Source organism: Mycolicibacterium gilvum (genome assembly GCF_900454025.1).
Taxonomy (GTDB): Bacteria; Actinomycetota; Actinomycetes; order Mycobacteriales; family Mycobacteriaceae; genus Mycobacterium; species Mycobacterium gilvum.
The window spans coordinates 2,301,192-2,414,297 of record NZ_UGQM01000001.1; the positions used below are offsets into that span (position 1 = coordinate 2,301,192).

At 68.2% G+C, this 113,106-nt stretch carries 114 protein-coding genes and 5 pseudogenes (2 of these 119 running past the window's edge); 71 read left to right on the forward strand and 48 right to left on the reverse strand.

Going from position 1 to position 113,106, the window contains the following annotated elements; genetic code table 11:
• The 7 genes from rimP to DYE23_RS10885 form a co-directional block, all read left to right on the forward strand.
• Window positions 1–307, forward strand: partial view of a ribosome maturation factor RimP gene (gene rimP, locus DYE23_RS10855; protein ID WP_011894892.1) — the 3' portion only. The gene continues 230 nt to the left of window position 1, outside the view; only the last 307 of its 537 coding nucleotides appear in the window; its start codon lies off the left edge, out of view; its stop codon occupies window positions 305–307.
• A gap of 2 nt (window positions 308–309) precedes the next feature.
• Window positions 310–1,371, forward strand: a complete 1,062-nt coding sequence (nusA, locus tag DYE23_RS10860; protein WP_011894891.1) for a transcription termination factor NusA — start codon at window positions 310–312, stop codon at window positions 1,369–1,371.
• Between the two features lie 94 nt (window positions 1,372–1,465).
• Window positions 1,466–1,801, forward strand: a complete 336-nt coding sequence (locus DYE23_RS10865; RefSeq protein ID WP_435404804.1) for a YlxR family protein — start codon at window positions 1,466–1,468, stop codon at window positions 1,799–1,801.
• Between the two features lie 102 nt (window positions 1,802–1,903).
• On the forward strand, window positions 1,904–4,696 hold the full coding sequence (infB, locus tag DYE23_RS10870; RefSeq protein ID WP_011894889.1) for a translation initiation factor IF-2: 2,793 nt from the start codon (window positions 1,904–1,906) through the stop codon (window positions 4,694–4,696).
• 2 nt (window positions 4,697–4,698) lie between these two features.
• Window positions 4,699–5,205 carry a 30S ribosome-binding factor RbfA gene (gene rbfA, locus DYE23_RS10875; RefSeq protein ID WP_011894888.1) on the forward strand — a complete coding sequence of 169 codons (507 nt, stop codon included), beginning with the start codon at window positions 4,699–4,701 and terminating at the stop codon, window positions 5,203–5,205.
• Window positions 5,180–6,190: a DHH family phosphoesterase gene (locus DYE23_RS10880; protein WP_172527744.1), complete on the forward strand. Its 1,011-nt coding sequence runs from the start codon at window positions 5,180–5,182 to the stop codon at window positions 6,188–6,190. Before rbfA ends, DYE23_RS10880 begins: the two co-directional genes overlap by 26 nt.
• Complete coding sequence (locus DYE23_RS10885) at window positions 6,183–7,502, forward strand: MATE family efflux transporter (protein WP_013472054.1); 1,320 nt, start codon at window positions 6,183–6,185, stop codon at window positions 7,500–7,502. Before DYE23_RS10880 ends, DYE23_RS10885 begins: the two co-directional genes overlap by 8 nt.
• A gap of 183 nt (window positions 7,503–7,685) precedes the next feature.
• Here the strand turns inward: DYE23_RS10885 and DYE23_RS10890 are convergent, their stop codons facing one another.
• On the reverse strand, window positions 7,686–8,297 hold the full coding sequence (locus DYE23_RS10890) for a class I SAM-dependent methyltransferase (protein ID WP_013472053.1): 612 nt from the start codon (window positions 8,295–8,297) through the stop codon (window positions 7,686–7,688).
• A gap of 147 nt (window positions 8,298–8,444) precedes the next feature.
• Entirely contained in the window at window positions 8,445–9,209 is a 765-nt protein-coding gene (locus tag DYE23_RS10895; protein ID WP_013472052.1) for an enoyl-CoA hydratase, read from the reverse strand.
• A gap of 46 nt (window positions 9,210–9,255) precedes the next feature.
• On the opposite strand from DYE23_RS10895, the gene DYE23_RS10900 reads away from it, so the two are divergent.
• Both DYE23_RS10900 and DYE23_RS10905 read left to right on the forward strand, forming a co-directional pair.
• Window positions 9,256–9,522: a DUF2277 domain-containing protein gene (locus DYE23_RS10900; protein ID WP_172527745.1), complete on the forward strand. Its 267-nt coding sequence runs from the start codon at window positions 9,256–9,258 to the stop codon at window positions 9,520–9,522.
• Window positions 9,519–10,118 (forward strand): DUF1802 family protein, encoded by a 600-nt coding sequence (locus tag DYE23_RS10905; protein WP_115327200.1) that lies wholly within the window; start codon window positions 9,519–9,521, stop codon window positions 10,116–10,118. The genes DYE23_RS10900 and DYE23_RS10905 overlap by 4 nt, the downstream gene beginning before the upstream one ends.
• On the opposite strand, the gene DYE23_RS10910 is transcribed toward DYE23_RS10905, so the two are convergent.
• Both DYE23_RS10910 and DYE23_RS10915 read right to left on the reverse strand, forming a co-directional pair.
• Window positions 10,107–11,741, reverse strand: a complete 1,635-nt coding sequence (locus DYE23_RS10910; protein ID WP_115327201.1) for a CocE/NonD family hydrolase — start codon at window positions 11,739–11,741, stop codon at window positions 10,107–10,109. The two genes, DYE23_RS10905 and DYE23_RS10910, sit on opposite strands and share 12 nt — an antisense overlap.
• 7 nt (window positions 11,742–11,748) lie before the next feature.
• Window positions 11,749–12,351, reverse strand: coding sequence for a DUF3558 domain-containing protein (locus DYE23_RS10915; RefSeq protein ID WP_011894881.1), 603 nt, complete (start codon window positions 12,349–12,351; stop codon window positions 11,749–11,751).
• A 153-nt stretch (window positions 12,352–12,504) separates the two neighbouring features.
• On the opposite strand from DYE23_RS10915, the gene pptH reads away from it, so the two are divergent.
• Genes pptH through truB form a run of 3 tightly spaced genes read left to right on the forward strand, consistent with a single transcriptional unit; the run spans window position 12,505 to window position 15,007 of the window.
• Window positions 12,505–13,452 (forward strand): ACP phosphodiesterase PptH, encoded by a 948-nt coding sequence (gene pptH, locus DYE23_RS10920; RefSeq protein ID WP_011894880.1) that lies wholly within the window; start codon window positions 12,505–12,507, stop codon window positions 13,450–13,452.
• Window positions 13,449–14,126 (forward strand): 4'-phosphopantetheinyl transferase PptT, encoded by a 678-nt coding sequence (gene pptT / locus DYE23_RS10925; protein WP_011894879.1) that lies wholly within the window; start codon window positions 13,449–13,451, stop codon window positions 14,124–14,126. Before pptH ends, pptT begins: the two co-directional genes overlap by 4 nt.
• On the forward strand, window positions 14,123–15,007 hold the full coding sequence (gene truB / locus DYE23_RS10930) for a tRNA pseudouridine(55) synthase TruB (protein WP_115327202.1): 885 nt from the start codon (window positions 14,123–14,125) through the stop codon (window positions 15,005–15,007). The genes pptT and truB overlap by 4 nt, the downstream gene beginning before the upstream one ends.
• A 97-nt stretch (window positions 15,008–15,104) precedes the next feature.
• On the opposite strand, the gene DYE23_RS10935 is transcribed toward truB, so the two are convergent.
• Together DYE23_RS10935 and mntR are read right to left on the reverse strand one after the other, a co-directional pair.
• Window positions 15,105–15,536 carry a type II toxin-antitoxin system Rv0910 family toxin gene (locus DYE23_RS10935; protein WP_011894877.1) on the reverse strand — a complete coding sequence of 144 codons (432 nt, stop codon included), beginning with the start codon at window positions 15,534–15,536 and terminating at the stop codon, window positions 15,105–15,107.
• An 8-nt stretch (window positions 15,537–15,544) separates the two neighbouring features.
• Window positions 15,545–16,273, reverse strand: a complete 729-nt coding sequence (mntR, locus tag DYE23_RS10940) for a manganese-binding transcriptional regulator MntR (RefSeq protein WP_013472047.1) — start codon at window positions 16,271–16,273, stop codon at window positions 15,545–15,547.
• Between the two features lie 80 nt (window positions 16,274–16,353).
• Here mntR and DYE23_RS10945 point away from each other — a divergent pair, with 80 nt between their 5' ends.
• The 5 genes from DYE23_RS10945 (at window position 16,354) to bla (ending at window position 22,636) form a co-directional block, all read left to right on the forward strand.
• Window positions 16,354–17,328: a bifunctional riboflavin kinase/FAD synthetase gene (locus tag DYE23_RS10945; protein WP_013472046.1), complete on the forward strand. Its 975-nt coding sequence runs from the start codon at window positions 16,354–16,356 to the stop codon at window positions 17,326–17,328.
• A 166-nt stretch (window positions 17,329–17,494) separates the two neighbouring features.
• Window positions 17,495–17,764 carry a 30S ribosomal protein S15 gene (gene rpsO, locus DYE23_RS10950; protein WP_011894874.1) on the forward strand — a complete coding sequence of 90 codons (270 nt, stop codon included), beginning with the start codon at window positions 17,495–17,497 and terminating at the stop codon, window positions 17,762–17,764.
• A 377-nt stretch (window positions 17,765–18,141) separates the two neighbouring features.
• Window positions 18,142–20,400 (forward strand): polyribonucleotide nucleotidyltransferase, encoded by a 2,259-nt coding sequence (locus DYE23_RS10955; RefSeq protein ID WP_115327203.1) that lies wholly within the window; start codon window positions 18,142–18,144, stop codon window positions 20,398–20,400.
• Window positions 20,378–21,727, forward strand: coding sequence for a M16 family metallopeptidase (locus tag DYE23_RS10960; protein ID WP_172527746.1), 1,350 nt, complete (start codon window positions 20,378–20,380; stop codon window positions 21,725–21,727). The genes DYE23_RS10955 and DYE23_RS10960 overlap by 23 nt, the downstream gene beginning before the upstream one ends.
• An 18-nt stretch (window positions 21,728–21,745) precedes the next feature.
• Window positions 21,746–22,636 (forward strand): class A beta-lactamase, encoded by an 891-nt coding sequence (gene bla, locus DYE23_RS10965; protein WP_013472044.1) that lies wholly within the window; start codon window positions 21,746–21,748, stop codon window positions 22,634–22,636.
• Between the two features lies 1 nt (window position 22,637).
• Here bla and DYE23_RS10970 read toward each other — a convergent pair whose 3' ends face one another.
• The gene (locus DYE23_RS10970; protein ID WP_115327204.1) at window positions 22,638–23,204 is read right to left on the reverse strand and encodes a DUF4334 domain-containing protein; all 567 of its coding nucleotides are present in this window, start codon (window positions 23,202–23,204) and stop codon (window positions 22,638–22,640) included.
• A gap of 46 nt (window positions 23,205–23,250) precedes the next feature.
• Between DYE23_RS10970 and DYE23_RS10975 the strand changes: the two genes are divergently transcribed.
• On the forward strand, window positions 23,251–23,625 hold the full coding sequence (locus DYE23_RS10975; protein WP_011894869.1) for a YchJ family protein: 375 nt from the start codon (window positions 23,251–23,253) through the stop codon (window positions 23,623–23,625).
• 77 nt (window positions 23,626–23,702) lie between these two features.
• Window positions 23,703–24,494: a VOC family protein gene (locus tag DYE23_RS10980; RefSeq protein ID WP_115327205.1), complete on the forward strand. Its 792-nt coding sequence runs from the start codon at window positions 23,703–23,705 to the stop codon at window positions 24,492–24,494.
• Between the two features lie 16 nt (window positions 24,495–24,510).
• Here the strand turns inward: DYE23_RS10980 and ald are convergent, their stop codons facing one another.
• On the reverse strand, window positions 24,511–25,626 hold the full coding sequence (ald, locus tag DYE23_RS10985; protein WP_115327206.1) for an alanine dehydrogenase: 1,116 nt from the start codon (window positions 25,624–25,626) through the stop codon (window positions 24,511–24,513).
• Window positions 25,627–25,717: 91 nt separating this feature from the next.
• On the opposite strand from ald, the gene aldR reads away from it, so the two are divergent.
• Window positions 25,718–26,233, forward strand: a complete 516-nt coding sequence (aldR, locus tag DYE23_RS10990; protein WP_115327207.1) for an HTH-type transcriptional regulator AldR — start codon at window positions 25,718–25,720, stop codon at window positions 26,231–26,233.
• Between the two features lie 3 nt (window positions 26,234–26,236).
• Here aldR and DYE23_RS10995 read toward each other — a convergent pair whose 3' ends face one another.
• Entirely contained in the window at window positions 26,237–26,620 is a 384-nt protein-coding gene (locus tag DYE23_RS10995) for a hypothetical protein (RefSeq protein ID WP_172527747.1), read from the reverse strand.
• A 17-nt stretch (window positions 26,621–26,637) separates the two neighbouring features.
• Window positions 26,638–27,993 (reverse strand): HNH endonuclease signature motif containing protein, encoded by a 1,356-nt coding sequence (locus DYE23_RS11000; protein WP_115327208.1) that lies wholly within the window; start codon window positions 27,991–27,993, stop codon window positions 26,638–26,640.
• Between the two features lie 135 nt (window positions 27,994–28,128).
• On the opposite strand from DYE23_RS11000, the gene dapB reads away from it, so the two are divergent.
• From dapB to DYE23_RS11020, 4 genes are read left to right on the forward strand one after another with little or no spacing between them, the layout of a single operon-like run.
• Window positions 28,129–28,866, forward strand: a complete 738-nt coding sequence (gene dapB / locus DYE23_RS11005) for a 4-hydroxy-tetrahydrodipicolinate reductase (RefSeq protein WP_011894863.1) — start codon at window positions 28,129–28,131, stop codon at window positions 28,864–28,866.
• The gene (locus DYE23_RS11010) at window positions 28,863–29,330 is read left to right on the forward strand and encodes a hypothetical protein (protein WP_011894862.1); all 468 of its coding nucleotides are present in this window, start codon (window positions 28,863–28,865) and stop codon (window positions 29,328–29,330) included. Before dapB ends, DYE23_RS11010 begins: the two co-directional genes overlap by 4 nt.
• 50 nt (window positions 29,331–29,380) lie before the next feature.
• Complete coding sequence (locus DYE23_RS11015; protein WP_235660571.1) at window positions 29,381–29,782, forward strand: flavodoxin family protein; 402 nt, start codon at window positions 29,381–29,383, stop codon at window positions 29,780–29,782.
• Window positions 29,783–29,794: 12 nt separating this feature from the next.
• The gene (locus DYE23_RS11020) at window positions 29,795–30,256 is read left to right on the forward strand and encodes a hypothetical protein (RefSeq protein ID WP_011894860.1); all 462 of its coding nucleotides are present in this window, start codon (window positions 29,795–29,797) and stop codon (window positions 30,254–30,256) included.
• Here DYE23_RS11020 and DYE23_RS11025 read toward each other — a convergent pair.
• Window positions 30,250–31,170: an HpcH/HpaI aldolase/citrate lyase family protein gene (locus DYE23_RS11025; protein ID WP_011894859.1), complete on the reverse strand. Its 921-nt coding sequence runs from the start codon at window positions 31,168–31,170 to the stop codon at window positions 30,250–30,252. The genes DYE23_RS11020 and DYE23_RS11025 overlap by 7 nt on opposite strands.
• Before the next feature lie 5 nt (window positions 31,171–31,175).
• Window positions 31,176–31,913, reverse strand: a complete 738-nt coding sequence (locus DYE23_RS11030; protein ID WP_115327210.1) for a dienelactone hydrolase family protein — start codon at window positions 31,911–31,913, stop codon at window positions 31,176–31,178.
• A gap of 42 nt (window positions 31,914–31,955) precedes the next feature.
• Here DYE23_RS11030 and DYE23_RS11035 point away from each other — a divergent pair, with 42 nt between their 5' ends.
• The 8 genes from DYE23_RS11035 to DYE23_RS11070 are packed head-to-tail and all read left to right on the forward strand — an operon-like array spanning window position 31,956 to window position 39,929.
• The gene (locus tag DYE23_RS11035; RefSeq protein WP_011894857.1) at window positions 31,956–32,756 is read left to right on the forward strand and encodes a thymidylate synthase; all 801 of its coding nucleotides are present in this window, start codon (window positions 31,956–31,958) and stop codon (window positions 32,754–32,756) included.
• Complete coding sequence (locus DYE23_RS11040; protein WP_099961303.1) at window positions 32,753–33,235, forward strand: dihydrofolate reductase; 483 nt, start codon at window positions 32,753–32,755, stop codon at window positions 33,233–33,235. The genes DYE23_RS11035 and DYE23_RS11040 overlap by 4 nt, the downstream gene beginning before the upstream one ends.
• Window positions 33,232–34,458, forward strand: a complete 1,227-nt coding sequence (locus tag DYE23_RS11045) for a winged helix-turn-helix domain-containing protein (RefSeq protein ID WP_099961304.1) — start codon at window positions 33,232–33,234, stop codon at window positions 34,456–34,458. The genes DYE23_RS11040 and DYE23_RS11045 overlap by 4 nt, the downstream gene beginning before the upstream one ends.
• 3 nt (window positions 34,459–34,461) lie before the next feature.
• Window positions 34,462–35,358, forward strand: coding sequence for a haloalkane dehalogenase (locus DYE23_RS11050; RefSeq protein ID WP_013472032.1), 897 nt, complete (start codon window positions 34,462–34,464; stop codon window positions 35,356–35,358).
• A 50-nt stretch (window positions 35,359–35,408) separates the two neighbouring features.
• Complete coding sequence (locus DYE23_RS11055; RefSeq protein ID WP_115327211.1) at window positions 35,409–36,512, forward strand: GGDEF domain-containing protein; 1,104 nt, start codon at window positions 35,409–35,411, stop codon at window positions 36,510–36,512.
• 24 nt (window positions 36,513–36,536) lie between these two features.
• Window positions 36,537–37,289: an FAD-dependent thymidylate synthase gene (gene thyX / locus DYE23_RS11060; RefSeq protein ID WP_099961306.1), complete on the forward strand. Its 753-nt coding sequence runs from the start codon at window positions 36,537–36,539 to the stop codon at window positions 37,287–37,289.
• Window positions 37,290–37,333: 44 nt separating this feature from the next.
• Window positions 37,334–38,242 (forward strand): 4-hydroxy-tetrahydrodipicolinate synthase, encoded by a 909-nt coding sequence (gene dapA, locus DYE23_RS11065; protein ID WP_172527748.1) that lies wholly within the window; start codon window positions 37,334–37,336, stop codon window positions 38,240–38,242.
• A 10-nt stretch (window positions 38,243–38,252) separates the two neighbouring features.
• Window positions 38,253–39,929 carry a ribonuclease J gene (locus DYE23_RS11070; RefSeq protein WP_011894850.1) on the forward strand — a complete coding sequence of 559 codons (1,677 nt, stop codon included), beginning with the start codon at window positions 38,253–38,255 and terminating at the stop codon, window positions 39,927–39,929.
• A gap of 432 nt (window positions 39,930–40,361) precedes the next feature.
• Here DYE23_RS11070 and DYE23_RS11075 read toward each other — a convergent pair whose 3' ends face one another.
• From DYE23_RS11075 to DYE23_RS11090, 4 genes are all read right to left on the reverse strand, one after another.
• Window positions 40,362–41,024, reverse strand: coding sequence for a response regulator transcription factor (locus DYE23_RS11075; protein WP_011894849.1), 663 nt, complete (start codon window positions 41,022–41,024; stop codon window positions 40,362–40,364).
• 191 nt (window positions 41,025–41,215) lie between these two features.
• On the reverse strand, window positions 41,216–42,082 hold the full coding sequence (locus DYE23_RS11080) for an SAM-dependent methyltransferase (protein WP_115327213.1): 867 nt from the start codon (window positions 42,080–42,082) through the stop codon (window positions 41,216–41,218).
• Window positions 42,079–42,897: a mycofactocin-coupled SDR family oxidoreductase gene (locus tag DYE23_RS11085; protein ID WP_115327214.1), complete on the reverse strand. Its 819-nt coding sequence runs from the start codon at window positions 42,895–42,897 to the stop codon at window positions 42,079–42,081. The genes DYE23_RS11080 and DYE23_RS11085 overlap by 4 nt, the downstream gene beginning before the upstream one ends.
• 5 nt (window positions 42,898–42,902) lie before the next feature.
• On the reverse strand, window positions 42,903–43,217 hold the full coding sequence (locus DYE23_RS11090; RefSeq protein WP_011894846.1) for a putative quinol monooxygenase: 315 nt from the start codon (window positions 43,215–43,217) through the stop codon (window positions 42,903–42,905).
• A 182-nt stretch (window positions 43,218–43,399) separates the two neighbouring features.
• Between DYE23_RS11090 and DYE23_RS11095 the strand changes: the two genes are divergently transcribed.
• Window positions 43,400–45,988, forward strand: a complete 2,589-nt coding sequence (locus tag DYE23_RS11095) for a DNA translocase FtsK (protein WP_172527749.1) — start codon at window positions 43,400–43,402, stop codon at window positions 45,986–45,988.
• Here DYE23_RS11095 and DYE23_RS11100 read toward each other — a convergent pair.
• On the reverse strand, window positions 45,985–47,025 hold the full coding sequence (locus DYE23_RS11100; RefSeq protein WP_172527750.1) for an SAM-dependent methyltransferase: 1,041 nt from the start codon (window positions 47,023–47,025) through the stop codon (window positions 45,985–45,987). The two genes, DYE23_RS11095 and DYE23_RS11100, sit on opposite strands and share 4 nt — an antisense overlap.
• Window positions 47,026–47,156: 131 nt before the next feature.
• On the opposite strand from DYE23_RS11100, the gene DYE23_RS11105 reads away from it, so the two are divergent.
• Window positions 47,157–47,978 carry a UbiA family prenyltransferase gene (locus DYE23_RS11105; RefSeq protein WP_011894843.1) on the forward strand — a complete coding sequence of 274 codons (822 nt, stop codon included), beginning with the start codon at window positions 47,157–47,159 and terminating at the stop codon, window positions 47,976–47,978.
• Window positions 47,965–49,038: a type III polyketide synthase gene (locus DYE23_RS11110; RefSeq protein ID WP_013472025.1), complete on the forward strand. Its 1,074-nt coding sequence runs from the start codon at window positions 47,965–47,967 to the stop codon at window positions 49,036–49,038. Before DYE23_RS11105 ends, DYE23_RS11110 begins: the two co-directional genes overlap by 14 nt.
• Window positions 49,039–49,047: 9 nt before the next feature.
• On the opposite strand, the gene DYE23_RS11115 is transcribed toward DYE23_RS11110, so the two are convergent.
• Window positions 49,048–49,569: an amino-acid N-acetyltransferase gene (locus DYE23_RS11115; RefSeq protein WP_013472024.1), complete on the reverse strand. Its 522-nt coding sequence runs from the start codon at window positions 49,567–49,569 to the stop codon at window positions 49,048–49,050.
• Between the two features lie 42 nt (window positions 49,570–49,611).
• On the opposite strand from DYE23_RS11115, the gene pgsA reads away from it, so the two are divergent.
• The 4 genes from pgsA to pspM all read left to right on the forward strand — a co-directional run bounded on the left by pgsA (window position 49,612) and on the right by pspM (window position 52,364).
• The gene (gene pgsA, locus DYE23_RS11120) at window positions 49,612–50,208 is read left to right on the forward strand and encodes a CDP-diacylglycerol--glycerol-3-phosphate 3-phosphatidyltransferase (protein WP_041788647.1); all 597 of its coding nucleotides are present in this window, start codon (window positions 49,612–49,614) and stop codon (window positions 50,206–50,208) included.
• Between the two features lie 69 nt (window positions 50,209–50,277).
• Window positions 50,278–50,592 (forward strand): transcriptional regulator ClgR, encoded by a 315-nt coding sequence (clgR, locus tag DYE23_RS11125; RefSeq protein WP_115327216.1) that lies wholly within the window; start codon window positions 50,278–50,280, stop codon window positions 50,590–50,592.
• Window positions 50,593–50,713: 121 nt separating this feature from the next.
• Window positions 50,714–51,532 carry a phage shock protein PspA gene (pspA, locus tag DYE23_RS11130; RefSeq protein ID WP_011894838.1) on the forward strand — a complete coding sequence of 273 codons (819 nt, stop codon included), beginning with the start codon at window positions 50,714–50,716 and terminating at the stop codon, window positions 51,530–51,532.
• A 19-nt stretch (window positions 51,533–51,551) separates the two neighbouring features.
• Window positions 51,552–52,364 carry a phage shock envelope stress response protein PspM gene (gene pspM, locus DYE23_RS11135; protein ID WP_172527751.1) on the forward strand — a complete coding sequence of 271 codons (813 nt, stop codon included), beginning with the start codon at window positions 51,552–51,554 and terminating at the stop codon, window positions 52,362–52,364.
• A gap of 9 nt (window positions 52,365–52,373) precedes the next feature.
• Here pspM and DYE23_RS11140 read toward each other — a convergent pair whose 3' ends face one another.
• Window positions 52,374–52,829: a limonene-1,2-epoxide hydrolase family protein gene (locus tag DYE23_RS11140; protein WP_011894836.1), complete on the reverse strand. Its 456-nt coding sequence runs from the start codon at window positions 52,827–52,829 to the stop codon at window positions 52,374–52,376.
• Window positions 52,830–52,872: 43 nt separating this feature from the next.
• Here DYE23_RS11140 and DYE23_RS11145 point away from each other — a divergent pair, with 43 nt between their 5' ends.
• Together DYE23_RS11145 and DYE23_RS11150 are read left to right on the forward strand one after the other, a co-directional pair.
• Window positions 52,873–54,063, forward strand: coding sequence for a glycosyltransferase (locus DYE23_RS11145; RefSeq protein WP_115327217.1), 1,191 nt, complete (start codon window positions 52,873–52,875; stop codon window positions 54,061–54,063).
• Window positions 54,054–54,248, forward strand: a complete 195-nt coding sequence (locus DYE23_RS11150) for a DUF3046 domain-containing protein (protein ID WP_013472021.1) — start codon at window positions 54,054–54,056, stop codon at window positions 54,246–54,248. The genes DYE23_RS11145 and DYE23_RS11150 overlap by 10 nt, the downstream gene beginning before the upstream one ends.
• A 38-nt stretch (window positions 54,249–54,286) precedes the next feature.
• Here DYE23_RS11150 and hypE read toward each other — a convergent pair whose 3' ends face one another.
• The 7 genes from hypE to DYE23_RS11185 all read right to left on the reverse strand — a co-directional run bounded on the left by hypE (window position 54,287) and on the right by DYE23_RS11185 (window position 61,163).
• Window positions 54,287–55,408 (reverse strand): hydrogenase expression/formation protein HypE, encoded by a 1,122-nt coding sequence (hypE, locus tag DYE23_RS11155; RefSeq protein ID WP_115327218.1) that lies wholly within the window; start codon window positions 55,406–55,408, stop codon window positions 54,287–54,289.
• Window positions 55,401–56,501 (reverse strand): hydrogenase formation protein HypD, encoded by a 1,101-nt coding sequence (hypD, locus tag DYE23_RS11160; RefSeq protein WP_115327219.1) that lies wholly within the window; start codon window positions 56,499–56,501, stop codon window positions 55,401–55,403. Before hypD ends, hypE begins: the two co-directional genes overlap by 8 nt.
• On the reverse strand, window positions 56,498–56,815 hold the full coding sequence (locus tag DYE23_RS11165; protein WP_115327220.1) for a HypC/HybG/HupF family hydrogenase formation chaperone: 318 nt from the start codon (window positions 56,813–56,815) through the stop codon (window positions 56,498–56,500). Before DYE23_RS11165 ends, hypD begins: the two co-directional genes overlap by 4 nt.
• Before the next feature lie 14 nt (window positions 56,816–56,829).
• On the reverse strand, window positions 56,830–59,100 hold the full coding sequence (gene hypF / locus DYE23_RS11170) for a carbamoyltransferase HypF (RefSeq protein WP_115328936.1): 2,271 nt from the start codon (window positions 59,098–59,100) through the stop codon (window positions 56,830–56,832).
• A gap of 19 nt (window positions 59,101–59,119) precedes the next feature.
• Window positions 59,120–59,971 carry a hydrogenase nickel incorporation protein HypB gene (gene hypB / locus DYE23_RS11175; RefSeq protein ID WP_115327221.1) on the reverse strand — a complete coding sequence of 284 codons (852 nt, stop codon included), beginning with the start codon at window positions 59,969–59,971 and terminating at the stop codon, window positions 59,120–59,122.
• Window positions 59,972–59,973: 2 nt separating this feature from the next.
• Entirely contained in the window at window positions 59,974–60,207 is a 234-nt protein-coding gene (locus DYE23_RS11180; RefSeq protein WP_115327222.1) for a hydrogenase maturation nickel metallochaperone HypA/HybF, read from the reverse strand.
• A gap of 65 nt (window positions 60,208–60,272) precedes the next feature.
• Window positions 60,273–61,163 (reverse strand): alpha/beta hydrolase, encoded by an 891-nt coding sequence (locus DYE23_RS11185; protein WP_115327223.1) that lies wholly within the window; start codon window positions 61,161–61,163, stop codon window positions 60,273–60,275.
• A gap of 169 nt (window positions 61,164–61,332) precedes the next feature.
• On the opposite strand from DYE23_RS11185, the gene recA reads away from it, so the two are divergent.
• Window positions 61,333–62,385, forward strand: coding sequence for a recombinase RecA (gene recA / locus DYE23_RS11190; protein WP_011894826.1), 1,053 nt, complete (start codon window positions 61,333–61,335; stop codon window positions 62,383–62,385).
• Entirely contained in the window at window positions 62,354–62,917 is a 564-nt protein-coding gene (gene recX / locus DYE23_RS11195; protein WP_013472013.1) for a recombination regulator RecX, read from the forward strand. Before recA ends, recX begins: the two co-directional genes overlap by 32 nt.
• A gap of 5 nt (window positions 62,918–62,922) precedes the next feature.
• On the opposite strand, the gene DYE23_RS11200 is transcribed toward recX, so the two are convergent.
• The 6 genes from DYE23_RS11200 to DYE23_RS11225 are packed head-to-tail and all read right to left on the reverse strand — an operon-like array spanning window position 62,923 to window position 66,804.
• A complete protein-coding gene (locus DYE23_RS11200) occupies window positions 62,923–63,192 on the reverse strand; it encodes a hypothetical protein (RefSeq protein WP_115327224.1) in 270 nt (89 codons plus the stop codon).
• Window positions 63,189–63,614, reverse strand: a complete 426-nt coding sequence (locus DYE23_RS11205; RefSeq protein ID WP_013472012.1) for a DUF1622 domain-containing protein — start codon at window positions 63,612–63,614, stop codon at window positions 63,189–63,191. The genes DYE23_RS11200 and DYE23_RS11205 overlap by 4 nt, the downstream gene beginning before the upstream one ends.
• A gap of 7 nt (window positions 63,615–63,621) precedes the next feature.
• Entirely contained in the window at window positions 63,622–64,497 is an 876-nt protein-coding gene (locus DYE23_RS11210) for an amino acid ABC transporter permease (protein ID WP_013472011.1), read from the reverse strand.
• Complete coding sequence (locus DYE23_RS11215; RefSeq protein WP_011894821.1) at window positions 64,498–65,178, reverse strand: amino acid ABC transporter permease; 681 nt, start codon at window positions 65,176–65,178, stop codon at window positions 64,498–64,500. It abuts the gene before it with no gap.
• 26 nt (window positions 65,179–65,204) lie between these two features.
• Window positions 65,205–66,044 (reverse strand): glutamate ABC transporter substrate-binding protein, encoded by an 840-nt coding sequence (locus DYE23_RS11220; protein WP_011894820.1) that lies wholly within the window; start codon window positions 66,042–66,044, stop codon window positions 65,205–65,207.
• Window positions 66,045–66,075: 31 nt separating this feature from the next.
• Window positions 66,076–66,804, reverse strand: coding sequence for an amino acid ABC transporter ATP-binding protein (locus tag DYE23_RS11225; RefSeq protein WP_049777451.1), 729 nt, complete (start codon window positions 66,802–66,804; stop codon window positions 66,076–66,078).
• A 137-nt stretch (window positions 66,805–66,941) separates the two neighbouring features.
• Between DYE23_RS11225 and miaB the strand changes: the two genes are divergently transcribed.
• Window positions 66,942–68,480, forward strand: coding sequence for a tRNA (N6-isopentenyl adenosine(37)-C2)-methylthiotransferase MiaB (gene miaB / locus DYE23_RS11230; protein ID WP_115327225.1), 1,539 nt, complete (start codon window positions 66,942–66,944; stop codon window positions 68,478–68,480).
• Window positions 68,477–69,064: an Rv2732c family membrane protein gene (locus tag DYE23_RS11235; protein WP_011894817.1), complete on the forward strand. Its 588-nt coding sequence runs from the start codon at window positions 68,477–68,479 to the stop codon at window positions 69,062–69,064. Before miaB ends, DYE23_RS11235 begins: the two co-directional genes overlap by 4 nt.
• A 9-nt stretch (window positions 69,065–69,073) precedes the next feature.
• On the opposite strand, the gene DYE23_RS11240 is transcribed toward DYE23_RS11235, so the two are convergent.
• Window positions 69,074–70,480, reverse strand: coding sequence for a DUF349 domain-containing protein (locus tag DYE23_RS11240; protein WP_115327226.1), 1,407 nt, complete (start codon window positions 70,478–70,480; stop codon window positions 69,074–69,076).
• A gap of 177 nt (window positions 70,481–70,657) precedes the next feature.
• Between DYE23_RS11240 and DYE23_RS11245 the strand changes: the two genes are divergently transcribed.
• The 6 genes from DYE23_RS11245 to DYE23_RS11270 all read left to right on the forward strand — a co-directional run bounded on the left by DYE23_RS11245 (window position 70,658) and on the right by DYE23_RS11270 (window position 77,221).
• Window positions 70,658–71,539: a DMT family transporter gene (locus DYE23_RS11245; RefSeq protein ID WP_115327227.1), complete on the forward strand. Its 882-nt coding sequence runs from the start codon at window positions 70,658–70,660 to the stop codon at window positions 71,537–71,539.
• 13 nt (window positions 71,540–71,552) lie between these two features.
• A complete protein-coding gene (locus DYE23_RS11250; RefSeq protein WP_172527752.1) occupies window positions 71,553–72,242 on the forward strand; it encodes a class III extradiol ring-cleavage dioxygenase family protein in 690 nt (229 codons plus the stop codon).
• A gap of 5 nt (window positions 72,243–72,247) precedes the next feature.
• A complete protein-coding gene (gene miaA, locus DYE23_RS11255) occupies window positions 72,248–73,189 on the forward strand; it encodes a tRNA (adenosine(37)-N6)-dimethylallyltransferase MiaA (protein ID WP_011894813.1) in 942 nt (313 codons plus the stop codon).
• 16 nt (window positions 73,190–73,205) lie between these two features.
• Window positions 73,206–74,075, forward strand: a complete 870-nt coding sequence (dapF, locus tag DYE23_RS11260; RefSeq protein ID WP_115327228.1) for a diaminopimelate epimerase — start codon at window positions 73,206–73,208, stop codon at window positions 74,073–74,075.
• A 94-nt stretch (window positions 74,076–74,169) separates the two neighbouring features.
• Window positions 74,170–75,582: a GTPase HflX gene (hflX, locus tag DYE23_RS11265; RefSeq protein ID WP_218566982.1), complete on the forward strand. Its 1,413-nt coding sequence runs from the start codon at window positions 74,170–74,172 to the stop codon at window positions 75,580–75,582.
• Window positions 75,583–75,814: 232 nt separating this feature from the next.
• On the forward strand, window positions 75,815–77,221 hold the full coding sequence (locus tag DYE23_RS11270) for a DEAD/DEAH box helicase (protein WP_011894810.1): 1,407 nt from the start codon (window positions 75,815–75,817) through the stop codon (window positions 77,219–77,221).
• Here DYE23_RS11270 and DYE23_RS11275 read toward each other — a convergent pair.
• Complete coding sequence (locus DYE23_RS11275; protein WP_115327230.1) at window positions 77,194–79,482, reverse strand: molybdopterin-dependent oxidoreductase; 2,289 nt, start codon at window positions 79,480–79,482, stop codon at window positions 77,194–77,196. The two genes, DYE23_RS11270 and DYE23_RS11275, sit on opposite strands and share 28 nt — an antisense overlap.
• Window positions 79,483–79,681: 199 nt before the next feature.
• Here DYE23_RS11275 and DYE23_RS11280 point away from each other — a divergent pair, with 199 nt between their 5' ends.
• Window positions 79,682–81,808, forward strand: a complete 2,127-nt coding sequence (locus tag DYE23_RS11280; protein ID WP_115327231.1) for an LGFP repeat-containing protein — start codon at window positions 79,682–79,684, stop codon at window positions 81,806–81,808.
• A gap of 21 nt (window positions 81,809–81,829) precedes the next feature.
• Here the strand turns inward: DYE23_RS11280 and lexA are convergent, their stop codons facing one another.
• Entirely contained in the window at window positions 81,830–82,528 is a 699-nt protein-coding gene (gene lexA, locus DYE23_RS11285) for a transcriptional repressor LexA (RefSeq protein ID WP_011894807.1), read from the reverse strand.
• 179 nt (window positions 82,529–82,707) lie between these two features.
• Here lexA and DYE23_RS11290 point away from each other — a divergent pair, with 179 nt between their 5' ends.
• Both DYE23_RS11290 and nrdR read left to right on the forward strand, forming a co-directional pair.
• Entirely contained in the window at window positions 82,708–83,178 is a 471-nt protein-coding gene (locus tag DYE23_RS11290; RefSeq protein WP_115327232.1) for a LysM peptidoglycan-binding domain-containing protein, read from the forward strand.
• 163 nt (window positions 83,179–83,341) lie between these two features.
• Window positions 83,342–83,806: a transcriptional regulator NrdR gene (gene nrdR / locus DYE23_RS11295; RefSeq protein WP_011894805.1), complete on the forward strand. Its 465-nt coding sequence runs from the start codon at window positions 83,342–83,344 to the stop codon at window positions 83,804–83,806.
• A gap of 212 nt (window positions 83,807–84,018) precedes the next feature.
• Here nrdR and DYE23_RS11305 read toward each other — a convergent pair.
• Window positions 84,019–84,507 (reverse strand): annotated as a pseudogene (locus DYE23_RS11305) (IS4-like element ISMfl1 family transposase); the annotation flags it as partial.
• Window positions 84,508–84,797: 290 nt separating this feature from the next.
• On the opposite strand from DYE23_RS11305, the gene DYE23_RS30840 reads away from it, so the two are divergent.
• The 5 genes and pseudogenes from DYE23_RS30840 to DYE23_RS11330 form a co-directional block, all read left to right on the forward strand.
• Window positions 84,798–85,133, forward strand: coding sequence for a DDE-type integrase/transposase/recombinase (locus tag DYE23_RS30840; RefSeq protein ID WP_172527753.1), 336 nt, complete (start codon window positions 84,798–84,800; stop codon window positions 85,131–85,133).
• An 83-nt stretch (window positions 85,134–85,216) separates the two neighbouring features.
• A complete protein-coding gene (locus DYE23_RS11315; RefSeq protein ID WP_011895481.1) occupies window positions 85,217–86,299 on the forward strand; it encodes a tyrosine-type recombinase/integrase in 1,083 nt (360 codons plus the stop codon).
• A complete protein-coding gene (locus tag DYE23_RS11320) occupies window positions 86,247–88,178 on the forward strand; it encodes a tyrosine-type recombinase/integrase (RefSeq protein ID WP_235660318.1) in 1,932 nt (643 codons plus the stop codon). Before DYE23_RS11315 ends, DYE23_RS11320 begins: the two co-directional genes overlap by 53 nt.
• Window positions 88,175–88,474, forward strand: coding sequence for a DUF6262 family protein (locus DYE23_RS11325; protein ID WP_115326493.1), 300 nt, complete (start codon window positions 88,175–88,177; stop codon window positions 88,472–88,474). Before DYE23_RS11320 ends, DYE23_RS11325 begins: the two co-directional genes overlap by 4 nt.
• Before the next feature lie 734 nt (window positions 88,475–89,208).
• Window positions 89,209–89,559: pseudogene (locus tag DYE23_RS11330) on the forward strand (DUF1942 domain-containing protein); the annotation flags it as partial.
• Between the two features lie 99 nt (window positions 89,560–89,658).
• Here DYE23_RS11330 and DYE23_RS11335 read toward each other — a convergent pair.
• The 10 genes from DYE23_RS11335 to DYE23_RS11375 form a co-directional block, all read right to left on the reverse strand.
• Window positions 89,659–91,068: an NADH-quinone oxidoreductase subunit N gene (locus tag DYE23_RS11335; protein WP_372516259.1), complete on the reverse strand. Its 1,410-nt coding sequence runs from the start codon at window positions 91,066–91,068 to the stop codon at window positions 89,659–89,661.
• Window positions 91,069–91,071: 3 nt separating this feature from the next.
• The gene (locus tag DYE23_RS11340; RefSeq protein WP_115327235.1) at window positions 91,072–92,562 is read right to left on the reverse strand and encodes a complex I subunit 4 family protein; all 1,491 of its coding nucleotides are present in this window, start codon (window positions 92,560–92,562) and stop codon (window positions 91,072–91,074) included.
• Window positions 92,563–92,566: 4 nt separating this feature from the next.
• Window positions 92,567–94,414: a proton-conducting transporter transmembrane domain-containing protein gene (locus DYE23_RS11345; RefSeq protein WP_115327236.1), complete on the reverse strand. Its 1,848-nt coding sequence runs from the start codon at window positions 94,412–94,414 to the stop codon at window positions 92,567–92,569.
• Between the two features lie 10 nt (window positions 94,415–94,424).
• Complete coding sequence (locus tag DYE23_RS11350) at window positions 94,425–94,727, reverse strand: NADH-quinone oxidoreductase subunit NuoK (protein WP_115327237.1); 303 nt, start codon at window positions 94,725–94,727, stop codon at window positions 94,425–94,427.
• Window positions 94,724–95,287, reverse strand: a complete 564-nt coding sequence (locus DYE23_RS11355; RefSeq protein WP_115327238.1) for an NADH-quinone oxidoreductase subunit J — start codon at window positions 95,285–95,287, stop codon at window positions 94,724–94,726. Before DYE23_RS11355 ends, DYE23_RS11350 begins: the two co-directional genes overlap by 4 nt.
• A 6-nt stretch (window positions 95,288–95,293) precedes the next feature.
• The gene (locus tag DYE23_RS11360) at window positions 95,294–96,223 is read right to left on the reverse strand and encodes a complex I subunit 1 family protein (RefSeq protein WP_115327239.1); all 930 of its coding nucleotides are present in this window, start codon (window positions 96,221–96,223) and stop codon (window positions 95,294–95,296) included.
• Window positions 96,216–97,565 (reverse strand): hypothetical protein, encoded by a 1,350-nt coding sequence (locus DYE23_RS31360; RefSeq protein ID WP_235660373.1) that lies wholly within the window; start codon window positions 97,563–97,565, stop codon window positions 96,216–96,218. Before DYE23_RS31360 ends, DYE23_RS11360 begins: the two co-directional genes overlap by 8 nt.
• Window positions 97,556–97,900 (reverse strand): NADH-quinone oxidoreductase subunit A, encoded by a 345-nt coding sequence (locus tag DYE23_RS11370; protein WP_115328938.1) that lies wholly within the window; start codon window positions 97,898–97,900, stop codon window positions 97,556–97,558. The genes DYE23_RS31360 and DYE23_RS11370 overlap by 10 nt, the downstream gene beginning before the upstream one ends.
• A 428-nt stretch (window positions 97,901–98,328) precedes the next feature.
• Window positions 98,329–98,697, reverse strand: coding sequence for a hypothetical protein (locus DYE23_RS30845; protein WP_172527754.1), 369 nt, complete (start codon window positions 98,695–98,697; stop codon window positions 98,329–98,331).
• 96 nt (window positions 98,698–98,793) lie between these two features.
• Window positions 98,794–99,684, reverse strand: coding sequence for an alpha/beta fold hydrolase (locus DYE23_RS11375; RefSeq protein WP_115327241.1), 891 nt, complete (start codon window positions 99,682–99,684; stop codon window positions 98,794–98,796).
• Between the two features lie 422 nt (window positions 99,685–100,106).
• Between DYE23_RS11375 and DYE23_RS11380 the strand changes: the two genes are divergently transcribed.
• Entirely contained in the window at window positions 100,107–101,528 is a 1,422-nt protein-coding gene (locus DYE23_RS11380) for a SagB family peptide dehydrogenase (RefSeq protein ID WP_172527756.1), read from the forward strand.
• A gap of 84 nt (window positions 101,529–101,612) precedes the next feature.
• Here the strand turns inward: DYE23_RS11380 and DYE23_RS11385 are convergent, their stop codons facing one another.
• The gene (locus DYE23_RS11385) at window positions 101,613–103,217 is read right to left on the reverse strand and encodes a condensation domain-containing protein (RefSeq protein ID WP_264033087.1); all 1,605 of its coding nucleotides are present in this window, start codon (window positions 103,215–103,217) and stop codon (window positions 101,613–101,615) included.
• Window positions 103,218–103,273: 56 nt separating this feature from the next.
• Between DYE23_RS11385 and DYE23_RS11390 the strand changes: the two are divergent.
• The 11 genes and pseudogenes from DYE23_RS11390 to DYE23_RS11445 all read left to right on the forward strand — a co-directional run.
• Window positions 103,274–103,807 (forward strand): annotated as a pseudogene (locus DYE23_RS11390) (transposase); the annotation flags it as partial.
• Between the two features lie 130 nt (window positions 103,808–103,937).
• Window positions 103,938–104,741 (forward strand): annotated as a pseudogene (locus DYE23_RS11395) (IS256 family transposase); the annotation flags it as partial.
• Window positions 104,742–104,955: 214 nt separating this feature from the next.
• Window positions 104,956–106,176 carry an IS110 family RNA-guided transposase gene (locus DYE23_RS11400; RefSeq protein WP_079654850.1) on the forward strand — a complete coding sequence of 407 codons (1,221 nt, stop codon included), beginning with the start codon at window positions 104,956–104,958 and terminating at the stop codon, window positions 106,174–106,176.
• A gap of 91 nt (window positions 106,177–106,267) precedes the next feature.
• Window positions 106,268–106,729, forward strand: a pseudogene (locus DYE23_RS11405) (transposase); the annotation flags it as partial.
• 589 nt (window positions 106,730–107,318) lie between these two features.
• Window positions 107,319–108,035: a hypothetical protein gene (locus DYE23_RS11410; protein WP_115326385.1), complete on the forward strand. Its 717-nt coding sequence runs from the start codon at window positions 107,319–107,321 to the stop codon at window positions 108,033–108,035.
• Window positions 108,032–109,396 carry a cutinase family protein gene (locus DYE23_RS11415; protein WP_115327243.1) on the forward strand — a complete coding sequence of 455 codons (1,365 nt, stop codon included), beginning with the start codon at window positions 108,032–108,034 and terminating at the stop codon, window positions 109,394–109,396. The genes DYE23_RS11410 and DYE23_RS11415 overlap by 4 nt, the downstream gene beginning before the upstream one ends.
• Before the next feature lie 49 nt (window positions 109,397–109,445).
• Window positions 109,446–109,766, forward strand: coding sequence for a hypothetical protein (locus DYE23_RS11420; protein WP_115326387.1), 321 nt, complete (start codon window positions 109,446–109,448; stop codon window positions 109,764–109,766).
• A 653-nt stretch (window positions 109,767–110,419) separates the two neighbouring features.
• Window positions 110,420–110,680: a type II toxin-antitoxin system Phd/YefM family antitoxin gene (locus tag DYE23_RS11425; RefSeq protein ID WP_115328840.1), complete on the forward strand. Its 261-nt coding sequence runs from the start codon at window positions 110,420–110,422 to the stop codon at window positions 110,678–110,680.
• Window positions 110,677–111,081, forward strand: a complete 405-nt coding sequence (locus DYE23_RS11430) for a PIN domain-containing protein (RefSeq protein WP_115326388.1) — start codon at window positions 110,677–110,679, stop codon at window positions 111,079–111,081. The genes DYE23_RS11425 and DYE23_RS11430 overlap by 4 nt, the downstream gene beginning before the upstream one ends.
• Window positions 111,078–111,458: a hypothetical protein gene (locus DYE23_RS11435; protein WP_115326389.1), complete on the forward strand. Its 381-nt coding sequence runs from the start codon at window positions 111,078–111,080 to the stop codon at window positions 111,456–111,458. The genes DYE23_RS11430 and DYE23_RS11435 overlap by 4 nt, the downstream gene beginning before the upstream one ends.
• A 348-nt stretch (window positions 111,459–111,806) precedes the next feature.
• Window positions 111,807–112,802, forward strand: coding sequence for a hypothetical protein (locus DYE23_RS11445; protein ID WP_235660307.1), 996 nt, complete (start codon window positions 111,807–111,809; stop codon window positions 112,800–112,802).
• A 35-nt stretch (window positions 112,803–112,837) separates the two neighbouring features.
• On the opposite strand, the gene DYE23_RS31935 is transcribed toward DYE23_RS11445, so the two are convergent.
• Window positions 112,838–113,106: the 3' portion of a four-helix bundle copper-binding protein gene (locus tag DYE23_RS31935; RefSeq protein WP_072501656.1), read on the reverse strand. 52 nt of this gene lie beyond the right edge of the window; 269 of the gene's 321 nt are visible here — the last part of the coding sequence; the start codon falls outside the window, past its right edge; the stop codon is at window positions 112,838–112,840.

A 113,106-nucleotide genomic window follows, 5' to 3' on the forward strand; every position in this document is an offset into this window, starting at 1 on the left:
CACCCCGCCCTACGTGCTCGAAGTCACCTCTCCCGGAGTGGACCGTCCGCTGACCGAGGAGAAGCACTACCGCCGCGCGCAGGGACGCCTCGCGGAGGTGACGCTGGCCGACGGGTCGACGTTGACCGGCCGCATCGGCGCGGTGCAGAACGCCACGGTGGCCCTCGTCGTCCGGGAGGCCCGAAGTAACCTCACCGTCCGCGACATCGCGCTCGACGCAGTCGTCAAAGCTGTTGTCCAGGTGGAGTTCTCGCCGCCGAGTCCACGCGAGCTGGAACTGGCCGGCGTCTCCGGAAAGGAAACCTGAGCATGAACATCGACATGGCCGCGCTGCACGCGATCGAGGCCGACAAGGGCATCACCGTCGACGTGGTCGTCGAGACGATCAAGTCGGCGTTGCTGACTGCCTACCGTCACACCGAGGGCCACGAAGCCGACGCCCACATCGACATCGACCGCAAGACCGGCGTCGTCAAGGTGATGGCCCGCCAGACCGACGAGGACGGCAACGTCCTGCACGAGTGGGACGACACCCCCGAGGGCTTCGGGCGGATCGCCGCGACCACGGCCCGCCAGGTGATCCTGCAGCGGCTGCGCGACGCCGAGAACGAGAAGAACTACGGCGAGTTCTCCGCCCGCGAGGGCGACATCGTCGCCGGCGTGATCCAGCGCGACGCGCGCGCCAACGCCCGCGGACTGGTCGTCGTGCGGATGGGCAGTGAGACCAAGGGATCCGAAGGCGTCATCCCGGCCGCCGAGCAGGTGCCCGGCGAGCGATACGAGCACGGCGACCGGTTGCGGTGCTACGTCGTGGGTGTGGCCCGGGGGGCCCGCGAGCCGGTCATCACGCTGTCACGCACCCACCCGAACCTGGTGCGCAAGCTGTTCTCGCTCGAGGTCCCCGAGATCGCCGACGGCTCGGTCGAGATCGTCGCGGTGGCGCGCGAGGCCGGACACCGCTCGAAGATCGCGGTGACCTCGAGGGCGCCTGGGCTCAACGCGAAGGGCGCCTGCATCGGCCCGATGGGCCAGCGGGTGCGCAACGTGATGAGCGAGCTCTCCGGGGAGAAGATCGACATCATCGACTACGACGAGGATCCCGCCCGGTTCGTCGCCAACGCGCTGTCGCCCGCGAAGGTGGTCTCGGTGACGGTGATCGACGAAGCCGCACGCGCGGCCCGGGTGATCGTGCCCGACTTCCAATTGTCACTGGCCATCGGCAAGGAAGGGCAGAACGCGCGTCTGGCGGCACGGCTGACCGGGTGGCGCATCGACATCCGCAGTGACGACGCCGACAAGAACGGCGGAGACGGGCCCGGCGGTCACGATCGGTCCGCTTCTCGCCCCGACGCCGGGCGCGGTGTCGGCTGAGTGGTGCCGCGGAGCAGCTTTGCGCACCGGTTTTCTCTCCTGCGCAGCGGTGACGGTAGACTGACCGATGATCCAGCGCGAGACCTCGGCTCGGATGCGTGAAAGCACCATCAACCCCTTCGCGGGACCGGTGCGGACCTGCATCGGATGCCGGAGACGAGAGCTGGCCGTCGAATTGCTCCGGCTGGTCGCAGTCGACAGCGCGAACGGATCTGGGAATCGTTCCAGTGCCGTGACCGTTGACGCAGCGAGAAAGCTTCCGGGTCGCGGTGCGTGGTTGCATCCCGACCCCGGGTGTCTGCAGGCAGCGATCCGCCGGCGAGCGTTCGGCCGAGCGTTGCGGATCACCGGTTCACCGGACATCACCGCGGTGTCAGAGCATCTCCTCCCGCAGGAGCAGCCCGAAGCGCCCGGTCAAGAGAACAGGTAAGCGAAGAACATGAGCACACCGTGAAGTCCCGATGACCATGCGTCATAGCTAAATCGAGGCACGGCGCCTACCACCGCTGTTGCCTCCCAGACAGGAGATGTAGTGGCAGGTAAGGCCCGCGTGCACGAGTTGGCCAAAGAACTCGGTGTCACAAGCAAGGAAGTACTCGCCCGTCTGGGCGAGCAAGGCGAATTCGTCAAGTCCGCGTCATCGACGGTGGAGGCACCTGTTGCCCGCCGTCTTCGCGAATCATTCGGCGGTAACAAGCCCGACGCGGTGAAGCCCGCGGCAGGCGCGTCCAACGGGGCGCCCGCGAAGCCGTCCGCTCCCGGGGCACGTCCCGGTCCGCGGCCCGGCCCGCCGGCCCCCGCGCAGCCCAAGGAGCCGCCCGCGCCGGCCGCTCCCGCCGCCGCGGCCCCGGCCCCGGCAGCCCCCGCGCCTCCGGCCGCACCGCCCGCACCTGCGGCGTCGGCGGCTCCGCCGTCCGCGCCCGAGGCGCCGTCGGCCCGTCCGACTCCCGGTCCGCGACCCGGCCCCGGTGGCCCCAAGCCCGGCGCCCCCAAGCCCGCGCCGCGCACCCCGCGGGTCGGCAACAACCCCTTCTCTTCCCAGCAGCCGGTCGAGCGTCCGGCGCCCCGACCTCAGGGTCCGGCAGGCCCGGGAGGCCCCCGGCCCGGTCCCGGCGCCGGTGGTCCGCGCCCCGGTGGCGGTCCCCGTCCCGGCGCGACGCCCGGCAACATGCCGCCCCGTCCCGTCGGTGGTCCGCGTCCCGGTGGCGGTCCCCGCCCGGGTGGTGGCCCCCGTCCCGGTGCAGGCCCGCGGCCCACGCCCGGTGGCGCAGGACGTCCCGGTGGTGGCGGCGGCGGTAACTACCGCGGCGGCGGCGCCGGCGGTGGTGGCGGTGCCGGTGGCGCAGCTGCCGGTGGCTTCCGCGGTCGCCCGGGTGGCGGCGGTGGACGGCCCGGTCAGCGCGGTGGCGCGGCCGGTGCGTTCGGTCGTCCCGGCGGCGCGCCCAAGCGCGGTCGCAAGTCGAAGCGCGCGAAAAGGGCCGAATACGAGAACATGCAGGCCCCGGTCGTCGGTGGCGTGCGGCTTCCGCACGGCAACGGCGAGACCATCCGGCTGGCCCGCGGCGCATCGCTGAGCGACTTCGCCGACAAGATCAACGCCAACCCGGCTTCGCTGGTGCAGGCGCTGTTCAACCTCGGTGAGATGGTCACGGCGACGCAGTCGGTGAACGACGAGACCCTCGAGCTGCTCGGCGGCGAGATGAACTACGTCGTGCAGGTCGTGTCCCCGGAGGACGAGGACCGCGAGCTGCTGCAGTCGTTCGACCTGTCCTACGGCGAGGACGAGGGCGGCGAGGACGATCTCGAGTTCCGTCCGCCGGTCGTCACCGTCATGGGTCACGTCGACCACGGCAAGACGCGACTGCTCGACACGATCCGCGACGCCACCGTGCGCGAGGGTGAAGCCGGCGGCATCACCCAGCACATCGGCGCCTACCAGGTCACCGTCGACCTCGACGGCAACGAGCGGCCCATCACCTTCATCGACACCCCCGGTCACGAGGCGTTCACCGCCATGCGTGCCCGCGGCGCGAAGGCGACCGACATCGCGATCCTGGTCGTCGCCGCCGACGACGGCGTCATGCCGCAGACGGTGGAAGCCGTCAACCACGCGCAGGCCGCCGACGTGCCGATCGTGGTGGCGGTCAACAAGATCGACAAGGAAGGTGCCGACCCGGCCAAGATCCGCGGGCAGCTCACCGAGTACGGGCTGGTGCCCGAGGAGTACGGCGGCGACACGATGTTCGTCGACATCTCCGCCAAGGCGGGCACCAACATCGAGGCGCTGCTGGAAGCGGTCGTGCTGACCGCCGACGCATCGCTGGACCTGCGGGCCAACCCGGACATGGAAGCCCAGGGTGTCGCGATCGAAGCGCACCTGGACCGTGGCCGCGGCCCGGTGGCGACCGTGCTCATCCAGCGCGGCACGCTGCGGGTCGGCGACTCGGTGGTCGCCGGCGACGCCTACGGCCGCGTGCGACGCATGGTCGACGAGCACGGAGAGGACGTCGAAGAGGCGCTGCCGTCGCGTCCGGTGCAGGTCATCGGCTTCACGTCGGTGCCCGGCGCGGGCGACAACTTCCTCGTCGTCGACGAGGACCGCATCGCCCGCCAGATCGCCGACCGGCGCAGCGCGCGCAAGCGCAACGCGCTGGCCGCCCGCACCCGCAAGCGGATCAGCCTGGAGGACCTGGATTCGGCGCTGAAGGAGACCAGCCAGCTGAACCTGATCCTCAAGGGCGACAACTCGGGCACGGTCGAAGCGCTGGAGGAGGCCCTGCTGGGCATCCAGGTCGACGACGAGGTGCAGTTGCGCGTCATCGACCGCGGCGTCGGTGGCGTCACCGAGACCAACGTCAACCTGGCGTCGGCCTCGGATGCGATCATCATCGGCTTCAACGTCCGTGCCGAGGGCAAGGCCACCGAGCTGGCCAACCGCGAAGGCGTGGAGATCCGGTACTACTCGATCATCTACCAGGCGATCGACGAGATCGAGAGCGCGCTCAAGGGCATGCTCAAGCCGATCTACGAGGAGAAGGAACTCGGCCGCGCCGAGATCCGGGCGATCTTCCGGTCGTCGAAGGTCGGCAACATCGCCGGCTGCCTCGTCCAGTCGGGCATCATGCGCCGCAACGCCAAGGCGCGGCTGCTGCGCGACAACGTCGTCGTCGCCCAGAACCTCACCGTGTCGTCGCTCAAGCGTGAGAAGGACGACGCCACCGAGGTGCGCGAGGGCTACGAGTGCGGTCTGACGCTGACCTACAACGACATCAAAGAAGGCGATGTCATCGAGACCTACGAGCTGGTCGAAAAGGCGCGGACCTAGGAATGCCTGATCCCGCACGGGCGAAGCGGCTGGCAAAGCGCATCTCCACGATCGTCGCGTCGGCAATCGAGTACGAGATCAAGGATCCTCGTCTCGCCGGCGTGACGATCACGGATGCGAAGGTCACCAACGACCTGCACGACGCGACGCTCTACTACACGGTGCTGGGCCGGTCCCTCGACGAGGAGCCCGACTACGAAGGCGCCGCCGCCGGGCTGGAGAAGGCCAAAGGCGTGCTGCGCACCAAAGTCGGTGCCTCGCTGGGGGTTCGGTTCACCCCGACACTGGCGTTCGCCCGTGACACGGTGCCCGACGCCGCGCATCGCATGGAGGCGCTGCTGGCCCAGGCACGCGCCGCTGATGAGGATCTGGCAAGAGTTCGCGAGGGAGCCAAGCACGCCGGCGACTCCGACCCTTACCGTGTACTGGGGGAAGGGGACCTGGAGGGTCCAGCGACCGGGGGGCCGGACGTTGAGGACGAGGGTGGCGCCAACTCGCACGATCGCTGAATCCACGACGGACGGCCGCGCCGCGGGCGGGCACGTCGATGCCCGCGCAGCCGCGGAGCTGCTGGCCGCGGCGAGCAGCGTGAGCATCGTCTGCCATGTGTTCCCCGATGCCGACACGATCGGCGCCGGGCTGGCCCTGGCGCTGGTTCTCGACGAGGCCGGAAAATCGGTCGAGGTGAGCTTCGCCGAGCCGGACACGCTGCCCGATTCGCTGCGTTCGCTTCCCGGCGGGCATCTGCTGGTTCCCCCCGCGACCATGCGCCGGGATGCGGACCTGGTGGTGACCGTCGACATTCCGAGCGTCAACCGGCTGGGTGTGCTGCGTGACCTCGCCGTCGGCGACCGCGACGTCCTGGTCATCGATCATCACGCCTCCAACCAGCTCTTCGGCACGGCGAACCTCGTCGACGCCGGTGCGGATTCGACGACGATGATGGTCGCCGAACTCCTCGACGCATGGGACAAGCCTCTCGGCCTGGACGTCGCGCACTGCCTGTACGCCGGGCTGACCACCGACACCGGGTCGTTCCGCTGGGCCAGCGCGCGTGCCCACCGCCTCGCCGCGAGGCTCGTCGAGGCCGGGGTGGACAACGCCGCGGTCAGCCGCACCCTGATGGACACCCATCCGTTCGCGTGGCTGCCGATGCTGTCGCGGGTGCTGGGGTCGGCGGAACTGGTCGCCGACGCCGTCGGCGGTCGCGGCTTCGTGTACGCGATCGTCGGCCACGACGAGTGGGCGAACGCGCGTTCCGAGGAAGTCGAGAGCATCATCGACATCGTGCGCACCACGGCGCAGGCCGAGGTCGCCGCGGTGCTCAAGGAGATCGAGCCGCAGCGCTGGTCGGCGTCGCTGCGGTCGAAGTCCGTGGACGTCTCCGCGGTGGCGGCCACCTTCGGCGGTGGGGGACACCGCCTTGCCGCGGGCTTCACCGCGACCGGCTCGGCCGACGACGTCGTCGCGGCGCTGCGCACCGCCCTTGGCTGACCCGGTCGCACCGGCGACAGGCCGGCGCATCGCCGGGCTGGCGTTCCCGGCGCTGGGGGTGCTCGCCGCAGAACCCGTCTATCTGCTCTTTGACCTCGCCATCGTCGGGCGGCTCGGCGCACTGAGCCTCGCGGGGCTGGCGATCGGCGCGCTGATCATGGGGGTGCTGAGCTCCCAACTGACCTTCCTGTCCTACGGCACCACGGCCAGGGCGGCCCGGTTCTACGGTGCCGGCGATCGCAACGCCGCGGTCGAGGAGGGCGTGCAGGCGACGTGGTTGGCGGTGGGCATCGGCACGGTCATCGTCGCCGCCGTCCAGGTGACGGCCGTGCCGCTGGTGTCGGCGCTGGCCGCCGGCGGCGAGATCGCCGAGACTGCCCTGCCGTGGGTGCGGATCGCGAGCCTCGCGGTGCCGGCGATCCTGATCGCCGCCGCGGGCAACGGCTGGATGCGCGGTGTGCAGGACACCATGCGCCCACTGCGGTATGTGGTGGTCGGCTTCGGGCTGTCCGCGGTGCTGTGCCCGCTTCTGGTGTTCGGCTGGCTCGGGTGTCCCGAGCTCGGACTGCCCGGTTCCGCGGTGGCCAACGTCGCCGGGCAGTATCTGGCGGCCGCTCTGTTCTGCCGTGCGCTGTTCGTCGAGAAGGTGCCGCTGCGGGTGCGTCCGGCGGTGCTGCGTGCGCAGGTTGTCATGGGCCGTGACCTGATCCTGCGCACCATGGCGTTCCAGGCGTGCTTCATCTCCGCTGGCGCGGTGGCGGCCAGGTTCGGGGCCGCCAGCGTCGCCGCCCATCAGGTCGTGCTGCAGTTGTGGAGTTTCCTTGCCCTCGTGTTGGATTCGCTGGCGATCGCGGCGCAGTCACTGGTCGGGGCGGCGCTCGGGGCGGGTCAGCTCACCCACGCCAAAGCGGTGGCGTGGCGCGTCACGATCTTCTCCGCCGTGGCCGGCGTGGTGCTGGCCGTCGTGTTCGCGCTGGGCTCGCAGCTGATCCCGTCGGTGTTCACCGACGATCAGTCCGTGCTGGACCGCATCGGGGTGCCGTGGTGGTTCCTGGTGGCCCAATTACCGGTCGCAGGAATCGTTTTCGCGATCGACGGCGTCCTGCTCGGCGCCGGCGACGCCACGTTCATGCGCAACGCGACCCTCGCGAGCGCACTGGCCGGATTCCTGCCGCTGGTCTGGCTTTCGCTCGCGTTCGGCTGGGGTCTGCTCGGCATCTGGGCAGGGTTGTCGACGTTCATGGTGCTGCGCCTGGTCTTCGTGGGCTGGCGAGCACTGTCCGGGCGCTGGCTGGTGCCCGGCACCCGGTGACGGCCGGGGGCGGTCCGGTCTCCTGCGGTCCCGTGCGGTCCGGTCTGCTGCGCGAGCGCGCGTGTCTGCACAGCGGCGCGCCGCGTTCTGCGCGCAGTATGCGCGCGCTCGCCGGGATCGAGCGAGCCGTTGGCCCCGAGGCCCGTCGCCCGACCGAGGCGGGCCTCGTTCACGGTCGGAACCCTAGGGGCGCGTCGCGTGGACCGTCCAGACCCTCCGTTTGCCCGCCCGCCCGGACCCAACCCTGACGGTCGTCAGGCCGGCGGATTCGCACATCGCGGCGAACGTTTCCGCTTGCGCGCCGGTCCAGCCATGGCTGCTGATGCCGGTCGCATCAGGTTCGGTCTGGCGTTCGACGGCCAGGAACCGTGCACCCGGTCCGAGCGCGCGATGGATCTCGGCCAGACCGGCATCGACGTCCGGCCAGTGGTGCACGGTGGCCAGCGCCCACGCGACCGTCGCCCCGGCGTCGGGCACCGGCAGTGCCTCGGCGCCACCCTTCACCCACGTGACGGAGGCGCCGCGGGTGACGATGCGCGCGACCCTCAGCATCGCCGCGGACGGGTCGACACCGGTGACGCGGGCGCCACGCGCGGCGGCGATGCGGCACGCGTTACCCGGCCCACACCCGATGTCGAGGACATGGTCGGTCGCTGAGACTGCGGTGAGATCGGCTGCCAGCCGTCCGGTCTCGCGGCCCGTGAGCAGGAACGCCACCGCACACAGCTGGCCGGTGAGCCCGGAGAATCCGGGGTGATCACCATGATGATTGACCGGGCGTTCGGAACCGTCCACGCCTTGACTCTGCCGTGCACCCCGGGGGCACTGTCAACCGCGACGAGCGCGCAGATCTGCACGCGGAGAGCGGCGTGTCGGTGTGCAGACCCGCGCGCTCGCGGTGCCAGTGCCTGGGCCTAGGGCCGCACCTGCGTGCGGCTGGGCCTAGGGCCGCACCTGCGTGCGGCCGCGCTCGATCACGTTGCTCCTGCTTTCGGCGATGTCGTCACCGCTGGTGCTCTTCATCCACTCGCGGGCCGCCGCCGCCTCCTGCCACAGGGCCGCACCGTTCTGCGCGTCGTCGATGTCGTGGTAGGAGGCCAGCAGTGCGCGGACGGCCTTCTGGTTGTTGCCGACGATCGACGTCGCGACCTGGCGGGCGGTGTCCTGCAGCTCGGCATGCGGGACGACCTGGGTGACCAGCCCGCAGCGCAACGCTTCGTCGGCCGACAGGTAGTCGCCGGTCATGCTCATCCGGCGGGCCATGCCGACGCCGACCTTCTGGGGCAGCCGCACGGAGAGCCCCCACGTCGGCAGCAGCCCGACACGGGCATGGGTGTCGGCGAACCTGGCCTGATCCGAGGCGATCAGGATGTCGCAGTACAGCGCGATCTCCAGCCCACCGGTCACGGCGGCACCGTTGATCGCCCCGATCACCGGCTTGGTCATCGGCGGCCACTTCGGCGAGATGTCGGGCAGTTCGGTGGTGTCGCCGAGTTCCTTGAGGTCCAGCCCCGCGCAGAACACCGGGTCGGCGCCGGTCAGGATCACGACGTCCACCTCGTCGTCGGCCTGTGCCTGGCGCAGCGCCTCGAACAGCCGGCTGCGCAGCGCCGCGGACAACGCGTTGCGGGAACCGGGCCGGTTCAAGGTCAGGGTCTGGATACGGTCACGGGTGTCGACCAGAAGGACGTCGGTGGAGGTGCTCACCCGCTCACCGTATCGGCCTCCCGCGGACGCGCCTATCGTGGTGTCCATGTGCCGAAACATCACCGAGCTGAGGGGCCTGGAGCCGGCCGCCACCGCCGACGAGATCGAGGCCGCCGCACGTCAGTACGTCCGCAAGGTCAGCGGCATCACCCGCCCCTCGGGTGCCAACACCGACGCGTTCGAGGCGGCCGTCGCCGAGGTCACGGAGTCGACCCGGCGGTTGCTGTCCGGTCTGGCGCCGCGCAAGCAGCCGCCCAAGACCGTCCCGCCGCTGCGCCGCCCCGAGGTGCGCGAGCGTCTGAACCTGGCGTGACCGCGACACCGGTTGAATCTCGCGGGACCGCGCCGCCGACCCGTCCCGCGCTCAAGGAATGGAGTGCGGCGATCCACGCGCTGCTCGACGGCCGGCAGACCGTGCTGCTGCGCAAGGGCGGCATCGGGGAGAAACGGTTCGACATCCCTGCCGAGGCGTCCGGGTCGCGGTTCCTGCTCTTTCCGACGGTCGCGCACAGTCACGCCGAGCGCGTGCGTCCCGAACACCGTGACCTGCTCGAGCCCGCCGCGGCGGACAGCACCGAGGACGAGGTCGTGGTGCGCGCCGGCGCGAGCGTGGTCGCATCGATCCCTGTCGAGCGGCCCGAGAATCTGGGATCCATTGCGGTGCATCATATCTGGACGGGTGAGTCGGTACAGTACGACCGGCTCGACTTCCGGCCCCGGCACCGCCTGACGGCGCTGGTGGTCGCGACGGTCCCGCTGGTCGAGCCTGTGCGTCTGGCGCGCACCCCGGACTACCGCGGGTGCTCCAGTTGGGTGCGGCTGCCGGTGGATCCGCGGTGGGGCGAGCCGGTACACAGCGAGGCGGAGCTGGACCGGGTGGCCAGGCTGGTCCGCGACTCAGTCGGCTGATGGCGGCGGTGGACCCGCGGGCAGCGTGAGCCGGGTGTCCTCGCCGAGATGCACGGTGTGCCGGGCCGTGGCGAAATCCGTTGCGGTCCCGGCATGTTCGCCGGTGCCGAGGTTCCGCAGGAAGCGGGGGTGTGAGCCCCCGGCGATCAGCACCCGGATCCGCGAACCGGCGGGGAACGTCCACGCGACGGGGTCGAGCTCGACGGTCACGGTGCCCGAATCCGGCGCCGACGCCACATAGCCGTCGCTGACGTTGCGGGATCGTCCGTGCGCGTCGACCTGGCTGATCCGCACGAACAGGTCGTTGTGCGGAGTTGCGCACGTATGCGCCATGTCCAGCACGGGCACGCCGACCACGGGCAGGTCCGAGGCCAGCGCGGTGCCGGTGAACGTCAGCACGTCGGCGCGGCGGGCCAGCGCGGTGTCGTCGCGGTAGCCGCCGACGGGGGAGAGCAGCCGGCCTCCGACGGTCGGTGTCGGGTCGCCCGGGTTGTAGACGAAGGTGGCGTCCGCGGCGCCGGGGGCCCCGGGGGCCAGCCCGCCGCCCGGCTGTGGATGCAGGACCAGCGAGGGCATCGCCGGTGGCCAGTCGGGCAGGTTCAGCCAGCCCCGTCGGCTGAGGTGGATGCGGACCGGGGAACGACGTTGCGGTGGTTCACCTTTGAGGTGGGTCGCGAGCCAGTCCAGGCTCTCCCGCAACATCGTCGGGGCGGCTTTGGTCATCATGTCCCCGTGCGTCCACGGCCCGATCGTGAGCCCGGTCGGAACGCCGCGGCCGGCGAGCATCCGGTAGTGCTCGACGGTCTGGTCGACGAACAGGTCCTGCCAACCGGTCAGCAGCAGCACCGGGACTTCCGCACGTTCCAGGCCGTCGCGCAGCCGCAGTCGCGTCCAGAACGGGTCGTCGGTGTCGGGATGGTCGAGCCACGACTCGAACCACGGTGCGCCGTCGCCGAGCAGCTCCCGACTGGCGGCCGCCAACGGCAGGCGCAGGGACGCCGAGGTGACCCGGCGCTGCGCGCGAGCCTGACGCAGCAGAGTGCGCACCCTGTTCGGATCCTCCTGCCGGCCCACCAGGTCGCTCCAGCCGAGAAAGTCGTTGAGTCCGAACGAGCCTGCGCCCCAACGCGGCCCGCTGACATCATCGGGTCCGACGGTGATGACCGCGGCGGCCAGTTCCGGGGGTGGGTCGGTGAGCAACGCCCACTGGGTGAACCCGAGGTAGGACAGGCCGATCGTGGCGAAGGTGCCGGTGAACCAGGGCTGGTCGCGCAGCCACGCGGCGGTGTCGGCGCCGTCGTCGACCTCGTTGACGAACGGGTCGAACTCACCGCCCGAACCGAACGTGCCACGCACGCTCTGGAAGACGACGTGGTAGCCGCGCGCGGCGTAGAACGAGGCGAACATGGTGGCGAAGGGCAGGCCGCGGCCGTACGGTCCGCGCACCAGCAGCGTGCCCGCGGGGGAGGCGGTGTGCGGTGCGTAGTGGTCGGCGACCAGCTCGACGCGGTCGCGCATCGGCACCCGCAGCTCGCGGTGCACCACGAAATCGCAGACCGGCGGCGGCAGGTCGAAGACACGGCTCAGCGCGCGCCGAGCGCGCCGAGCGAGTTCAGAGCTCACCCGACGCTCAGTAGATGTAGTACGGGCTGAGCTCGTGGGCGCGCTGCAGGTTGGTCTGCATGCAGTCCGGATCCGGTTCGGAGTAGATGGGCGAGTAGAACAGCGACTGCTGGATCACGCCGTAGCTGGTCTGGAACGCCACCATGCAGGTGATCCACCAGCGGTTGTTCCAGTCGGTCGGCTTCATGATCCAGAACTGGGCGGCGCGGTGGCCGTTGATGTCGAGCTCGACCGCATCCGGCGGCAGGCTCTCCTCGTAGGTGCGCCACACGAACGTCTCGACCGCCATCTGGTAGTTCCCGGCGTCGTACTTGCAGCGCAGGCTGTCCTCCTGCGTGGGCGGCGTGTAGGCCAGCCCGATGCGCTGGACGGCGTCGAGCGGGATGTCGCGGCACGGGTTGAACGGATCGGGGTCGGTGAGGTCGATCACCGGGGACTTGATCGTCGTGCTTGCGTAGGGAGGCGGCGTCGCATCCGGCAGCGGTGCGAACGTCGACCGCAGATCCACCCCGGCCGGCGTGGTGAGTCCCGCAGGATTCACCTGGCAGACCACGACAACCGCTGCGACCAGCGCGCACAGCGCCGAGAACAGTCGCAGCTTGGCGACCATGGAGAACCCCCTCGGGTGCCGAATGTCGTGGCTCGTCACGCCTCTTGCTGTGGGGAGTGTAACGGGCCGTGTCTGTCGACCGGGACCGAACTTAGAACCTGTTCCAGTTGCCGACGGGTGGTCGTCGTGCGACCACAAGTAGGCTGACGCGTTGTGAGCACTGACGAACGACGCCCCACATTGTGGGCGGTCAGTGACCTTCATACCGGCCACACCGGCAACAAGCCGGTCACCGAGTCACTGCACCCCGCCTCACCCGACGACTGGCTGATCGTCGCCGGCGACGTCGCCGAACGCACCGACGAGATCCGCTGGGCGCTGGACCTGCTGCGTAAACGCTTCGCCAAGGTGATCTGGATCCCGGGCAATCACGAACTGTGGACCACCCAGCGTGACCCGATGCAGATCTACGGCAAGTCCCGCTACGACTACCTGGTCACCATGTGCGACGAGATGGGCATCGTCACCCCCGAGCATCCCTACCCCGTCTGGACCGAGGAGGGCGGCCCCGCGACGATCGTCCCGATGTTCCTGCTCTACGACTATTCGTTCCTGCCCCAGGGGGCCGGCACGAAGGCCGAGGGCCTCGCGATCGCCCGTGAGAAGAACATCGTCGGCACCGACGAGTACCTGTTGTCGTCGGAGCCCTACGCGACGCGCGACGCCTGGTGCCGGGACCGCGTCAACTACACCCGTGGGCGCCTCGAGGACCTCGACTGGATGATGCCGACCATCCAGGTCAACCATTTCCCGATGGTGCGCGAGCCCTGCGACGCGATGTTCTACCCCGAGTTCTCGCTGTGGTGTGGCACCACGGCCACGGCCGACTGGCACACCCGCTACAACGCGATCTGCTCGGTGTACGGCCATCTCCACATCCCGCGCACCACCTGGTACGACGGGGTCCGCTTCGAAGAGGTGTCGGTCGGTTATCCGCGGGAATGGCGTCGCCGCAGGCCGTATCGCTGGCTGCGCCAGATTCTTCCGGATCCGAAGTACCCGGCCGGCTATCTCAACGAGTTCGGCGGTCACTTCCAGATCACCCAGGAGATGCGCGACAACGCGGCGAAGATGCAGCAACGCATCAAGGACCGCGGATGATCGCCGCGCCGCTGCTCTCCGGAGTCCTGCCCGGCGAGGTCGACGCGCTCGCAGCGGCCGAGATGTACACCGACCCACGAGAACTCGCGCCGCTGCCCGAAGAGGAGCCGCTGATCGCGAAGTCGGTGGCCAAGCGGCGCAACGAGTTCATCACCGTGCGCTACTGCGCGCGCCAGGCGCTGGTGGACCTCGGAATGGAGCCGGTGCCGATCCTCAAGGGCGACAAGGGCGAACCGTGCTGGCCCGACGGCGTCGTCGGCAGCCTCACTCACTGCGAGGGCTTCCGCGGCGCGGCGATCGGTCGTCGCTCGGACGTCCGGTCGCTCGGGATCGACGCCGAACCGCACGATGTGCTTCCGGCCGGGGTTCTGGACGCGATCAGCCTGCCGGTGGAACGCCACGAGCTCGGCGGCATGCCCGGCGGTGTGCACTGGGACCGGGTCCTGTTCTGCGCCAAGGAGGCGACGTACAAGGCGTGGTATCCGCTGACGCACCGCTGGCTGGGATTCGAGGACGCCCACATCACCTTCGACGTCGACTCGACGGGGCAGGCCGGGACTTTCCGGTCCCGAATCCTGATCGATCCGGCCGCCGAATCGGGGCCGCCGCTGACGGCGCTGGCCGGCCGCTGGTCGGTGCGCAACGGCATCGCGCTGACCGCGATCGTGTTGTGAGCGCCGAACCCGGCCTGGTCGTCGTCGACAAGCCAGGCGGCATGACCAGCCACGACGTCGTCGGGCGCTGCCGGCGGCTGTTCGGCACCCGCAAGGTCGGTCACGCCGGCACCCTGGACCCGATGGCGACCGGTGTGCTGGTGATCGGCATCGAACGCGCCACCAAGATCCTCGGTCTGCTCACCGCCACCGACAAGTCCTATACGGCGACCCTCCGGCTGGGTCAGACGACCTCCACTGAGGACGCCGAAGGCGAACTGCTGCACCAGATTTCGGCTGCGCAGGTGACCGACGAGCAGATCGAGCGCGCGATCGCGCCGTTGCGGGGGGCGATCGAGCAGGTCCCGTCGGCGGTGAGTGCGATCAAGATCGCCGGCAAGCGCGCCTATCAGATGGTGCGAGATGGCGAGCAGGTCGAGATCCCCCCGCGCCCGGTGCGCATCGACCGCTTCGAGGTGCTCGCGGTCCGGCGGAACGGGGACGTCGTGGACGTGGACGTCGTCGTGGACTGTTCCAGCGGCACCTACATCCGGGCGCTGGCCCGCGACGTCGGCGCGGCGCTCGGCGTCGGAGGTCACCTGACCGCTCTGCGGCGCACCCGCGTCGGCGGGTTCGGCCTGGACCAGGCCCGCACCCTCGAGCAACTCGCCGACGCCGCCGAGCTCAGCTATTCGCTCGACGAGGCGTGCCTGCACGCGTTCCCGCGCCGTGAGCTGACCGACGCCGAGGTGGTCGACGCCGGTCACGGCCGGTCGCTCGCCCCCGCCGGCATCGACGGCGTCTACGCGGCGACGGCCCCGGACGGCCGCGTGATGGCTCTATTGGAAGATGCGGGGGCCCGGACGAGGTCCGTGGTCGTGATCCGGCCCGCGACGCTGTAGGCGCCGCACACGTCGCCGAACGCACGAATTATGTCGGGAATTCGGCCGGAACCCGTCAGAGATCGTGCACTCGGCGGCCCGCCCGGGCGGCGAATGCTCAGGCGTAGCGCCGCTCGAACTCCTTGATGGCTCTGTCGATGTCGCCCTTGACCGCGCGCGCCGCTGCCGCGCCGACGGGCCCGAACAACGGAGCGCCGCCGAGATCCATCCGCACGGTGAACGTGCAACCGTCGCCGGTGGATGCCACCGTCATCGTCATCTTGTAACGGGTGCCGCCGACGCCCTCACCATGCACGGCGAGCGCCGAGGGCGGATCGAACTGCTTCACCGTCCACGTCACCCGGTTGCGCATGCCCTTGGCGCCGGCCACGCCGACGATCGTCGTCCCGACGGTGATCTCCTCGGGGACGTCGGACCGCCAGCCCTGGTGCATCGGCATCCAGTCGCCGAGCGACGACAGGTCCGATGCGTGCGCCCAGGCGGTCTCGGCGGGCATCGGCAACGATCGGGACAACTCCAACTTGGCCACGGCGACTCCTAAGCGACGACCCAGATTGCTTCTGCAGCGGGACTTCCCAAATCGACGGTGGTTTCACCGTCTGAAGCGGCCGTCGACCCTCCGGAGCTTCCCGGATTCTCTACGGCCACCGAGATCATCCCCGCGAAGTCCCGCCGAGCGACGACCCGCAGTCGCGAATCCAGGCTGATGCCCACGGTGTCGAAGTACCGCAGCATTTCGGGATCGGCATCGGAGATGCGCGCGACGGTGCCCGCCTCGCCGTCCTGACACGCCGAGAGCTGACGAGCCGGAGGCGTGGGGACCTTGCCGTCGGCGGCCGGGATCGGATCGCCGTGCGGGTCACGGGTCGGGTAGCCGAGCTTGGCGTCGATGCGGTCGAGCATCCGGTCCGACACCGCGTGCTCCAGGATCTCGGCCTCGTCGTGCACCTCGTCCCAGCCGTAGCCGAGCTCATTGACCAGGAACGTCTCCATCAGCCGGTGCCGGCGCACCATCGCCAGCGCCGCCCGCCGGCCCGCGTCCGTCAGGGTCACCGCACCGTACTTCTCGTGGTCGACGAGGCCCTGATCGGCGAGTTTGCGGATCGACTCCGAGGCGGTGCTGGCAGACACCCCGATGCGGTCGGCCAGCAGTTTCGTGCTGACCTTCTCGTGTGACCACTCCTGTGCGGTCCAGATGACCTTCAGATAGTCCTGGGCGACCGTCGACAGGTCGGTCGGGTTGGCGGGGTTGCCGTCAGGACTCACGAGTATGAAGTTTAGGCAATCATCACCTGATCCGGTGATGCTGCTGGGTCACAGAGCCCCGCGGGTCGTAGGCTAGCGGCGTGCAGCGCTGGCGGGGGCAGGATGAAATCCCCACAGACTGGGGTCGGTGTGTGGTCACCATCGGTGTGTTCGACGGTGTGCACCGCGGCCACCAGGAACTCATCGGGCGTGCCGTCAAGGCGGGCCGTTCCCGCGGGGTGCCTACGGTCCTGATGACGTTCGACCCGCATCCGATGGAGGTCGTCTTCCCGGGCAGCCACCCGGCGCAGCTGACCACCCTGACCCGGCGCGCCGAACTGGTCGAGGAGATGGGCATCGACGTCTTCCTCGTCATGCCGTTCACCTCCGACTTCATGAAGCTCACCCCCGAGCGCTACGTCCACGAACTGCTCGTCGAACGTCTGCACGTCGTCGAGGTGGTGGTCGGCGACAACTTCACCTTCGGCAAGAAGGCCGCGGGCAACGTCGAGCTGCTGCGCAAGGCGGGGGACCGGTTCGGCTTCGCGGTCGACTCGCTCTCGCTGGTCGCAGAACACCATCGCGACGAGACGGTGACGTTCTCGTCGACCTACATCCGGTCGTGCGTCGACGCCGGCGACATGGTCGCCGCCGAGGAGGCGCTGGGCCGTCCACACCGGGTGGAGGGCGTGGTGGTGCGCGGCGACGGTCGTGGCCGCGACCTGGGCTTCCCAACCGCCAACGTCGCACCGCCGATGTATGCCGCGATCCCGGCCGACGGTGTGTACGCCGCGTGGTTCACCGTCCTGGGGCACGGGCCCGTCGTCGGCACGGTCACTCCCGGCGAGCGCTATCAGGCCGCGGTCTCGGTCGGCACGAACCCGACGTTCTCCGGGCGGACCCGCACGGTCGAGGCGTTCGTGCTCGATACGGAGGCGGACCTCTACGGCCAGCATGTTGCCGTCGACTTCGTCGCCCGGCTGCGCGGCCAGGAGAAGTTCGGCTCGGTGGCCGACCTCATCACCGCGATGGAGGGGGACACCGAACGTGCCCGAACCATCCTGTCGGCGCAGTAGAGCGATGCGGTAGAGCTGCGCTTTTCGCGGATTCTTCGGTAGCCGGGACCCGCTGCTAGACTCCCTGCCGACCCGGCGCGTGCTGCAGTTCGCGGTGGCCGCGCCTTTTTCGGGGTCCGGAGAGACGGGCCCCGCGTTCGCGGACCGAATTGATGGAGTTGTATTCGTGGCGCTCACCACCGAACAGAAAAAAGAGATCCTCGGCCAGTACGGCCTGCACGACACCGACACCGGTTCCCCCGAAGCTCAGGTCGCGTTGCTCACCAAGCGGATCTCCGATCTCACCGAACACCTCAAGCAGCACAAGCACGACCACCACTCGCGTCGTGGCCTGCTGCTGCTGGTCGGCCGTCGCCGCCGGCTGCTGAAGTACGTCGCCCAGGTCGACGTCGCGCGCTACCGCTCGCTGATCGAGCGTCTGGGCCTGCGCCGCTGACGCTGCGCGACCCGTGAATCCGCCCCGCTGCCTCTGGCCGCGGGGCGGACTTCGTGGTGCACCCGTGCCTGCGGGGCCCGGATTAGGGGTTTCGCAGGTGCCGGGATGTAACATAGGTGCGTTCGACTGCCATCGGCACGAACACACATGGGTGCGGTCCTCGCAGACCCGCGTGCACCGTTCCCGCGTGACACGACAAGGAACCGCCTGATCGCGCGGTCTTCGGTAGTGGCTGCCGGAGAGAGACTCCGACAGCTTCGATCGACGGCCGTCGACGCATCCGGGCCGGCCTTCTCGGAACCTTCCGAGTCCGCATTCGCTGCGCGTGTCCACGCGAAACAGTTGAAGGACGATCTAGAGAGGCCGTACGGACGTCTATGTCTGTAGTTGAAATCGAAGAGGGCGTGTTCGAATCCACCGCCACCATCGACAACGGGAGCTTCGGCACCCGCACCATCCGTTTCGAGACCGGCCGGCTGGCCCGCCAAGCCGCCGGCGCCGTCGTCGCCTACCTCGACGACGAGACCATGCTGCTGAGCGCCACGACCGCCAGCAAGCAGCCCAAGGAGCATTTCGACTTCTTCCCGCTGACGATCGACGTCGAGGAGCGGATGTACGCCGCGGGCCGCATCCCCGGCTCGTTCTTCCGTCGTGAGGGACGCCCGTCCACCGACGCGATCCTGACCTGCCGCCTGATCGACCGGCCGCTGCGCCCGACGTTCATCTCGGGTCTGCGCAACGAGATCCAGGTCGTCGTCACCGTGCTGAGCCTGGATCCCAAGGATCTCTACGACGTGCTGGCGATCAACGCCGCGTCGGCGTCGACCCAGATCTCGGGCATCCCGTTCAACGGTCCGGTCGGCGGCGTCCGCGTCGCGCTGATCGACGGCCAGTGGGTCGCGTTCCCGACCGTCGAGCAGCTCGAAGGAGCCGTGTTCGACATGGTCGTCGCGGGACGGAAGGCCGGCGATGATGTCGCGATCATGATGGTCGAGGCCGAGGCCACCGACAAGGTCATCGAGCTGGTGGCCGGCGGTGCGGGAGCGCCGACCGAGGCCGTCGTGGCCGAGGGCCTGGAGGCCGCCAAGCCGTTCATCGCCGCGCTGTGCGACGCGCAGGCCGCGCTGGCCGGTGCTGCCGGCAAGGAGACCGCCGAGTACCCGGTGTTCCCGGACTACGCCGAGGACGTCTACTACTCGGTCGCCTCCGTCGCCACCGATGCCCTGTCCGAGGCGCTGACCATCGCGGGCAAGGAAGCACGCGACGACCGCACCAACGAGATCAAGGCCGAGGTCGTCGAGCGTCTCGCCGAGCAGTACGCCGGTCGCGAGAAGGAGATCGGCGCGGCATACCGCTCGCTGACCAAGAAGCTTGTGCGCCAACGCATCCTGACCGACCACTTCCGCATCGACGGACGCGGCGTCACGGACATCCGCGCCCTGTCGGCCGAGGTCGCGGTCATCCCGCGGGCACACGGCAGCGCGCTGTTCGAGCGCGGCGAAACCCAGATCATGGGCGTCACCACCCTCGACATGGTCAAGATGGCCCAGCAGATCGACTCGCTGGGACCGGAGACCTCCAAGCGCTACATGCACCACTACAACTTCCCGCCGTACTCGACCGGTGAGACGGGCCGCGTCGGTTCGCCGAAGCGCCGCGAGATCGGCCACGGCGCACTCGCAGAGCGCGCCCTGATGCCGGTGCTGCCGAGCGTCGAGGAGTTCCCGTACGCGATCCGTCAGGTCTCCGAGGCGCTGAGCTCCAACGGCTCCACCTCGATGGGTTCGGTGTGTGCGTCGACGCTGTCGCTGCTGAATGCCGGTGTGCCGCTGAAGGCTCCGGTCGCGGGTATCGCGATGGGCCTGGTGTCCGACGATGTGGAAGTAGAGGGTGGTGGCGTCGAACGCCGCTTCGTGACGCTGACCGACATCCTCGGCGCCGAGGACGCGTTCGGCGACATGGACTTCAAGTGCGCGGGCACCAAGGACTTCGTCACCGCCCTGCAGTTGGACACCAAGCTCGACGGCATCCCCTCGCAGGTGCTGGCCGGTGCGCTCGCACAGGCCAAGGACGCCCGGATCACCATCCTCGAGGTGATGGCCGAGGCGATCGACGAGCCCGATGAGATGAGCCCGTACGCGCCGCGCATCACCACGATCAAGGTTCCGGTCGACAAGATCGGCGAGGTCATCGGGCCCAAGGGCAAGATGATCAACTCGATCACCGAGGAGACCGGCGCGTCGATCTCCATCGAGGACGACGGCACCGTGTTCGTCGGCGCCTCCAACGGCGAAGCGGCGCAGGCCGCGATCGACAAGATCAACGCGATCGCCAACCCGCAGCTGCCCAAGGTCGGCGAGCGCTTCCTCGGAACGGTGGTGAAAACCACTGATTTTGGAGCCTTCGTTTCCTTACTGCCGGGCCGCGACGGCCTGGTGCACATCTCGAAGTTGGGACGCGGCAAGCGGATCAACAAGGTGGAGGATGTCGCCAAGGTCGGCGACAAGCTCCGCGTGGAGATCGCCGACATCGACAACCGCGGCAAGATCTCGCTGGTCCTCGTCGCCGAAGAGGAAGCCGGTGCGGCCACACCTGAGGCACCTGCACCCGCCGATGCCGCGACCTCAAGCAGCTAGCTCGGGGGCGCTCCGCCAGGGACGGACCAGCAGCGCTGCGTCCGTCCCGGCGGTGAGGCGCACCCGGCTTCCCGGTGGCCTTCGCGTGGTCACCGAGCACATCCCGTCGGTGCACTCGGCGTCGGTCGGCGTGTGGGTGAACGTCGGATCGCGCGATGAAGGCCGCAGTGTGGCCGGCGCCGCGCACTTCCTGGAGCACCTGCTGTTCAAGGCGACCCCGACGCGCACGGCCGTGCAGATCGCCCAGGCGGTCGACGCCGTCGGTGGTGAGCTGAACGCGTTCACGTCGCGGGAGCACACCTGCTACTACGCGCATGTGCTGGATTCCGATCTGGAACTGGCCGTCGATCTGGTCGCCGACGTGGTGCTCAACGGGCGCTGCGAACCCGACGACGTCGAGGTCGAACGTGACGTCGTGCTCGAAGAGATCGCGATGCGCGACGACGACCCCGAGGACACCCTCGGCGACGTGTTCCTGTCGGCGATGTTCGGTGACCATCCGGTGGGTCGCCCTGTGGTCGGCAGCGTGGCGTCGATCGCGGGAATGACGCGCTCGCAACTGCATTCGTTCCACGTCCGGCGCTACACACCCGACCGCATGGTGGTCGCGGTGGCGGGCAACATCGAGCACGACGAGGTGGTCCGGCTGGTGCGCCGGCACTTCGGTCGGCACCTGGTGCGCGGCCGGTCCCCGGTCGCGCCGCGCAAAGGTGCGGGACGGGTGGCCGGGCGCCCGACGCTCGAGCTGGTCAAACGCGACGCCGAGCAGACGCACCTGTCGCTCGGTGTGCGGACGCCGGGCCGGCACTGGGAGCACCGGTGGGCATTGTCGGTACTCAACACCGCGCTCGGCGGTGGCCTGAGTTCCCGTCTGTTCCAACAGATCCGAGAGACCCGCGGACTCGCGTACTCGGTGTACTCGACCGTCGACACCTTCGCCGACACCGGTGCGCTGTCGATCTATGCGGGATGCCAGCCGGAGCGCTTCGACGAGGTGGTCCGGGTGACCACCGACATCCTGGCCGATGTGGCCCGCGACGGCATCACCGCCGACGAGTGCCGGATCGCCAAGGGTTCGTTGCGTGGCGGATTGGTGCTGGGCCTGGAGGATTCGGGTTCGCGCATGAACCGCATCGGCCGCAGCGAGCTGAACTTCGGTGAGCACCGCACCATCGCGGACACACTGTCCAAGATCGATGAGGTCACGATCGACGAGGTCAACGCGGTCGCCCGGCAGTTGCTCACCCGTCCGTTCGGTGCGGCGGTGCTCGGCCCGGTGCGGTCCAAACGATCGCTGCCGAAGCCGTTGCAACAGATCGCGGGTTGACCGGTAGCCTGGTCGGCGATGACGGAACTTTCCCGACGGCATGTTCTGCTGGGCGGGCTGTCACTGTTCGCGCTGACGGCGTGTTCGACACAGACCGTGCTCGCAGACCCCGCCCGGCCACTGCCCCCGCCGGAGGAGCGCATCGCCGCGCTCGCCGCCCGCCACGACGCCCGAATCGGCTTGTACGCAGCCGATCTGGACAGCGGCGCGACCCTCGCGTTCGGCGACACCGACACGTTCGCGGTGTGCTCGACGTTCAAGACGTACGCGGCGGGCGCGGTGTTGCAGCGGGTGCAGCAGGGTCGACTCGGGCTCGGCGACACCGTGCTGATCGAGGCCGCCGACATCCGCCCGCACTCGCCGGTCACCGAACCGCGGGTGGGGACGGCGATGACGCTGGCCGAGCTGTGTCAGGCAGCCCTGCAGCAGAGCGACAACGCCGCGGCCAACGGTCTGCTGCGGGTGCTGGGTGGACCGTCGGCGATCACGGAGTTCGCGCGCAGCATCGGCGACGACCGGACGCGGCTGGACCGCTGGGAGGTCGAGCTGAACTCCGCGGTGCCCGGCGATCCCCGGGACACCAGTACGCCGCGGGCGCTCGCCACCGGATACCAGGCGCTGCTGACCGGTGATGTCCTGGATCCCATCGGCCGCCGCCAATTGGTCGACTGGATGCTGGCCAATCAGACCTCCAGCATGAGGGCCGGACTGCCGGCGGGGTACACGAGCGCCGACAAGACCGGCAGCGGCGATTACGGCAGCACCAACGACGTCGGCATCGCGTTCGGTCCGGCGGGGCAGCGGCTGCTGCTGGCGGTGATGACCCGGTCGGCGAGCGACGATCCCGATGCGCCGAGTCTGCGACCGCTGATCGGTGAGCTCGCGACGCTGGTGCTGTCCGAGCTCTGACTCAGCTGCGCGAGCCGTCGCGCAGCAGCACGAAGAAGTACGGCGCGTCGTAGCCGCGCAGATCCATGGCGCCGAGAACCACTTCCGATCCGGGCGTGTCGTCGACGAGGCGGAACACGTCGTTGATCGGCAGCTGGTCGTAGATCATCGTCGCGGTGTCGACGCCGCGGTAGCGGGTGGTGCGCAATCGTGCCTTGGGGCCGAGGGCCTGCAGCGCGGGCCGCAGTGTCGCCACCGCTGCGGTGAAGTTCTGCTTCTTCAGCATCGGGAACCTGGTGAAGAGCCCCAGGCCGGCGAACGCCGGCGCCGGGTTCAGCGCGAACAGGCCGGCTCCGTCGGCGGTCGGGAAGAGCAGCGGATCGACGGTTTCGTTGTCCCGGAAGCGCTTTCCCCACCATCCGCTGGCGGCCAGGATGCCGTCGAGCGGATGGCCGGTCGGAAGCTCGGCGCCGTGCCAGGTGCCGATCATGAATTGAGGGTCGACCGCAGCGAGCGAGTCGAACAGTGCCAGGGCGTCGGCCGTGGTGGTCGGGACATCGTCGGGAAGAACCTCGGAGAGAGCCGCCATGTCCGCGAGCCTACTTGACACATGTCAAGCGGGGCACAATGTGAGCATGCGTTCCGACGACATGTGCCCGTGCGGTAGCGGCGATCTCTACGGCAGATGCTGTCTGCCGCTGCATACGGGTCAGCGGGGCGCCGAGACCGCCGAACAGTTGATGCGGTCGCGCTACAGCGCCTTCGTGGCCGGCGATGCGGAGTACGTCTGGCGGACCTGGCATCCGCGCACCCGCCCGGCCGACGTCACCGATCTCACGGTCACGTGGACGCGCCTGGAGATCGTGGACCGCGTCGACGGCGGGCCCGGCGACGACACCGGCGAGGTGGAGTTCCGTGCCCACCACAGGGCGGGCGTTCTGCACGAACGGTCCCGGTTCGCGGTGCGCGCCGGGCGCTGGTTCTACGTCGACGGCGAGATCTTCGATTGAGCGACCCGGGCTGCGATGAATCCCGGACGGACGCGCTGTCTACACCTCGGACAGGTGAATTTCTGGAGAGGAATCTGATGAGTGACTATGCCGCGCCGGTAGGCGCGCCGATCTGGCTCGACCTGATGAGCACCGATCCCGCCCGGGCAGCGGAGTTCTACCACGCCGTCTTCGGCTGGGACGTCGAGGCGCCACCGCAGGCCGAGTTCGGCGGATACCAGAACTTCACCGTCAACGGCCGCAGGGTCGCGGGCCTGCTCCCTCATATGGGCGGGGTTCCCAACGTCTGGTCGGTCTACCTTCACACCGCCGACGCCGCCGAGACCGTGCGCGCCGTCGAGGCCGCCGGGGGATCGGTGATGGTGCCGCCGATGCCGGTCGGTGACATGGGCTCGATGATGGTTGTGACCGACCCGGCCGGCGCGGTGATCGGCTTCTGGCAACCGGGCACCCACGTCGGGTTCACGCAGTGGGAGGTGCACGGCACCCCGTACTGGTTCGAATGCCAGAGCAAGGACTACGAGAAATCGCTGGCGTTCTATCCGCAGGTGATCGGGGCGCGGACGGAGGAGATCGGCACCGGCGGCGACCCGAATGCCGTCGGTCCCGACCGCTACGCGCAGCTGTTCATCGGTGAGAGCGCGTATTCGGGAATCATGGACTCCGCCACCCTGTTCCCGGCCGAGGTGCCGTCGTTCTGGCAGATCTACATCACGGTCGACGATGTGGCCGGCACCGTGGCGCGGGCCGAATCCCTGGGAGCACAGATCCTGATGCCGGGCGAGGAGACGCCGTACGGCACGCTGGCAGCTCTGCGGGATCCGCTCGGCGCGCTGATCTGCCTGGGGCATCCGCCCGCCGGCATGTGAAACGACGCGTCGGCGATCAGGCCAGCAGCTCGGCCGGGTCGGTGTAGGGCACGTCGAGGTCCGCGGCGACCTGCTCGGACAGCAGGGCGCCCTCGTGCGTCGAAAGCCCTTTGGCCAGAGCGGGATCCGCGCGGCACGCATCCCGCCATCCGCGACCGGCGAGCTTGAGAACGTAGGGCAGGGTCGCGTTGGTCAGCGCGTACGTCGACGTGCGCGGCACCGCCCCGGGCATGTTGGCCACGCAGTAGAAGACGGTGTCGTGCACCGCGAACGTCGGGTCGTCATGCGTGGTGGGCCGGGAATCCTCGAAGCAGCCGCCCTGGTCGATGGCGATGTCGACCAGTACAGCGCCCGGCTTCATCGCTGCGACAGTCGAATTGGAGACGAGCTTGGGCGCTCTGGCACCGGGGACCAGGACCGCGCCGATCACGAGGTCGGCGTGCTTGACGGCGTCTTCGAGGTCGAGCGAGGACGAGTAGCGGGTCTCGATGGCGCCGTTGTTCTCATCGTCGATCTTGCGCAGCGTGTTGATGTTGACGTCGAACACGTTGACATGGGCGCCCATGCCCTTGGCGATCCGCGCGGCGTTGTAGCCGGCGACACCACCGCCGATGACGACGACCTCCGCCGGGGCGACTCCGGGGACGCCGCCCATCAGGACGCCGCGGCCTCCGTGGCTGCGCATCAGATGGTACGAGCCGACCTGCGCCGACAGTCGTCCGGCGACCTCGCTCATCGGAGCCAGGAGGGGAAGTGACCCGTCGGCGAGTTGCACGGTTTCGTAGGCGATCGACGTCGTGCCGGATGCCATGAGCGCGTCGGTGCAGGGCTTGGACGCGGCCAGATGCAGGTAGGTGAACAGGGTTTGGCCCCTACGCATCTTCGAGTACTCGGCCTCGATGGGTTCCTTGACCTTCAGGAGAAGGTCGGCTTCGCTCCACACCTCGTCGGCGCCGGTGATCATCTGTGCCCCGGCCCGTTTGAAGTCGGCGTCGGAGATCGAGGATCCGTCGCCGGCGCCGGACTGGATTAGCACCTCGTGACCGCGCTGCACGAGTTCGGCGACTCCGGACGGGGTGATGGCGACCCGGAATTCGTTGTTCTTGATCTCGGTCGGGATTCCGACACGCATGATCGCTCCTCTGTAGGTGTTGTTGAGTAAATTGTGAAGAAACAGCGGTTTAGCCGCAATATTTGCATCGAAGATTCGCTAAACTGCGGCAATGTCGAAAGAATCAACGACATCGCGCTCATCTGCGGGGCTGGCGCCGAAGGATGTTCGGGAAGTCACCCTCGACGACGTCGACCGAAGGATCCTGACCGCCCTGCACAGCGATGCACGGATGGCCAACAGTGCGCTGTCCGAGCTCGTCGGCATCGCGCCGTCGACGTGCCACGGCCGGGTGCGCAGGCTCCAGGAGTTGGGGGTGATCCGCGGCTTCTACGCCGACATCGATCCGGCCGCGATCGGGCTGACGCTGCAGGCGATGATCTCAGTGAGTCTGCAGGCGAACTCCCGAAGCCAGATTCGGCACTTCATCCAGACGATCCGGCGCAAGCCCCAGGTGATGGACGTGTACTTCCTGGCCGGCGCCGACGACTTCATCCTGCATGTGGCCGCGCGCGACACCGAGGATCTCCGGGCGTTCGTGGTGGAGAACCTCAACGCCGACGCCGACGTGGCCGGTACGCAGACGTCGCTGATCTTCGAGCACCTGCGCGGCGCGTCGCCGCTGTAGTGGTCAGGCCGGCGTCAACGTGACGTTGTGCAAGGCGACGGCGACGTCGGTCGGCAGGATGTCGACGAATGTCGGGGCGTCGCGCAATGCTGCTCCTGAGCCGATGATGTTACCCGGAGCTGTTGGGGTGCAGGGAAATTCGCTGCACCGAAACCATCGCCCCGGCGGGCTCTGGTAGGGCTGCATGCTGGGCGACTGGTCGACGCGGTAACGGCCGGGCGGGATGTAGGTGGTCGCCCATCCGTCGCGGGGCTGTGTCGTCACGCCGAACACCCCGTTGCTGCCGTAGGGCGCCGCCTGCGCGGGCGTCACCGACAGCGTGACGGCCACGGCCATGCATCCTGCGGCCACGGCGACCAGTGAGCTACGTGCGTGTGTCCAGCGCATTCGCTGAGGTTACCCGGCTACGGGTCGTCGCAGTCCCTGCTCGTGGAAGAGTCTTCGCCTTCCTCGTGTGGGAGGAGGTGGCGTTCGGGGTGGTGGTAGCCGTTGACGCGGTGTTGGCCGGTCTCCAGGTCTGGTGGTGGGATCCACTCGGTCTGGTTCCTGCTGTTCTTGCGGGTGGTCCAGCCGGTGTTCTCGATCATCCGGTTTTCCGGTCCGCAGGCGAAGGTGAGGTCGTCGATGTCGGTGTGGCCGTCGTCTTTCCAGTCCGCGCTCGCGTGGTGGGCCTGGCACCAGTAGCCGGGCACGGTGCAGCCCGGGCGGGTGCATCCGCGATCGCGGGCGTGCAGCACAATGCGCTGCGCGGCGTTGGCGAGGCGTTTGGCGCGGCCGAGATAGAGGCTCTGGCCGGTGTGCCCGTCGAAGACATACAGATAGTGGTGGGCATCGGCGGCAAGACGGATCAGATCCGGGATCGGTAGCAGTGAGCCGCCGCCGGTGACCGCGACCCCGGCGCCTTTCTCCAACTCCTGCAGAGTGGTCGACACGATCACGGTCACGGGTAAACCGTTGTGGCTGCCCAACTGTCCGGATTCCAGCGTGCGCCGCAGCACCGCTTTGAGGCCGTCGTGATTGCGTTGCCCCTGGGTGCGGGTATCGCCCGCCTTCTCTTGCTCGGCCATGTTGGCGCCCGGCGCGGCCTCTTTGGCCAGAACGGCTTCCCAATAGGCGCTGGTTTCGGCATCGACGTAACCGCTGATGGTGCGGCCCCCGTCGCGCTGCTGCGTGCCCAGTTTCACCCAGAACCTGGTGGCCTTCTCTTTCTCGGACGGTTCGGGGCCGTCCTGGTCGATCATCATCAACAGCCTGTCGGCTACCTGGGCGAGCTCCTCAGGCCCCAATCCGGAACCGGTGTGGGCGAGCTGGGCGTCGGCGGCCGCGCGGGTGTCGACATCGACCCAGGAGGGCAGCTTCTTGTGGAACTTCGCGATGATCTCCACATGCTCCTCGCCCAGGTGCCCTTGGGCCTGGGCGGCGGCGGTGGACTCCCACACCGGCGCCAGCGGTTCCCCGGTCATCGCCCGCCGCGGCCCCAGATTCTTCGCACGCTGCAGGCGGCGGCCCGCCTCGGCGCTGCTGATCCGCAACGCAGTGGTCAACACCTTCTTCCACGACGCCTCGCCGAGATGATGCGGCTCGGTCTCGTCGAGCAGCCGCGCCAGCACGGCGTGCTCGACGGCCGGGGCTGAGCGCAGCACCGTCGTCAACTCCGCCAGCAGCCCGATCAACTCCCGGTGAGACAGGTCCTCGGCGGCCTTGGCCAGCACGGCGAGCTGCTCACCGATCACCCCGACCGCCTCGGCCACCCCATCCATACATCGAACACTAGTGCGACCCACCGACAACCCAGCCACCGTCTGGGACCAGAGAAACCCAAGTGACAGAAGAAAATTCAGGGTTTGCCAAGCCGTGCCACGAGAGCGCGACGGCGTCGACGCTAGGGTGACCCTATGCGAGTCGGAGTACTGGGTGCCAAGGGAAAAGTGGGCGCGACGATGGTGGCCGGAGTGCAGGCTGCCGAGGACCTCACGTTCACCACCGGAATCGATGCGGGCGACCCGCTCTCGGCGCTCGTCGACACCGACACCGAGGTCGTCATCGACTTCACCCACCCCGACGTCGTCATGGACAACCTGAAGTTTTTGATCGAGAACGGCATTCACGCCGTTGTCGGCACGACCGGCTTCACCGACGAGCGGCTCGACCAGGTCAGGAAGTGGCTCGAGGCCAAGCCCGATGTCTCCGTGCTCATCGCACCCAACTTCGCGATCGGCGCCGTGCTGTCCATGCACTTCGCCCAGCAGGCTGCCAAACATTTCGAGTCCGTCGAGGTCATCGAGCTGCACCATCCACATAAGGCCGACGCCCCGTCGGGCACGGCCGCACGCACCGCGCGGCTCATCGCCGAAGCGCGGAAAGGCATGCCGCCCAACCCCGATGCGACCAGCACCGGCCTGGAGGGAGCGCGCGGAGCCGACGTCGACGGCGTGCCGGTCCACTCCATCCGGTTGGCCGGGCTCGTTGCGCATCAGGAAGTGCTGTTCGGCACGCTCGGCGAGACGCTGACGATCCGCCACGACAGCATCGATCGCACGTCGTTCGTTCCCGGTGTGCTGCTGGCGGTACGCAAGATTCGCGAGAATCCCGGGCTGACCATCGGCATCGAGTCGCTACTCGACCTAGCATGAGTGACGGGTCGCGCGCACTGCGTATCCAACTGCTGATCGGCTTCATGTGCGTCGCGCTCGTCGTGTACTTCGTGCTGCTCGGGCGCACGGCCCTGATCCTGATCGGGTCCGGCGAGGCGGCGCCCGTCGGTCTGGGCCTGGCCATCCTGATCATGCCCGCGATCGGCGCGTGGGTTCTGGTGGCGACGCTCAAAGCCGGTCTGGCGCACCAGCGTCTGGCTCGGAAGGCCCGGGAGAGCGGGATGGATCTCGACGTCGACGACCTGCCGCGCAGGGCCTCGGGCCGAATCGAACGCGACGCCGCCGACGCACTGTTCGCCACGGTCCGCACCGAGGTGGAGAACGATCCCGACAACTGGGTGCGGTGGTACCGCCTGGCGCGCGCCTATGACTACGCCGGCGACCGCACACGAGCCCGCGAGACGATGAAGAAGGCTGTGCAGATGGAGGAGTCCGCGCAGTGAGCAAGACGCTGCTGATCGTTCATCACACCCCGTCGCCGCACTGTCACGAGATGTTCGAGGCGGTGCTGGCCGGGGCGACCGATCCGGAGATCGAGGGCGTGGAGGTGCTGCGCAGACCGGCGCTGACGGTCTCCCCGGCTGAGATGCTCGCGGCCGACGGCTACCTGCTCGGCACCCCGGCGAACCTCGGATACGTCAGCGGCGCAATGAAACACGCGTTCGATTGCTCCTACTACCAACTGCTCGACGCCACGAAAGGCCGACCGTTCGGTGTCTTCCTGCACGGCAACGAGGGCACCGAGGGCGCGCAGCGCGCGTTGACGGGCATCACCGGCGGCCTCGGGTGGGAACAGGCGGCCGACACGGTGGTCGTGTCGGGCAAGCCTGCCAAGAACGACCTGGAAGCGTGTTGGAATCTCGGTGCGACTGTCGCCGCGACGCTGATGGAATGACGGAGGACTTTCATGCCGGGTATGGCCGAGTTCGCCCTTGCGGGTGCCCCGATCGCAGGCGGCGCCCTGCTCGGACTGGCGGCGGGGAACCTGCGTCCGCCCGACGTCCGCGACGCGATCGCCAAGGACCTCGATCTGCTGGAGCGGTTGCCGGCCGAGCAGGTCGAGCGTCGCGCCGAACTGCAGCGGATCATCGACATGCGCATCGACGGGCTGGTCGCGGCAGCGGACAAGAGCCGGGAGCTGCGCGAACTGGCCATGTCCTACGAGGGCAACTGGCGCGACATCGTGCTGTTCGTCTGCGCGATCATGTTCACGCTCGTCTGGTGGCACGTCGACCACAGCCGGTCCAACTGGCTGGTGATGTTCGTCGTGATGATCGTGTTGACGGTGATCGTCGGGATCTACGCCGCCCGCGGCGTGCTGCGGGGCCTGGCGAGCTTCCTCGCGAACCGGCGTCGCGGACGTCAGTAGTGGTAGGTGTCCGACGGGGCCGGGATATGGGTGGGCTCGTCGACGTCGTCGAACTCTGACGGTTCGATCCCGTACGCACGGGCCAGCTCGAGGATCTTGTTGGCGCGGGCGATGCGGGGCAGGTCCGAGCCGTTGCGGATCTCGCCGCCGTCACGCTCGAACTCGACGAAGAACTCCTTGGCCCAGGCGATCTCCTCGGCCGACGGGGACAGCCCCTCGTTCACCGTGAGGCACTGCTCGGGCGTCAGGCAGATCTTGCCCGTCATACCGAACTCCGCGGACACCGCGGTCGCCTCACTGAGTTTGAGCGCGCTGGATCCGACCGTCGGGCCGTCGATCGCGCTCGGCAGATGGGCTGCCTTCGCGGCGATGGTGAACCGGGATCGCGTGTAGGCCAAGGTCAGCGCATCGCCGCCGAATCCGGTGTCGCGCCGGAAGTCCCCGATGCCGAACGCCAAACGGAACGTTCCCTTCGCCGCGGCGATCTCGGTGATGCGCTCCAATCCGCGGGCCGTCTCCACCAGCGCGACGATCGGCACACCCGGAAGCCGCTTGGCGGTCTCGGTGACGTGGTCGACCGACTCGACCATCGCCAGCATCACCCCGCCGACCGACGTGCCGGCCAACATCTCCAGATCGCCGGCCCACCACTCGGTGCCGAAGCCGTTGACCCGGACCCAGTCGGCGTGGCCCTCGCCGAGCCAGCGGACGACGTTGGCGCGGGCCGCGGCCTTGTCCTTGGGGGCGACGGCATCCTCGATGTCGAGCACGACGATGTCGGCCCGGGAGTGGGCCGCCGCTTGGAACCGCTCGTAGTGCGCACCGTTCACCAGCAGCCAGCTGCGGGCCAGGACCGGATCGATCCGCTGCCCCTGCTCGCCGAACGCCGCCTCGCCGAAACTCTGGTCGTACACGCCGCTCAGACTAGGTGAGCGGCGAAGAACGACTGCATCGCGTCCCAGTGCCGCCGCGCCGCCGACTCGTCGTAGGGTCCGTTGTCCGGCACCGCGAAGCCATGCTGCGCGGAGTACCAGTCGACGGTGTGCTCGACGCCGGCGGCCGACAGCGCCTTGTCCAGCGTCTCGCCGTCGGCCCGGGTGAACGAGTTGTCGTTGTGGGCCGCACCGACGTAGACGGCCGCACGGATCCGGTCGGCGAGCAGGTGGGGGCTCTCCGCGTCGTCGGTGACCAGTCCGCCACCGTGGAACGACATCGCCGCGGCGACGCGCTGCGGCACGCGTCCGGCCACCACCAGCGACGTGCGTCCACCCATGCAGTAGCCCGTGGTGCCGAACGTCTCGCCGCTGACCTCCGGGCGGTCCGCCAGGTAGTCGAAGAACGCGACCGCATCGGATTCCATCCGCTCCGGGGTCACCTTCGAGATCATCCCGAACAGACGCCGGCGCTCGGCGGCGTCGCCGAACACCGTCGACATCGTGAACGGCGCCCAGTCGCCCTCGCGGTAGTAGACGTCGGGCAGCAGCACCGCGTAGCCGTGGCCGGCGAGCTCGTCGGCCATCGCGCGGAAGGTGGGGCGGACGCCGCCGGCGTCTGGGTACATGACGATGCCGCGCCAGGGACCGTCACCGTCGGGTGTGTGCAGGGTGACCGGGCAGGATCCGTCGGTCGTCGTGACGGTGTCGGTGATCGTCGGCATGGGATCCGTTCTACCCCGCGGCGCTGGACGTAAGCTAGGTCCGTGCCGACCGCCACCCCGTACGAGGATCTGTTGCGCCTGGTGCTCGACACCGGGACCCCGAAGTCCGACCGCACGGGAACCGGCACCCGCAGTCTGTTCGGGCACCAGATGCGGTACGACCTGAACGCGGGTTTTCCGCTGATCACCACCAAGAAGGTGCACACCAAGTCGATCGTGTACGAGCTGCTGTGGTTCCTGCGCGGCGATTCCAACGTCCGGTGGCTGCAGGAACGCGGTGTCACCATCTGGGATGAATGGGCCTCTCCGACAGGCGATCTCGGGCCGGTGTACGGTGTGCAGTGGCGATCCTGGCCGACGCCGTCGGGGGAGCACATCGATCAGATCAGCGCCGCGCTGGACCTCCTCAAGCGTGACCCGGACTCGCGACGCAACATCGTCTCGGCGTGGAACGTCGGCGAGATCCCGCAGATGGCGCTGCCGCCGTGCCACGCGTTCTTCCAGTTCTACGTCGCCGACGGCAGGCTGAGCTGCCAGCTGTACCAGCGCAGCGCCGACCTGTTCCTCGGCGTTCCGTTCAACATCGCCAGCTATGCGCTGCTGACGCACATGATGGCCGCGCAGGCCGGCCTCGGCGTCGGTGAGTTCATCTGGACCGGCGGGGACTGTCACATCTACGACAACCACGTCGAGCAGGTCACCGAGCAGCTCTCCCGTGATCCGCGTCCCTACCCGGAACTCGTTCTCGCGCCGCGGGATTCGATCTTCGACTACACCTATGAGGACGTCGTCATCAAGAACTATGAACCGCACCCGGCCATCAAAGCGCCCGTCGCGATATGACCGAACTGAACCTGATCTGGGCGCAGTCGAGTTCCGGGGTGATCGGCCGCGACGGAGGCATCCCGTGGCATGTGCCCGAGGACATGGCCCGCTTCAAGGAGCTGACCATGGGCCACACCGTGATCATGGGCAGGCAGACCTGGGAGTCGCTGCCCGAGAAGTTCCGTCCGCTGCCGGGCCGCCGGAACGTCGTGCTGACCCGGCAGGCCGACTACGTGGCGGAGGGGGCCGAGGTCGTCACAGTGCTGGAGGACGCGCCGCTCGACGACGCCTGGGTGATCGGCGGATCGCAGGTCTACGGCCTGGCGTTGCCGCTGGCGACCCGCTGCGAGATCACCGAAGTGGATCTCGACCTGCACCGGCAGGACGAGGATGCGCTGGCACCGCTTCTCGACGAGGCGTGGGTCGGGACCGAGGGGGAGTGGCGTGACAGCGCGTCGGGCCTTCGGTACCGGTTCTACTCGTATGTGAGGAAATGAGGCTCACCGCTGCGCAGGCGCGGCGGGTGGCGGTCGCGGCCCAGGGGTTTCACGAGCCCCGGCCCTCCGGACCGGTCACCCGCGCACACCTCAAGCGGTTGATCGCGAGATTGCAGGTCCTGCAACTGGATTCGGTGTCGGTCGCGGTGCGTGCCCACTACGCCCCGGTGTTCAGCCGGCTGGGCCCCTACGACCGTGACGTCCTGGACCGCGCCGCGTGGAGCCACTCGGCGCGTTCACCGCGGTTGCTCGTCGAGTACTGGGCGCACGAGGCCGCGCTGATGGCCGTCGACGACTGGCCGCTGCTGCGCTGGCGGATGCGTGAGTACGAACACGGGCGCTGGGGCAGAGAGATCGTCAAGAAGAACGGCAAGCTCGCCGCCGACATCGTCGAGGCGGTGACGGCGCTGGGCCCGTGCACCGCCGGTCAGATCGAGGCGTACCTGGAATCTGAACCGAGAAGGACGGGCGGATCCGTCAAAAAGGCCATGTGGGATCGCAGCGACACCAAGTGGGTCGCCGAGGCGCTGTGGTCGTCGGGTGTGCTGACCACCGCGACGCGCGTCGGTTTCGCCCGGCACTACGACCTCACCGAACGCGTGCTGCCCGCCGACGTGGTGGCGCGCCGCGTCGACGAGGCCGACGCGCTGCGCGAGCTCACCCTGCGCGCCGCGACGGCTCTGGGCGTCGCCACCGAGGCCGACCTGCGCGACTACTTCCGGCTGGGTGCCCGACAGGTCAGGCCGGCCATCACAGACCTCCTCGATGCCGGCGAGATCGAACGCGTCGAGGTGGACGGCTGGGACGCTCCTGCGTACCTGCGGGCCGGTCAGACCGTTCCGCGCCGAGACCGGGGCACCGCGCTGTTGTGTCCGTTCGATCCGCTCATCTTCTTCCGCCCGCGCGTCGAGCGACTGTTCGGCGGCTTCCACTACCGGATCGAAATCTATGTGCCGCAACCGAAACGACGCTACGGCTACTACGTCTGGCCGTTCCTGCTCGACGGTGACCTCGTCGGCCGCGTCGACCTGAAGGCCGACCGGACCGCGGGGGCACTGCAGGTCCTGGGCGCGTACTGCGAGGGTGGCCGCGACGGCCCACGGGTGGCCACCGAGCTGGCCACCGCTCTGCGTCAGATGGCCGACTGGCTCGGCCTCGACGACGTGGTGGTGGCCGAGCGCGGCGATTTGTCTGCGCACCTGCGCGCCGCCTTGGTTAGCTGAGGCATGGACGTCCTGCGCACCCCTGACGAGCGCTTCACCGATCTGCCCGGCTTTCCGTTCGACCCGCACTACGTCGAGGTCGGCGGCCTGCGGATGCACTACCTCGACGAGGGGCCCGCCGACGGCGACGTGGTGCTGCTGCTGCACGGCGAGCCGTCGTGGAGCTATCTGTACCGCACGATGATCCCGGTCCTTGTCGACGCCGGTCTGCGGGCCGTCGCGATCGACCTGGTCGGCTTCGGCCGCAGCGACAAACCGGCCGATCGTGCCGACTACACCTACCAGGCGCACGTCGACTGGACGTGGGGTGCGGTCGCCGCGCTCGGGCTGGCCGACATCACGCTGGTGTGCCAGGACTGGGGCGGACTCATCGGTCTGCGCCTGGTCGGAGAGCACCCCGACCGGTTCGCCCGCGTGGTCGCGGCCAACACCACGCTGCCGACCGGAGACCAGCATCCCGGCGACGCGTTCCTGGCCTGGCAGCGGTTCAGTCAGGAGACTCCGGATTTTCCCGTCGGCCACATCGTCAACGGCGGGTGTGTGTCGACGTTGGCGCCGGACGTCATCGCGGCCTACGACGCGCCCTTCCCCGACGACTCGTTCAAAGCCGGCGCGCGGCAGTTCCCGACGCTCGTCCCGACCAGTCCCGACGACCCCGCGGCGCCTGCGAACCGGGCGGCCTGGGAGGTGCTGCGCCGCTTCGACAAGCCCTTCCTGTGCGCGTTCTCCGATTCCGACCCGATCACCCGCGGTGCGGATGCGGCACTGCGCACGCTGATCCCGGGTGCCCACGGTCAGCCCGAGGTGACCATCGCCGGGGGCGGGCACTTCCTGCAGGAGGACAGAGGCCCCGAGCTCGCCGGCGTCGTGGTGGATTTTGTGAGAAACACCTCCGTCTGACGCGCCGACATCGAACTGACGCCGACGTCAAGAGGCGGCAGACTGGCGGGATGCCTGCGTCGGATCGCCAATGGTGGCGGCAGACGGACCAGTTCGAGTGGTTCAGCAACTACCTGCGTGAGCGCGGCATGCAACAGCGGTGGCGGTGGGCGACGTTCACGTTCACCGTGGTGCTCGGGGCCCTGCCGCTGGTCATGCTGGCCAGCCCGCTCGGCCCCGACACCGACCTGACGAGGGGCGTCGCAATCGTCTCCGGGGCAGCCGGCGCCGGGGCGTCGCTGCTGTGGCTGTCCGGCTGGCCCAGCAGAACGCAGTCCCTGGTGTACAACGCGCTGTGCTCCGGCGGTATCGCGATGGGCTGCCTGGCGCTGTCCAACCCGTACTCGGGGTTGATGGGATGCACGCTGTTCGCGGTGATCGGCGGATTCCTCGCCTACTTCCACTCGGTCGGACAGGTCGCGGCCAATTTCGCGGTGGCCGCCATCTGCGCCACGATCACAGCGGCGCGGCTGGTGACCGAAACGGGGGACGTCGCGCTGACAGCCGCCGCCGCGATCAATGTGATCGCTCTCAACACGGGCGTGCCGTTCGGCATCCATTCGCTTGTGCACTCGCTGCACACCGATCTGCGCGCAGCAGATAGGGATCCGCTCACGGGCCTGTTGAACCGGCGGGCGTTCTACAGTGCGGTCAACCAGCTTCTGGCCGACACCCATGCGGTCGACGCCGCGTTCAACGTGACGGTGATCGACCTCGACAAATTCAAGAGCCTCAACGACACACGTGGGCACGCGGTCGGCGATGCCGCGCTGGTGTACGTCGCCGAGATCCTGCACCGGCACGCGGGGGCGAGCGCGGGGCGGCTGGGCGGGGAGGAGTTCGTCGTCGCCGACGTCGACCTGCCGGTTCTGCAACGCCGGACCGCGGACCTGATCCGCGAGGGCATCGCCGCCGGACCGTTCGGCATCACCGCGAGCCTGGGTATCTGCAGTGCGCGCATCGCCTGGGAGAACAGCGCAGCCGGCGGGATGAGCCCCGACTTTCTCGACAAGCTCATCGAGAGCGCCGACGCCGCGATGTACGTCTCGAAGCGAGCCGGTGGCGACCGCGTGGAACACCGCCGCCTGGACGGCGCCGACCTCGCCGACGCGTAGTCCGCCGCACGTTAGGCTCAGCCCGTGGCCGAGATCGCGCCGCTGCGGGTGCAGCTGATCGCCAAGACCGAGTTCTCGGCACCGCCGGACGTGGAGTGGAGCACCGACGCCGACGGGGGCGCCGCGCTGGTGGAATTCGCCGGTCGCGCGTGTTATCAGAGCTGGTCGAAGCCGAACCCGCGCACCGCGACCAATGCGACCTACGTCCGACACATCATCGACGTGGGCCACTTCTCGGTGCTCGAGCACGCGTCGGTGTCCTTCTACATCACCGGCCTGTCCCGGTCGTGCACCCACGAACTGATCCGCCACCGTCACTTCTCGTACTCGCAGCTGTCCCAGCGTTATGTGCCTGAAAATGACGCCGAGGTGGTGGCGCCGCCCGGCATCGAGGACGACCCCGAGCTGCTGGCGCTGTTCACCGCTGCGACGGACGCCAGCCGCGCGGCCTACACGGAGCTGCTGAATCGGCTGGAGGCCAAGCTCGCCGACCAGGGCACATCGACGTTGCGCCGCAAACAGGCCCGGCAGGCCGCGCGCGCCGTGCTGCCCAACGCGACCGAGACGCGCATCGTCGTCACCGGCAACTACCGGGCGTGGCGCCACTTCATCGCGATGCGCGCCAGCGAACACGCCGACGTCGAGATCCGCCGCCTGGCCATCGAGTGCCTGCGCAGGCTGGTGGCGGTCGCGCCCCAGGTGTTCTCCGACTTCGAGATCACCACGCTGGCCGACGGCACCGAGGTCGCGACCAGTCCGCTGGCAACGGAGGTGTAGCCCGAAAGCCATTCGTGGGGCGCAGGGGCGACGAGGTAATCTTGGTGCCCGTGAGTACCAGCGGATTCGACGCCCCAGCCCGGTTGGGCACCTTGTTGACCGCGATGGCGACTCCGTTCAAGCCCGACGGCTCGCTGGACATCGAGACGGCGGCCCGGCTGGCCACCCGCCTGGTCGACGCCGGCTGCGACGGTCTGGTCGTCTCCGGCACCACGGGCGAGTCACCGACCACGACCGACGACGAGAAGATCCTGCTGCTGCGCACGGTGTTGGAGGCGGTCGGTGACCGGGCGCGCATCGTCGCCGGCGCCGGCACCTACGACACCGCCCACAGCATCCACCTCGCCAAGGCCAGCGCCGCCGAAGGCGCGCACGGCCTGCTCGTCGTGACGCCGTACTACTCGCGGCCCCCGCAGGCGGGCCTCGTCGCACACTTCACCGCCGTGGCCGACGCGACCGACCTGCCGAACATCCTGTACGACATCCCGCCACGCTCGGTGGTGTCGATCGAATGGGACACCATCCGTCGCCTGGCGCAGCACCCCAACATCGTCGCGATCAAGGACGCCAAAGCCGACCTGCACGGCGGAGGCCAGATCATCGCCGAGACCGGGCTGGCCTACTACTCGGGCGACGACGCGCTGAACCTGCCGTGGCTGGCCATGGGAGCGGTCGGTTTCATCAGCGTGTGGGGCCATCTGGCAGCCAGTCAGCTGCGAGACATGTTGAGCGCCTTCGCTTCCGGGGACGTAGCGACGGCCCGCAAGATCAACGTCGCGCTCGGCCCGCTCAGTGCGGCGCAGTCGCGTCTGGGGGGAGTGACGCTGTCGAAAGCCGGGCTGCGTCTGCAGGGTTTCGAGGTGGGCGATCCGCGGCTGCCGCAGATCCCCGCGAACGACGTGCAGCTGCAGGCGCTCGCTGCGGACATGCGCGCTGCGTCGGTGCTGAGGTAGTGGTCGACCAGTGGATCTGACGCATACTCCACCGGGGCCGCTGGCTCCGGGAGGCCTCCGGGTGACCGCCCTCGGCGGCATCGGCGAAATCGGCCGCAACATGACGGTTTTCGAGCATCTCGGCCGGTTGCTCATCGTGGACTGCGGCGTGCTGTTCCCCACCCACGACGAGCCCGGGGTCGACCTGATCCTGCCCGACCTGCGCCATGTGCAGGACCGGCTGGACGACGTCGAGGCGATCGTCGTCACCCACGCCCACGAAGACCACATCGGTGCGATCCCGTTCGTGCTCAAGCAGCGCGCCGACATCCCGATCGTCGGTTCGAAGTTCACGCTCGCGCTCATCGCGGAGAAATGCCGCGAGCACCGCCTGAGCCCGAAGCTCGTCGAGGTCACCGAGGGGACGAAGAGCACCCACGGGGTCTTCGAATGCCAGTACTTCGCGGTCAACCACTCCGTCCCGGGGTGTCTGGCGATCGGCATCCACACCGGGGCGGGCACCGTGCTGCACACCGGCGACATCAAGCTCGATCAGCTGCCGCCCGACGGCAGGCCGACCGACCTGCCGGGGATGTCGCGGCTCGGCGACGCCGGCGTCGACCTGTTCCTGTGCGATTCCACGAACTCGGAGATCCCCGGGGTCGGACCGTCGGAGAGTGAGGTCGGTCCCGCGCTGCACCGGCTGATGCGCGGCGCCGACGGCCGGGTGATCGTCGCGTGCTTCGCGTCCAATGTCGATCGTGTGCAGTCGATCATCGACGCCGCCGTGGCGCTGGGCCGGCGGGTGTCGTTCGTGGGCCGGTCGATGGTCCGCAACATGGGCATCGCCCGCGAACTCGGCTACCTGAAGGTCGCCGACGAGGATGTGCTCGACATCGCCGCCGCCGAGATGATGCCCGCCGACCGGGTCGTGCTGATCACCACCGGCACCCAGGGCGAGCCGATGGCCGCCCTGTCGCGGATGTCGCGCGGCGAGCACCGCAGCATCACGCTGACCGCCGGCGATCTGATCATCCTGTCGTCGTCGCTGATCCCCGGCAACGAGGAGGCGGTCTACGGGGTGATCGACTCGCTGGCGAAGATCGGTGCCCGCGTCGTCACCAATGCGCAAGCGCGCGTTCATGTCTCGGGCCACGCGTATGCCGGGGAGCTGCTGTTCCTCTACAACGGGGTACGCCCTCGCAACGTCATGCCGGTCCACGGGACGTGGCGGATGCTGCGCGCCAACGCGGCGCTGGCAGCCAGAACCGGAGTTCCGGACGAGAACATCGTGATCGCGGAGAACGGCGTCAGTGTCGATCTGGTCGCGGGCCGCGTGAGCGTCGCCGGCTCGGTGCCGGTGGGCAAGATGTTCGTCGACGGACTCGTGACCGGGGACGTCGGGGACGCGACGCTGGGCGAGCGACTGATCCTGTCGTCGGGATTCGTCGCGGTCACCGTCGTGGTGCGCCGCGGCACCGGCAAGGCCGTCGCCCCGGCGCATCTGCACGCCCGTGGTTTCTCGGAGGATCCGAAAGCGCTCGAGCCCGCAGCGCGCAAGGTCGAGGCGGAGCTCGAACACCTGGCGTCGCAGAACGTCACCGAGCCGACGCGCATCGCGCAGGGGGTGCGGCGCGCGGTGGGCAAGTGGGTCGGCGAGACCTACCGCCGTCAGCCGATGATCGTTCCCACCGTCATCGAGATCTGACGCGCGGCTCCGAGGAACATCCGGCTCGCCGCGCTGTGGCGGAGGCGAGCACGCCGGCCGTCACGGTCACCCCTCGTCAACCGTGGCGCGGCGGCCGAATGAACGCTGATAGCGCCGTTGCTCTGTGAATAGTAGGCACGGTCGATTGACGAAGGCAACATATCCGGCAAACTCTTCCGGATTCACGAATAATATTGTGCGTTAATTACTCCGGTTGCATTTTCAGCGAATGTGGCATCGGGTGTCAGGTATTTGAATTTGCAGGTAAACGTTGTTTTATTCGATATGCAGCACACTGAATACCGGCACAGCGAATTACGGTACCCATGGTTTCATTTGTAAGAGGGCGCATATGTCGCGGGGTGCCCCGTGTGGTGGAAGTGATGATCGTGAAGTATTTGCTGTCGGGTGCGGCGACGGAGGGTCGACGACCTAATGCACGGCCTCGAGGCGATACCCCATGCCCCGAAGCGTGACGAAGCGCCGGGCGCCCAACTTCCGTCGCAGGTACCGGACGTAGACGTCGACGACGTTCGAGCCAGGTTCGTAGTCGTTGCCCCACACCTGGCGAAGCAGCTGATCGCGCGTCAGCACCTGACCAGGGTGCCGGAGGAACATCTCGGCCAGCGCGAACTCGCGCGCGGACAGATCGACCGAGTAGTCACCCACGTGCGCCCGGCGGGTCCGAAGGTCCAGCCGCAGATTCCCGTAGGACAGCGTGTGAGTCCTGGCCGCCCGCCCGGGGGACAGCCGCGTCCGCACGCGCGACACCAGATCCTCCAGGCGGAACGGTTTGGCGATCACGTCGTCGGCGCCGCCGAGGAGCGCGGCGGTGTCCGCGCCGGTGGTTCGCGTGGTCAACACGATCACCGGCAGCGCACTGCCCTCCGCCCGCAGCCGCCGCAACACGGAGAGGCCGTCCATACCGGGAAGTCCGGTGTCGAGCACCATCAGATCGAAGGCGCCGCTGTGCGCATACGCATAGGCCGACGGGCCGTCGGGCACCACAGTGACAGAGAAGCCGTTGGCGGACAGCCCTTTTCGGACAAGCGCCGAGATGCGAGGCTCGTCCTCGGCGATCAGGACGGCTGCCACGTCGGCTTCGGTTCGCGTGTTGGGAGGAGGCGCGCAGCGGTCACGACGAAGGAGTGCTCGTGCCCTTGCACCAGGTCGTGCATCACGCCCCCTACGTGTGCGACGGCGGCAACCCCACGGTGTCAGCAGCGGTGGTAGGCCCCGACGTCCGCGATCCTACGCCGACACACCGTTGTGCCTGGTCAGGACGCTCAACGTTCGGCGAACACCGTCCATTCGAGCGGCGAGGCGGCGAGGGGACGTCCGGTCGGGCGGATGTAGGTGTCGCGGTAGTAGCTCGGACCGGCCTGCTCGACGAGCCGCCAACCGTGGTCGGCCAGGAGTTCGCCGACGTGCTCGGGCACGAGGCCGGACTTCCACACCGCGCGCCGTTGCCGGAACCGGCGGTACACCGACCGCGCGCCGTAGAGGTCGGTGCCGTCGATGAAGTCCTGCCGGATGTAGCTGAAGATCAACTTGCTGCCCTCGGCAGCGCCGTCGAGCTGGGTCAGCGTCGCGCGCACCGCGTCGGGGAAAGGGGTGAGTGGCGCCCGGCTGAAGAAGGTGCGCGCCCGGGTGTCGTAGCCCTGCGCTCGGAGCGCCGGCATCGCCTGGCCGCGTTCGAGGTCGACACCGACCAGGCGCACCGACGACGGCACCTCGCCCAGCGTGCGACGCAGCACCGCCTGCTTGCGGTCGACGTTGATCTGCTGGTCGACCTCGAACACCGGCATCGTGCTGTGGCGCGCGATGCGGCAGGACCGGGTGTCCAGCCCCGCCCCGAGCACCACGACGGCGTCGGTGTCATTGAGCGGGTCCGAGAGCCGCTCGTCGATGTAGCGCTTGCGGCAGGCGATGCTCGCCCACAGGCCCGGGCCGGACCGGTCGGCGGCCGCGATGACGGCTCTCCGCACGGCAGCCACCCGGGTGCATCTGACCAGAAGGCGAAATCTGTTGGGCAGGAACGACTCCGCGAGGTCGTCGTCGACCAGTCGACGGTCGGGGGGTTCGTTGTGCTCGATGGCCGCGAGCACCATCGGCCCGAAGGCCGTCTCGGCCGCGGCATCGCGAGACGTCATCGTTTGTTGATGAACCCGGCGTCGACCGGCAGCGTGATTCCCGTGACGTAGCGGGCGGCGTCGGAGACCAGCCAGTACACCGCGTTCGCGATGTCCTCGGGCTCGAGCGTCTGCACCGGCAGCGCGTTGCCCATGTCCGGCCCGCCCTGGCTCTGCTGAGCCATACCGTCGAGCCAGGACCGGGTGAAGTCGTTGTCGATCATCGGGGTGTTGACCCCGGCCGGATGCACCGAGTTGACGCGAATGCTGTACTGGGCGAGGAAATTCGCGTACACCCGCATGATCCCGACGATGCCGTGCTTGGCCGCGGCATACCCCACCGAACCGCCCAGCGGCGCACCGATGCCGACAAGCCCGGCGACCGAACTGGTCAGCACGATCGCGCCGCCGTTGCCGAACTTCACCATCGGTTTCATCGCGACGTCGATGGTGTTGTAGACCCCGGTCAGGTTGACGTCGATGACGTCCTGCCACGCGTCGGCCGCGGCCATCGGCGCGATGCCCGCGTTCGCGATGACGATGTCGAGCCGATCGCCGAACTTCTCGGTGCCGTCGCGCACCGCGGCCTTGACCGCGTCGCGGTCGCGGACGTCGGCCTCATATGTCGCGATGCGCCCGCCGGCCTCCTCGACGAGCTTGACCGTGGCGGCCATGTCGTCGGGGGTCGCCAAGGGGTAGGGAACCGAGTCGATCTGCGCGCATAGGTCGAGCGCGATGATGTCGGCGCCCTCGGAGGCGAGTTTGACCGCGTGCGCGCGGCCCTGGCCCCGGGCGGCGCCGGTGATGAACGCGACCTTGCCGGTGAGCTCAGCCATCGCCGTCAGGCCCTCAGCTGTCCCTTGGCCGGATCTCCGGCGACCACCGGCTGCAGCACCTTGATGTCCGGCGCGCCGTCGAGGTGCTCACCGACCGCGCCGAACATCGTCGCGACCGCGGGCGCCGCGGAGTGCTTCTGCAGCGCGTCGGCGTCCTCCCACTGTTCGACGAAAACGAACGTGTTGTCGGCTTCGTGCAGCGAGTACAGCTGGCAGCCGGGCTCCTCGTGGACCGCTTCGATGGCCTGCTTGCAGGCGTTCCGGACCGTCTCGACGGATTCGGGCTTGGCGGTCAGGGTTGCGACCACGACGATCGGCATACGGACTCCTCAGTGAGCATGAACTGGACAGTTGTCCACCCTACTTCGGCGGCGTGGTGGCCGTCACAGGGTGTCGCCCGGGCTGGTCAGGGCGCTGTTGACGGGGTCAGGAGCGTCGAGACCAATCTGTGACTAGTGTTGCAGATGGTGTATCTGAGGCTGATGCGACTAGTCTTACCGGTATGGCGAGTAAGACCGCGGCACGCTCTTCCGCACGTCAGACCAGGTCGAAGCCCGCTCCGCGGGGCGGAGGCAGGTCGGCGCGCCCTGCCGCGCCCCGCCGCAAACCGGCTCCGCGCAAGCCTGCTCGACGCAACTCTTCGGCCATCTCGACGGCGGGCACCGCCGTCGGCAAAGGTGTGCGCGCCGGCTGGCTGATGGTGGCCAAGGGGGCGGGAAGCACCGCGCGCTCGGTGGGACGGGCCCGCGAACTCGAACCCGGCCACCGACGTGACGGCATCGCGTTGGCCCTGCTGGGACTGGCGGTCATCGTGGCGGCGAGTTCCTGGTTCGACGCGGCCCGGCCGGTCGGCGCGTGGATCGACACCACCGTGCGGGTGCTGATCGGCGCCGCGGTGGTGCTGGTGCCGGTACTGCTCGCCGTCGTCGGCGTCACGCTGATGCGTTCCGAGCCGGACCCCGAGGCCAGGCCGCGGCTGATCCTGGGTTCGGCGATGGTCGCGCTGCCCGCACTCGGACTGTGGCACCTCTGGGCAGGGGCGCCGGCGGACCCGGTGGAGCGCCGGCACGCCGGCGGATTCCTCGGTTTCGCGCTCGGCGGACCGCTGTCGGACGGGCTGACCGCGTGGATCGCGGCCCCGCTGCTGTTCATCGGCGTGCTGTTCGGGGTGCTGCTGCTGACCGGGACGACCATCCGCGAGGTCCCCGCGACCGTGCGCGACATGTTCACCACGCGTTGGCGCGATGACGACGATGAGTACTACCACGATTCCTACGACGGCGACGACTACTACGACGAGGACCACGACGGCGACCACGACGACAACCGCGCCGACGACTTCTCCGACGGGTACTACGACGAGCAGATCGGCGACCCCGACGACGAGGCTCAGTGGCCCGCCGCCGCGCAGCCCACGGTGCCGCTGACCCGTCCCGACGGCCCGACCGGCACGCCGATGGAGAACTACCCGCTGGTCGACGAGGACGACGACGTCGCCGCGCCCGTCGCCGCGCCGGCCGTCACGTCACGCAAGAAGACGCCCAAAGAGCCGAAGCTCTCGCTGGACCGGGTGGTCGAGGGACCCTACGTGCTGCCCCCGCTCGATCTGCTCGTGGCCGGGGAGCCGCCGAAGCGCCTCACCGCGGCGAACCAGCAGATGACCGACGCCATCAGCTCGGTGCTGCAGCAGTTCAAGGTCGACGCCGCCGTCACCGGCTGCACCCGGGGGCCGACCGTGACCCGCTACGAGGTCGAGCTCGGGCCGGGTGTCAAGGTCGAGAAGATCACCGCGCTGCAGCGCAACATCGCCTACGCCGTGGCCACCGAGAGCGTGCGCATGCTGGCGCCGATCCCGGGCAAGTCGGCGGTGGGTATCGAGGTGCCCAACATCGATCGCGAGATGGTGCGCCTGGCCGATGTGCTGACCGCGCCGTCGACCCGCCGCGACCACCATCCGCTGGTGATCGGTCTGGGCAAGGACATCGAGGGTGATTTCATCTCGGCGAACCTCGCGAAGATGCCCCACCTGCTGGTGGCCGGCTCGACGGGCTCGGGCAAGTCCAGCTTCGTCAACTCCATGCTGGTGTCGCTGCTGGCCCGGGCCACCCCCGACGAGGTCAGGATGATCCTGATCGACCCGAAGATGGTGGAACTCACCCCGTACGAGGGCATCCCGCACCTGATCACGCCGATCATCACCGAACCGAAGAAGGCCGCCGCGGCGCTGGCCTGGCTCGTCGAGGAGATGGAGCAGCGCTACCAGGACATGCAGGCCTCGCGGGTGCGCCACATCGACGTGTTCAACGACAAGGTGCGGTCCGGTGAGATCACGGCGCCGCTGGGCAGCAACCGGATCTACAAGCCGTACCCGTACATCCTGGCGATCGTCGACGAGCTCGCCGACCTGATGATGACCGCGCCGCGTGACGTCGAAGAGGCGATCGTGCGGATCACGCAGAAGGCACGCGCGGCGGGCATCCATCTGGTCCTGGCCACGCAGAGACCGTCGGTCGACGTCGTCACGGGTCTGATCAAGACCAACGTGCCGTCGCGGCTGGCATTCGCGACGTCGTCGCTGACCGACAGCCGCGTCATCCTCGACCAGCCCGGCGCCGAGAAGCTGATCGGCATGGGCGACGGCCTGTTCCTGCCGATGGGCGCCAACAAACCCATCCGGCTGCAGGGCGCGTTCATCACCGACGAGGAGATCCACGCGGTCGTCACGGCGACCAAGGACCAGGCCGAGCCGGAGTTCGTCGAGGGCGTCACCGCGGTCAAGGCCGGGGAACGCAAGGACGTCGACCCCGACATCGGCGACGACATGGACGTGCTGCTGCAGGCCGTGGAGCTGGTGGTGTCGTCGCAGTTCGGTTCGACGTCGATGCTGCAGCGCAAGCTGCGCGTCGGGTTCGCCAAGGCGGGCCGGCTGATGGACCTGATGGAGACTCGCGGCATCGTGGGCCCGTCGGAGGGATCGAAGGCGCGTGAGGTGCTGGTCAAGCCCGACGAGCTCGCCGGGACGCTGGCCCTGATCCGCGGCGGCAGTGACGCCGACGGCGCCGACGGCGAGGACGACGAAACGGATTTCTAGGTCTTGGCGACCACGTACATCGCCTGACCCGGGATCCGCAGGATCGGGATCCGTCGCGGCACGCCGAACCCAGCCTGACGCAGCCATTCGTGCAGCTGCGCCGGCGGGTGCACCTGGGAACCGGAGCTGAGATAGACGAACAGTCCCAGCACGTTGGCCTGCGCCGACGTGGCGTGGCCGGGCTCGGCGAACGCGTCCATCACGGCCAGCGTCCCGCCCGGCGCCAGCGCGTGGTGGATCCTGCCGAACAGCGCGACGGTCTCCTCGGCGCTCAGGTGGTGCAGCAGGTTGAAACACAACACGGCGTCATAGCCGCCACCCAGCGCGGCGGTCGTCACGTCGCCGTCGCGGTGGGTCACCCGGTCGGCCATCCCGGCGTCGGCGATCACCCGGCGCCCGACGGCTGCGCTGCCGGGCAGGTCCAGCACCGTCGCGGCGAGCGTCGGGTACCGACGGCACAGCTGGGCGGAGTACCAGCCGTGACCGCCGCCGAGATCCAACAGCGACCGCGGCTTGCCGGGCAGCCGCAACTTGCGGGCCACCTCGCCGGCGCTGAGCCGGGCGAGCTCCAGCTGGCCGCCGATGTAGCGCTGCCAGTACGGGTCGCCGGGTGGTGCGTCGTGATGTGCGGCGGGCCGGCCTGTGCGGGTCACCTCGTCGAGGTTCGCCCACCAACTCCAGTAGTCGGCGGTGCCCGCGACATACTGCGCGACCGACAGCTTCGACGCGGGGTCGAGCCAGCGCCGTGACGAGCGGGTGAGCCGGTAGCGCCCTGAGCGGCACCTGACGTGGCCGCCCGAGCGCAGGCAATCGAGGATCAGCCGGGTCGGCACCGGGTCCAGACCCAGGTCGGCCGCGAGTTCGGCGGCGGTGCCGGGGCGCCGGGCCAGCCGGGCGGTCAGCCCGGTGCGGACCGCGGTGATCATGACCGCCGACAACGCCATACCGCCCCACGCCTCGGCGGCCGCGGTCGGGACGACACCCGCGCGCAGCGCGAGCCGTTCGGCGGCGTTGGCGCCGCGCAGAGAAAGCCTCATGTTTCGCGGACCTTCCGTTCCGGATTTAACTACCATGTCAATAGACCTGCCCGCGGCGATTACCGTTTCGCGGTGCGGTCGTCACGAGGGGAGACCCCACGATCACGGTCTGTGCGCGAACGACGCCCGTCGTGCTGGTTCGCGCCCGTGCGCTGATCAGCGCCGGTCACCCCGGGCCGTCGGTGGCCATCACCGCCCTGGTCGCGCTGCTCGCCGCGCTGTCGGGTTCCCGGGGCGGCGATTTCGCCCTGGCCGTCACCGCGATGCTCGCTGGTCAACTCTCGATCGGATGGTCCAACGACGCCGCCGATGCGCGGCGCGACGCCGCGGCGGGACGGCGCGACAAACCTGTCGTCACCGGCGCGGTGTCCGTGCGTGCGGTGTGGGTCGCCGCCGTCGCTGCCCTAGTGACCGCCCTGTCCCTGGGCCTGGCGCTCGGCGTGCCCACCGCACTCCTGCTCGCGGTGGTCGTCGGCGCCGGATGGGTCTACAACCTCGGCGCGAAGGCGACGACGGCGTCGGGCCTGATGTACATCCTCGGGTTCGGGCCGTTGCCGGCGTACGCGGCGAGCGCGCTGCCCGGTCAGCCGCTCCCGCAGTGGTATGCGACCGCGGCGGCGGCGCTGGTCGGTCTCGGGGGGCACTTCGCGAACGTGCTGCCCGACCTGGCGGCCGACCGGGCCACCGGTGTCGCGGGGTTGCCTCAGCGGGTCGGGGCGCGTTGGGGTCCCGGTGCGGTGCGCGCGTCGGCGCTGATCCTGCTGTTGTCGGCGTCGGTTCTACTGCTCTTCGCGTCCGGAGGCCATCCGGTCGCGTGGGTCGGGCTCGGTGTCGCGGCGCTGCTCGCCGTGATCGCCGCCCTCGGAACCGGCAGGGTGCCGTTCGCCGCGGCGTTCGGGATCGCCGCCGTCGACGTCGTGCTGCTCGTGGTGGTCGGCTATGCCCAGGCCTGACGGCAACCCGATCCTGTCGGTCCGCTCGGTGTTCCCGGCGCACCGGTATCCGCAGGCCGAGCTCAGCGACGCCGTAGCCGAGCTGAGCGGGCTGTCCGCCGACCAGCGTGCGCAACTCGGCCGTCTGCACGCGCACGCAGGGGTCGAACACCGCCACACCGCGCTGCCGCTGAGCGGGTACGCCGCGCTGCGCACCGTCGAGGCGTCCAACGACCGCTATGTCGACGAGGCCGTCGACCTCGGTGAGCGGGCACTGCGCAGGGCGCTCTCGGCGGCGGACGTCGACCCGGCCGATCTCGACGCGCTGTTCGTCACCTCGGTGACGGGGGTGACGGTGCCGTCGCTGGACGCCCGCCTCATTCCCCGGCTGGGCCTTCGACCCGACATCAGACGGGTGCCGATCTTCGGGCTCGGCTGCGTCGCCGGGGCGGCAGGGCTGGCCAGGCTGCACGACTATCTGCTCGCCTGGCCGCAGCACCACGCCGCGCTGCTCGCGGTCGAGATCTGCTCGCTGAGCTGGCCGACGACGCGGATCACCACCGCCGATCTGGTGGTCACCGGACTGTTCGGCGACGGTGCGGCAGCGGTCGTGGCCGGCGGCGGTGGCACTCGGGACGCGCCACGGGTCCTTGCCACGCGCAGCGAGGTCTACCCCGACAGCACCGACGCGCTGGGCTGGCGCCTGGGCGACGACGGATTCCGGATCGTGCTCACCGCCGAACTCGCCGACGTCGTCGAGAGGTACCTCGCCGGCACCGTCACCGCGTTCCTGGCCGAGCACGACCTCACCGTCGAGGAGATCAGCGCATGGGTGTGCCACCCGGGAGGTCCGAAGGTGCTCGACGCGGTGCAGAACAGCCTGAAACTGCCCGACAGTGCGCTCGCGCTGAGCCGGCGCTCGCTGGCCGAGGTCGGCAACGTGTCGTCGGTGTCGGTGCTGCACATCCTGGAGGAGACGCTCGGGCAGGTCGCCGGCGAGAGGCCGCCGCCCGGGTCGACGGGGCTGATGATCGGCCTCGGTCCGGGGATCAGCGCCGAACTGGTCCTGCTGCGGTGGTGACCGGCCCGCTCACAGCAGCAACAGCATCCTGGTGTTGCCCAGGATGTTGGGCTTGACGTAGGACAGGTCGAGGAACTCCGCGACGCCGGTGTCGTAGGAGCGGCACATCTCCTCGTACACCTCCGCCGTGACCGGCGTGCCCTCGATCTCCTGGAATCCGTGCCGGGCGAAGAAGTCGACCTCGAAGGTCAGCACGAAGATCCGCTGCAGCCGCAGGTCGGCCGCCACGGTGAGCAGCCGCTCGACGATCGCGTGTCCCACACCGCGACCGCGCACCTTCGGATCCACCGCGACCGTGCGGACCTCGCCGAGGTCCGACCACAACACGTGCAGTGCGCCGCAGCCGACCACCTCGCCGTCGACCTCGGCCACCCAGAACTCCTGGACCGACTCGTAGAGCGTGACGAGGTTCTTCTCCAGCAGGATGCGGCCCGCATAGATGTCGACCAGGGCCTTGATGTGCGGAACGTCGGATGTCCGCGCACGGCGCACCACAGGCCGGTCGTCGGAGGCGTCCCCAGGTGCGCTCATGCTCCGAAGGGTATCGGCATGTGCAACCAGTATTCTGTGGCGGTGCCGGGACAACCACATACCGATCCTGTGGTCCCACGCGCCCGCGTAGCGAACATCGCGAACGTGCTCACAGGCATCCGGATGGCGCTGGTACCGGTGTTCCTGGTGGCGTTGTTCGTCGGAGACGGTCACGAAACCTTCTGGCGGCTAACCGCATTCACGATCTTTCTGGTCGCGGTGATCACCGACCGCCTCGACGGCGCCCTGGCGCGCAGTTACGGCATGGTCACCGAGTTCGGAACGCTGGCCGACCCGATCGCCGACAAGATGCTCATCGGGTCCGCGCTCGTCGGGCTGTCGATCCTCGGCGACCTGCCGTGGTGGGTCACCGTCGTGATCCTGGTGCGTGAGGTCGCGGTGACGGTGCTGCGGCTGGTGGTGCTGCGCCGTGGTGTCATCCCGGCCAGCCGGGGCGGCAAACTCAAAACGTTGGTGCAGGCGGTGGCGATCGGCCTGTTCGTGATGCCGCTGTCAGGGGCGTGGCTGACCGGCGCGTGGGTGATCATGGCGGCCGCGGTGGTGCTGACCGTGTTGACCGGCGTCGACTACTTCGTGTCGGCCGTCCGGGACTGGCGGCGCCAGTCGCCGGGTCGGTGAGCGTTTTCGGGAACCATCTCGGCGACTTCCGGCGTTGATCTAGTCAGTCGAGGCAAGGGAGGACGCGCGATGACGGCATTGGTGCGTGAGGTGATCGGCGACGTGCTGCGTCGCGCCCGGATCGAGCAGGGCCGGACCCTGCGGGAAGTCTCCGATTCGGCGCGGGTCAGCCTGGGCTATCTGTCCGAGGTCGAGCGGGGTCGCAAAGAGGCCTCCAGCGAACTGCTCAGCGCGATCTGCACCGCTCTGGACGTCCCGTTGTCGCGGGTGCTCTCCGAAGCCGGCCAGGAGCTGGCGGTCGAGGAGTCCCGCGCCCCTGCCCCGAAGATCGACGTCACCACGAAGGTCGTCATCCCGCAGTTCGTCTCCATGGCGGTGGCCTGAGTGGTTCCCCGTGCAGGGGTGTGGCGATCTGCGCGGAACCGATAAGTTGGGGTCAGGTGCTGCGGCGACGCGGCCACGGATCTCGGTAACGACGACACAGACGTAAGGCGGGAACGAACTCATGGCCAATCCGTTCACCAAGGCGTGGAAGTACCTGATGGCGCTGTTCAGCTCCAAGGTCGACGAGTATGCCGACCCGAAGGTGCAGATCCAGCAGGCCATCGAGGAGGCGCAGCGCCAGCATCAGGCACTGACGCAGCAGGCGGCCCAGGTGATCGGCAACCAGCGTCAGCTGGAGATGCGGCTCAACCGCCAGCTCGCCGACATCGAGAAGCTGCAGGTCAACGTCCGCCAGGCACTGACGCTGGCCGACCAGGCCGTGGCCGCCGGCGATACGAACAAGGCGACCGAGTACAACAACGCCGCCGAGGCGTTCGCCGCGCAGCTGGTGACCGCCGAGCAGAGCGTCGAGGACCTCAAGGGTCTGCACGACCAGGCGTTGCAGGCCGCGGGTCAGGCCAAGAAGGCCGTCGAACAGAATGCGATGATGCTGCAGCAGAAGGTCGCCGAGCGCACCAAGCTGCTGTCCCAGCTGGAGCAGGCCAAGATGCAGGAGCAGGTCAGCTCGTCGCTGCGGTCGATGAGCGAGCTCGCCGCGCCCGGGAACACGCCGAGCCTCGACGAGGTGCGCGACAAGATCGAACGTCGCTACGCCAACGCGATCGGCTCGGCCGAATTGGCGCAGAACTCCGTGCAGGGCCGGATGCTCGAAGTGCAGCAGGCCAGCGTCCAGATGGCCGGGCACTCGCGTCTGGAGCAGATCCGGGCCTCGATGCGCGGTGAGCAGCTGCCCGCCGGGGGCAACGCCGCGGCCGCGCCGAACCCGACCCCGGCGGCCCCGGCCGCCAACCCGGCGCCGGAAAACCCGTTGTCGCAGTAACTTCCATGGAGAGTGTGTGGTGAGTACCCGGACCGGACGCCCTGACGCCTGGCGCTCGATGGCCCAGCGCGGGATCGACACCGCCGCCGAATGGTCGGGTCTGGTGGCCGATCGGCTCAGTGCGGCCGCCGATCCGCGGGCCAAGCTGCTGCGCAAGCGGCGGCGCGCACTGCGCCTCGGGGTGTTCCTGACGGTGTCGGCGGTGTTCTGGGTCGCGATGACCGCGCTGGTGGCCGTGTGGGACACCCCGGTGTGGGCGTTGTTCATCCCGTCGCCGATCGCGGTCGGTGCGGCGTTCCTGGCCACGCTGGCGTTCCTGCGGTACCGGTGGCTGCGCGGGGAACCGCTTCCGCCGCAACGCATCACGCGTCACCTTCCGCCATGGGGCTCGGCCGCGCGGCAACCGATGGCGGCGCTGACGACCTCCGAGCGCGGGCTGTTCTCACTGCTGGGCATCATGGAGCGCGGACAGTTGCTGCCCGCCGGTGAACTGCTCGAATTGCGGGTCGCCGCGGAGCAGACCGCGGCCACCATGGTCGCCACGTCCGCGGAGGTGGTCTCGATGGAGAAGGCGGTCAAGTCCTCTCCGCAGTCGCGGGCCTATCTGACACCGACCATCGCGGCGTTCACCGCCCAACTCGACCAAGGCGCCCGGCAGTACAACGAGATGGTCGGTGCCGCCGCCCAACTGGTGTCGGCGGCGAACTCCGGCACGTTGTCGAGCTCGCCGATGTCGGCGCGGCGTTATCGCGACGAACTCGGCATGGCCACCGATCGCCTGAAGGGCTGGGCCCAGGCGTTCGACGAACTGGGTCGGCTGCGCGGGGCCTGAGCCCGCCGCCTAGAACTTCGGGCGCAGCGACGGCACCAGGATTCCGGGCAGTGCCCGCAGTGGAGCCTTCACCAGGAAGTCGAAGAGGTCGAAGTAGTCGCGCCACAGTGTGATCTGGCCGGCATCGTTGATGTCGAACCGGCCGCACACCCAGAACTGAAGGCGCAGCGGACCGAGGATGATCGCGTCGGTGCGCTCGGTCAGGACGGTGTCGCCCTCATCGGCGGCGATGCGGTGGAACTTCACCGCGAAACCGAACTTCCCTTCGGCTCGCCGGAGCGTCTTCAGGATGGTCGATCGGCCCCGAAGTGACGGCAGCCCGACGTTCTGCCAGACCAGCCCTGGGGCGGCGAGTTCCTCGAAGGTGTCGAAGTCGTTGACCTCGAGGGCGAACAGGAACCTCTGGACGATGTCGGCTTTGTCGGTCATCGCGGTGAGGGCGGTGGGATCTGCCTGATCGGTCATAGGGCCCGAGCCTAACCGCGGGGGCTGTGGCAGGGTAGCCCGCATGCGCGTCGCCGTGGTCGCAGGCCCCGATCCCGGGCACGCGTTTCCCGCACTCGAGTTGTGCCGGCGGTTCCGCGCCGCCGGCGATGCTCCGACGCTGCTCACCGGCACGAGATGGCTGGACGTGGCCCGCGGCGAAGGTGTCGACGCGGTCGAGCTGGACGGGCTGGACCCGACCGCGTTCGACGACGACACCGATGCCGGCGAGAAAATCCACCGGAGGGCTGCGCGGATGGCGGTGCTCAACCGCGCCCGCATCGGTGAGCTGTCGCCGGACCTGGTGGTGTCGGACTCGATCACGGTGTGCGGCGGGCTGGCAGCCGACCTGCTCGGGGTGCCGTGGGTCGAGCTGAACACCCACCCGCTGTACCGCCCGTCCAGAGGACTGCCACCGGTGGGCAGCGGCCTGGCGCCCGGTGTCGGACTGCGCGGTCGGGCACGCGATGCCGTGCTGCGCGCGCTGACCGCGCGGTCGTGGCGGGCCGGACTGCGCCAGCGCGCCGCAGCGCGCGTCGAGATCGGTCTGCCCGGCGAAGATCCCGGTCCCGTGCGTCGGCTCATCGCGACCCTGCCCGCCCTGGAGGTGCCGCGGCCCGACTGGCCCGCGGAGGCCGTCGTGGTGGGCCCGCTGCACTTCGAGCCGACGACCGAGCTGCTGGCTGTGCCGGCCGGGGACGGCCCGCTGGTGGTGGTGGCTCCGTCCACCGCGACCACCGGGGCGGGCGGAATGGCCGAGCTCGCGCTGAACACCCTGGTGCCCGGCGACACCCTCCCGCCCGGGGCCCGGGTGGCGGTGTCGCAACTGGACGGGCCGGACTCGGCCGTGCCGCCGTGGGCGGTCGTCGGACTGGGGCGGCAGGACGAACTGCTGGCGCGGGCGGATCTGCTGATCTGCGGTGGCGGTCACGGCACGGTGGCGAAATCCTTGCTGGCGGGTGTCCCGATGGTCGTGGTCCCCGGTGGGGGAGATCAGTGGGAGATCGCCAATCGCCTTGTGCGACAAGGGAGTGCGCAGCTGGTCCGGCCGTTGTCCGCCGAATCGCTCGCCGCGGCGGTCCGCGAGGTGCTCGGTTCACCGTCCTACCGGGAGGCTGCGGTCCGCGCCGGCGCAGGTGTCGCCGACGTCGCGGATCCGGTACGGGTGTGCCATGACGCCCTCGGCGCCCCGCGTAAATTGGGCCCGTGCGGCTGACGGAATTCCAGGAACTCGTCGAGCGACAGTTCGGTGCGGCCCGGGCGTCGTCGATGCTCGTCGACCATGTGCTCACCAGCATCGGTGGCCGCACCCCGGCGCAGGCCATCGAAGACGGTGTCGACCCCCGGGAAGTGTGGCGCGCCCTGTGCGCGGACTTCGACGTGCCCCGTGATCAGTGGTGATCCTCGCCTGACCGCACGTCCGCGCCGACGGCGGTCATTCAGCAGATCCGCGGAAGTTGTTCGCCGATCGGCAGATCGACCACCCGGTTGCCGCCGAGCGCGGTCTTGGCCACCACCATGCCCGGATGGTCGGGCACGCACGTGCCGATGACCGCCGACCGCGCACCGAGCGGATGGGCGTGCATCGCGGCGAGCACCTCATCGGCGTCGGCCGCGGGTACGAACGCGACCAGTTTGCCCTCGTTGGCGACGTAGAGCGGGTCGAGTCCCAGCATGCTGCACGCATCGCGCACCTCCTGCGGAATGGGCAGCGCGGTGTCGGCGATCGAGACACCCACCCCGGCGGCGCGGGCGATCTCGTTGAGAGTCGCCGCCAAACCGCCGCGCGTCGGGTCGCGCAACGTATGGATGTCGGCGCCGGTCTCGACCATCGCCGCCACCAGACCGTGCAGCGGGGCGGTGTCGCTGGCGACCGAGGTGGCGAACTCCAGGCCTTCGCGGCAGCTCAGTACCGCGATCCCGTGCACCCCGAGGTCGCCGCTGACGATCACGACGTCGCCGGGCGCTGCACGCTGCGGACGGATGTCGACGCGCGGGTCGACGAGCCCGATGCCGGTGGTGTTGATGTAGACGCCGTCGCCGTGGCCCGAGTCGACGACCTTGGTATCCCCGGTGACCAGCTTGACGCCCGCGGCGAGCGCGGCGGTGCCGACAGCCTGTGCGACACGGGCCAAATGGTCGAGCGCGGTGCCCTCCTCCAGGATGAACGCGGTGGACAGCACCGCGGGGACCGCGCCTGCCATCGCGAGGTCGTTCACGGTGCCGTTGACCGCCAGGTCGCCGATCGTGCCGCCCGGGAAGACCATCGGTTTGACGACGAACGAGTCGGTGGAGAACGCGAGCCGGGCGCCGCCGATCTCGACGACCGCCGAATCCGCCAGGCCGGCCTCGGCGGCGGATCCGAATGCGGGAAGGAACAGGTGCTCGACGAGTTCACCCGACATCGCGCCGCCGCCGCCGTGGCCCGTCACGATGGCCGGCGCGTCGCGCAGGGGCAGCGGGCACACCCACGACTCCATATCGATGCTCGCCTCCGGCTCGGTCTCGATGCTCGCCTCCGGCTCGGTCTCGATGCTCGCCTCCGGCTCGGTGTCAGGCATGGGTGACCTCCAGCCGCCGGTAGAGGTAGTACGCCGCACAGGCGCCCTCGGAGGAGACCATGGTGGCGCCCAGCGGGTTCCGGGGTGTGCAGCTGGTCCCGAAGGCCGTGCACTCGTGCGGTTTGATCAGTCCCTGCAGAACCTCGCCGGAGCGGCAGATCGCCGATTCCTCGGTGTGGAGGTCGGTGACGGCGAAGCGGTGCTCCGCGTCGAAATGCCGGTAGGCGGGCGACAACCGCCAGCCACTGCTCGCGATCATGCCGATGCCGCGCCAGGACCGGTCGGTCACGTCGAACACGTCGAGCAGCATCGCCTTCGCCGCCGGGTTGCCGGTGTCCTGGACCGCGCGCGGATAGGCGTTCTCCAGCTCGTGCCGGCCGGCCTCCAGTTGAATCACGGTGCGCCGGATGCCTTCCAGGATGTCGAGCGGTTCGAAACCCGTGACGACGATCGGTGTTCCGTACTTGTCGCACAGCGGCGGGTATTCGTCGGTGCCCATCACCGTGCACACGTGGCCTGCCGCGAGGAACGCCTGGACGCGGCAGGTCGGGGACTCCATGATCGCCGCGATCGCCGGCGGCACCAGCACATGGGAGACCAGCAGCGAGAAGTTCTCGATGCCGAGCTTCTTCGCCTGGTACACCGTCATCGCGTTCGCCGGGGCGGTGGTCTCGAACCCGATGCCGAAGAACACGACCTGTCTGTCCGGGTTGTCCCGGGCGATCGTCAGCGCGTCCAGGGGTGAGTAGACGACGCGCACGTCCGCGCCCTCACTCTTGACCCGGAAGAGGTCCTTCTCGCTGCCGGGCACGCGCAGCATGTCGCCGAACGAGCAGAAGATCACCTCCGGGCGCGACGCGATATCGAGGGCCTTGTCGATGATCTCCAGCGGCGTGACGCAGACCGGGCAGCCGGGTCCGTGGATCATCTCGACGGTATCGGGCAGCAGCTGGTCGATGCCGTGCCGGATGATCGAATGTGTCTGTCCGCCACACACTTCCATGATCGACCAGCGGCGGGTGGCGACCGCTTCGATCTGCTCGATGAGGCGATGCGCCAGTTCGGGATTGCTGAACTCGTCCAGATACTTCACGGGATGCTCTCCGATCGTGCGCCGGTGTCGGGGTTCGCGAGTCGGGCCTGCCGCGCGGCCGAGGCGAAGCCGTCGGCGAACTCCTCGTCGAGGACGCCGAGATGCGCGAATTCCGCCAGCGTGCGTCGTGCCGATTCCTCGTCGAGTCGCTGTATCGCGAACCCGACGTGGACCACCACGTACTGGCCCACCTGGGCGTCGGGCAGGTATTGCAGGCACACGTTTTTCCTGCTTCCGCCGAAGTCGACGACCGACATGGTGGTGCCGTCGCGCTCCTGGATGCTGAGGATCCTTCCCGGTACCGCCAGACACATCGGCGTTGCTCCTTCTAGACGGCGTTGCCGATCATGAGTTGACCCAGTGCGATGCCGCCGTCGTTGGGCGGTACGTGCCGGTGGGTGAGGACATCGAAGCCGTTGGCGCGCAAAATGTCCTGCGCAAGTTGCAGCAGCAGGCGGTTCTGGAATACCCCGCCTGAGAGCGCCACCCGGTAGCCGGGGCTCATCGACGCGAGGTCGGCGATCAGGGCCGCGACCGCACGGTGGAACCGGGCGCCGATCACACCGGGCGCAATGCCGCGGCCCGCGTCGGCGACGACGGCAGCCAGCACGGGGGCCGGGTCGAGGTCCACCGGCGAGCTCCCGGTGCCGATGCCGAACCGGTACCGGGTGTCGCCGCAGTTCTCGTGGCGGGACAGGCCTTCCAGCTCGATCGCCGCCTGCGCCTCGTAGCCGACGACCTGGCGCACCCCGGCCAGGGCCGACACGGCATCGAAAAGGCGCCCCATGCTCGACGTCGGCACGCACCCGAGCCCCGTCTCGAGTTGGTGACGCAGCACCGACAGCTCCTCGGCGGGGCACGATCGCACCGGCGCGAGGTCGCGATCCCACGGCAGCCCGGCGGCCCACAGATGGGCCAGCGCCATCCGGTAGGGGCGCTTCACACTGACGTCGCCGCCGGCCAGCGGGACATAGCGCAGCCTGGCCAACCGCTGGTAGCCCTTGTAGTCGGCCAGCAGCACCTCACCACCCCACACTGCGCCGTCAGGGCCGTAACCCGTTCCGTCAAAAGCGAATCCGAGCACCGGCTCATCGCCGTCGAGCCCGTGCTCGGCCATCACGGCGGCGATGTGCGCGTGGTGGTGCGCGACGGTGCGGACCGGCCGGCCCGCCGCGTTGCGGTGTGCCCACGCCGTCGAACGGTACGCCGGGTGCGCGTCGGCGACCAGCAGTTCCGGATCTACGCGGGTGAGCTGCTCGAGGTGGCGTCGGGTGCTGTCGAAGGCCGACAGGGTGGCGGCATCGTCCATGTCCCCGATATGCTGGCTGACCCAGGCGTACCTGCCGTCGGCGACGGCCATCGTGTTCTTGATGTCCGCGCCGACCGCGAGTGTCGGGGCCAGCGCCACCGGCAGCGCCACCGGCAGGGGCGCGTAGCCGCGCGAGCGCCGGATCGCCATGTCGGCGCGCATCACCGAGTCGTCGCAGGGCACCAGGATGGCCCTGTCGTGGTAGAGCCAGCCGTCGGCCAACGGCCGGAGCCGTTGCCATGCGTCGTCGTCGGTGAAACAGATCGGTTCTCCGGCCACATTTCCCGACGTCATCACGAGTGTCTGCGGCGCAGGTTCGTCGCCGCCGAACCCGAACAGCAGGGTGTGCAGCGGCGCGTATGCCAGCACGACACCGAGGTCGGGGTTGTGCGGAGCGACAGCGTCGGCCACCGCCGCCCCGGCACGCCGCGGCATCAGGACGATGGGACGCGCCGGTCCGGTCAGCAGCGCCGCCGTGGCCGGGTCGACCTCCGCGACGCGCCGGGCCGCGTCGAGGTCGGGCACCATCACCGCGAACGGCTTGTCACCGCGCCGCTTTCTGGCGCGCAGCGTCGTGACGGCGCGCGGTCCGGTGGCATCGCAGGCCAGGTGGTATCCGCCGATTCCCTTGACGGCGACGATCTTTCCGGCGCGCAGCATTCGGCGCGCTGCCCGCAGACCGCTTTCCCCGGCGAGTTCCCGCCCCGCCCGGTCGCGGTAACGCAGAGTGGGGCCGCAGCCGGGGCAGCAGATCGGTTGGGCATGGAAGCGCCGATCGGCGGGGTCGTGGTATTCACGCGCGCAGTCGGCGCACATCTCGAAATCCGCCATGGTCGTCGACGCCCGGTCGTACGGTAGCGAGGCGATGAGCGTGAACCGCGGACCGCAGTTTGTGCAGTTGACGAACGCGTGCCGGTACCGCCGGTTGCGCGGATCCCGCTGCTCGGCAGCGCATTCGGCGCACATCGCGACGTCCGGCGAGGCGAGGGTGCGTCCGCCGTCGGTGCGGGACGTGTCGACGATCGTGAAACCGGTGCCGCCGGTGACCGCGATGTAACGGACGTCGATGGAGTCGATGACGGCCAGCGGCGGAGGGTGGTGGCGCAGCACGTCGAGGAATCGCTCGAGTGCGTCGTTGCCACCTTCGACCTCGATGATCGCCCCGGAGCTGTCGTTGCGCACCCAACCGGAGAGTCCGAGCAGCGTCGCCTGGGTGTAGACGAATGGCCGGAAGCCGACGCCCTGCACCACACCACGCACACCGGCGTGGACGCGCCGACGGGCGGTCACGGTGTCACCCCGACCCTCATCACCTGCGGCGAATCTCTTGGTGCGGCCGGACTTCCGGGGCGGGCCTCCCCCCGGCGATCGGGACTCGCGCATCGTAGATCGATCGCTGTGAGATCCAGTCGTACCACTCCTCGACTCCGTCCCCGGTCTTCGCCGACAGTGTCAGAATGCCCACTCCGGGGTTGACCGACCTCGCCGCCGACGCGCACGCGTCGATGTCGAAGTCGACATACGGCAGCAGGTCGGACTTGTTGATGAGCACCAGGTCCGCCGCGGCGAACATGTGCGGATACTTCAGCGGCTTGTCGGCGCCCTCGGTCGCCGAGATCACCACGACCTTGCTGGTTTCGCCGAGATCGAACAGAGCCGGGCAGACGAGATTGCCGACATTCTCGATGAACAGGACGCTGGCGCGGCGCGGAGCGAGCGTGTCGAGGGCACGGCGGATCATCTCGGCGTCGAGGTGGCAGCCCGCTCCGGTGTTGACCTGCACCACCCGTGCGCCGGTCGCCTGGATGCGCTCGGCGTCCAGCAGCGTCTCCTGGTCGCCTTCGATGACCGCGACGGATCGGGTGGGGTGAAGATCGCGGATTGTCCGCTCCAACAGCGTGGTCTTACCGGAACCCGGTGAGCTGGTCATGTTGAACGCGACGATGTCGCGCTCGGTCAGCCACCGGCGATTGCGCGCGGCGATTCCGTCGTTCTTCGCGAGCACCTTCTGCTCGAGGGTGACGGTTTCGGTGGGGTGCGGGTGGTGGTGCTGATGGTGGTCATCGGGCTGGTCGTGAGGGTGGTTGTGGTGGTGATCGTGGCCCTGCACCGGCACCGTGATAGTCGTCCCGTTCTCGCCGCACCCGCAGGTCGCGCACATCGTCAACTCACCTCCATCGACAGAATCCGCAGATCGCGGCCCGCCAGGACTTCGACATCGGCACTCCCGCAGGGGCACAACAGGATCGGATCGTGCAGCTCGAAACAGAATCTCATCGAGTCGGGCACCAGCGCGCACAGTTCGCCGATCTCCAGCAGGACGCGGTGCACCCGTCGTCCATCGGCGTGCGCGCACGCGGCGTCCACCACGCTCTGGGTGATCGCCATCTCGTGCATGCCAGTCCGTCCTGTGCCGGATCGCTTCCACGATAGGACCGCGCAGGACGTGGCGTCCAGGAAAGTCAGCGACCGCCGCGGGCCAGGGCGCGGTGCAGGAATTCGAGCTGATCGGCCTTGACCTGCGGATCGTGGTAGATGTCGAAGTGGCCGTAGGGGTAGCGGCGTAGTTCGCCGCGCGGGGCCCGGCGGGCGGCCTCGATCGTCGGGCCGGGTGGGGTGACGACATCGTCGTCGCACACGCAGAACAGCACCGGCATCTGCAGTGTCGCGGCCTTGCGGCCGGGGCGTTCGAACGCGAACCTGAGCATCAGCCGTGCGGCGAACTCGTTGCGCCACAGTGATTCCGGGCCGAGGATGGCTCCGAAGCCCGGTTCGGCGTCCGGCGAGGTGAGCGCGGCGAGGTCGCCGGGCGGACCCACGGCGGCCAGCATGCGCGGCGGACGGTTGCGCCAGGCGCCGAGCTGGTCGCGCAGCGCCGCGACGACCATCGGCGGGATGTTGCGCAGCGGTGCGTTCCGCAGGGTGGCGAGGGCGTCGGTGAACGGTGCCTGGGCGATCACCGCCGCGAGGCGCGGATCCTCCGCGGCGACGGCGAGCACGTGGCCGCCGCTGAACGACGAGCCCCAGGCGACGATGCGGTTCGGGTCGACCCCGTCGAGGCGACGGGCCCACTCGATGACGGTGTGGAAGTCCTCGCGCTGCCGGGCCATGTCGAGCAATTGGCGGGGTTGGCCGGACGAGGCGCCGAAGTGACGGTAGTCGAAGAGCACCACGACGTACCCCGCGTCGCGGAACGCCTCGGCGTAGTCGGGGAGTCCGTCGTCGCGGGTCCCGGTGAATCCGTGGGCCATCGCCACGCATGCGGTTGCGCCCACGCCGGCCGGTGGTCGGTAGACATAGGCGGCGATCTCGTCACCGTGTGCGGGGATTCGGACGTCGTCCCTTGTCGGCATGGTCGAAAACCTAGCCCGTCGGCGTGTCCACTTGTATCGAACACCTGTTCGTCTACTGTGGGTGGAGTTCGACCGCAGACATCGCACGAAGACTTGTCGGTGGGCTCGCCTAACGTCTGGGCCAACCGACCGAGAACCGGTCAACAACGACTACCGGAGAGGTATCACCATGGCTCAGCAGGCCCCTGATCGCGAGAAAGCCCTGGAGCTCGCACTCGCGCAGATCGACAAGAACTTCGGCAAGGGCTCGGTGATGCGGCTCGGGGAGGATGTGCGTCCGCCGATCGCGGTCATCCCGACCGGGTCGATCGCCCTCGACGTCGCGCTCGGCATCGGCGGACTGCCCCGCGGCCGTGTCATCGAGATCTACGGTCCGGAATCCTCCGGTAAGACCACCGTCGCGCTGCACGCCGTCGCCAACGCGCAGGCCGCGGGCGGCATCGCCGCGTTCATCGACGCCGAGCACGCGCTCGACCCCGACTACGCCAAGAAGCTCGGCGTCGACACCGACGCACTGCTGGTCTCCCAGCCCGACACCGGCGAGCAGGCGCTGGAGATCGCCGACATGCTGATCCGGTCAGGCGCGCTCGACATCCTGGTCATCGACTCGGTGGCCGCGCTGGTACCGCGCGCCGAGATCGAGGGCGAGATGGGCGACAGCCACGTCGGCCTGCAGGCCCGATTGATGAGCCAGGCGCTGCGCAAGATGACCGGCGCGCTGAACAATTCGGGCACCACCGCGATCTTCATCAATCAGTTGCGCGAGAAGATCGGCGTGATGTTCGGTTCGCCGGAGACCACGACGGGCGGCAAGGCGTTGAAGTTCTACTCGTCGGTGCGCCTGGATGTGCGTCGTATCGAGACCCTCAAGGACGGCACCGACGCGGTCGGTAACCGCACCCGGGTCAAGGTCGTCAAGAACAAGGTGTCGCCGCCGTTCAAGCAGGCCGAGTTCGACATCCTCTACGGCAAGGGCATCAGCCGGGAAGGCTCGCTCATCGACATGGGTGTCGAGCAGGGCTTCATCCGCAAGTCGGGATCCTGGTTCACCTATGACGGTGAGCAGCTCGGCCAGGGCAAGGAGAACGCGCGCAACTTCCTGCTGCAGAACCCCGATGTCGGCAACGAGATCGAGAAGAAGATCAAAGAGAAGCTCGGTATCGGGGCCCAGTTGACCGATGACGTCGCCGATGACGCTCTTCCCGCTCCCGTCGACTTCTGATTCCGACGGAACCCCGGGCACCGACGAGTTCGCCACGCGCGCTGAGCAGGCGCGGGCCCTGTGCCTGCGTCTGCTCACCGTGCGGGCGAGAACTCGTGCCGAGCTCGAGGCGCAGCTCACCAAGCGGGGATACCCCGACGACGTGAGCGCCGAGGTCCTCGACCGGTTGGCTCAGGTCGGCCTCGTCGACGACGAGGACTTCGCCGAACAGTGGGTACGGTCGCGGCGGATCAACGCCGGAAAAGGCAAGCGGGCGTTGGCTTCCGAGCTGCGCAACAAGGGCGTCGACAGTGAGGTCATCGACGCCGCGCTGGCCGACATCGACGCCGGAGCCGAACGGACCCGCGCCGAGCAGCTGGTCCGAGACAAACTGCGCCGCGAGAAGCTCGGCGACCCCGGGGACCGAGACGCCGAGAACAAGGTGATGCGACGGCTCGTCGGCATGTTGGCACGCCGCGGCTACCACCAGTCGATGGCCCTCGACGTCGTCACCACGGAACTGGCGAACGAGCGGGAACGCCGCACCGTGTGAGCCGCTCAGGTGCTGCGCTGCGTCCGCCAGTGTGAGGCGCTGAAGTCCGCGACCAGGCTGCGGGTCACCGTGCGCCGCAGCAGGATCACGACGGCGGTCGCGGCGATCGCGGTCCAGGTGGCATCGACACTCAGACGCAGCAGCCCCGCCGCCGTGAACAGCTCGAGGGTCACCCGCGCCGCCGGCAGCGGGCTGCGGAACACGATCAGCGCGGCAGTGCCGAGCACGATCCCGGCGATGGCCGCACACCATGACGCGCCGACGACGAGGTTCACGACGCCGGCGGGGGATCGTCCACCCGAGGGTGCCTCAGCAGGTCGACCTCGCGCTGTTCCTGAGCGATCTCGCGGTTGAGGAAGTAGTTCAGCAGGGTCCGGATCGCCGCGATGGCGGCCAGCTTCCCGATCTCCTCGAACGACGGCGAGATCGCGGTCCGCAACACGTCGGCGGCGAGCTGGAATTCCAGACCCAGCACCAGGAATCGGGCCAGGCTCAGCCGCACCGACGAGAACTGGTTGATGTCGCGCCGGCCGAGGGCCACGACGAACTTCGCGATCGCCACGACCGCGCCGATCATGATGACCACGGCGCCGCACGCCTCGATCAGCCGCACCATCACGTCGACCATGTCGCGCAGGGTCTGCTCGGGCAGGATGTCGAAGGCGAGGAGGGTCGACGTGTCGTGGAGGCCGGTCATGACGGGATCAGACGCCGCGGCTGCGGTCGCCCTGCAGTTCGAGCGGCTCGGCCTCCATCGGTGCCGGCCCCTTGCGCGACCGACGCATCCGTTTCTCCAGCCAGGTCGCGAACCACGACAGTGAGAAGTTCAACGCGATCATCAGGGCCGCGATCACGATCAGCGCGGGAATGTAGTTCCCGTAAGCCGACCCGATCACCGTGCCCTGACGCACCATCTCGACGAACGTGATCTGGTAGCCGAGCGCGGTGTCCTTCAGCACCACCACCAACTGTGAGATCAGCACCGGGAGCATCGACGTGACGGCCTGGGGGAGCAGGATCGAGCGCATCGTCTGCCCCCAGGTCAGGCCCAGTGCCGATGACGCCTCGGCCTGACCGCGGGGCAGTGCGTGCACCCCGGCGCGGACGATCTCGGCGATCACCGCACCGTTGTAGAGCGTCAGGCCCGTGATGACGCCGGCCAGTGCCAGGTACTTGGACGGGAAGACGTCGTAGAACGCGTACAGAAAGTACGCGAAGATCATCATGATCAGCACCGGGACCGCGCGGAAGAACTCGACCAGCACCGACGACACCCAGCGGATCGGGGTGTGCGTCGACAACCTGCCCACCCCGAGCACGAATCCCAGGATCAACGCGAGCACGATCGAGACCGCCGCGGCGGTCAGCGTGCCCTCGATGCCGGGCAGCACGTAGGTGCGCCACAGATCCCCGGTCAGGAACGGCTCCCACTTCTCGGCGGTGAGCTGACCCCGCTCGTCCAGCCGGGAGTAGACGACCCACGCGACGGCGAGGACCGCGACGACGGTGACCGCCGTGATCACCCGGTTGCGGACCCGTGCGCGCGGCCCGGGGGCGTCGAAGAGAACAGAGCCGGCCACCTACCGCGCCACCGCCAATCGCTTGCCCAACCATCCGAACACCAGCCCCAGCGGCAGGGTGAGGATCACGAAGCCGAGTGCGAAGATCCCGCCCACCACCAGCACTGCCGCGGTGTTCTCGATCATCTCCTTCATCAGCAGCGCCGCCTCGGCCACGCCGATCGCCGACGCGATCGTCGTGTTCTTCGTCAGCGCGATCAGCACCGAGCCCAGCGGAATGACGACCGCGCGAAAGGCCTGCGGCAGCAACACGATCCGCAGGTTCTGGCCGAACGTCAAGCCCAGCGAGCGCGCCGCTTCGGCCTGCCCCAGCGGGATCGTGTTCACCCCCGCGCGCACCGTCTCACAGACGAACGACGCGGTGTAGACGGTCAATCCGAGCACTGCCAGCCGGAAGCCGCTGTCGGCGATGAACGTCGGCGACTGCCTGTCGGCCAACGTCAATCCCAGGGTCTGCGCCAGTCCGAACGAGCAGAACAGGATGATCAGCGTCAACGGGGTGTTGCGCACCAGATTGACGTACGCGGTGCCGATCCAGTTGAGCATCGGCACCGGTGCCAGCCGCATCGCGGCCAGCACCGTGCCGAGCACCAGCGCACCGATCGCCGAGAGGACCGTGAGCTGGACCGTCGTCCAGAACGCGGCGAATATCTCCTCGCGATACTCGGTGAAAACCTCCACGTGTGGCTCCGGTGGCTACCTGTTGATCAGTTGTCGAGCGGCGGAGGCGCCGGCGCGGTGATCCCGGCGGGGCCGAGGTTCTTGTCGAACGCTTCCTTCCACGCGCCGCTGTCCTCCATCTTCTTGAGCGCATCGTTGATCTTCGTCCGCAGCTCGGCGTCGTCCTTCTTCAGGCCGATGCCGTAGCGCTCCTCGGAGAACGGTTCGCCGACGATCTTGAAGGTGCCGGGGCTCTGCGCGGCGTAGCCGGCGAGAATGACCTCGTCGGTGGTGACCGCGTCGACCGCACCGTTCTTCAGCGCGTCGATGCAGGCGGAGTAGGTGTCGTACTGCTGCAGCTGCACACCCTGGTACTCGTCTTTGATCTTCTGCGCCGGCGTGGATCCGGACACCGAGCACAGGATCTTGTTGTTCTCCAGCGACGCGGCGCCGGTGATGTCGTTGTTGTCGTTGCGCACCAGCAGGCTCTGACCGGTGATCAGGTACGGCCCGGCGAACGCGACCTTCTCCTTGCGGGAGTCGGTGATCGAGTACGTCGCCGCGATGAAGGTGACCTGACCGTTCTGGATCAGGGTCTCGCGCTGCGCCGACGGGGACTCCTTCCACTCGATCTTGTCCGGGGCGTAGCCGAGTTCCCCGGCGACGTAGGTCGCGACATCGACGTCGAAGCCGCTCATCGTGCCGTCGGGGTTCTTCTGCCCCAGGCCGGGCTGGTCGAACTTGGTGCCGATCACGATGGTGTCGCCGCCGGCGCCTCCGCCGCCTCCGGAGTCACCCCCGCCGCCGCACGCCGTCATCGCGAACGGTAGAGCCGCAGCGAGCGCGAGCGCACCTGCGATGCGCGTGGACGTGGACTTCGGGAACATGGGTTTCCTTTCGCCGGGACTGCGGTGGGGTTCAGTGGTGCAGGATCTTGCCGAGAAAATCTTTGGCGCGGTCTGTCTGGGGGTTGTCGAAGAACTGGATGGGTTCGGCGTCCTCGACGACGGCGCCGTCGGACATGAACACGACGCGGTTGGCGGCTCGTCGCGCGAAACCCATCTCGTGGGTGACCACGAGCATCGTCATACCGTCGCCCGCCAGTCCCGTCATGACGGCGAGTACCTCGTTGATCATCTCCGGATCCAGGGCGCTGGTCGGCTCGTCGAACAGCATCACCTTCGGGTTCATCGCCAGGGAGCGGGCGATCGCGACGCGCTGCTGCTGGCCGCCCGAGAGCTGGGCGGGGTACTTGTCGGCCTGATTGGCCACCCCCACCCGTTCGAGCAGTGCCATCGCCTTCTCGCGCGACTCGTCCTTGGAGAATTTGCGCACCTTCATCGGCGCCAGCGTCACGTTCTCCAGAATTGTCTTGTGCGCGAACAGGTTGAACGACTGGAACACCATGCCCACATCGGAGCGCAGCTGCGCGAGCTTGCGGCCCTCGGCGGGTAGCTCGACACCGTCGATGGCGATGGTGCCCGAATCGATCGTCTCCAGCCGGTTGATGGTGCGGCACAACGTGGACTTACCGGAGCCCGAGGGGCCGAGCACGACCACGACCTGACCTCTGCCGACCTCCAGGTCGATGTCCTTGAGCACGTGAAGAGGACCGAAGTGCTTGTTGACCGATTTCATAGAGATCATCGGCACGGCAGGGGACTCCGTGGGGCTCTCCATGCGTGATGACCTTACCCAGCAGACGCCGTCGGCGCCCGGAACTGCGTGATCACGATTTCGGGGCGACCCCACCTCCTCCGTAGGATGGCACGGTGACTTCTTCGGTGCTTCAGCAGGCGGACGGGGTTTCGCCCGATCGTTCGTCGTGCGACACACCGGCCCCGCGGACCTTCGAGGTCCGCACCTACGGCTGCCAGATGAACGTCCACGATTCGGAGCGGCTCTCGGGCCTGCTCGAACAGGCCGGCTACCAGCGAGCGGGTGCCGGGGTGGACGCCGACATCGTGGTGTTCAACACCTGCGCGGTGCGCGAGAACGCGGACAACAAGCTCTACGGCAATCTGAGCCACCTCGCGCCGCGCAAACAGGCCGACCCGCAGATGCAGATCGCCGTCGGCGGGTGTCTGGCACAGAAGGACCGCGACGCGGTGCTGCGCAAGGCGCCCTGGGTCGATGTGGTCTTCGGCACCCACAACATCGGCTCGCTGCCCACTCTGCTCGACCGGGCCCGGCACAACCGCGTCGCCCAGGTCGAAATAGCCGAATCCTTGCGGGAATTCCCGTCGGCGCTACCCGCCAGCCGCGAATCCGCGTATGCCGCTTGGGTTTCGATCTCCGTCGGATGCAACAACACCTGCACGTTCTGCATCGTCCCGGCGCTGCGCGGTAAAGAGGTCGACCGGCGGCCGGGCGACATCCTCGCCGAGGTGCAGGCCCTCGTCGATCAGGGCGTGCTGGAAATCACGCTGCTGGGCCAGAACGTCAACGCCTATGGGGTGTCCTTCGCCGACCCCACCGAGGCCCGCGACCGCGGCGCGTTCGCGAAACTGCTGCGCGCCTGCGGACGGATCGACGGCCTGGAGCGGGTGCGGTTCACCTCGCCGCATCCCGCCGAGTTCACCGACGACGTCATCGAGGCGATGGCCCAGACGTCCAACGTGTGCCCGACGCTGCACATGCCGCTGCAGTCGGGCTCGGACCGCATCCTGCGCGCGATGCGCCGCTCCTACCGCGCCGACCGCTACCTCGGCATCATCGACCGTGTCCGGACCGCGATTCCGCACGCGGCGATCACCACCGACCTCATCGTCGGCTTCCCCGGCGAGACGGAGGAGGATTTCCAGGCGACCCTCGACGTCGTCGAGGCGGCCCGGTTCTCCAGCGCGTTCACGTTCCAGTACTCCAAACGACCCGGCACGCCGGCCGCCGAACTGGAGGGCCAGATCCCCAAAGCCGTTGTCTCCGAGCGTTATCAGCGTCTGATCGAGCTGCAGGAGCGGATCTCCTGGGAGGAGAACCGCGCCCAGATCGGCCGCGAGGTCGAACTGCTCGTCGCCACCGGTGAGGGACGCAAGGACGCCGCCACCGCCAGGATGTCGGGCCGCGCCCGCGACGGACGGTTGGTGCACTTCGCTCCCGGCGCGCTCGGCGCGGACATCAGGCCCGGCGACATCGTCGTGACCACCGTGACCGGCGCCGCGCCGCACCACCTGATCGCCGACGCCGGCCCGGCAGAGCATCGGCGCACCCGCGCCGGTGACGCGCATGCGCAGGGCCGCACACCGAAGACCGGGGTGGGGCTCGGCATGCCGGGGATCGGAGCCCCCGAGCCCGCCCCCGTCACGCAGGGGTGTGCGCTGTGAGCCCCGATCCCGGTTTCGACGACTTCAAGCGCGACATCGACGCCGCCGAGAAGCGGGTCGCGCGCGAGATCGACCCCGGGCCGCGGGCGCTGGTCATCGCGATCCTGGTGTTCGTGCTGCTGGTGACCCTGCTGCTGCCGCACACCGGCACCGCCCGGGGACTCGACGTCCTGACCGGATCGCAGGCGGCCGTCGACAACGGCGTGATCCTTCCGCACCGGGTGTTCGCGATCCTGCTGGTGGTGTTCGGCGCGGGGTTCTCGATGGTCGCGCTGCTGACCCGCCGGTGGGCACTGGCGTGGATCGCGCTGGCCGGTTCGACGGTGGCGTCGTTCCTGGGGGTGCTGGCGCTGTGGACGCGTCAGACGGCGCCGGAACCGTATCCGGGGCCGGGGTTCGGGCTCATCATCGCGTGGCTGACCGCCATCGTGCTGAGCTACCACTGGGCGCGCGTGGTGGCCACCCGGTCGGCCCTGCAACTGGCGGCCGAGGAAGATCGCCGGCGCGCCGACGCCGAAGGTCAGAACAAGGGTCTGCTGGAGACCTTCATCACCGACGATGACGGTGACGGTCCGCCGAAATAGCGTGCGCGGTCAGCGTTTCCGGCTCAGCGAGTCCGCGGCGGCGTCGGCCCACTGACGCCACTGCTCGGCGTTCGCGCGGGCCTTCTCGGCGTCCTTGGTCTTGCCCGCCGCCGCCGCCTTCTCGGCCTGCCGCTCGAACTGCTCGGCCCGCTCGCGGAACTGGTCGGCCCGGGCCTGGGCCTCAGGGTCGACCCCGCCGGTGGGGGCATCCCGGATCTTCTTCTCGACCGCGCGCATCCGGCGCTCCAGGTCCGCCGTGCGTTCGCGGGGCACCTTGCCGATCGCATCCCACTTGTCGCCGATCGCGCGCAGCGCCGCGCGGGCCGCGTCGACGTCGGAGGCGTCGATGCGCTCGGCCTCGGCCAGCAGCGCCTCCTTGGCTTCGGCGTTGGCGCGGAATTCCGCGTCACGCTCGGCGGTGGCCGCATTGCGGGCCGCGAAGAACCTGTCCTGCGCGGCCTTGAAGCGCTGCCACAGCGCGTCGTCGACGTCCTTGGAGGCGCGCCCGGCGTTCTTCCACTCGGTGAGCAGATCCCGGAACAGACCCGAGGTGGGGCCCCAGTCGGTGGAGTCGCACAGCGCCTCGGCGCGCTCACACAACGCTTCCTTGGCCTGCTTGGCACCGGCGCGCTCGCGGTCGAGTTCGGCGAAGTGGGAACCGCGGCGCCGGTTGAAGGTCTCACGCGCGGCCGAATAGCGCTTCCACAGCGCGTCGTCGACCTTGCGGTCGAGCCCGGTGATCGTCTTCCACTCGTCGAGGATCGCGCGCATGCGGTCGCCGGCGGCCTTCCACTGGGTGGCGTTGGCGGCCAGGTCCTCGGCCTCGGCGGCCAGGGCCTCCTTGCGGGCCGTGTTCGCCGCCCGCAGTTCCTCGCGCCGGGCCTTCTCCTGCTGGGTGGCGCCCTCAGCCTGCTCGACGATCGCGGCGAGCCGCGCGGCGAGCGCGTCGACGTCGCCGAGCACATGGGCCTCGGGCAGCGTGTCGGCCAGCGTCGAGGCGGCCGACTTGATCTTGCGCGCGTCGCCGGCGCCGGAGGCCAGTCGGGTCTCCAGCAGGACGACCTCGGTCTGCAGATCGTCGAATCGCCGCCCGAAGTGGGCGTACGCGGCTTCGGCGTCACCGGCCTGCCACGACCCGATGGTGCGCTCCCCGGAGGCGGTGATCAGCCACACGGTGCCGTCAGGGTCGACGCGTCCGAACCGGTGCGGATCACTGGAGGGCACCGTGTTGACGACGGGCGCCGCGGCGGGGGTGGACGGCCGCGGGACCGGGCGCGGCGCGGGGCCGGGTTTCGGTCTGGCGGCGGAGGGCTTCGGTCGCGGAGACGGTGGAGCCTCGGGGGCGGGGGCGGTGTTGTCCGCTTCCGCGGTCTGCTGGCCGGCGTCCTGCGATCCGCCCGACTCTGTGATCGTCATATCCGTCACCTCATGCCCTCCGCGTGGTCACCCACGCACGTGCCGCGCAGCGCGGCGCCGATAGCTGCTGTCCACAGCTATTGAAACAGGTCGGACGGCGCTGCGCCCACGCCTTCGCCATCGCTGATGCTTAGGCTGCCTGCACAAGCGTCACGCCGCAGACACAGGAGGCAGCCGATGGGTGAAGCGGACATCGCCGTGGTGCTGGCTCTGGCCGCGGCGTTGTTCATGGCGGTCGGCGACGTAATCCATCAGCGCTCGGCCCACGAGATCACCGACGAACCCGTCGGCCACCTCGAGCTCTTCCTGAAGCTGCTCCGGGACGGCCGGTGGTGGCTCGGCAGCGGTGTCGCGGCGATGGGGTTCGCCTGTCAGGCCGCCGCGCTGGGTCTGGGGTCGGTGCTGCTCGTGCAGGCGCTGCTGGTCTCGTCTCTGCTGTTCGCGTTGCCGCTGAGCGCACGCCTGTCGCACCGTCGCGTCACCCGCTGGGAGTGGATATGGGCGGTGCTGCTGGCCGGTGCGGTCGCGGTCATCGTCACGGTCGGCAACCCCACCGAGGGCGCCACCCGGGCCTCGCTGCAGACGTGGATCGAGGTCGCCGCGGTGCTCGGCCCCGTCCTGGTGCTGTGCCTGGTCGGGGCGCGCATGTCGTCGGGGGCGATGAGCGCGGTGCTGACGGGCGTCGTCTCGGGTGCGCTGTGGGGGGTGTTCGCCGTGCTGACCAAGACGGTGGTGCACCGCCTCGACGTCACGAGCCTCGCGGGTGTCGTCGAGCTGCTCTCGACGCCGGAGCTGTACGCGTGGGCGGTGGTCGGGATCCTCGGCACGTCCACCCAGCAGGCCGCGTTCCGCGCGGGCTCGCTGACCGCGTCCCTGCCGACGATGACCGTCACCGAACCGCTGGTGGGCTGCGCGCTGGGCGTCGTGGTGCTCGGCGAGACCATGCGACCCGGCGAGACCGGCTGGGTCCTGCTGATCGCCGCCGCGGTGACCGTGGTGGTCGCCACCGCGGCGCTGGCGCGCGGGGAGGCGACCGACCTGGAACCGGCGACCGTGTGATTGATTGGTTCCCGTGCTGAGCGCCCTCGCGATCGTCCCGTCGGCGCCGGTGATGGTCCCCGAACTGGCCTCCGGCGCGGCCGCCGAGACCGCGGACCTGCGCGCCGCCGCACTCGAGGCCGTGCGGGGATTGCCGGCGCGCTGGATCGCGATCGGCGTGGCAGAGCAGGACGGCGTCTACGGTCCGGACCGCGCCGGCACGTTCGGCGGCTACGGCGTCGACATCCGCGTCGCGCTGTCACCGGAGGCCACGACATCCGCGCCGACGGCACTGCCGCTGTGCGCGCTGATCTGCGGGTGGCTGCGCGGTCAGGCCCGCCCGGACGCAAGGGTGGAGACGCGCGCCTACCGCGCCGAGCACGCGGGCCCCGTGGCTCTGGGATTCGGTGCGCGTCTGCGCGAGCAGATCGACGCCGACGCCGCTGACATCGGCGTCGTCATCGTCGCCGACGGCGCCAACACGCTGACCCCGGCGGCGCCGGGCGGCTACGACGAGGACTCGCCGGCGGTGCAGTCCGCCCTCGACGACGCGCTGGCGGCCGGCGACTGTGCGGCGCTGACGCGACTACCCTCCGGGGTCCTCGGGCGGGTGGGCTACCAGGTGCTGGCCGGCCTCGCGGGCACCGGACCGCGAACCGCCGCGGAGCTCTACCGGGGAGCCCCGTACGGCGTCGGCTATTACGCCGGCGTCTGGACGCCGTGACCGCGGTGCGCCCGCTGGCCGTGGTCGGACCCACCGGGACCGGCAAGTCGGATCTCGCATTGGGGATCGCCGAGGCGCTGAGCGGCGAGATCGCGGTCGAGGTGGTCAACGCCGACGCGATGCAGCTCTACCGGGGCATGGACATCGGCACCGCGAAACTCACCGTCGACGAGCGCCGCGGGGTGCCCCACCACCAACTCGACGTCCTGGAGGTCACCGAGACCGCGACGGTCGCGCGCTACCAGCAGGCAGCGGCCGCCGACGTCGACGCGATCGCGGCGCGTGGTGCGCTGCCGGTGATCGTGGGTGGCTCGATGCTCTATGTGCAGTCCCTGCTCGACGAGTGGTCGTTTCCCGCCACCGACCCGCAGGTGCGGGCCCGGTGGGAGACGCGTCTCGCCGAGGTCGGCGTCGCGGCACTGCATCGTGAGCTCGCCGCCGTCGACGCCGCCGCCGCGGCCTCGATCCTGCCCACCGACGGACGGCGCATCGTGCGCGCGCTGGAGGTCGTCGAGCTGACCGGCCGGCCGTTCGCCGCGTCGGCACCCACCATCGGCGCACCGAGATGGAACACCGCCATCGTCGGGCTGGACTGGGAGACAACGGTTCTCGACGAACGCTTGCGGCGGCGCACCGACACGATGTTCGAGCGTGGACTCGTCGAGGAGGTCCGTGGGCTGATAGGCCGGGGCCTGCGCGACGGCGTCACCGCGGCACGCGCGCTGGGATACGCGCAGGTACTCGCCGATCTCGACGCCGGCGGTGACGGCGAGGCGGCGCGCGAACCGACGTTCGTCGGCACCCGGCGCTACGTGCGCAGACAGCGGTCCTGGTTCCGGCGCGACCACCGCATCACCTGGCTCGACGGTGCGGCGCCGGGGAACGTCGACGCGGTGCTGCGCCTCTGGAGGCAACGGCGGGCAGGAGCGCCGCGACCGGCGGATTGACGGATATCCTGACCTGGTGAAGTTCGCCAAAGGGCACGGGACGCAGAACGACTTCGTGCTGCTGCCCGACCTGAACGCGCAGTATTCGCTCACCGCCCGCGCGGTGACGGCGCTGTGCGACCGCCGACGCGGGCTGGGCGCCGACGGACTGCTGCGGGTCACCACCGCGGGCGCCGCGCTGGCCGCCGGCGTGTTCGACCGGCTCCCCGAGGGCGTCGCCGAGGACGACTGGTTCATGGACTACCGCAACGCCGACGGCTCGATCGCCGAGATGTGCGGCAACGGTGTGCGGGTGTTCGCGCACTACCTGCGCGCCGGCGGATTGGAACACCGCAGCGAGTTCGTCGTCGGCTCGCTGGCCGGCCCCCGGCCGGTCGTGCTGCACGAGGCCGACGACACCACCGCCGACGTCACCGTCGAGATGGGCAAGGCCGTCCGGTGCGGGACGGGAACCGCCACCGTCGGCGGACGGAGGTTCTCCGGGCTGGCGGTGGACGTCGGCAACCCGCACCTGGCCTGCGTCGACGAGGAGCTGACCGACGCCGGCCTGGCCTCCCTCGACGTCGCGTCTCCCGTGGCGTTCGACTCCACGCAGTTCCCGCACGGCGTCAACGTCGAGATCCTGACGGCGCCGCGCGACGGCGCGGTGGCGATGCGGGTCCACGAACGCGGCGTGGGGGAGACCCGCTCCTGCGGCACCGGCACCGTCGCGGCCGCGGTCGCGGCCCTCGACCACGAGGGCGCTCACACGGGCACGCTGCGGGTCCGCATCCCCGGCGGCGAGGTCTGCGTCACCGTCACCGACACTGACAGTTATCTGCGCGGGCCCTCGGTGCTGCTCGCGCACGGTGAGCTCGCCGAACAGTGGTGGGCGGCCCAGCATTGACCGCACTCCGAGCGACGCCGAGGAATCGCCGGCGCTGCCGGCGCGTTAAACGAGGTGCATGAGAAGTGACATTCGTGCGAATCTTGATTCGCCTATGACGTATCCCGAATTTCCCCACGAGACACCCAGCGTCGGTGAACTCGCACTGGAGGACCGCACCGCGCTGCGCCGCGTCGCCGGACTGTCCACCGAACTCGCCGATATCTCCGAAGTCGAATACCGCAAACTTCGCCTCGAACGTGTCGTGCTCGTCGGCGTGTGGACCGACGGTAGTGCCGCCGACGCCGACGCCAGCCTGGCCGAGCTCGCGGCCCTCGCCGAGACCGCCGGTTCCGAGGTGCTCGAAGGTCTGATCCAGCGCCGCGACAAGCCCGACCCCTCGACCTACATCGGTTCGGGCAAGGCCCTCGAACTGCGTGACATCGTGGTGGCGACCGGCGCGGACACCGTCATCTGCGACGGCGAGCTCAGCCCGGCGCAGCTCAACGCGCTGGAAAAAGTGGTCAAGGTCAAGGTGATCGACCGGACCGCGCTGATCCTCGACATCTTCGCCCAACACGCCACCAGCCGCGAAGGCAAGGCGCAGGTCTCGCTGGCGCAGATGGAGTACATGCTGCCCAGGCTGCGCGGCTGGGGCGAGTCCATGTCCCGTCAGGCCGGTGGCCGCGCCGGCGGCGCCGGCGGCGGAGTCGGCACCCGCGGACCCGGTGAGACGAAGATCGAAACCGACCGTCGTCGCATCCGCGAGCGGATGTCGAAGCTGCGCCGCGAGATTCGCGACATGAAGCAGGTGCGTGACAGCCAGCGCAGCCGGCGGCTGGCCAATGACGTGCCCTCGGTCGCGATCGTCGGATACACCAACGCCGGCAAGTCCAGCTTGCTCAACGCGCTCACCGGCGCCGGTGTGCTGGTCGAGAACGCGTTGTTCGCCACACTCGAACCCACCACGCGCCGTGGCGAACTCAGCGACGGACGGGAATTCGTTCTGACCGACACGGTCGGATTCGTCCGTCATCTGCCGACCCAGCTGGTCGAGGCGTTCCGGTCGACACTCGAAGAGGTCGTCGACGCCGAACTGCTCCTGCACGTGGTCGACGGTTCCGACGCCAATCCGCTGGCCCAGATCAACGCGGTGCGCACGGTCGTCAACGAAGTCGTCGCCGAGACGGATGCGACCGCACCACCGGAGTTGTTGGTGGTCAACAAGATCGACGCCGCCGACGGCCTGGTGCTGGCGCAGCTACGGCAGGCGCTGCCCGGGGCGGTCTTCGTATCCGCGCGCACCGGTGAAGGTCTCGATCGCCTCCAGGCGCGGCTGGCCGAGATGATCGCGCCCCGCGACACTGTGGTCGACGTCACGATTCCGTACAGCAGAGGCGATCTCGTCAACCGGGTTCACGCGGAGGGCCGCGTCGACGCGGTCGAGCACATCGAAGCGGGCACGCGCCTCAAAGCCCGGGTGCCGATCGCCCTCGCGGCCGCTCTGTCCGAATTCGCCTCGTTCTGACCTGGCCGAATGCGGTTCCGGGACGCCGGTCCGGTACAGTCGGATCCGACGTCGGCTGCGGAGACCAGAGTTGGTCACCGCTTCGGACATCGTCGACACTGACAGCCGACTTCCATCTGCTCTTGCGTGGCGACACCGCCACCCACTGTGTGCACACTCCCGCTCAACGGTCATCCGTCGCGGCTGCCGGGCACACGCTGCCCGACAAGGCCCAAACGACAGGAAATCCGTAATGACTGCACCTACTTTCGCCGATCTCGGCGTGCCCGCACCGCTGGTGAAGGCGCTGGCCGAGCGCGGCATCGCCGAACCGTTCCCGATCCAGGCCGCCACCCTGCCCGACTCGCTCGCCGGGCGTGACGTGCTGGGTCGCGGAAAGACCGGCAGCGGAAAGACTCTCGCCTTCTCCATCCCGCTGGTGGCGGCGCTGACCGGTATCCGACGCCAGGCGTCGCGTCCGTCGGGTCTGGTGCTGGCGCCGACCCGGGAGCTGGCCACGCAGATCACCGCGGCCCTGGAGCCGATGGCCACCGCCGCCGGACTGCGGGTCACCACCATCTACGGCGGCGTCTCGCAGGGCCGGCAGGTCTCCGCACTGCGCGGCGGGATCGACATCGTCGTCGCCTGCCCCGGTCGTCTCGAAGATCTGATGCAGCAGAAGGTGATCAGCCTCGACAACGTCACGGTCACCGTGCTCGACGAGGCCGACCACATGGCCGATCTGGGCTTCCTGCCCGGGGTCACCCGCATCCTGGCGGCGACGCCCCGCGGTGGGCAGCGCCTGCTGTTCTCGGCGACGCTGGACAACGGCGTCGACAAGCTCGTCCAGCGCTTCCTCGACAACCCGGTGCTGCACTCGGTCAACGAGGCCGCCGAGGCGCCCGCGCAGATGACCCACCACGTGTTCCACGTCGGCGGCGTGCAGGAGAAGAAGGATCTGGTGCACCAGCTCGCCTCGGGCACCGGACGGCGGATTTTGTTCATGCGCACCAAGCATCAGGCCCGCAAGCTCGCCAAGCAGCTCACCGAATCCGGTGTGCCCTCGGTGGACCTGCACGGCAACCTGTCCCAGCCCGCCCGCGAGCGCAACCTCGCCGCATTCTCCAGTGGTGAGGCCCGGGTGCTGGTCGCCACGGACATCGCCGCCCGTGGCGTGCACGTCGACGACGTCGAGCTGGTCGTCCACGTCGACCCGCCGATGGAACACAAGGCCTACCTGCACCGGTCGGGGCGCACCGCGCGTGCCGGCAGTGACGGCGACGTCGTGACCGTCGTGCTGCCCGAGCAGCGCAGGGACACCCAGCAGCTGTTGCGCAAGGCGGGCATCACCGTGCGTCCCCGCGACGTGCACGCGAAGTCCTCCGAGGTGCAGGCGCTCGTCGGCGAGATCGCCCCGCTGCGTGCCCCCGCTCCCGTCGCGCAACCCGCTGCCAAGAAGCCGGATCACGGACGCGGTTCCCGCAACGGCGGGTCCGGCGGCCACGGTAGGTCAGGTGGCGAGCACCAGCGTCGCGGTGGCGGTGGTGGCCGCGGGCGTGACGGGCAGGGCGGCGGGTCGTCGTCCACCTCGCGTGGTCCGCGGCGCCGTGGGCAGCGTCCGGCAGGTCAGTCTCAGCGCGGTGTGAACACCGGAGGCTGATGCGCGCGCACCGGAGGCGGTGTGCCCGCGTACTTTTCGATCTGCACGAGCACGTGCGCACCGGTGCAGCCGTGGGCCAGCTTCGACGTTCCGACGTCGTCGGTCAGCACATTCGGATTGCCGTGTACGCACATCGAATTCGGATCGGCGGGATCGGCAGGATCGAACCACGCCCCGGTCGACAACTGCACCACCTGCGGGCGCACCCGGTCGTCGAGCACCACGCCGGCCAGGCACGCGCCCCGATCGTTGAACACCCTGACCACGTCGCCGCCGGACAGGTCCCGTGCGCGGGCATCCGCAGGATGCATCCGGATCCGTTCGCGCCCGGCGACTTTCGTGGCCTGGCTGGCGGCGCCCGCGTCGAGTTGGCCGTGCAGCCTGCCGGCGGGCTGATTCGCCACCAGGTGGAGCGGATAGTCCGCGGCGCGCGGACCCCCGAGCCATTCGGTGGGTTCGAACCACGCCGGGTGGCCCCGGCAGTCGTCGTAGCCGAACGAGTCGATGTCGGCGGAGAAGATCTCGATCCGGCCGCTCGGTGTGGCGAGAGGGTGCGCCGACGGATCGGCGCGGAAGTCGGCCAGCAGTGTCAGCCCGTCGTCGGTGGGCAGCCGCAGCGCCCCGGCGGCCCAGAACCCGTCGAACGCCGGGACGTCGAAATCCAAGGTGCGCGACCATGTCTCGTAGATGTGGCGCAACCACTGGCGTGAGCTCCGGCCCTCGGTGAAAGCCTGTCGCACCCCCAGGTGTCCGGCCAGCGCCGCATAGGTGTCGTAGTCGTCGCGTGCCTGCGCATACGTCTCGGTCAGCCGGGGCATCGCCATCAGCATCGGATCGTTGCGTGAGCCGGAAAGATCGTCGCGTTCGGCGAACGTGGTGGACGGCACCACGATGTCGGCGTGCTTGGCCATCGCGGTCCAGTAGGGATCGTGCACCACGACGGTGTCCGGGCGCGACAGGGCCCGCCGCAGCCGCGGCAGATTCTGATGGTGGTGGAACGGGTTGCCGCCGGCCCAGTAGACCAACCGGATGTCGGGGTAGGTCAGTCGCAGGCCGTTGTAGTCGAACGGTTCGCCGGGGTGGAGCAGCATGTCGCTGACGGCCGCGACCGGGATGAACGTCGTCACCGGATTGACGCCCTGCGGAAGTCGCGGCAGTCCGCACCGGATCGGTGCGAGGCCGGCCTCGTTCATCGAGCCGTAGCCGTGGCCGAAGCCGCCGCCGGGGAGGCCGATCTGGCCCAGCATGGCCGCCAGGGTGAGCCCCATCCACGGCGCCTGCTCGCCGTGGCGGGTCCGCTGCAGTGACCAGCTCACCGTCACCAGCGTGCGTCCGGCGGCCATCCGCCGCGCCAATGCGGTCAGATCGTCGGCGGACAATCCGCACAGCGACGAGGCCCACTGCGGTGATTTCGGTATCCCGTCGTCGGCGCCGAGAAGGTAACGCTCGAACCGGTCGTAGCCGGTGCAGTGGCTGGCGAGAAACTCGCGGTCGGCCAGCGATTCGGTGGCCAGCACATGCGCCAGCGCCAGCATGATCGCGACATCGGTGCCCGGCACCGGGGCATGCCAGTCGCACGGGCCGTCGACGTCGTCGCGCAGCGGTGAGAACGACACGATGCGACCGCCGCGGGCGCGCAGGCGATTCAAGGCGTCGCGCGCCGGATGCGCGGTCGTGCCGCCGTCGTTGACCGCGGTGTTCTTCAGCGCCAGACCACCGAAACACACCATCGTGTCGGTGTTTTCGACGATCACCTGCCACTGGGTGGACCGCGTGAACAGATCATCGTGGGTGCCGACCACGCGGGGCATGATCACGCCCGTCGCGCCGAGGCTGTAGGAGTGGCGCGAATAGGTGTAGCCGCCAAGACAGTTCAGGAATCTGTGGACCTGGCTCTGGGCGTGGTGGAACCGGCCGGCGCTGGACCAGCCGTAGGAGCCTCCGTAGATCGCCTCGTTGCCGTCGGTGTCGATGACCCTGCGCAGTTCGCCGCCCAGTAGTTCCACCAGGTCATCCCATGTGACCGCGACGAATTCGTCGGCGCCCCGGAGGGTGTCGGGCCCGGGTCCGTTCTCCAGCCAGCCGCGCCGCACGGCGGGTGCGGTGACACGGGAGCGGTGCCGGACGGAACCCGGGAGGTTGCCCAGTGCAGGGGAGGGATCGGCGTCGCCGGACCATGGCCGCACCGAGGCGATGTCGCCCGATTCGACGGTGGCGCTGAACGCACCCCAGTGCGTGAGGCTGGTCCGGGTGCGCGCCACGCACGAGAGTCTACGGACGCCGTTGCGGCGAAAGGACGGGTGAAAAAGCCGCCGTTCTTTTGAAATCAATTCGGCGAGGTGACTTGGTTATCGACGTCGACTGAAGCACAGTGAACGGACGCGGTAACTTTTCTCAGCCTTTTGCAAGAAAACTTGCACAAGGACGCCAGGAACCTGTCACCGACCGCGGGGAGGACGAATGATCCGGCAGCCGATGCTGCGCCTACGTGGGGTCGGTCGCTTGACGATCGGGTTGTTGGGGGTAGCCACGGTGCTCCTGCTGGCTCCACCCGCCATGGCGCAGCCCGAGGTCGACGCGAACAACGCCATCACCGCCGCCTGGGATGCCAGCGGTGGCGACACCGGCCCGCTGGGACCCCGCACGGGAGAGGTCTATCCGGTCGGTGAGGGCTTCGCCCAGAACTTCGCCGCGGGCACGATGTTCTTCACGCCGGACACCGGCGCCCACTTCATGCAGGGTGCGATCCTGGAGAAGTACCAGGCCTCGGGTGGGCCCGCCGACGGCGATCTGGGCTTCCCGACCATCGACGAAGGCCCCGGTCGTGCGCCGGAGAGCCGCAACAGCACCTTCAGTGCGCCCGACAACCCGGTGATCTTCTGGACCCCGGCGACCGGGGCGCGCATCGTGCGCGGACCGATCAATGCGGCCTGGGACAAGCTGGGCGGTTCGTCGGGGGTGCTCGGCGTGCCGGCGGAGGACGAGACGTACAACGGGTCGGTCGTGTCGCAGAAGTTCACCGGGGGGGAGCTGACCTACGACGCGCGCACCAAGACGTTCACCACCGTGCCGCCCGAGCTGGCGGGACAGCTCGCAGACCTGTCGATCCCCGACGACCCCGTCGCGGCGATCAACGCGGCACGCCGGGCCGCCGGCGGACCGCTGGGCCCGCTCGGGGCCGTCGAGGGTGAGGTCTACGACATCGGCGCCGACGGCAAGGGCCAGGACTTCGCCAACGGCGCGATCTACTACAGCCCGGACACGGGCGCCAATGTGGTGACCGGGCAGGTGCTGGAGAAGTACAAGAGCGTCGGTGGCCCCGAGGGTGATCTCGGATTCCCGATCAGCGGGGAAGAGGACGGCGGGCTCACCCCGGCGAGCCGAAAGAGCGCGTTCGCCGCCGAGGACAAGCCGGTGATCTTCTGGACGCCGGACCACGGCGCCTTCATCGTCAGGGGCCCCATCGTCGCGGCCTGGGACAAGCTCGGCGGCGCCACCGGCGAACTCGGCGCCCCTGTCGCTGATCAGACCGAGAGCGGAAACACTCTGTCGCAGCGCTTCAGCGGTGGCGTGATCTCGTGGGACACCTCGGCGAGGACGTTCAGCACCGAGCCCGCCGGTCTCGCCTCGCAGCTGACCGACGTGGTGGTGCCCGGTGCCGACGCCCCGCAGGCGACCCCGCCGACATCGCAGGCGGCGGAGAACAACGAGGACACCGGTCGCAAGTGGAACAAGTGGTGGCTGCTCGCCGTCGTTCCTCTGCTGTTGCTGGCCGGCCTGGTCGCGTTCGCGGTCATGCGGCACCGGGCCCGCCCCGGTGAGGACGACATGTTCACCGCACCGGGTGCCGTCGGGCACGACCCGCAGGATCCCGAGACCGACGGTCACGACGGCCCACACGGCGACGACGGCCGCGAGGACGCCCTCTTCGGTGACCGGTATGCCCGTGAGGGTCTGGGTTCGGTGGCGTCTGCGAACCCGGAGGCACCTCAGGACGAGGAGTTCGCACCGCAACCGCTGAGCTTCTGGGGCGTGCCCGTCCAGCCCGAAGGCGGGGCCGACGCCGGTGACGAGGAACCGCAGATCGACCCCGACGCGGTCGATACGACTCCGACCCGCATCCCGACACCGTCGGAGGTGGCCGGCGATTCGCCGTTCGTCGACGTCGAGACTGCCGCATCCGAGGACGAGTTCGACGAATCCGAGGATGAGTTCGACGAAGCCGACGACGAGTTCGACGAGTCCGAGGATGAGTTCGACGATCTGGCGGTCGTCGACGAGGACGCCGATCTGGCTGCCGACCGTGAACCCCTGGTGCCTCCGGTGCCGATCCCGGTTCGGGACGGACTGACCGACACGGGCAGGCACGCCCGCATCGACATCGATGAGCCGATGCCTCTGGGCACCGCGCTGCACATGCCGCTCGAGGATTCCGACCAGATTCCCGACGGCTATCCGGTCAAGGCCGATACGAAGTCGGGTCTGTACTGGACGCCCGACAGCGCGGACTATCACGAGGCGCCCGTCGAACTCTGGTTCGCCAGCGAGGAGATCGCGCGGACGAACGGATTCGTTCGAGGGGAGTAGCGACCGCTGAGCGGCCGTCGCTCAGATCTTCCGGATGACGGTGACGACCTTGCCGAGAATGGCTGCGTCGTTGCCCGGGATCGGGTCGAACGCGGGGTTGTGGGGCATCAGCCAGACCTGTCCCTTGGTCCGCTTGAAGGTCTTCACGGTGGCTTCCCCGTCGATCATCGCTGCGACGATGTCACCGTTGTCGGCCACGCTCTGCTGACGGACGACCACCCAGTCGCCATCGCAGATGGCCGCGTCGACCATCGACTCGCCGACCACCTTGAGCAGGAACAGCGATCCCTCGCCGACCAGTTCGCGCGGCAGCGGGAACACGTCCTCGACGGCCTCTTCCGCGAGAATCGGACCGCCGGCGGCGATGCGGCCGAGAACCGGCACGAACGTCGGCTCGGGCAGGGCGTCCGACCCGGCCACCTCGGTGGCCACGATGGGGGTCGGGTGGTCGTCGGCCGCGCGGACGTCCACCGCGCGCGGGCGGTTGGCGTCGCGGCGCAGATAGCCCTTGCGCTCCAGGGTGCGCAGCTGATGGGCGACCGAGGACGTCGAGGTCAACCCGACCGCGTCGCCGATCTCCCTGATGCTCGGGGGGTAACCGCGGGTGGTCACCGAGGCCCGGATGACGTCCAGGATGGTGCGCTGACGTTCGGTCAGGCCAGAATCTCGCGACCGTGAGGTGCCGGGGGCGTCGGTGCTGTCACTGCTGTCGTCGCTCATGTGCCCGAATGTAACCCGCTCCGGCGCGATAATCAAACATGTGTTCGAGGCGTGTCGTCTTGTCGGTGGCCTCCGATAGCGTTCGCAACAGTTCGATCACATGTTCTATTCATCGAACACCTGATCGAGTACTGTTCGAACACAAGAGCGAATCCGAACCCCGGACGAAAGGCAGACAGATGACCATTCTCGACGACCGCCAGACGTGGAACGAGTTCGAGCGCGCCCCTCGGCTGCGGGTTGGGAATGGCCGGGTGCGGGCGGTCGCGCCGTCGCGGCGGCCGCGGCCGCAGCGCCCGGCCGGGGCGGCGATCGGGTACCGCGGGACCGGAGTTCTCGTCTCGCGGGCATCGCATCGCCGACGCCCGATCACCCCGATGGCCACGGTCGGGCTGGCACTGGTGGCCGGGGCGATCACGCTGTGGCTCGGTCTGGTCGCCCAGGTCGGTGGGGTGTCGGGAGCCGAGACGCAGATGCCGGGGCGGCTCGCGGTGGTCCAGGTGCAGAGTGGCGAGTCGCTGCAGCACGTCGCGCGGCGCGTCGCCCCCGACGCCCCGGTCACCGAGGTCGTGGCCCGGATCCAGGAGTTGAACGAGCTCGATTCGGCGGCGGTCGACGCCGGTCAGACGTTGATCGCGCCGGTGGCCTGACCGCAGACCCAGGAATCAGCAAACCAGTTGCCACTCAAGCACTCTGAGGATGCGACCGATGCGGTATGTGCCATCAGGTCCGGCGGTGGGCCGGCCGAGAGTCGCACAGGTACGCTCAAAGGCGTTCGAAGCGATCATCTGTCGGAGTGGTGAAGGAGCGGTGATGCACTGTCCGTTCTGCCGTCACCCCGATTCACGAGTGGTCGATTCCCGCGAGACCGACGAGGGCCAGGCGATCCGCCGCCGCAGATCCTGCCCGGAATGCGGCCGAAGGTTCACGACCGTCGAGACGGCCGTGCTCGCGGTCGTCAAACGCAGCGGGGTGACCGAGCCTTTCAGCCGTGAGAAGGTCATCCGGGGCGTACGCCGTGCATGTCAGGGCCGTCAGGTCGACGACGACGCGCTCAACAAGCTGGCGCAGCAGGTCGAGGACGCGGTGCGGGCCACCGGTTCTCCGGAGGTCCCCGCGAACGAGGTGGGGCTGGCGATTCTCGGACCGCTACGTGATCTCGACGAGGTGGCCTATCTGCGGTTCGCGTCGGTGTACCGCTCGTTCTCCTCGGCGGAGGACTTCGAGCGTGAGATCGAGGCGCTGCGCGCCCACCGCGAGGTATCCGCGCGGAGTTAGGGCCAATACCGTTCAGTTAGTGGCTGATGACGGTGACGCTGGGTGGGTGTTCGGGTTGTGGCCAGTGTTGGTGCGCTGATCTTTTGACATGCCACTTGGGCATTTTGCGTTTGATCACGCGGGGAGCTGACCGTGTGCGGCGTGCCGGGTTGATGCGGTCGAGGAGGCGACGGAGGAACGCCTGCCAGTGAGGGTCGGCGGATCGGCGCCGGTTAGGGGGAAAAAGCGCCCTGATGGGCGACGGATTGGCGCACGACGCGCAACGCGGCGGTGAAGCTGAGTCGGTCCGGGTCGTGTCCGCTGTGGTGTGCGGCTTGGCTCATCAACGAGCGAATCGCGTAGTGGCAGCACAGGTATCCCCAGATCTCCTGCAGGACGAGGTCGGGCGACTTCGACCGCAGCACCACCTTCGACCCACGCTGGTGGGTCTTGAGTTCGTCGAAGACGCTCTCGATCTCCCAGCGCTGGGCGTACGCGGCCGCCAACTCGACCGCGGGTGCGGTGTCCGGGTCGGTCAGCGTGGTGAGCAACCGGTAGGCCACGGGGTTGTCGCGGCCGTCGTCGACGGTGTAGTCGATGACGCGAGCCAGCATTGGCTCGCCGTGTCGGTCCTTGGCCGCGCGCAGGTGGGCCAGCCACGAACCGTCGGCGAGATCCTCGACGTGAGTGGGGGTCGGGCCGTTGCGTCCGGTGCTCACGCGGAGGTGTCACGGTCGGGGTTCTACAAGTGGCGGGCTGGCCGCGATGTCGGGCCCACGCCGGCCCCGCGCGTCGGGCCGAGTTGGACGCCAAGGTTGGCGCGTTCCACGAGGCCTCCGGCGGCGTGTACGGGGCGCCGCGGATTCTGGCCGATCTGCGCGACGAGGTGAGACGGTGTCGCGCAAGACGGTGGCGGCCTCGCTGCGTCGCCAAGGCCTGGCCGGGATCTGCCCTCGCCGATTCGCCCGGCGACCACGGTGGTCGACCTGGATGCGCCGTTACCGAAGGACCTGTGGGGGGCCGGTTCGACACCGGCGAGCTGGACCGGGTGTGGACCTCCGACATCACCTATCTGCGCACCGGTGAGGGCTGGCTGTACGTGTGTTCGGTCCGTGACGGGTGCTCACGGCGGGTGATCGGCTGGGCCCTTGATAATCACATGGGCACCGACCTCGTCGAGTCTGCGCTGTCGATGGCGGTCGCGATGCGCGGCGAACCGGCCGACGAGGTCGTCTTTCACGCCGACCGCGGCTGTCAGTACACCTCGGCCCAGCTGGCCCGGTTCGCCGATCAACACAACCTCGCCCGATCTGTCGGGCGCACCGGCGTGTGCCTGTTGACCGGCTAATCGGGGACGGTACTGGCATGTAAACGACACGCCAGCAAGGAAAATGCTTGACCGGTGGGGGCCGGCGGGGTTGCACTTGTCTCATGACGATTCAGCATCAGCTGCGTCTGCAAGCAGGCACCGATGTCGCCTGGGTGTTGTCCGGTCCGGGTTGCGGGAAGTATGCGTTGGTCAACGAATACCTCAGGTATCTGGCCGACCGGAATTACTCTCCTCGCACGCTGCGGGCCTACGGCTATGACCTGTTGGCATTCTGCCGGTGGCTCGGCAGCGTCGACGTCGAGTTGAGTTCAGTGACCACCGAGACCGTGCTCGACTTCATGCGGCACTGCAGGCAGACTCCGATCGCGGGACGCCCCACCAACGTGGTGTCGATGACCGGCACGCGTCTCGACCGTTACTCGTCGACCACCATCAATCACCGGCTTGCCGCGTTGACGGGGCTGTTCACCTTCCGGGAGCTGCGTGACCCCGGACTGCGTACCCCAATCCCCAGCGGCCGCGAAGCGCGGCGGGTCAGCGCCGAGGAACGCAACGGCCTGCTCGGACATCTGGTGAGGCCGAAACGCCGATCGGCGCTGCGCCTGCGTGAACCGCGGCGGCTTCCGCGGGCTTTGAATCGCCGCGAGACCGCCGAGCTGTTATCGAGCCTGCGAACCTGGCGTGACCGAGCGCTGGCCGGGCTGATGTTGTTGTCCGGGTTGAGATCCGGGGAACTGCTCACCCTCGACGTGACTGACGTCGATATCGGAGCCCGCTGGGTGAAGGTGATGGGCAAAGGCGCCAAGGAACGCCGCGTGCCCCTCGATGTGGAGGTCGCAGGGCTGATCCAAACGTATCTTCTCGTCGAGCGACCCGAATCGGACAGCAACCGCCTTTTCCTGGTCGCCAAAGGCCCCCACCGGGGTCAGCCGTTGACCGCGGCCGGACTGCGCACCATCTTCCGGTATCACCGGATCAAGTCCGGAGTGCTCGCCGGTCACCCGCATGCGTTACGTCATACCTTCGGCACCGCGATGGCCGAGGCCGGTGTGGATCTAGCGGTGATGCAGGCACTGCTCGGACACGCCCACATCGACACCACAGCCCGCTACATCCATCTGGCACCCACCCATGTCAAGGCGGAATACGATGCTGCCCGAACACGATTACGCTCCCACACCTGAAACACCGGCGCAGATCTACGCCGCCTACCTGGTGCACCTACAACGCCGGGACCGCGGCAACACCGCCTACGCCCAGGCCGCCCGATCGTTCCTGCGGCGCTGGCCCCGAGTCCAGTCATGGGCCGACATCCCACTCGATGAGCAGCTGGCGGCGAACTGCTCGACACGCCCATTCGTCACCTTCTTGATGGTCAGCCGACGGTTGCAACCGGGCTACGACTACCTCGTTCACCGCAAGCTGTCGAGTCTGTGGCATGAGCTGACCGACAGTTGCCTGCAACCCGACCTCGATCAGTTCATCAGCGCAGCACTGGAACTGGGTTTCACCGAACGGGTCGCCTCGGCCATCGGCTCGCAGATCATCGCCCGGCTGCTGATCCAGACCGGCCGCCCCTTGACCGGCCTGCGGGAAAGCGACCTGCAGGAGTTGCTGCACGCCTGCCATGTTCGCCAAGAACGTACCGGACGCGGCGCCAAGCACTATCGCAGCACCACCCACAGTGCCCGCCAGATTCTGTTCCACCTCGGCATTCTTGATACACAGGCACGGCCGGCGGTCACTGCGTTGACCCTCGAGCAGCGGATGGTCGACGTTCCTGTCGCGCTGCGACCGGCGTTCGTGGCCTACCTGAACCGCAAATACGCCACCTGCGTGCCCAAAACGGTCAGTTCCCTGGCCACCCGATTGGCCCATTTCGGCCGGTACCTCGCCGCCGCCGACCCCAGCTTGACCTCCCTGAACCAACTGGACCGCCGCAGGCACATCGAACCGTTCATCACCTCGCTGACCACAGCCACCAACAGCGTCACCGGTGAGCCGATCACCGTCGCAGACCGGATCAGACGCATCCACGCGGTGGGAAACTTCCTAGCCGAGATCACCGAATGGGGATGGGACGACGCGCCACCGCGGCGCCTGATCTTCCGCACCGACCTGCCACGGCCACCCCGCTGCCTGCCCCGATACCTGCCCGTCGACTCCGACCGCAAACTCACTGCCGCACTGGCAAAATCACCCTACCGACTGGCCGCTGACGCACTGCTGGTGCAGCGAGCATGCGGACTGCGCATCGGTGAACTGCTCGACCTCGAACTCGACTGCATCCACGAGATCCCCGGCCAAGGATCCTGGCTCAAAGTTCCCCTCGGCAAGCTCAACTCCGAACGCATGATCCCCGTCGACGACGAGGTCCTCACCCTCGTGGACCGGATCACCACAACCCGCTCATCGGGCCGACCGATGATCCACCCCCGCACCGGAGCCCCAGCCGACTTCCTGTTCACCCACCACGGAAAACGACTCTCCCAGAACGCAGTACGTGAAGAATTGAACCGGGCAGCACAGGCCGCCAGCCTGGGACACATCACACCGCACCAACTGCGACACACCTACGCCACCGCGCTGATCAACGCCGGAGTCTCCCTGCAAGCACTCATGGCATTACTCGGCCACGTCTCCACCCAGATGAGCCTGCGCTACGCCCACCTCTTCGACCACACCGTACGCACCGAATACGAACGCGCCCTGGATCTGGCGAAGAGCCATATCGGAGCGCTGCCGAAAACCGCAGTCGGGCTGCCCATCACCGACATCACCGGCACCGGATGGAAGGACACACCGGCCATCAAATCCCGCCTCGCCGGCGGATACTGCCTACGCGCACCCGCGCAAGGATCCTGCCCCTACGCCAACATCTGCGAACACTGCCCAAGCTTTCACACCGACTCCACCCACCTGGCCGTCCTCGCCGCCCAACGCATCGACGCCCAAGATCTGGCAGCAGACGCAGAAAAACGAGGATGGATCGACGAAGCAGAGCGCCACCACAACCTCGTCTCCCGACTCGACGCACTCATCACCGGATCGGCATCCGCATGAATGAACCCGCCCTGCTCCGAGTCGAGCGCGTCTGCGCCGAACTCGCCACCTCAGGCCAACCCATCACCTTCACCACCGTGGCCGAACACGCCCAGATCAGCCGCGCGACGCTCTACCGCGACCACCAGCTCCGCGCCATCGTCGACGAACACCGCACCCGACAAACCGACGCCCGCACCCTGACCGGCCTGGCCACCGAAGTCGCACACCTGCGCACCGCCGTCGAAGCACTCGCCGCAGGAGTCAAACGCCACGAAGAACAAATCCGCAAGCTCACCAAACCACCCCGACGATGAACCATTCCGCCCAACACCGCGAGTCCATGAGCCCGGATTAGCCGGTCAATGCGGGGACAACGCTGCAGCCGAATCATTCTGGGCCACTGGAAGTCGAGTTCTACGACCGATATCTGTGGCTCAGCCGCGCGGCAGCTAAGCTGGCCGTCGGCGACTGGATCGAGAGGGTGTACAATCGGTGCCGACGCCACTCGGCGCTCGGCCCTCGGCATAATCAGTCCGGTCGACTACGAGGGTCGATTCAATCAGACGGCAATAGCCGCCTGACCCTGTGTCCACCAACGGGGTCAAGCCCACTTGGTCCTGTGGGTGGTGAGGTTCTCGCAGTCTAGATGCACGTCCAGGTCGGCGGGGCCCGCCTTGTCGATGCTGATCATGAATTTCTTGAACTCGACCGCGCAGTGTCTGGGGTGCAGTTCACCAATCACGGTGCCGCCGGCGATGTCGAAGGTCGCTAACAGGCTGGTGACGCCGTTGCAGGGGTAATCATGCTGCGCTGCTCATCCACCCAGAACACCACGGCTTTTTCCGGCGGATTGTGGCACAGTCCAACGACATCGACGACCTTGGCCGTGAACGACGGATCGGTGGAAAGCTCCGACGAGTCGGCAAGGAGAACAGGGACGCGACAGTCAGCCCGCCAATGGCGGGTCGAGGTTCCCGTGGTCCGATGCGTTCGGCCAGTCCCAGGATGCTCTATGTCTTGGATTTGTAGATAGGATGGCGGCAACGCGACACCAATTATTCCGAACGTCTTTGCGGTGTCGGCGTCCGGTGAGCGCTATCAGGTGTTGTGGCAGGTGGCGAGTCCCAGCTCCATTTCCGGCGCACCCATCAGCCAAGGCCAGACTTCGTCCGGCAAGGTTTATTTCGATGTGACGGGTGCCGATCCGATGGCGGTCATCTATGCCAATGGCGGGTCGACTCCGGCGATGATGTGGTGCTGCAGCGGCAACATGATGATGCCGATGCAAATGCCCATGCCCATGCAGATGTCGATGCCGATGCCGATGCCGATGGCCGACTGTCCTTCCTGCGCAGGCGGCATGATGGCCGACTGTCCTTCTTGCCCCGGCACCATGTAATGGCTTGTCACATGGGCGGTAGTGTCCTTGTCTCGCAATGACTTCCGGACACCGTTCGGTCGTTTCGCAGCGCGAAACCTGCATCGATGACGATGGGGCTCAGCTGACTAGTTGCCAAACCGGTCCGGCGATGATGCCCAGAAGGAGGCTGAGCGCGGCGGCCAACACTGCGGCGCGGGCGGGCCAATGCTGGGCCGCCGGTGCGTCGGCATCCCCGGCCGTGTCGGGGCGCGCGAAGGCAGGAATGATCCAGCGCAGGTAATAGTACAGGCTGACCAGCGTGTTGACGAACACGACGACGGCCAGCCACGCGAACTGGCCGTCCCAGGCTGCGGCGGCGGTGGTCACCTTGCCGATGAACACCGCGGTGGGCGGGGTGCCCACCAGACCAAGTAGCGCCACCACCAACGCAGCCGCTAGCCACGGGCGGCTTCGCGCCAAACCGCGGTAGGAATCCAGATCCCGGTGCCCCGGCAGGGCCGCGGTCACCGCGAACGCCGCGATATTGGTGACGGTATAGCCAGCCAGGTAGAACAACAGCGACGGCAGAGCTAACTCGCTGCGGCCGGCCACCGTGATCGGCACGAGAAGATACCCGACCTGGCTGACCGTGGACCAGCCCAATAGCCGACGCGGATCGTGCTGCCAATAGGCGGTCAGGTTGCCCAAAGTCATGCTGGCGACGGCGAATACGGCGATCAGCACCGGCCAAGCCAGGCTGTCGGGCAGCACTGTGGTGAGCCGATACAGCGCCACCAGGGCCCCGATCTTGGGCACGGTCGTGAGAAACGTCGCCGCCGTGGCGCTAGCGCCCTGCGCAGCGTCGGGCACCCAAAAGTGCGCCGGCACACCACCGGCCTCAAACATCAGGCCCGCCAGCACCCCGACCACTCCGGCCGCGACCGCCACCGCCGGAACGCCACCCAGGGCCATGGCCAGCTGCGGGTACCTCGTGGCGCCGGTGAGGCCGTACAGAATCGTGACGCCCAGCATCAGCAGGATCCCGAACAACGCACCCATCAGATAGGCCTTCATGGCGGCCTCAGCCGCGGCCGCCGAGCGCACCAAACCCACCAGCCCGTAAAGCGGGATGCTGGCCAGAAAGTATCCGGCCACCAACAGCAACAGGTCCTCAGCACCAGCCAGAACGAGAACGCCCGCGGCCGAAAACATCAGCAGCGCATAGGTTTCAGCCTCCCGCGGCGAATCCCGCATCTCTGCGCCGGCCACCGCCCAGATCAACAGCAATCCCGCGGCACAAGCGATCCGAGCTACGCCGGTCGCGGTGTCAACGGAAAACGCGCCCTCGAAAGCCATTTGATCCGGCCCGGCCATCTGCACGACTGTGACGCCGACGACGCCGACCTGCGCCGCGGCCACCATCACCCCAACCCACCACTGCCGCCGCCGGGGCAGAAACGAGCCCGCGATCAGCGCCACCAGACCGGCGCCGAACATCACCATCTCCGGTGCCATGAGCATCGGCCGCATTGCCGCGTCGGGATTCACCGTTTATCTCCCGACGAGCGCGACGAGTGCGGCGGCAGCCGGTTCGATCAGATCCAGCAACGGTCGAGGCACTAGCCCGATGGCCACACTGAGCACGAGAAGTATTGACACCGACGCGGTCTCATGGACCCGCAGATCGGTGAAGCCGACCGCGTGCCCACGTGTTGGGCCGGTGAAGACGCGCTGCAGCGCGCGCAGGAACAGCGCGGCGGTAATCAGAATGCCCGGCAGAGCCAACGCCGTGACCGGGGCGGCTGCGATGCTGCCGGCGAAGATCTGGAATTCGGCGATGAAACCGGAAAAGCCCGGCAGTCCCAGTGAGGCGAACGCACCGACGGCGAACAGCGCGGCCAGCTTGGGCGCCGGGCCGGCCAGACCGCCGTAGGAGTCCATGTCGTAGCTGCCCGCTCGCTCGTAGAACACCCCGGCGAGCAGGAACAGCGCCGCGGTGATGAGGCCGTGGCTGACCATCTGGGTGACCGCACCGACCACCGCGACCTCTCGGGCATCGGCGGTACCGCTGGTGATGAGTCCGGCAGCCCCGACGGCCACCACGATGTAGCCCATGTGGTTGACCGAGGTGTAGGCGATCATGCGTTTAAGGTCGCTTTGGGCCAGCGCGACCAGCGCCCCGTACAGGACCGATACGACGCCGACGGCGATGATCGGCCACGCCCACTCGCGCCATGCCTGCGGCAGCATCGGCATCGCCACCCGCACGAATCCATAGGTGCCCATTTTCAGCAGCACCCCGGCCAGCACCGCCGACCCGACGGCCGGCGCGTCGGTGTGCGCCGGCGGCAGCCAGGTATGAAACGGCACCGTGGGCGTCTTGATCGCCAGCCCCAGCAGGATCGCCGCCAGCACCAAGCCGCCCGCCAGCGGGCTGCCCGCCAACGGTGTGCTGGCAGCCAGCTCCACCATGTCGAAAGTGTGCGGATCGGCGGCGATGTAGAGGCCGATAAAACCCACCAGCAGCGCCAGCGATCCCAGGAAGGTGTAGAGGAAGAACTTCAGCGCCGAGCGGGCCGCGTCGCCGTGTCCCCAGCCAGCAATGACGAAGTACATCGCCACGATCGACAGATCAAAGAACACGAAGAACAAGATCAGATCCGCCGCCACGAACAAACCGAGGCTGACACTCTGCAAAAACAGAAACAACGCAGCCTGCAGCCGCGGCCGGTCCTCGCTGCGCAGCCCATAGACGGCGCAGGCCAGGAATATCACCGCGGTCATCACCACCAGCGGCAGCGACAGGCCATCGACGCCGACGTGGTAGCTGCTGTTGACGCCGGGAATCCAGGGAACCTGCTCCTCGAACGCCAACTCGTTGATCCCCGGCGCGTCGTAGCGCGCCCACACCACCACGATCAGCGCCACGTCGATCGCGGTGACCGCGGCCCACATCGCGTTGGCGGCCCGGCCGCCGAGCCGGGGCGCGGCCAGCAGCGCCAGCGCAGCGGCCAGCGGCAAGAATACGATCACACTGAGCACGACGTCACCTCACCGTCACCATGAGCACGAAGCCGGCGACCAGCAACACCCCGGCGGCCAAGTAGTACTGGTGCAGCTGACCCGTTTGGGGTCGGCGCGCCAGCTGGCCCAACCGCCCCACCCGCGCGGCCACCGCTTCCACGGCGCGGTCCACACCAGCGGTGTCGGTCTGGGCTGCCCGGCGCGCCGCGCGTAACACCGCGCTCGCCGTGGCGTCGACCGCCTTGTCCAGGACGTTGTCATCGAAACGGGCCGCCATCCGGGCGGCACCCATGGTCGGGGCCACAACCAGCAGGTGCGCGGCGCGCTGAAGCCCCAACCACGATGCGGCCCAACGCGGCTCGGGTACACCCCAGCGCGCCACCGCTGCCACCACGACAAGGGCAAGGGCCGCCGAACCGACCAGCGCGGCCACGCCCGGATGTGAGATCGGCTGGCCGCCGTCGAGGGCGCGCGCGACGATGGAGCCCAGCGGAGGCAATGCCAGCACACCCGACACCGCGGCCCCCACGGCGAGGACCACAAGCGGCGCCTGCTCGAGACCGGTGAGCCGACGCGGTACCCCGCGGGACGGCGCGGCCTGTGCGGGGCCGGTGCCGTCAGTCGACGGCTTGGCCCAGATCACCACCAGCATCTTGGCCGCATAGGCCGCCGACAGCGCCGAGGCGAGTAATCCCAGCCCGTACAACGCGGGGGAGTGTTGCGCTGCTGCGGTCAACACCGCGTCCTTGGTCGCCCACAACGACAGCGGCGCGATCCCGGCCAGCGTGAGTGCCGCGATGGTGGCCGAGGACCCCACCACCCGCCAGCGGCGCGCCACACCGCCGAGGTCGTCCAGACGCTGAGTGCCCAGCAGCGAAAACCACACTCCCGCGGCGAGGAACAGGCCGGCCTTGGTGGCGGCGTGCGCAACCAGATGCGCGGCGCCGCCGCCGACGGCGGCCACACCGGCGGCCATCACCACGAATCCCAGCTGGGCGGCGGTGGACGCGGCGAGCAGCTGCTTGATGTCGCGCTGGGCCACCGCGACCGCGCCGAGCACCACCGCGGTGAGCACGCCCACCCACGCCGCCGCGGTCGCGGCCCAGCCGGTCGCGGCCAGCAAGGGTTGTGTCCGCAACAACAAATAGCCGCCCATCGCCACCATCGCCGCTGAATGCAGCAGGGCGCTGACCGGGCTGGGGCCCGACATCGCCCGCGACAGCCAAAACGAGAACGGCAGCTGCGCGGCTTTGCCGAGCGCGGCCACGAGCACCCCGAGCGCGATGACATCGCGCCACCCGCCGGCGGCGTCGGAGAAACTGTTCAGCGCCATCCCCGCGCCGCCCGCGAGCGCGGCGCCGGCGGCCAGATACAGCCCGAGGTCGGCGGTGCGCGTAGTCACGAATGCGGTCAAACCATCCGATACCCGGTATTGGTCGCGCCACCAAAACCCGATCAGCGCATACGACGCCGCCCCCATCACTTCCCATCCCAACAGCAGTGCGGGCAGGGTCGCGGCGGTCACCGTCAGGATGGCAGCGGCGGCGAACACCAGCATCAACCCGTGAAAGCGGCCCCGCGCGTCGCGGATGTTTCCGGCAGAGAACATCAGCACCAAAAACGTCACCGTGGTGACCGCCGGCAGCACTGTCCCGGCCAGCGCGTCGACCCGAAGACCAAACGGTGCACCCGCCATGAAGGCAACCTGCACCGACGGCCGCGCGACGGCCACCACCACCGACACCGCGACGCACCCGAACGCGGTGGTCAACGAGACCACTTCGGTCCACCGAGCGTCGCGGCGGGAGATCAACAAGACGACTCCCACCGCGGCCGGCGTAGCGACCAGCAGCCACAGCAGCGCCGACATCACGGGCTGCTCATCCGGAGAGGTCGGCTGCAGTGTCGGTCATGTCGGCGCGACGCTCGCGGTGCAGCGCCGTGGCTATGGCGAATCCCATCGCCATCTCCACCGTCATGGCGGCGATGACCACCAGCAGCAACACCTGGCCGCTCGGTGCCGGCATGATGAACCACCAAAACCCCGCGGCGGCAAGGATGATCGCGTTGATCATCAACTCCAGGCCCATCATTACCATCACCACGACTTGCTGGGACAGCGCACCGTAGAGCCCGACACTGAACACCGCTGCGGCTACCAACAACACCGTTTGTAAGGTCACCGGCCCACCCCTCCGGGTTGCGGGTCGCGTCCGGGGCGGTGTGTGAGGTCATCACCGAAACGGTCGTAGCGGGTACGGGCGGCCGCCAACACGACCCCGGCCACGATCGTGGCGACCATGACCGGGCTGATCACCGCCATGGTGAGCATGTGCGGTCCCATCAGATTCTCGCCGAGCGCCATCGTGACGTCGCGCGCCGGCTCGCCTTGCCGGGCGGGCCAGTCGATCAGCAGAATCCCGCAAGCCAAAAACACAAAGGTGGCCGCGGCGGCGACCAGTGCGCGCCGGTTGTCGTGAACCATGCTCATCGGCATCAGCGCGGGGTTCATGCCCATGAACATGACCATGTAGACCGCCATCACCGCCATCTCCATCACCATCATCAAGATGGTGACCACGCCGATGTAGTTCTGCTGCAACAGCAGAACTACTACGCCAACCGCGATGAACGAGGCCGCCAGCGCATACGTGGCCCGCGCCATCGAATCGACCCAGAACACCGCGGCCCCGGCAGCGACGGCGATGACGGCGAGCAGCCAGAACACGATATGGACGATCATGGTGCGTCAACTCCTCCAGATGGCGATGACCGCCACCACTAGGTCTTGGGCCAACACGGCGGGTAGTAGCACGACCCAGCCGATCTCCATGAACTTGTCGGGGCGCAGCGCGGGCACCGCTCGGCGCAGCCAAACCAACAGGCTAAGCAGCGCAACGGTTTTGACGACCGACCACATCCAGTCGGGCAGCAGCGGCCCGGCGCCGCCGCCGAGGAACATCGGCACGGCGAACGCCGCGCCCGCCACCAGAACGGCGTAGCGGCCCGCAACAAACACCAGCCGGTCAACCCCGGACAGCTCGGCGGTCACGCCACCAGCGATGTCAGCTCCGAGTGCCGGCGCGAACGGGCCCCACACCGAAAACGCCAAGACACCAAGGCAATACGCCACGAATGCGACCGGCATCCAGACCACGAACCACAAATCGTGCTGGGCGGTGGCCACGTCGCCGACCCGCAGGCTGCCCGCGGCGATGGCGGGCGCGACGAGAGCGAACATCAACGGCAGTTCATAACCCAGCGCGTGAGCGAGGAACCGGTAGCCGCCGATCAGTGAATACACCGAATTGGGACCCCAGCCGGCCAGCCACACCACCGCCCACATCATCACGTCCACGGCGTTGACCCACATCACGCCGACATCAAGGTCCAGCAGCGTCCAGTGCCCCAGCGGCACAACGACGATCATCAGCGAAGCGACCACGACCGGGCCAATACACCCGATGCGCCACAGCAACGCGTCAGCGGCCACCAGGGTCCGACGACGCTGACGCATCAGGCGGGCCACCTCGAACAGCGGGGCGGCCACCGCGCCGCCCGCACCGTGGGGTCGTGCGGATAGTGCGCTGTCCAGGCTGGCCGCGAACAGGGCGAGCACCGCCAGCAGGGCAGCGGCCGCTAGCGCCCACGCGCCGCCGACTGTTGTCACCTCAGGCATGCTGACCCAGCTCCACGGCGGACGTGTCGATACCTAATCCGGCGATTACCAGGCGTGCCGTGGCGAGATCGAGACCCTCGACCAGGGCGGGCAGCATGTGCTCGACGGCGCGTGACTGCATGTGCAACTGCGGTGTGTCAGCTTCGTGGTGAATCAGTCTTTGCACCACGTCGAGCCGGGTGAGCAGCCGACCGTAGGTATCCCCGGCCAGTCCAGCCGGCAGCTCGTAGGTGTGGACGTCGTCGACGGCGACCGGGGCCAGATCGCGCAGCGACCAATGCAGCACTCGCGAGCGATGTATGAGAGAGGCTAAGGAAGCAATCTGTTTGCGGGCGGCCTCGTCATCGATCGGCTTGTCCAACAGTGTTTTTCGTAACCGTCGTGCACGAGCGACGGCGCGCGGCCAACCGGCCAGCATCAACAGGTCCACGAGATAGTCGGTGTGCCGGGCGGCCTGCAACCACCCCTCCGGTGATGGCTGCTGGTGCTCCTCGTGCGCGGCACCCATCGTCTGAACCTCGGCGGCGGTGATGACATCGCCCTGCAGAACGCAACGCAGCACCAGCCCGGCCGGCCAGTACGCCAGGAACGGACCCAGCCGCACATGCAACTCGTCCATCTCCAAGCCGTCGCGGTCCTCACCCCCTTGGGCCAGCGCGATTCCGGCCGGGGCCATATCCATATCGCCGTGGTCCATGTGGTGAGCGCTGTGCCCCATGTCGTGACCGGCGTGTGCAGCCCGCTCACCGTGTGATGCATGGCTGCCGCCGTCGTGGTGTTGGTGTGCGCCGTGGTCGACGGCCGCGCCGCTTGGCTTCTCGCGATGTTCCTGCACGGTCCTGTCAGGCGGCGGCACGCTGCCGTGCTCCATGTGGTGCGCGACATCGTGGCCTGCCTCGGGCGGGCCGCCGTCCCCAGGGTGGCCATGTCCGGCGGCGCTAGCAGGCATGTGATGGTTTTCGGAGCCGGCGCCGTGATCTCGTAAGGGCACGGCTGACCGTTCACGCTCAGCGGCATCGGCGCGTTGCCGTGCGACGTCGATCAGGACATCGGCTGCACGGTCCAGTTCGGCACTCGCCGACGACACATCTGCGATATCGACGCGGACCCGCGGGCCCGGCAGCTGGTCCCAAATGCGATCGATGACGTCGACGAAATCGTCGTCGGCTGCTCCGCAGACCGCCAAGACGTCGGCGTCGGCGGGCGAGCAGGCTTGACACCATCCGCGATCGGCCATCATGTCCTGCACCCCGGCGCGAAGAGCCCAATTCCCCGGTACCTCGGCGATGAATACGTGCGCCCGCCGGGCCGCGAACGTCGCCAGCCATCGATTCAGGTCCACCGCAGCGCACCCTCTCGCCACGCCCAAACGACGGCTACAAGCAGCGCGGCCAGAAAAAGAAACATCTCAACGACTGCGGTGGCGCCCATCTCGACGACAACCACGGCCCAGGGATACATGAACAACATTTCGACGTCGAAGGCCAAAAACACCAGCGTGGCCAGGTACCACCGCACGTGATAGCGCGACAACGCGTGTTCCTCGGGCGCCCATCCAGATTGGAACGGCAGCGAGATCAACGCCGTAGCAAACACCGCCGTAAGTCGATGCGCACCATACAAACTTGCGAGGCCGGCGACAGCGATCAGCACGGTCCAGGTCAACCCGGCGTACATATCCCCGACCTCCCTGCGTCCTATGCCCACGCTCGGCGCGGACGGTTCCTACGCGTCCTCTAGACGTACCCCGTGGGGGTATTTTCCGCAAGGGCGCTGCTGATCCACCGGGGAACCGCTCATGTCAGCACCTCAGGGCCGCCGACGCCGCCCCGGGTCTCCGACGATCGTAGGATAGGCCAGTCTGCCAACGGGCGAAACGAACTCGAACGTGCCGCCCCTGCGTGACGGCATCCTGTCCAGGGCACATCCCACCGCGAGAACAGCGTCGATGGCGCACACAGCATGTGCACGAAGGCGATTGGGCATCGGTTCTCCCACCGGTGATGCATCTCCATCAGGTCTACTATTCGTGTACGTAGACTGTAGGCCCGCACGCGTGGACGGCGGCGCGCAGGGCCCTCGCGCCGAAGGGAGACCCCAATGGATCATTTACTCCTTACGACCGCGCTGGTCTGGCCGATTAATATGGGCGCGATGATGTTTTGCGCGGCATCGAGTACGCGCCGGTCCTTCGAGGCCGCCGACGATCTGGCCTGCTGGCGCGCCGAGATCCAGACCAAGGTCGATGTACGGGTCGCCGCGCAAACCCGGCCCCACCTCGGATCCGAACCGGCGGGTCTGACAATCGAAGCACCGGGAGCTGAACGCGGCTCCAGTCGAATCTTGCGCAGCTTCTTCAGCAACTGCTCACCGACACCGATGGAAGCGGCCGCATGAGGGACCGGCCGGCCCGTTTCGGTCATCACGCGCGCAGCCTGCTCCCGAAACTCCAGAGTATTAGACTCGCGCGACATGCGCGCATCCTTCCCGCGGGACCAGCACCCCAGTCAGGTACACCATCAGGGTCAACCCCCAGCATCGCGTGACGCTCGTAGCGACGGGTCCGATCGTTACGCTGCACCACGCGGGTCGTCGGGTGCCGGCTCGCGCCGGTAGCCGGCGATTCGGATGATCTCGTCAGCGACTAGTAGTGGTTCGGTGACGACCACTTGATGATTCGACCGCGTCGCCTCGACGTGACGCGCATTCAAACGCGCTGCCGCCCGACGGTGCGCCCCCAAGAACGCCTTACGGATGGACCTGTCGAAGATCGTCGACCTCATCCCTGAGATGACAGTGATCGGGGTGTCTCCGAGGATTGGCGGATTACGCCGCAGACTTTGCAGACCCTGGATGAAGAACCGTTCCTCCTCGTCGGCCGCCTGGACGGCACGCACGGTGAGATCTTCGGTAACCAGATCGTGCACCACGTCCGCAGGCATGCCCGGCATGGCCCGCCGGACGGCCAGCGGTAGCAGGCGCAGACGCCGCAGGACACCGAGCGCCCACCGGCCGGCCAGCACGATCATCCGCAGGTGTTTGAGCGACGACCCGCAGCAGACGTCGAGATGCTCGTCAGCGTGGTCGACGAGGACCAGCCCTGCGATCCGGCACGGATTCGCGGCTGCAGCAGCAAGGGCGATCGTTCCGCCGTAGCTGTGCCCGGCTAGGACGTACGGGGCCGCATCCAGCGCTGACAGCAGCTGGTTGAGGTCATCGGCGATGCGGTCCAGCGTGCGTGTTTCACGGTCGTCGTCACTGCGCCCCAGGTTGGCCCGGTCATAAACGACGGTCCGGAATCGTTGCGCCACAAGCGGCTGCACGAGTCCCCACTCCGATCGCGAAGCGCCTAAACCCGATTCGAACACCACAGTCGGGCTGCCAGCGCCTGCCGTCATGTAGTGCAGCTTGCGCCCGTCGGGTAGGCGGACAAAGTGACTGTTGCCTAGGGTGTGTATCACCTATCTCCTTCCAGAACTCACCGGCCCACTGGTTGGTCGGTAACCAGACTGCTGCCATAGATTTGGCAACCCATGCGATGATCGCACCGACGATCAACAGCCCGAGTGCGAGATCACGCGGGATCGCCGCTCACTCCCGCAACCATTCGAACCGGCCCCGGATACTGCAATTCAAACCGATACCTCGTTGGCTATAGGCCAACCGGTCCGCGTCGGTAGCCCAGCTCGAACGTTTTCACCGGCGCGCCGGGCACCCACAGTGCAGCGATCGCGGCGACGGCTGAATTGGCGATCACCGATCGCGCGGGTATTCGCCGTCACGCGGCGTAGGGTCTTTGGCCTCGGCAGCCGCAGTCTACGTACAAGAGGGACTTGGCGTTACTGCTGGTTGCGCTTGATTTACGCTGAGACTTGGTGCGGCGATGCAATTCGAGAACGGAAGGGCTTTCGGGTTGGCGTACATCAGATATCCTGACGAAACGACATTGGCCTTGGCTTCGGGCGTCACCTGTGTGACCACTCCCGCCGGGGCGGTGCTGTTGAATCCTCCTCGCAGTGAGAGGCTTACGCGCTTGACCGCTGGTCAGCTACAGGCGCTCAAGACACTCAACGACGGGGGGGCAACCGTGGCGGAGCTGTTTCGATCAGAAAATGCAAGCGATATGGGCGCATTGTTGGACCGCCTCATCGCCGGCGGCTGGTTGACGGTCACTGTGCGCGAGGAAGAGAAGCCTCTATACTCGATACAGCCGTTCGGACAACCCGCACCGCGGCCGACCGCACCGCCTCAATCTGTCGTAATGTCGAAATTCGCTGTGCTGCATCGGAACTCAGAGGGCTTTATCCTCGAGCATGCCTTGGCGTGGTGCGATCTGTGCATCTATGACCCACGTCTGCTCGTTTTGCTCGACGGACCATCGACACGCGTTTCTGACTTGCCGCTTGCAGTGACGTCGCAATTCTTAGAGGACCTGCGTTGGTGCGGCATCCTTGCTGCCTACGGTGACGAGGACTCCAGATTTGAAACCGTCAGCTGGAGCGCCCCGGATGTGTGGTTTCACCGCCGCAGCACGCTCGGTGAGCGCATCGTCACATGGGAGCATTTTGGTCCGACCAAATGGGCGAAGGACCGATTCCCGCAGCCCCGGGCACGCCGGGCAAACTATTCAGGTGAATCGATCATCCTGCCCGTTCCCGACCTGACGGTGAAACGGAGTCAAGACCCCTCCCTGATGGCCGTGATCGAAGATCGAGTCTCGACAAGGTCATTCGACGACGGCGATCCAATCAGCGTTGAACAACTGGCGGAGTTGCTATACCGCACAGCACGGACAAGGAGCGTCCAGCCGGTCGGTGAGGGCGAGGAACTCCTGTCACGGCCATATCCTTCCGGCGGCGGCCTCTATGAGCTGGAACTCTATCCGGTGGTGCGAAATGTCGCCGGACTCGAACCCGGCATGTACCACTACGATTCGTTCGACCACGTGCTCCGCCCAGTGGCCGCCGCGGATTCACGGGCGGTGTTACAGCTATTGAAACCGGCTTCAGCGACTCTGGCTGGAGGCGCCGAGCCGCAAGTGCTCGTCGTCATGGCCGCGCGCACCGGGCGCGTGATGTGGACCTACGAGCAGGTCTCCTACGCCATCATTCTGAAAAATGTCGGTGTCCTCATGCAGACGATCTATCTGGCTGCTACCGCGATGGGTCTTGGTGCGTGCGCTCAGGGATTCAGTGATACCGCCGCGTTCGTCGCGGCCACCGGGGTCGATGAGTTACAAGAGTGCAGCGTCGGCAGCATCGTTGTCGGCTCGCCCGCCGAAAGTCAGCCGCCGAGCCGGTCCTGAAACAAAAAACCTCCTCATCAGCCAGTGCTGCGTCTCGAGTAGTGCCAGAATTCTGCGGCGGCCCCACTTTTCTCCTTGCCTGGTCTATTCGCCAGCCAGTACGTTGATGCTGCGTCGCCAGAGGTCCGTCAGTCGGTCGATGTCGGCAGGCGCGAAGAGGGCTTCATTCCAGCACCAGTTGGTGACCAGTTGGGGGCCTTCGGATGAGGCGCCTACAAGCGCACCGATGATGAGAGCGAAATGCAATGGCAGATCCGGCTCAGGATCGATCGGGAGCGCGTCGACCTGGGGTCCGGTGAGCAGTGACCACGGTTGGCCAGTGACACCGCCGAGGTCCATCCGGCCCATATAGTTGAACTGGATCTGGGGTTCGGCGGCCGCCCGCAACTCGGGCGTGCGTTCGATATAACGAAGCAGGCCATAATCCAGACCTTCATTCGGGATCGCGGCAAGGTGGGTAGCCACTGAGTCGAGTAGAGCCCGAGCTGCACCCGGATCTTCTTCGGCCCGCTCGACATCGACGGCTGCCTCACCTACGCCGAGACGTATCGGAAATACACTGGTGAACCAACCGACCGTGTTTGTGGTGTCGGTGCCCATAATGGCATCAGCGCGGCCATGCCCTTCCAGGTCGATGAGCGTGCCGAAAGCTGGATCGTGGCCGCGCTCCTTCCGCCAACTCGCAATCGTCATCGTCATTGCGGCCAGCAGGAATTCGCGCATCCCCTCTTCTCTGGTGAGTGTGGCCAGCAGGCGCTCGGTGACATGAACGGGGGTGACCACCGGAGTGACTCGCAGGCTGGACCAGATATCACGGGTTGGGTCGGGGTGCCGCACACCCAACGGGGGATCGGGTTCGCGTACCTGCGTGACCCAGTATTCGTGCTGGGCCGCTACCTCGGGCGTCGTGGCTCGTTGCCACATCAGCTCCGACCACTGGCGGTAAGAGGTGAATTCTGGCAACATCTTCGGCGCCTCTCCCGAACTCACCGAGCGCCAGGCTTCGGCGACCTCACCCAGCATGATGTGCCAGGAGACCACATCCACCGCTAAATGGTGCGCAGTGAGCAGCAGCACCTGGCCCTCTTCGCTGCCGGAGAACCAGACCGCTCGCACCACCGCACCTGTCCGGGGATCAATCTCGTCAATGATCGTGCGTGCGGAACGCGTGATCGCCGCATGGAATTCGGCATCGATCGGTCTCCTCAGCTCCACGCGGGTAAGCAAGTCGGCGGCGGCGACCGCACCGGGTTCGCGAGTAATTAAGCGCGGTCCACTGGGAGTATCGACCAGGGTGGATCGGAGCATGTCGTGGCCGTCGAGCAACAGTTGAAGCATCGACTCGATCGACGAGCGGTCGATTTCGGCGGGCAATTGAAGCAAAATAGTATGGGTGAAGCGGCGGTAGTTTCCGTGCTCGTACAGCCAGCACACCATAGGCAGTGGCATCACCTCACCGTATTCAGCACTCCGGACGGGGTTGTCTGGGCCGGCCGCATCGATCGACGCCGCGAGTTGACGGATGGTCGGGGCGGTGAACAGCATCCGTGGACTCAATGTGAGGCCACGCCGACGAGCCTTGAGAGTTACCGAGATTGCCACGATACTGTCTAGTCCGAGCGAGAAGAGGTCGTCGTCGACGTGCGGGGCAAGGCCGTTGAACTGCTCTTGAAACGTTTCACACAGCAACCGTTCAGGGCGGATTCATACGGTCAGTGCAACATCCGTGGATTTGAGGAGTTGCTATGCCGTCGGGAGTGGCTGTTGGGTGGCCGGTGAAGCGGGAGTTCTTTGATCTGGTTTGTGGCGGGATGCCGACGACTGAGGCATCGCTGGCGGTGGGTGTGTCACGACGGACTGGATGGTTCTGGTGGCGCCAGGCTGGCGGGATGACATTGCGCAAAGGTGGTGAGGGGCTCGGCGGTTTGGCCGATGCCGGGGATTTGGAACGTCCGGGTGGTCGCGGGCACCGACTGAGCTTCGCGGAACGCTTTGAGATCGATCGAGGCTTGCAGGCAGGGCGTAGTTATGCCGAGATCGGCCGTGAGCTGGGCCGCGACCGCTCGGTCATTGCCCGGGAGGTGAAGCGAAACTGTCTGCCCGACGGTCGCTATCACGCGCTGATGGCCCATGCGGCGGCCAGCCAGAAAGCCCGCCGGCCCAAGAAGTTCAAGCTCGACAACCCCGCGTTGTGCGCGCTGATCGCGGGGTGGATGGATGAGGGGTGGAGCCCCAAACTGATCTCGCAGGTGTTGGCCGAGACCTACGCCGGTGACAAGCGGGCGTGTCATTCCATCTGTGTAAGTCCGGGGTGGTCCAAGATCGGACCGCCGTTCGGGCGGACAGAAGGAGTGATTTGTGACCAAGGCCATAGCGTCGTCGGGTTCGGGAAAGTCGGCGGCTCGGCAACTGGCGGAGACGTTTTCGGCTGAGACGCTGGATTCGTTGATCAAGGATGCGGTGAAGTCGGGAACCCCGATTGATGGCGCCGATGGTTTGCTCAACGAGTTGACCAAGGCGGTGCTGGAACGGGCGTTGGATTCGGAACTGACCCACCACTTGGGATACGAGGCCGGTGACCCGGCCGGGCGCGGCAGCGGCAATTCCCGCAACGGCACGACACCGAAGACGGTGTCCACGGTCAACGGCCCGGTGGCCATCGCGGTGCCGCGTGATCGTAACGGCTCGTTCGAGCCGGCGATCGTGCCCAAAAAGGTCCGCCGGCTGGGCAACCTCAACTCGGTGGTGTTGTCGCTGTACTCGCGCGGCATGACCACCCGCGACATCGAAGCACATCTCGAGGAGGTGTACGGCGCGTCGGTGTCGCGAGAGCTGATCTCCAACATCACCGAGGTGGTGGTCGATGAGATCAAGGCCTGGCAATCGCGCCCGCTCGACGAGGTCTATCCGATCCTCTACATCGACGGGCTGCGGCTGCGCATCAAAGACAACGGGGTCGTCACCACCAAGGTGGCCTATCTGGCCATCGGCGTGGATCTCGACGGCCGCAAACACGCCCTGGGGGTCTGGATCCAAGACTCCGAGGGGGCGAAGTTCTGGCAGAAAGTCGTGATCGATCTGCGCAACCGCGGGGTGCGCGACATCCTGATCGCCTGCTGCGACGGGCTGACCGGGCTGCCCGACGCGATCCGCTCGATCTACCCCGAGACCGTGGTGCAGACCTCATCTATTAACAATGGACGAGCCGGGATGGTCTCGGCGTTCACCTGCACCACCACGGGCAGGACCTGTGCAAACGCGTCACCTTCGAGGTCCACATGCAGACCCGTCCGCCCGTGGTGGCTGCGGGGCATGGACCGGCCAGCGAGAGCAGCACCACCGGTATCAGCGGTGAGTGCCGAGATGAGGTTCCGGGCACGCCCCGTCATTGCAGCGTGAACTTTCGGATCGAAGGGATCTGACTGCAGTGATTCAGGATAGTCCGGACGGTGGGAAACGTTTCTGGTGCGGCATCGATTGGGGCGGACGCTCCCATCACCTCTGCGTCCTCGACGACGACGGCCAACAGCTCCTCAGCCGCAAAATCGCGCACACCGTCGACGGTCTGATGGCCCTGGTCGAGGTGATCGCTTCGTTGGCCGGCTCAGTGCTCATCGCTATCGAACGCGCCGAGGGCTTGCTTGTCGAACATCTCCAACAGCAATGCGAAGCTGAAATCTATTGCGTATCACCGAAGATCTCGGCTCGGGCCCGTGAACGGTATCGGATGGCGGCAGCAAAATCCGACGAGTTCGACGCCTACGTGCTGGCCGACACGTTGCGTCACCAGCATGCCCAGTGGCGGCCGTTAGCCACCCCGTCGCCGGTCCTTGCCGAGCTGACCGCGATCAGTCGCGACCGTCAACGCATCCTCGACATGCAGGTCGACACCGAAAACCGGCTGCGTTCGATCTTGGAGGCCTACCATCCCGCGCCATTGCACCTGTTCTCCTCACTGGACCGTGACATCACCCTGGCCTTCATCCAGACCTATCCCACGCCCGCGCAAGCGGGCAGGATCACCGCGACGCGGATGGGTGGATTCACCGGCCGTCACGGCTATAGCGGCCGCCAGAAGCCCGAAGCGCTCATCGAGCGCATGCAGCCGCACCTTTTGTCCGCTAGCGAAGGCACTGTGGCCGGTAAAGCGGTGGCGGCGAAAGCATTCACCGAACAACTCGCCTTGCTCAACACCCACTTACGAGGCCACGACAAGCGTCTACGTGAACTACTCGACGCTCACCCCGACACCCACATCTTCACCAGCTTCCCCGGTATCGGACCCGTCACCGCCGCAGTGCTGATCTCGGAGATGGGTGAAGAGCGCACCCGGTTTCCCTCGCCGTCGTCGCTGCTGGCCGACACCGGTTTGGCGCCAGTTACCAAGGCCTCCGGGCGCACACGGCAGGTTCGGTTCCGTTACGCCGCTAACCGCCGCATGCGGCACGCCATTGACTGGTGGATGTTCGTCGCCACCCGTGAAGATCCGTGGTCGGCCGAGATTTACCAGCAGGCCCGTGCTGCCGGCCATGCCCACCATCGAGCGTTACGCGGTCTCGGTGCTCGTTGGGTGCGGATCCTGTGGCGCTGCTGGCAAGACCACACCGCTTACGACCCGGCAGTTCATCACCGCCCGACCGCGGCCTAACTGGTTTACAGAAGCGTCCCGCTGCAGGCAGCAAACAATCGCTGCAGCGCGAACGAACGCGTCCGGAATCAGAAGGTTGACAGCGGGAGTCTGCGTGGTGCACGTGATCCGCAACGCGATGCGGTTCGTGTCCTACAAAGACCGCAAGAAGGTCGCGACATCGATGCGCGCGATCTACAGCGCGCCGACCGTGGAGGCCGCAGAGCTCGCGCTCAAGGACTTCGACACCGCCTACGGCGCCCAGTACCCGGGCGCGATCGACGTGTGGCGCAACGCCTGGCCCGAGTTCGTGCCGTTCCTGGATTATCCGGTCGAGCTGCGCAAGATCGTCTACACCACCAACGCGATCGAATCGATCAACTTCCAACTGCGCAAGATCACCAAGAACCGCGGCCATTTCCCCGACAAGGACGCCGCGATGAAGTTGCTGTACCTCGGGCTGCGCAACATCTCCAGCGAGAGAGGAGGGTTCTCGGGCACCGGAACATACAACTGGACTGTGGCATTGAACACACTCGCCAAGCTGTTTCCAGGGCGACTTCCGTTGTGTTAGAATACAATTCGTAGTCAAATCACCTCTGACTTACACAAAATTCGTGACAGGCTCGAGCAGCCCCTTATGACCCCTGCGACCCCGAAATCCCGACAACCGCATATGTAACGAATTGATAACGCATACGCGCGTATGCGCCGCATATGTTCGCTAGATGCTTGACAAGGGGATTACGCTCGGGATCTCGGAGCTTGCGTAGAGGAATCCCGAGCGACACCCCTAGTGCAATTAGCTCGACAACTATTCGCCAACCGCATCACCGCATATGCGGCGCACACGACCTGGGCGAATACCTCCCGCGCCCGCACGTACCGCACCAGCGCGTCCTCACGTGCGATTCCGCCGGCCCGGCGCCGCATCTTCTGGGCATCCCCAGCAATGCACAGCGACGTTCGGTCCGCCGCGCACACCACTTCCCTGACAACCCAGTTGTCAACCACAAAAGGCCACGTCACCGACTCCTACTGTGACCCAGATCACTTGCTTTTCGCGGCGTTGACAATGCCGCGGCCAACTCCTGTGCAAACCCCCGCAACAACCCCCGCGGATTCCATGAACGCGTCACCAACCCGCGACGCCAAGGAATTCGATGAACACCTGGGACCACCTCGCCGAGCAGGCCCACCGCCTCCTCACCCGGCCGAGCCGCGGCGACCTCACCCCCTCTGTGACCCTCGTCCAATCACTGCACAAGCAGCCGCCGCCCTCGCCGGCCGCGATCTGCGCGCACCTGGAGACCGCCTCCGCCGCCCTACCTCAGATCGCCCGCTATGCCCGCAGCGGTGACCGCCATGCCCTCCTGATGGCCGCAGTCCTCATGCGCCACCCGCTGCGACGCATCGCCGACATGGCCGACCCCGACGGTTACCGCTCCAGCGACCGTGACGCCCGCGACAACGACACCTTGCGCATCTTCTTCGAGATCATCCGCACCGCGGGGGACCCCCAGCTGCTCAACTCGCGCTACCTCTACGGCCAGACCCTCAAGCGCGTCCTCAAAGCCCGGCCCGCCGCCGAATCACCGGCAGTCGCCGTGCGCGTCGATCCCCACTCAGTCGTCCTCGACAGGGCCGATCTGGGCAACGACTACGACCACACCTCCACCCTGCTGCAGCAGGCTCGCGACCGCCGCATCATCACCGCCCTGGAGCACGACACGCTGCGCGCTCTCTACCTCACCTCCGACGTCTTCAGCCCCTCCACCGCAGCCCGCGTCCTGGGCGCCAACGTCAGCGCTGTCGAACGCCGCGCCCAGCGCGCGATCCGCAAGCTGTGCACCTTCTACGACGGTGCGGTCGCCGCATGATCCGCACCCGCCGCCTCACCGCACTGGCGCTCGCACCCGCCGTCAGCGTCGCCCTGCTGCTGAACACCGCACCTACGGCACTGGCCGCCAACTGCCCCGCCGTGGAAGCCATCGCCGTCCCTGGCACCACGCAGACCAACCCGAAGGCCGACCCGGACAAGCCCGTGGGCGTCCTCGGCAACATCCTGGAGCCGCTCCGTAAGAACGCCCCCGTACGAATGGTCACCTACTACACGCCCTACCCCGCGACCATCGTCGGCGGCACCGACGGCGGCGGATACCGCGCCTCCAAGAACGCCGGCATCGACGCCACCAATGCTCGGCTGAAAGCCGTCGCGAACGCCTGCCCGAACACCGTGTTCATCCTCACCGGCTACAGCCAAGGCGCCGACGTCGCCGGTGACGTCGCCGCCGCCATCGGGCACAACCGCGGCGTCATCCCCGCCAACAAACTGCTCGGCGTAGCCCTGGTCGCCGACCCGTCCCAGGCCCCAGTCGGACAACCCACCATCGGCCTGCGCGATCCAGGCATGGGCTTCGCCGGCGTCCGCTCGGGAGGGTTTGGGTCACTGCTGCAGCGCAACGGGCTGCTCTCTGTCTGCGCCCCCCGGGACTACTACTGCAACCTGCCCCAGGGTGACCTCGTGATGCGCATGATCGGTCACCTCGGCTCTCAGCTCGACGCCGCCGACCCCTCCGGCTCCGCCCAGAAGCTCGCCACCATCTTCATGGGAGGCCTCATCGCGCCCGCCGCCGCCGCCATCAACCAGATCCTGCAGCTGGTCAACGATCCCAACCTGATCCCCAACCTGATCAGCCGCGGCGTCGCCTTCGCCAAGGCCCTCGCCCAGCAGCTGTTCTACCTGGCCGGCCCCCAAGTCGCCGGCGCTGCCACCAACCTCGTCAACGCCGTCACCAACGTCATCAACCTGGTGACCTCCCGTGCGTGGGCGGCCATCCCCGCCGCCATCACCACCATCGCCACCACCGCCAGTAGCGTCGGCGCCGCACTCGCCCAGATGAAGGACCGCACCACCACCATCAACGTCAGCGGCTTCGGCCCCGTCGGAGCGGGCATCTCCCAGGGGGGCGGCGTCAACATCGGCGATCTCGCCACCGCCGTGCTCAACGCCATCAGCGTCGCCACCGGCGGCGTCGGCAGCCAGTCCACCGGAATGTTCGGACCCACCTTCTCCCAGTTCTCCGCTGCCAACGTCGCTCAGGCCGTCAAGCACTACGCCGAGTTCATCAAGGGTGGGTTTCACGAGAACTACGCCACCACGCCACTGGACAAGGCCGGCCACACCGGCACTCAGATCGTGCAGCGCTACTTCGTCAACCAGATCAACAAGCTCGTCTGAAAGGCACCGCCCCCATGACCATCGACACCGCACCCCGCGAGCGCTGCTAATGCAGAAGGGACTCCTGTACATGGACTACGGCTTATGGCTGCTCGCCGACGACACCGGCCGCATCACCCTCACCGGATGGTCGGAGACCGGCAGCGGTGACGCCGTTTCCGGCGCCCCGGCCCGCACCGACCATTGGCCCGTCTACGACTTGTGCGACGACCGCGAGCAGCTGCCCGACTGCCTGCACGATCTTGGTCTCGATCTGGCTCCTGGAGCCGACCTCAACGACCTCGACCGGAACTGGGACGTGTACGTCCGTCACCCCGACATTGCCTCCCTGCGTAGCGCTCTCGACGGCCGGAAGGCCACCGCGAAATGACCGCCCAGATCAGCTGCGCCACCCTGCGCCAGAGGGTGCTCACACACGCTCAGTGAATGCAGCCAAGCTGACCCACTGACACTTCTGCGGGGCTCCTCGGGTCCACACACGGTGCTCGGCTGTTCGACCATCGCGTCGCATGCGCCGGCATTCCTCAGGGAGACAGATCGGGACGTGTGTCTGGGCTCGGCCGCTGGCCCCTCGGCGGGCGGTCGCGGTACCCGCGTACGGGGCGCACCATTGCGCACCACCACCAAGTTCCGGGGCCGGATGGGTACGGGCGGGCGGATCGGGTCGACGCCCGGCCTGATGTCGCTTGAACGCCCGTCTGCCGCCGGTGCGCAGGCTGTGCGCCACCGCTCGCCAGGGCGCGCCAACGACCCGCGCCACGGCCTCACCAACCCCGGCCGCTGGCGAGGGGGCCGCCCACCTCGGACCGACACGGGCGGTCACAGCGGCCGACCGAACCGAGGGTGTACCCAAGGTTGTGCCGCAGGCATCCGGCTGATCCTCGCGCAGCTCGTTCACCCGTGGCCCCGGCGATGAATGCGGCTTCGCAGCTCGCTACCCCCACGCCTCGGCGCGTCCAACGCCGCCGGCCCTCTCACATCGACTTGTGTACACGGTGTGCTACTGGGAGCTACGCTGTGTACATGAAGAGCTACGGTGTCCGTGAACTGCGTCAGAATGCAGCCATGGTTCTACGCGAGGTGGCCGCCGGAGAAACCGTCGAGATCACCAACAACGGGCACCCCGTCGCGCAGATGATCCCCGCCGCTTACGACCCCTGGACCGCGCTCATCGCCAGCAAGGAAGTCACTGCCGCCCGACACAGTGTCACCGACATCCTCAAACGCCCACCCCGCTCGTACCGCCAGACCGCCAGTACCGCCGCCCCACGGGACGACCGGTGATCTACCTCGACCCCACCGCCCTCATGAAACTCATTGACGAAGCGCCCGAATCCGCCGCCCTGACCGCATACCTCAGCGCGCACACCGACACCCGGTGGATCACCTGCGCGCTGTCACGAGTCGAGCTGCTCCGCGCAGTGGCCGCCCTACCGCCAGAAGCCACCGGTCACGCGCACCACGTCCTGGCCGGGCTCGACACCGTGGCCGTCACCGAGCGCCTCCTCGACGCCGCCGTGGCGCTGGCCCCCAGCCCCGCACGCACCGTCGACGCACTGCACATCGCCTCGGCCCTGAGCGCCGGACCACGACTGCGCACCCTCGTCACCTACGACCCCGAACTCGCCGGCGCCGCCGCCGGCCACCACATCACCACCGTCAGCCCCGGAGGAGGATCACCGTGATACGCACCCTGATCATCGCGGCGCTCATGACCGGCGCCGCGACACACTTCCTGCACACCGACCCCTACGAGGCCTTCGGGTACAGCCTCGTCCTCAGCGTCACGCTGTGGTTCTTCTGGCCCCTGCTGCGCCGTCTCGTGCGCCTGGCGCTCCGCCGTCGCCGCCGCCACAGGGCTCCCGCCCGCACACCCAAGACGGCTTCGCCGCAGCTGACTCAGGTGAACCACTACCACTTCTACGGCCACGTACCCGCGGCAGCACAGCCGATGCCGCGACCCGACTACAGCCGCCCGGCCCTGCCGGTGCGCACCGAGGGCCAGAAGGCCCACGACGCGATCTACGACATCATCGACATGAACGACGACACGACACGATGAGCATGGGCACAGACAACGACGACAACGATCTGCCGATCGACCGCAGCTGGGACAACCGGCGCCTGATCCTGGCGTCGCTGGCCCCACGCTCAGCCACGCGCCCGGCCCGCCGCAGCACACCCGCTGACGGTGACAGCGCCCCTCAGGCCGACCCGGACGGAACCCGCAAATCCGGTCTTCTCAGCCGCGGAATGCGGGCCTCCGGCCGTGCCGTGACCGCCGGCGGACGTGCCTTCAACAACCGGGTACCGCGGGAGAACCGCGCCCGCGTGGCCATCATTGCCTCGGCTGCGACCGCCCGCGCCAAGGCTGTCAAGTCGTTGCGGGAGGGCACGTTGACGGACGCCGGTGGCTTTCAGCAGCGCCGCGCCTTGCGCTCAGCTCGTCGGAGCGGCCCCGGTGCGCCGCGCCGCCGCGTGGTACCGGGCGCATGGCCGGTTGCGCACCGGGGATCCGATCGCGATGGCCGCCGACGCCCTGGCCGCCTATCGGGCCGACACCGCGGCGGGCAAGGATGCGCTGCTGATCTGCGACACCAAAGAGATGGCCGATGCGCTTAACCGGCGCATCCACGACGAATCGATTGACGCCCAGGCGCCCACCGTCACCGCGGCGCGCGGACATCGCATCGCCAAAGGCGATGTGATCATCAGCCGCCGCAACGACCCGGCCATCCCGGTCGTCGAGGCCACCGACATCACCACACCCGCCGCCGATCCGGTGCGCAACGGGCAACGCTGGCGCGTCTTGGCTGTCGACCCGGAGAAGCACCGCATCGCCGCCCGCCGGCTCGACGACGGCGCGCGCACCGTGTTCTCCGGGGACTACCTACACCAGCACGTCACCCACGGCTATGCGGTCACCGTGCACTCGGCCCAAGGGGTCACCGCCGAGACCACGCATGCCGTGCTGGGCGAAACCACCACCCGCTCGCTGCTGTATGTCGCGTTGACCCGCGGCCGCCACACCAACCATGCCTACCTGTATGAGCGTTTGGCCGGCGAAACCGAACACGAACACGCCGACCAACAGCCCGGTGTGCACGTGGCTCGTCGCGGCACCAGCGCCGATGCCGCTCAGCTGGTGCGCGGCATCATCGCCAATCGCGACGAGCGGGCCCGCACCGCCCACGACATCGCCGCCCACACCCAGGACCGCGCCCGGCTACCCAAGCGCGTCCAACGCCTGCTCGACCGCCGTGATCGGGCTGTACAGCAGCGATGGGCCGCCTACAGAAACTGGCACGGCCAGCGCGTCGAGCAAGCCCTCGAACACCAGCACTGGCTCGACCAGCACCGCAGCCGCAGCCAATACCAGAGCCTCGACTCCGGACTCGAACTCTAAAGCCTGGATTGATTGCGCGCGTGCGCTTGATCGGATCAGGCCATCGCCCGGCACTCTTGAGCGCAGCGGCGACACGACTCTGCGCAGGCGCGGCAGTGATCGTTGTCGTACTTGTCGCACTCGGCCGCGCACGCATCACAAATCTCTGCGCACAGCTGGCACAACTGGGCCGCCCAACGCGACCCGCGAGACACCAGCGTCACACACACCGCGCAAATCGCTGCGCAGTCTAGGCATAACCGGGCGCAGTCGGCCATCTTCGCGTCGTTGACGCAACAGTTGTAGGCGCACGCTTCGCACGCCG

Bases quoted from the DNA above. Each gene is read 5' to 3' on its own strand.
- DYE23_RS10970 (WP_115327204.1), bottom strand. From the start codon at position 23,204: ATGGCGGCTCTCTCCGAGGTTCTTCCCGACGATGTCCCGACCACCACG.
- bla (WP_013472044.1), top strand. From the start codon at position 21,746: ATGACGGAACTTTCCCGACGGCATGTTCTGCTGGGCGGGCTGTCACTG.
- DYE23_RS11050 (WP_013472032.1), top strand. From the start codon at position 34,462: ATGGACGTCCTGCGCACCCCTGACGAGCGCTTCACCGATCTGCCCGGC.
- nusA (WP_011894891.1), top strand. From the start codon at position 310: ATGAACATCGACATGGCCGCGCTGCACGCGATCGAGGCCGACAAGGGC.
- DYE23_RS11370 (WP_115328938.1), bottom strand. From the start codon at position 97,900: ATGTACGCCGGGTTGACCTGGACCGTGCTGATCGCTGTCGCCGGCCTC.
- DYE23_RS11045 (WP_099961304.1), top strand. From the start codon at position 33,232: ATGAGGCTCACCGCTGCGCAGGCGCGGCGGGTGGCGGTCGCGGCCCAG.
- DYE23_RS10975 (WP_011894869.1), top strand. From the start codon at position 23,251: ATGCGTTCCGACGACATGTGCCCGTGCGGTAGCGGCGATCTCTACGGC.
- ald (WP_115327206.1), bottom strand. From the start codon at position 25,626: ATGCGTGTCGGAATCCCGACCGAGATCAAGAACAACGAATTCCGGGTC.
- DYE23_RS11095 (WP_172527749.1), top strand. From the start codon at position 43,400: ATGGCGAGTAAGACCGCGGCACGCTCTTCCGCACGTCAGACCAGGTCG.
- DYE23_RS11115 (WP_013472024.1), bottom strand. From the start codon at position 49,569: ATGAGCGCACCTGGGGACGCCTCCGACGACCGGCCTGTGGTGCGCCGT.
- DYE23_RS10995 (WP_172527747.1), bottom strand. From the start codon at position 26,620: ATGCGCTGGACACACGCACGTAGCTCACTGGTCGCCGTGGCCGCAGGA.
- DYE23_RS11240 (WP_115327226.1), bottom strand. From the start codon at position 70,480: ATGACGATCACAGAGTCGGGCGGATCGCAGGACGCCGGCCAGCAGACC.
- recA (WP_011894826.1), top strand. From the start codon at position 61,333: ATGGCTCAGCAGGCCCCTGATCGCGAGAAAGCCCTGGAGCTCGCACTC.
- aldR (WP_115327207.1), top strand. From the start codon at position 25,718: ATGTCGAAAGAATCAACGACATCGCGCTCATCTGCGGGGCTGGCGCCG.
- rbfA (WP_011894888.1), top strand. From the start codon at position 4,699: ATGCCTGATCCCGCACGGGCGAAGCGGCTGGCAAAGCGCATCTCCACG.
- DYE23_RS11040 (WP_099961303.1), top strand. From the start codon at position 32,753: ATGACCGAACTGAACCTGATCTGGGCGCAGTCGAGTTCCGGGGTGATC.
- DYE23_RS11280 (WP_115327231.1), top strand. From the start codon at position 79,682: ATGATCCGGCAGCCGATGCTGCGCCTACGTGGGGTCGGTCGCTTGACG.
- DYE23_RS11270 (WP_011894810.1), top strand. From the start codon at position 75,815: ATGACTGCACCTACTTTCGCCGATCTCGGCGTGCCCGCACCGCTGGTG.
- pptT (WP_011894879.1), top strand. From the start codon at position 13,449: ATGATCGCCGCGCCGCTGCTCTCCGGAGTCCTGCCCGGCGAGGTCGAC.
- DYE23_RS11145 (WP_115327217.1), top strand. From the start codon at position 52,873: ATGCGCGTCGCCGTGGTCGCAGGCCCCGATCCCGGGCACGCGTTTCCC.
- DYE23_RS11245 (WP_115327227.1), top strand. From the start codon at position 70,658: ATGGGTGAAGCGGACATCGCCGTGGTGCTGGCTCTGGCCGCGGCGTTG.
- DYE23_RS11000 (WP_115327208.1), bottom strand. From the start codon at position 27,993: ATGGATGGGGTGGCCGAGGCGGTCGGGGTGATCGGTGAGCAGCTCGCC.
- pspA (WP_011894838.1), top strand. From the start codon at position 50,714: ATGGCCAATCCGTTCACCAAGGCGTGGAAGTACCTGATGGCGCTGTTC.
- DYE23_RS11165 (WP_115327220.1), bottom strand. From the start codon at position 56,815: ATGTGTCTGGCGGTACCGGGAAGGATCCTCAGCATCCAGGAGCGCGAC.
- DYE23_RS10955 (WP_115327203.1), top strand. From the start codon at position 18,142: ATGTCTGTAGTTGAAATCGAAGAGGGCGTGTTCGAATCCACCGCCACC.
- DYE23_RS10915 (WP_011894881.1), bottom strand. From the start codon at position 12,351: ATGGTCGCCAAGCTGCGACTGTTCTCGGCGCTGTGCGCGCTGGTCGCA.
- DYE23_RS11220 (WP_011894820.1), bottom strand. From the start codon at position 66,044: ATGTTCCCGAAGTCCACGTCCACGCGCATCGCAGGTGCGCTCGCGCTC.
- DYE23_RS11020 (WP_011894860.1), top strand. From the start codon at position 29,795: ATGCCGGGTATGGCCGAGTTCGCCCTTGCGGGTGCCCCGATCGCAGGC.
- DYE23_RS11290 (WP_115327232.1), top strand. From the start codon at position 82,708: ATGACCATTCTCGACGACCGCCAGACGTGGAACGAGTTCGAGCGCGCC.
- DYE23_RS11325 (WP_115326493.1), top strand. From the start codon at position 88,175: ATGAATGAACCCGCCCTGCTCCGAGTCGAGCGCGTCTGCGCCGAACTC.
- DYE23_RS11415 (WP_115327243.1), top strand. From the start codon at position 108,032: ATGATCCGCACCCGCCGCCTCACCGCACTGGCGCTCGCACCCGCCGTC.
- DYE23_RS11355 (WP_115327238.1), bottom strand. From the start codon at position 95,287: ATGATCGTCCATATCGTGTTCTGGCTGCTCGCCGTCATCGCCGTCGCT.
- DYE23_RS11425 (WP_115328840.1), top strand. From the start codon at position 110,420: ATGAAGAGCTACGGTGTCCGTGAACTGCGTCAGAATGCAGCCATGGTT.
- recX (WP_013472013.1), top strand. From the start codon at position 62,354: ATGACGCTCTTCCCGCTCCCGTCGACTTCTGATTCCGACGGAACCCCG.
- DYE23_RS11110 (WP_013472025.1), top strand. From the start codon at position 47,965: ATGCCCAGGCCTGACGGCAACCCGATCCTGTCGGTCCGCTCGGTGTTC.
- DYE23_RS11315 (WP_011895481.1), top strand. From the start codon at position 85,217: ATGACGATTCAGCATCAGCTGCGTCTGCAAGCAGGCACCGATGTCGCC.
- clgR (WP_115327216.1), top strand. From the start codon at position 50,278: ATGACGGCATTGGTGCGTGAGGTGATCGGCGACGTGCTGCGTCGCGCC.
- DYE23_RS11360 (WP_115327239.1), bottom strand. From the start codon at position 96,223: ATGCCTGAGGTGACAACAGTCGGCGGCGCGTGGGCGCTAGCGGCCGCT.
- DYE23_RS11010 (WP_011894862.1), top strand. From the start codon at position 28,863: ATGAGTGACGGGTCGCGCGCACTGCGTATCCAACTGCTGATCGGCTTC.
- DYE23_RS30845 (WP_172527754.1), bottom strand. From the start codon at position 98,697: ATGTCGCGCGAGTCTAATACTCTGGAGTTTCGGGAGCAGGCTGCGCGC.
- DYE23_RS10900 (WP_172527745.1), top strand. From the start codon at position 9,256: ATGTGCCGAAACATCACCGAGCTGAGGGGCCTGGAGCCGGCCGCCACC.
- lexA (WP_011894807.1), bottom strand. From the start codon at position 82,528: ATGAGCGACGACAGCAGTGACAGCACCGACGCCCCCGGCACCTCACGG.
- DYE23_RS11185 (WP_115327223.1), bottom strand. From the start codon at position 61,163: ATGCCGACAAGGGACGACGTCCGAATCCCCGCACACGGTGACGAGATC.
- DYE23_RS11380 (WP_172527756.1), top strand. From the start codon at position 100,107: ATGCAATTCGAGAACGGAAGGGCTTTCGGGTTGGCGTACATCAGATAT.
- nrdR (WP_011894805.1), top strand. From the start codon at position 83,342: ATGCACTGTCCGTTCTGCCGTCACCCCGATTCACGAGTGGTCGATTCC.
- DYE23_RS10865 (WP_435404804.1), top strand. From the start codon at position 1,466: ATGCGTGAAAGCACCATCAACCCCTTCGCGGGACCGGTGCGGACCTGC.
- hflX (WP_218566982.1), top strand. From the start codon at position 74,170: ATGACGTATCCCGAATTTCCCCACGAGACACCCAGCGTCGGTGAACTC.
- DYE23_RS11410 (WP_115326385.1), top strand. From the start codon at position 107,319: ATGAACACCTGGGACCACCTCGCCGAGCAGGCCCACCGCCTCCTCACC.
- DYE23_RS11345 (WP_115327236.1), bottom strand. From the start codon at position 94,414: ATGTCGGCGCTGCTGTGGCTGCTGGTCGCTACGCCGGCCGCGGTGGGA.
- DYE23_RS11080 (WP_115327213.1), bottom strand. From the start codon at position 42,082: ATGACGTCTCGCGATGCCGCGGCCGAGACGGCCTTCGGGCCGATGGTG.
- DYE23_RS11100 (WP_172527750.1), bottom strand. From the start codon at position 47,025: ATGAGGCTTTCTCTGCGCGGCGCCAACGCCGCCGAACGGCTCGCGCTG.
- dapB (WP_011894863.1), top strand. From the start codon at position 28,129: ATGCGAGTCGGAGTACTGGGTGCCAAGGGAAAAGTGGGCGCGACGATG.
- hypB (WP_115327221.1), bottom strand. From the start codon at position 59,971: ATGTGCGCGACCTGCGGGTGCGGCGAGAACGGGACGACTATCACGGTG.
- DYE23_RS11085 (WP_115327214.1), bottom strand. From the start codon at position 42,897: ATGGCTGAGCTCACCGGCAAGGTCGCGTTCATCACCGGCGCCGCCCGG.
- DYE23_RS11320 (WP_235660318.1), top strand. From the start codon at position 86,247: ATGTCAAGGCGGAATACGATGCTGCCCGAACACGATTACGCTCCCACA.
- DYE23_RS11090 (WP_011894846.1), bottom strand. From the start codon at position 43,217: ATGCCGATCGTCGTGGTCGCAACCCTGACCGCCAAGCCCGAATCCGTC.
- DYE23_RS11180 (WP_115327222.1), bottom strand. From the start codon at position 60,207: ATGCACGAGATGGCGATCACCCAGAGCGTGGTGGACGCCGCGTGCGCG.
- DYE23_RS11205 (WP_013472012.1), bottom strand. From the start codon at position 63,614: ATGACCGGCCTCCACGACACGTCGACCCTCCTCGCCTTCGACATCCTG.
- DYE23_RS11030 (WP_115327210.1), bottom strand. From the start codon at position 31,913: ATGCCGACGATCACCGACACCGTCACGACGACCGACGGATCCTGCCCG.
- DYE23_RS11420 (WP_115326387.1), top strand. From the start codon at position 109,446: ATGCAGAAGGGACTCCTGTACATGGACTACGGCTTATGGCTGCTCGCC.
- DYE23_RS10980 (WP_115327205.1), top strand. From the start codon at position 23,703: ATGAGTGACTATGCCGCGCCGGTAGGCGCGCCGATCTGGCTCGACCTG.
- DYE23_RS11015 (WP_235660571.1), top strand. From the start codon at position 29,381: ATGTTCGAGGCGGTGCTGGCCGGGGCGACCGATCCGGAGATCGAGGGC.
- hypE (WP_115327218.1), bottom strand. From the start codon at position 55,408: ATGCCTGACACCGAGCCGGAGGCGAGCATCGAGACCGAGCCGGAGGCG.
- DYE23_RS11055 (WP_115327211.1), top strand. From the start codon at position 35,409: ATGCCTGCGTCGGATCGCCAATGGTGGCGGCAGACGGACCAGTTCGAG.
- DYE23_RS10960 (WP_172527746.1), top strand. From the start codon at position 20,378: ATGCCGCGACCTCAAGCAGCTAGCTCGGGGGCGCTCCGCCAGGGACGG.
- DYE23_RS11225 (WP_049777451.1), bottom strand. From the start codon at position 66,804: ATGATCTCTATGAAATCGGTCAACAAGCACTTCGGTCCTCTTCACGTG.
- DYE23_RS11140 (WP_011894836.1), bottom strand. From the start codon at position 52,829: ATGACCGATCAGGCAGATCCCACCGCCCTCACCGCGATGACCGACAAA.